Annotated in this window: 89 protein-coding genes and 1 pseudogene (1 of these 90 running past the window's edge); 52 read left to right on the forward strand and 38 right to left on the reverse strand. The window is 61.8% G+C overall.

Translation table 11 applies throughout. From position 1 onward, the window contains the following. Window positions 1–89: IS3 family transposase (locus GM655_RS16670; RefSeq protein WP_155436109.1), on the forward strand; the 89-nt coding region annotated here is incomplete at its 5' end. Window positions 90–286: 197 nt separating this feature from the next. Here the strand turns inward: GM655_RS16670 and GM655_RS16675 are convergent. Next, the gene (locus GM655_RS16675) at window positions 287–1,039 is read right to left on the reverse strand and encodes a substrate-binding periplasmic protein (RefSeq protein ID WP_229632614.1); all 753 of its coding nucleotides are present in this window, start codon (window positions 1,037–1,039) and stop codon (window positions 287–289) included. Window positions 1,040–1,583: 544 nt separating this feature from the next. Between GM655_RS16675 and GM655_RS16680 the strand changes: the two genes are divergently transcribed. Then, window positions 1,584–1,901, forward strand: coding sequence for a hypothetical protein (locus GM655_RS16680; protein ID WP_155435826.1), 318 nt, complete (start codon window positions 1,584–1,586; stop codon window positions 1,899–1,901). Window positions 1,902–2,005: 104 nt separating this feature from the next. On the opposite strand, the gene GM655_RS16685 is transcribed toward GM655_RS16680, so the two are convergent. From GM655_RS16685 to GM655_RS16710, 6 genes are all read right to left on the reverse strand, one after another. Further along, on the reverse strand, window positions 2,006–3,079 hold the full coding sequence (locus GM655_RS16685; RefSeq protein ID WP_155435827.1) for an ATP-binding protein: 1,074 nt from the start codon (window positions 3,077–3,079) through the stop codon (window positions 2,006–2,008). Beyond that, window positions 3,076–3,813, reverse strand: a complete 738-nt coding sequence (locus tag GM655_RS16690; protein WP_155435828.1) for a response regulator — start codon at window positions 3,811–3,813, stop codon at window positions 3,076–3,078. The genes GM655_RS16685 and GM655_RS16690 overlap by 4 nt, the downstream gene beginning before the upstream one ends. A 17-nt stretch (window positions 3,814–3,830) precedes the next feature. Then, on the reverse strand, window positions 3,831–5,198 hold the full coding sequence (locus GM655_RS16695) for an efflux transporter outer membrane subunit (RefSeq protein ID WP_155435829.1): 1,368 nt from the start codon (window positions 5,196–5,198) through the stop codon (window positions 3,831–3,833). 18 nt (window positions 5,199–5,216) lie between these two features. After that, window positions 5,217–8,318: a multidrug efflux RND transporter permease subunit gene (locus GM655_RS16700; protein WP_155435830.1), complete on the reverse strand. Its 3,102-nt coding sequence runs from the start codon at window positions 8,316–8,318 to the stop codon at window positions 5,217–5,219. 9 nt (window positions 8,319–8,327) lie between these two features. Further along, the gene (locus tag GM655_RS16705; protein WP_155435831.1) at window positions 8,328–9,485 is read right to left on the reverse strand and encodes an efflux RND transporter periplasmic adaptor subunit; all 1,158 of its coding nucleotides are present in this window, start codon (window positions 9,483–9,485) and stop codon (window positions 8,328–8,330) included. Between the two features lie 134 nt (window positions 9,486–9,619). Further along, window positions 9,620–11,518 carry a glycoside hydrolase family 9 protein gene (locus tag GM655_RS16710; RefSeq protein WP_155435832.1) on the reverse strand — a complete coding sequence of 633 codons (1,899 nt, stop codon included), beginning with the start codon at window positions 11,516–11,518 and terminating at the stop codon, window positions 9,620–9,622. A gap of 168 nt (window positions 11,519–11,686) precedes the next feature. Between GM655_RS16710 and GM655_RS16715 the strand changes: the two genes are divergently transcribed. The 11 genes from GM655_RS16715 (at window position 11,687) to GM655_RS16765 (ending at window position 30,515) form a co-directional block, all read left to right on the forward strand. Further along, window positions 11,687–12,934, forward strand: coding sequence for an ROK family transcriptional regulator (locus GM655_RS16715; protein WP_155435833.1), 1,248 nt, complete (start codon window positions 11,687–11,689; stop codon window positions 12,932–12,934). A 119-nt stretch (window positions 12,935–13,053) separates the two neighbouring features. Further along, window positions 13,054–13,962, forward strand: a complete 909-nt coding sequence (locus GM655_RS16720) for a carbohydrate kinase family protein (protein ID WP_196308795.1) — start codon at window positions 13,054–13,056, stop codon at window positions 13,960–13,962. Further along, window positions 13,959–15,182 (forward strand): MFS transporter, encoded by a 1,224-nt coding sequence (locus GM655_RS16725; protein WP_155435835.1) that lies wholly within the window; start codon window positions 13,959–13,961, stop codon window positions 15,180–15,182. Before GM655_RS16720 ends, GM655_RS16725 begins: the two co-directional genes overlap by 4 nt. A gap of 47 nt (window positions 15,183–15,229) precedes the next feature. Then, window positions 15,230–17,944, forward strand: a complete 2,715-nt coding sequence (locus tag GM655_RS16730; protein ID WP_155435836.1) for a TonB-dependent receptor — start codon at window positions 15,230–15,232, stop codon at window positions 17,942–17,944. Window positions 17,945–18,226: 282 nt separating this feature from the next. Next, the gene (locus GM655_RS16735; protein WP_155435837.1) at window positions 18,227–19,234 is read left to right on the forward strand and encodes a sensor domain-containing diguanylate cyclase; all 1,008 of its coding nucleotides are present in this window, start codon (window positions 18,227–18,229) and stop codon (window positions 19,232–19,234) included. Window positions 19,235–19,520: 286 nt separating this feature from the next. Beyond that, the gene (locus tag GM655_RS16740) at window positions 19,521–23,180 is read left to right on the forward strand and encodes a PAS domain S-box protein (RefSeq protein ID WP_155435838.1); all 3,660 of its coding nucleotides are present in this window, start codon (window positions 19,521–19,523) and stop codon (window positions 23,178–23,180) included. 21 nt (window positions 23,181–23,201) lie between these two features. Then, the gene (locus tag GM655_RS16745) at window positions 23,202–24,185 is read left to right on the forward strand and encodes a response regulator (RefSeq protein WP_155435839.1); all 984 of its coding nucleotides are present in this window, start codon (window positions 23,202–23,204) and stop codon (window positions 24,183–24,185) included. 121 nt (window positions 24,186–24,306) lie between these two features. Next, entirely contained in the window at window positions 24,307–26,682 is a 2,376-nt protein-coding gene (locus tag GM655_RS16750; RefSeq protein WP_155435840.1) for a TonB-dependent receptor domain-containing protein, read from the forward strand. A gap of 81 nt (window positions 26,683–26,763) precedes the next feature. Further along, complete coding sequence (locus GM655_RS16755; RefSeq protein ID WP_155435841.1) at window positions 26,764–27,093, forward strand: hypothetical protein; 330 nt, start codon at window positions 26,764–26,766, stop codon at window positions 27,091–27,093. A gap of 84 nt (window positions 27,094–27,177) precedes the next feature. Next, on the forward strand, window positions 27,178–29,349 hold the full coding sequence (locus tag GM655_RS16760) for a TonB-dependent siderophore receptor (protein ID WP_155435842.1): 2,172 nt from the start codon (window positions 27,178–27,180) through the stop codon (window positions 29,347–29,349). An 11-nt stretch (window positions 29,350–29,360) separates the two neighbouring features. Then, a complete protein-coding gene (locus GM655_RS16765) occupies window positions 29,361–30,515 on the forward strand; it encodes an acetyltransferase domain-containing protein (RefSeq protein WP_155435843.1) in 1,155 nt (384 codons plus the stop codon). 21 nt (window positions 30,516–30,536) lie between these two features. Here GM655_RS16765 and GM655_RS16770 read toward each other — a convergent pair whose 3' ends face one another. From GM655_RS16770 to GM655_RS16780, 3 genes are read right to left on the reverse strand one after another with little or no spacing between them, the layout of a single operon-like run. After that, complete coding sequence (locus tag GM655_RS16770; RefSeq protein ID WP_155435844.1) at window positions 30,537–31,364, reverse strand: hypothetical protein; 828 nt, start codon at window positions 31,362–31,364, stop codon at window positions 30,537–30,539. Beyond that, a complete protein-coding gene (locus tag GM655_RS16775) occupies window positions 31,361–33,307 on the reverse strand; it encodes a GTPase family protein (RefSeq protein WP_155435845.1) in 1,947 nt (648 codons plus the stop codon). Before GM655_RS16775 ends, GM655_RS16770 begins: the two co-directional genes overlap by 4 nt. Further along, entirely contained in the window at window positions 33,307–35,538 is a 2,232-nt protein-coding gene (locus GM655_RS16780) for a hypothetical protein (protein ID WP_155435846.1), read from the reverse strand. The genes GM655_RS16775 and GM655_RS16780 overlap by 1 nt, the downstream gene beginning before the upstream one ends. A gap of 375 nt (window positions 35,539–35,913) precedes the next feature. Between GM655_RS16780 and GM655_RS16785 the strand changes: the two genes are divergently transcribed. The 7 genes from GM655_RS16785 (at window position 35,914) to GM655_RS16815 (ending at window position 47,334) form a co-directional block, all read left to right on the forward strand. Further along, window positions 35,914–38,505 (forward strand): bifunctional aconitate hydratase 2/2-methylisocitrate dehydratase, encoded by a 2,592-nt coding sequence (locus GM655_RS16785; protein ID WP_155435847.1) that lies wholly within the window; start codon window positions 35,914–35,916, stop codon window positions 38,503–38,505. Window positions 38,506–38,680: 175 nt separating this feature from the next. After that, a complete protein-coding gene (locus GM655_RS16790; RefSeq protein ID WP_155435848.1) occupies window positions 38,681–38,938 on the forward strand; it encodes a hypothetical protein in 258 nt (85 codons plus the stop codon). A gap of 131 nt (window positions 38,939–39,069) precedes the next feature. Then, window positions 39,070–42,231 (forward strand): ligand-binding sensor domain-containing protein, encoded by a 3,162-nt coding sequence (locus GM655_RS16795; protein ID WP_196308796.1) that lies wholly within the window; start codon window positions 39,070–39,072, stop codon window positions 42,229–42,231. Window positions 42,232–42,327: 96 nt separating this feature from the next. Then, a complete protein-coding gene (locus GM655_RS16800) occupies window positions 42,328–43,455 on the forward strand; it encodes an acyltransferase family protein (RefSeq protein ID WP_155435850.1) in 1,128 nt (375 codons plus the stop codon). Between the two features lie 98 nt (window positions 43,456–43,553). After that, window positions 43,554–44,915, forward strand: a complete 1,362-nt coding sequence (locus tag GM655_RS16805) for an MBL fold metallo-hydrolase RNA specificity domain-containing protein (protein ID WP_155435851.1) — start codon at window positions 43,554–43,556, stop codon at window positions 44,913–44,915. Further along, window positions 44,912–46,423: a thymidine phosphorylase family protein gene (locus GM655_RS16810; protein ID WP_155435852.1), complete on the forward strand. Its 1,512-nt coding sequence runs from the start codon at window positions 44,912–44,914 to the stop codon at window positions 46,421–46,423. The genes GM655_RS16805 and GM655_RS16810 overlap by 4 nt, the downstream gene beginning before the upstream one ends. Continuing rightward, on the forward strand, window positions 46,420–47,334 hold the full coding sequence (locus GM655_RS16815) for a ribose-phosphate pyrophosphokinase (RefSeq protein ID WP_155435853.1): 915 nt from the start codon (window positions 46,420–46,422) through the stop codon (window positions 47,332–47,334). The genes GM655_RS16810 and GM655_RS16815 overlap by 4 nt, the downstream gene beginning before the upstream one ends. A 3-nt stretch (window positions 47,335–47,337) precedes the next feature. Here GM655_RS16815 and GM655_RS16820 read toward each other — a convergent pair whose 3' ends face one another. Further along, window positions 47,338–49,872, reverse strand: coding sequence for a GAF domain-containing protein (locus GM655_RS16820; protein ID WP_155435854.1), 2,535 nt, complete (start codon window positions 49,870–49,872; stop codon window positions 47,338–47,340). Then, on the reverse strand, window positions 49,869–50,363 hold the full coding sequence (locus tag GM655_RS16825; protein ID WP_155435855.1) for a response regulator: 495 nt from the start codon (window positions 50,361–50,363) through the stop codon (window positions 49,869–49,871). The genes GM655_RS16820 and GM655_RS16825 overlap by 4 nt, the downstream gene beginning before the upstream one ends. 199 nt (window positions 50,364–50,562) lie before the next feature. On the opposite strand from GM655_RS16825, the gene GM655_RS16830 reads away from it, so the two are divergent. Continuing rightward, window positions 50,563–51,036, forward strand: a complete 474-nt coding sequence (locus GM655_RS16830) for a cache domain-containing protein (protein ID WP_155435856.1) — start codon at window positions 50,563–50,565, stop codon at window positions 51,034–51,036. Window positions 51,037–51,269: 233 nt separating this feature from the next. Continuing rightward, window positions 51,270–54,365, forward strand: a complete 3,096-nt coding sequence (locus GM655_RS16835) for a ligand-binding sensor domain-containing diguanylate cyclase (protein ID WP_196308797.1) — start codon at window positions 51,270–51,272, stop codon at window positions 54,363–54,365. Window positions 54,366–54,403: 38 nt separating this feature from the next. On the opposite strand, the gene GM655_RS16840 is transcribed toward GM655_RS16835, so the two are convergent. The 4 genes from GM655_RS16840 to GM655_RS16855 all read right to left on the reverse strand — a co-directional run bounded on the left by GM655_RS16840 (window position 54,404) and on the right by GM655_RS16855 (window position 56,828). Beyond that, on the reverse strand, window positions 54,404–54,655 hold the full coding sequence (locus GM655_RS16840; RefSeq protein WP_155435858.1) for a hypothetical protein: 252 nt from the start codon (window positions 54,653–54,655) through the stop codon (window positions 54,404–54,406). A 114-nt stretch (window positions 54,656–54,769) separates the two neighbouring features. Then, entirely contained in the window at window positions 54,770–56,101 is a 1,332-nt protein-coding gene (locus GM655_RS16845) for a permease (protein WP_155435859.1), read from the reverse strand. After that, on the reverse strand, window positions 56,098–56,349 hold the full coding sequence (locus GM655_RS16850) for a DUF2249 domain-containing protein (RefSeq protein ID WP_155435860.1): 252 nt from the start codon (window positions 56,347–56,349) through the stop codon (window positions 56,098–56,100). The genes GM655_RS16845 and GM655_RS16850 overlap by 4 nt, the downstream gene beginning before the upstream one ends. Then, window positions 56,346–56,828 carry a hemerythrin domain-containing protein gene (locus GM655_RS16855; RefSeq protein WP_161035215.1) on the reverse strand — a complete coding sequence of 161 codons (483 nt, stop codon included), beginning with the start codon at window positions 56,826–56,828 and terminating at the stop codon, window positions 56,346–56,348. Before GM655_RS16855 ends, GM655_RS16850 begins: the two co-directional genes overlap by 4 nt. A gap of 158 nt (window positions 56,829–56,986) precedes the next feature. On the opposite strand from GM655_RS16855, the gene ubiU reads away from it, so the two are divergent. From ubiU to ubiT, 3 genes are read left to right on the forward strand one after another with little or no spacing between them, the layout of a single operon-like run. Then, entirely contained in the window at window positions 56,987–58,024 is a 1,038-nt protein-coding gene (gene ubiU, locus GM655_RS16860; RefSeq protein WP_155435862.1) for a ubiquinone anaerobic biosynthesis protein UbiU, read from the forward strand. 16 nt (window positions 58,025–58,040) lie between these two features. Then, window positions 58,041–58,943 carry a U32 family peptidase gene (locus tag GM655_RS16865; protein ID WP_155435863.1) on the forward strand — a complete coding sequence of 301 codons (903 nt, stop codon included), beginning with the start codon at window positions 58,041–58,043 and terminating at the stop codon, window positions 58,941–58,943. After that, window positions 58,940–59,458, forward strand: coding sequence for a ubiquinone anaerobic biosynthesis accessory factor UbiT (gene ubiT / locus GM655_RS16870; protein ID WP_229632615.1), 519 nt, complete (start codon window positions 58,940–58,942; stop codon window positions 59,456–59,458). Before GM655_RS16865 ends, ubiT begins: the two co-directional genes overlap by 4 nt. Here the strand turns inward: ubiT and GM655_RS16875 are convergent. The 8 genes from GM655_RS16875 to GM655_RS16910 all read right to left on the reverse strand — a co-directional run bounded on the left by GM655_RS16875 (window position 59,436) and on the right by GM655_RS16910 (window position 68,183). Further along, the gene (locus tag GM655_RS16875) at window positions 59,436–60,149 is read right to left on the reverse strand and encodes an anaerobic ribonucleoside-triphosphate reductase activating protein (protein ID WP_155435864.1); all 714 of its coding nucleotides are present in this window, start codon (window positions 60,147–60,149) and stop codon (window positions 59,436–59,438) included. The two genes, ubiT and GM655_RS16875, sit on opposite strands and share 23 nt — an antisense overlap. Before the next feature lies 1 nt (window position 60,150). Then, complete coding sequence (nrdD, locus tag GM655_RS16880; RefSeq protein ID WP_155435865.1) at window positions 60,151–60,336, reverse strand: anaerobic ribonucleoside-triphosphate reductase; 186 nt, start codon at window positions 60,334–60,336, stop codon at window positions 60,151–60,153. Between the two features lie 53 nt (window positions 60,337–60,389). Further along, window positions 60,390–62,411 carry a ribonucleoside triphosphate reductase gene (locus GM655_RS16885; protein ID WP_155435866.1) on the reverse strand — a complete coding sequence of 674 codons (2,022 nt, stop codon included), beginning with the start codon at window positions 62,409–62,411 and terminating at the stop codon, window positions 60,390–60,392. A 103-nt stretch (window positions 62,412–62,514) separates the two neighbouring features. Further along, the gene (locus GM655_RS16890; RefSeq protein ID WP_229632616.1) at window positions 62,515–63,195 is read right to left on the reverse strand and encodes an SCO family protein; all 681 of its coding nucleotides are present in this window, start codon (window positions 63,193–63,195) and stop codon (window positions 62,515–62,517) included. Between the two features lie 8 nt (window positions 63,196–63,203). After that, a complete protein-coding gene (locus GM655_RS16895) occupies window positions 63,204–64,013 on the reverse strand; it encodes a formylglycine-generating enzyme family protein (RefSeq protein ID WP_155435867.1) in 810 nt (269 codons plus the stop codon). Window positions 64,014–64,015: 2 nt separating this feature from the next. Further along, on the reverse strand, window positions 64,016–65,446 hold the full coding sequence (gene nirK / locus GM655_RS16900; protein ID WP_155435868.1) for a copper-containing nitrite reductase: 1,431 nt from the start codon (window positions 65,444–65,446) through the stop codon (window positions 64,016–64,018). Between the two features lie 120 nt (window positions 65,447–65,566). Further along, window positions 65,567–65,833 carry a DUF2249 domain-containing protein gene (locus GM655_RS16905; RefSeq protein ID WP_155435869.1) on the reverse strand — a complete coding sequence of 89 codons (267 nt, stop codon included), beginning with the start codon at window positions 65,831–65,833 and terminating at the stop codon, window positions 65,567–65,569. 76 nt (window positions 65,834–65,909) lie between these two features. Beyond that, the gene (locus GM655_RS16910) at window positions 65,910–68,183 is read right to left on the reverse strand and encodes a nitric-oxide reductase large subunit (protein ID WP_155435870.1); all 2,274 of its coding nucleotides are present in this window, start codon (window positions 68,181–68,183) and stop codon (window positions 65,910–65,912) included. Window positions 68,184–68,381: 198 nt separating this feature from the next. Between GM655_RS16910 and GM655_RS16915 the strand changes: the two genes are divergently transcribed. The 6 genes from GM655_RS16915 to GM655_RS16940 all read left to right on the forward strand — a co-directional run bounded on the left by GM655_RS16915 (window position 68,382) and on the right by GM655_RS16940 (window position 74,432). Beyond that, window positions 68,382–68,846, forward strand: coding sequence for an RrF2 family transcriptional regulator (locus tag GM655_RS16915; protein WP_155435871.1), 465 nt, complete (start codon window positions 68,382–68,384; stop codon window positions 68,844–68,846). Window positions 68,847–68,948: 102 nt separating this feature from the next. Next, window positions 68,949–70,196, forward strand: a complete 1,248-nt coding sequence (locus GM655_RS16920) for an MFS transporter (protein ID WP_371866866.1) — start codon at window positions 68,949–68,951, stop codon at window positions 70,194–70,196. 30 nt (window positions 70,197–70,226) lie between these two features. Further along, window positions 70,227–71,612 carry a NarK family nitrate/nitrite MFS transporter gene (locus tag GM655_RS16925; RefSeq protein WP_155435872.1) on the forward strand — a complete coding sequence of 462 codons (1,386 nt, stop codon included), beginning with the start codon at window positions 70,227–70,229 and terminating at the stop codon, window positions 71,610–71,612. Between the two features lie 12 nt (window positions 71,613–71,624). After that, complete coding sequence (hemN, locus tag GM655_RS16930) at window positions 71,625–73,052, forward strand: oxygen-independent coproporphyrinogen III oxidase (protein WP_155435873.1); 1,428 nt, start codon at window positions 71,625–71,627, stop codon at window positions 73,050–73,052. Between the two features lie 25 nt (window positions 73,053–73,077). Next, window positions 73,078–73,755 (forward strand): Crp/Fnr family transcriptional regulator, encoded by a 678-nt coding sequence (locus GM655_RS16935; protein WP_155435874.1) that lies wholly within the window; start codon window positions 73,078–73,080, stop codon window positions 73,753–73,755. A 14-nt stretch (window positions 73,756–73,769) separates the two neighbouring features. After that, window positions 73,770–74,432: a carbonic anhydrase gene (locus GM655_RS16940; protein WP_155435875.1), complete on the forward strand. Its 663-nt coding sequence runs from the start codon at window positions 73,770–73,772 to the stop codon at window positions 74,430–74,432. Window positions 74,433–74,533: 101 nt separating this feature from the next. Here GM655_RS16940 and GM655_RS16945 read toward each other — a convergent pair whose 3' ends face one another. Next, window positions 74,534–74,761: a DUF3079 domain-containing protein gene (locus GM655_RS16945; protein WP_155435876.1), complete on the reverse strand. Its 228-nt coding sequence runs from the start codon at window positions 74,759–74,761 to the stop codon at window positions 74,534–74,536. A gap of 60 nt (window positions 74,762–74,821) precedes the next feature. Next, window positions 74,822–75,208 (reverse strand): hypothetical protein, encoded by a 387-nt coding sequence (locus GM655_RS16950; RefSeq protein ID WP_155435877.1) that lies wholly within the window; start codon window positions 75,206–75,208, stop codon window positions 74,822–74,824. Window positions 75,209–75,469: 261 nt separating this feature from the next. Here GM655_RS16950 and GM655_RS16955 point away from each other — a divergent pair, with 261 nt between their 5' ends. The 8 genes from GM655_RS16955 (at window position 75,470) to GM655_RS16990 (ending at window position 86,771) form a co-directional block, all read left to right on the forward strand. Continuing rightward, on the forward strand, window positions 75,470–79,171 hold the full coding sequence (locus GM655_RS16955; protein WP_155435878.1) for a nitrate reductase subunit alpha: 3,702 nt from the start codon (window positions 75,470–75,472) through the stop codon (window positions 79,169–79,171). A gap of 19 nt (window positions 79,172–79,190) precedes the next feature. Then, window positions 79,191–80,747: a nitrate reductase subunit beta gene (gene narH, locus GM655_RS16960; protein ID WP_155435879.1), complete on the forward strand. Its 1,557-nt coding sequence runs from the start codon at window positions 79,191–79,193 to the stop codon at window positions 80,745–80,747. Then, entirely contained in the window at window positions 80,740–81,405 is a 666-nt protein-coding gene (gene narJ, locus GM655_RS16965) for a nitrate reductase molybdenum cofactor assembly chaperone (protein ID WP_155435880.1), read from the forward strand. Before narH ends, narJ begins: the two co-directional genes overlap by 8 nt. 11 nt (window positions 81,406–81,416) lie before the next feature. Next, window positions 81,417–82,100, forward strand: a complete 684-nt coding sequence (gene narI / locus GM655_RS16970; RefSeq protein ID WP_155435881.1) for a respiratory nitrate reductase subunit gamma — start codon at window positions 81,417–81,419, stop codon at window positions 82,098–82,100. Window positions 82,101–82,109: 9 nt separating this feature from the next. Beyond that, window positions 82,110–82,856 (forward strand): peptidylprolyl isomerase, encoded by a 747-nt coding sequence (locus tag GM655_RS16975; protein ID WP_155435882.1) that lies wholly within the window; start codon window positions 82,110–82,112, stop codon window positions 82,854–82,856. Between the two features lie 139 nt (window positions 82,857–82,995). Continuing rightward, window positions 82,996–84,024: a GTP 3',8-cyclase MoaA gene (moaA, locus tag GM655_RS16980; RefSeq protein ID WP_155435883.1), complete on the forward strand. Its 1,029-nt coding sequence runs from the start codon at window positions 82,996–82,998 to the stop codon at window positions 84,022–84,024. Between the two features lie 100 nt (window positions 84,025–84,124). Then, window positions 84,125–86,065, forward strand: coding sequence for a type IV pili methyl-accepting chemotaxis transducer N-terminal domain-containing protein (locus tag GM655_RS16985; protein WP_155435884.1), 1,941 nt, complete (start codon window positions 84,125–84,127; stop codon window positions 86,063–86,065). Window positions 86,066–86,105: 40 nt separating this feature from the next. After that, complete coding sequence (locus GM655_RS16990) at window positions 86,106–86,771, forward strand: response regulator (protein ID WP_155435885.1); 666 nt, start codon at window positions 86,106–86,108, stop codon at window positions 86,769–86,771. Window positions 86,772–86,887: 116 nt separating this feature from the next. Here GM655_RS16990 and GM655_RS16995 read toward each other — a convergent pair whose 3' ends face one another. Then, entirely contained in the window at window positions 86,888–87,166 is a 279-nt protein-coding gene (locus tag GM655_RS16995; RefSeq protein WP_155435886.1) for a heavy-metal-associated domain-containing protein, read from the reverse strand. Window positions 87,167–87,368: 202 nt separating this feature from the next. On the opposite strand from GM655_RS16995, the gene GM655_RS17000 reads away from it, so the two are divergent. The 5 genes from GM655_RS17000 to GM655_RS17020 all read left to right on the forward strand — a co-directional run bounded on the left by GM655_RS17000 (window position 87,369) and on the right by GM655_RS17020 (window position 93,697). After that, window positions 87,369–88,568 carry an NnrS family protein gene (locus GM655_RS17000; RefSeq protein ID WP_155435887.1) on the forward strand — a complete coding sequence of 400 codons (1,200 nt, stop codon included), beginning with the start codon at window positions 87,369–87,371 and terminating at the stop codon, window positions 88,566–88,568. A gap of 76 nt (window positions 88,569–88,644) precedes the next feature. Beyond that, on the forward strand, window positions 88,645–89,022 hold the full coding sequence (locus tag GM655_RS17005) for a bacteriohemerythrin (RefSeq protein WP_155435888.1): 378 nt from the start codon (window positions 88,645–88,647) through the stop codon (window positions 89,020–89,022). Window positions 89,023–89,141: 119 nt separating this feature from the next. Beyond that, on the forward strand, window positions 89,142–91,358 hold the full coding sequence (locus GM655_RS17010; protein WP_155435889.1) for a TonB-dependent receptor: 2,217 nt from the start codon (window positions 89,142–89,144) through the stop codon (window positions 91,356–91,358). 9 nt (window positions 91,359–91,367) lie between these two features. Beyond that, window positions 91,368–92,486 (forward strand): metallophosphoesterase family protein, encoded by a 1,119-nt coding sequence (locus GM655_RS17015; protein ID WP_155435890.1) that lies wholly within the window; start codon window positions 91,368–91,370, stop codon window positions 92,484–92,486. Window positions 92,487–92,542: 56 nt separating this feature from the next. Next, window positions 92,543–93,697, forward strand: coding sequence for a branched-chain amino acid ABC transporter substrate-binding protein (locus tag GM655_RS17020; RefSeq protein ID WP_155435891.1), 1,155 nt, complete (start codon window positions 92,543–92,545; stop codon window positions 93,695–93,697). Between the two features lie 92 nt (window positions 93,698–93,789). Here GM655_RS17020 and GM655_RS17025 read toward each other — a convergent pair whose 3' ends face one another. The 4 genes from GM655_RS17025 to GM655_RS17040 form a co-directional block, all read right to left on the reverse strand. After that, entirely contained in the window at window positions 93,790–96,060 is a 2,271-nt protein-coding gene (locus GM655_RS17025; protein ID WP_155435892.1) for an outer membrane beta-barrel family protein, read from the reverse strand. Between the two features lie 118 nt (window positions 96,061–96,178). Beyond that, window positions 96,179–96,517: a PilZ domain-containing protein gene (locus tag GM655_RS17030; RefSeq protein WP_155435893.1), complete on the reverse strand. Its 339-nt coding sequence runs from the start codon at window positions 96,515–96,517 to the stop codon at window positions 96,179–96,181. Window positions 96,518–96,585: 68 nt separating this feature from the next. Beyond that, the gene (locus GM655_RS17035; RefSeq protein WP_155435894.1) at window positions 96,586–97,251 is read right to left on the reverse strand and encodes a Crp/Fnr family transcriptional regulator; all 666 of its coding nucleotides are present in this window, start codon (window positions 97,249–97,251) and stop codon (window positions 96,586–96,588) included. Next, on the reverse strand, window positions 97,248–97,982 hold the full coding sequence (locus GM655_RS17040) for a Crp/Fnr family transcriptional regulator (protein ID WP_155435895.1): 735 nt from the start codon (window positions 97,980–97,982) through the stop codon (window positions 97,248–97,250). The genes GM655_RS17035 and GM655_RS17040 overlap by 4 nt, the downstream gene beginning before the upstream one ends. 173 nt (window positions 97,983–98,155) lie before the next feature. On the opposite strand from GM655_RS17040, the gene GM655_RS17045 reads away from it, so the two are divergent. Continuing rightward, window positions 98,156–100,222: a putative bifunctional diguanylate cyclase/phosphodiesterase gene (locus tag GM655_RS17045; RefSeq protein WP_229632617.1), complete on the forward strand. Its 2,067-nt coding sequence runs from the start codon at window positions 98,156–98,158 to the stop codon at window positions 100,220–100,222. Window positions 100,223–100,287: 65 nt separating this feature from the next. Here the strand turns inward: GM655_RS17045 and GM655_RS17050 are convergent, their stop codons facing one another. The 6 genes from GM655_RS17050 to GM655_RS17075 all read right to left on the reverse strand — a co-directional run bounded on the left by GM655_RS17050 (window position 100,288) and on the right by GM655_RS17075 (window position 107,460). Beyond that, complete coding sequence (locus GM655_RS17050) at window positions 100,288–102,561, reverse strand: TonB-dependent receptor (RefSeq protein ID WP_155435896.1); 2,274 nt, start codon at window positions 102,559–102,561, stop codon at window positions 100,288–100,290. A 68-nt stretch (window positions 102,562–102,629) separates the two neighbouring features. Next, complete coding sequence (locus GM655_RS17055) at window positions 102,630–102,986, reverse strand: DUF2946 domain-containing protein (protein WP_155435897.1); 357 nt, start codon at window positions 102,984–102,986, stop codon at window positions 102,630–102,632. Between the two features lie 119 nt (window positions 102,987–103,105). Next, a complete protein-coding gene (locus GM655_RS17060) occupies window positions 103,106–103,312 on the reverse strand; it encodes a hypothetical protein (RefSeq protein WP_155435898.1) in 207 nt (68 codons plus the stop codon). 182 nt (window positions 103,313–103,494) lie between these two features. After that, window positions 103,495–104,025 (reverse strand): peptidoglycan-associated lipoprotein Pal, encoded by a 531-nt coding sequence (pal, locus tag GM655_RS17065; RefSeq protein WP_155435899.1) that lies wholly within the window; start codon window positions 104,023–104,025, stop codon window positions 103,495–103,497. A 129-nt stretch (window positions 104,026–104,154) separates the two neighbouring features. Continuing rightward, complete coding sequence (locus GM655_RS17070; protein ID WP_155435900.1) at window positions 104,155–106,335, reverse strand: ATP-dependent helicase; 2,181 nt, start codon at window positions 106,333–106,335, stop codon at window positions 104,155–104,157. Between the two features lie 3 nt (window positions 106,336–106,338). Further along, window positions 106,339–107,460, reverse strand: coding sequence for a LacI family DNA-binding transcriptional regulator (locus tag GM655_RS17075; RefSeq protein WP_155435901.1), 1,122 nt, complete (start codon window positions 107,458–107,460; stop codon window positions 106,339–106,341). 208 nt (window positions 107,461–107,668) lie between these two features. Between GM655_RS17075 and GM655_RS17080 the strand changes: the two genes are divergently transcribed. From GM655_RS17080 to GM655_RS17110, 7 genes are all read left to right on the forward strand, one after another. Beyond that, on the forward strand, window positions 107,669–108,919 hold the full coding sequence (locus tag GM655_RS17080) for an Hsp70 family protein (RefSeq protein ID WP_155435902.1): 1,251 nt from the start codon (window positions 107,669–107,671) through the stop codon (window positions 108,917–108,919). An 8-nt stretch (window positions 108,920–108,927) separates the two neighbouring features. Next, complete coding sequence (locus GM655_RS17085; RefSeq protein ID WP_155435903.1) at window positions 108,928–109,557, forward strand: 3'-5' exonuclease; 630 nt, start codon at window positions 108,928–108,930, stop codon at window positions 109,555–109,557. 81 nt (window positions 109,558–109,638) lie between these two features. Beyond that, complete coding sequence (locus GM655_RS17090; RefSeq protein ID WP_155435904.1) at window positions 109,639–109,998, forward strand: hypothetical protein; 360 nt, start codon at window positions 109,639–109,641, stop codon at window positions 109,996–109,998. A gap of 69 nt (window positions 109,999–110,067) precedes the next feature. After that, complete coding sequence (locus GM655_RS17095) at window positions 110,068–111,558, forward strand: putative porin (RefSeq protein ID WP_155435905.1); 1,491 nt, start codon at window positions 110,068–110,070, stop codon at window positions 111,556–111,558. A 9-nt stretch (window positions 111,559–111,567) separates the two neighbouring features. Further along, the gene (locus tag GM655_RS17100; RefSeq protein ID WP_229632618.1) at window positions 111,568–112,476 is read left to right on the forward strand and encodes a metal ABC transporter substrate-binding protein; all 909 of its coding nucleotides are present in this window, start codon (window positions 111,568–111,570) and stop codon (window positions 112,474–112,476) included. Further along, window positions 112,473–113,255: a metal ABC transporter permease gene (locus tag GM655_RS17105; protein ID WP_155435906.1), complete on the forward strand. Its 783-nt coding sequence runs from the start codon at window positions 112,473–112,475 to the stop codon at window positions 113,253–113,255. The genes GM655_RS17100 and GM655_RS17105 overlap by 4 nt, the downstream gene beginning before the upstream one ends. Window positions 113,256–113,360: 105 nt before the next feature. After that, the gene (locus GM655_RS17110; RefSeq protein WP_155435907.1) at window positions 113,361–114,533 is read left to right on the forward strand and encodes a tetratricopeptide repeat protein; all 1,173 of its coding nucleotides are present in this window, start codon (window positions 113,361–113,363) and stop codon (window positions 114,531–114,533) included. A 95-nt stretch (window positions 114,534–114,628) separates the two neighbouring features. Here GM655_RS17110 and GM655_RS17115 read toward each other — a convergent pair. Next, a pseudogene (locus tag GM655_RS17115) lies at window positions 114,629–115,343 on the reverse strand (EAL domain-containing protein); its annotated part runs 74 nt beyond the window's last position; the annotation flags it as partial.

Here is a 115,343-nt window from a genome sequence, read left to right on the forward strand (position 1 = left end):
ACATTCACTATTACAATCACGACCGCATCAAACTCAAATTAAAAGGGCTGAGTCCTGTGCAATATAGGACTCAGCCCTTGGCTGCCTAGCAAACTAAACCGTCCAACTATTTGGGGTCAGTTCATCTTCAGGGGCTTTTTATTTGTGATCTGCAGTATCCGGCGATGCTGCTATGAGTAGATTCCAGAAATTTGTCGCCAGAATGCTGGCGTGAATCACTAGATTTTCACGGCATGCGGCCTGAAGTTTCATTCGTCAGCTCCGAATCATCGCTACGATGGTTGCGTCACTGAGGATATTTCTTTGCGATAGAGGCGAAAGTGCCGTCCTCATGCATTGCTGCGATGGTGGCGTCGAATTGCCGGATAAATTCAGGCGTAATCGTCTGCCGGCTGAACATGATGTAACTGGGGGCTGTATCTAATACTGGTCCGCTGACGACCACTTCGTTTTCCGCGTTAAGTTGTCTGAGCAAGGTCAAGCCTACTATCCGGCTGCAGATGACTGCATCGGTTCTCTGCGCCAGTAGTTTCTGGAAGTTGCCCTTATGGCTGTTGGCGATATCAAGTTTCTTGAAGAGGCCAGCCTGCAGCGCGGCTTCGAACACCGGGCCGTAATAGGCACGATTCAAGACGCCCAGTGAGATATTTTCGAGTGACGTAATATCGCCGTCGAAGACGATCTTGGAATTCTTCCGCACAAAAATCACATAGTCTTGCGACAGCAGTGGGCGGGTCGGGAAGAGGAAGCGGGCTTCCCGTTCCGGGTTTTTCTTGATCGTGAAAATACCATCCGCCTGCCCCGATTCCAGCATGGCGAGCCCACGGGCTAAGGGATAGAACACTATCCGCATCGGCACTTTCATACGCTGGAACGCTTCGCTGACGATATCAACCGCCATTCCGCTGGCCGGCCGCTGCGCTGATGCCGCTTCCATAAGCGGCGGATAATCAAAGCTCACAAGCGTCAGCTCTCTCTGCTGTGCATCAGCGGCCCGGCAAAAGAAACCGAGCGCCAGCATTAACAGCAATAGTCTCATCCGCATATGAATTCAACCCTCTGTCGGAGAACTTCTTTGATATCAGAATGATATGTTGACAATATCACTACTGGTCCAAAATCGAAAGCGACTGTTGTAAAAGATCTGTCAGGCCGCTACATCTGCTATCGCAGCGGAAGCGACGTTCTCTGTTTGTCGTCCGGGTAGCGCCGCCTTATCGGCTATCGGAATGGCGGCGTAGTAGCTACTTGCCGCAAGGGTGGAAGAAGAGCAGCCGCTTGTGCTCGCAGGAATATTTTGCTCCCGTTTGGAGCATCACAGACGCGCAATCCATTCTCCATCAAATATCCATAGTCCGAGACTACAATCGCCTTATTGTGTGTGCCGGAGCTTCGTGTGTTGCGCTTCAGGTCAGCATGAACATTAACCCTCCGGGCAAGGAAATGGTCGATGTCTGGATCCCGGCAAAGTGGTGCGGAAGCCTAAACTCAAATCACAGGAGCAACCGTGGCCGACAGCTTTTAGCTCGGGCAGAACGGACCCGGCCAGAAATTTCCATTTGAACCAAACTCCGAATCCGAACATGAGATTGCCCCATGCGATGGTCGTCGCGCTGTCATTTTTGCTTGGCGGCTGTGCGAACACTTCAAGCTATCCCGATTTCAATGCCAAGCTGGATATGGCGGTCGGCAAAATCAACGAGCAAGTCGCTTTGCCGCTGGATCTGCCGTTGAAAAGTGCATCGCTAGATGAGCTTGTAATCGTCGAATACTCCTACCTGCGTCCGGTCTATTGTCGCTGGCAGTTCTATTATGACGGGAGCGGGCATATCGTGAAATGGGCCTATCCCGATGACCTTGCCAGACGTGAGTGCGACACTCTGGCATTCCACATTCGATAGGCGCCACGTCGCGACCAGAGCCACCAGTGCACCCCGCAGCAGATGGCGCTGCATTCGGCGCTGTTCAGGCATCTCCATTAATGCCCCGCCTGGGCATCGCGGAGTTACTCCGATGCGTTGATGGGCCAGCAGATTTCAAACTGGCTGCCGCCCAGCGAGGAAGGCTGCCAGAAGGCAAAGCCGCCGTGCGCCAGTGCGATTGCCTTGACGACGGCCAGTCCCAGGCCACTGCCGCTGGCCTTGCCTGCGCTGACGGCAGCACCGCGCTGAAATGCCTCGAAGATGGTCTGGGCGGCAGCGGGAGCTATGCCGGGGCCCTGATCGGCGACGGCCAGATGGCAATGGCCCTGAATAATTTCGGCGCTGATGCGGATCAGGCCGGGTGTAGCATGTTTGCAGGCATTCTCCAGCATGGCCAGCAACGCCTGCCGGATGCGGATGGGATCACACTCGACCACGGTCACATTGAGCGCAATTTCGATGCGGAAGCCGCCTGCCTGCCATAGCGGCTGCGCCAGTTCGACCACGCTGGCCACTTCTTCGTCGAGCCGTGTGGCGATTTTTTGCAGTGGCAGGTGGCCGCTCTCGGCCAGCGCTACCGTGCGCAGATCTTCGATCAGATGGCCCAGACCTTCCACCTGCTTGAGCAGGCTCTGGAACTGCGCCGGTTCGGCCGCAAACACGCCATCGTTAATCCCCTGCAGGCGCCCGCGCAGGATGGTGACAGGCGTGCGCAATTCATGGGCGATGGCCGCATTCCAGAAAGCCCGCTGCTGCGCCATATGCTGCTGGCGTTCGGCCATCAGGTTGAAGTCGCTGACCAGCTGCGCTGCTTCGCCCATCGCGTGCTGGTCGCTGCCCGCCCGCGCCGACAGATCGCCCTGGGCGACCGCACGCAGGCTCTGCGCCACCGAGTTCAGCGGTGTCAGAATGCGGCGCGACAGCCGGCCTGCGGCGAGTACGGCAATCAGCAGCGAACAGATGGTCGTGACTATCAGCCAGATGACTTCTTCCTTTTCCGGCCACGGGTTGGTGATATCGCACAGGGCATCCGGCGATTGGCGCAATAGCCAGAAATACAGCGCGTAGGAACTGATCTGCACCATGGCGATGATGCCCAGCACGACCAGCGCCATCGATAGCGAAATCTGCCGGCTGATGCCTGCATTGAGTTTCATGCACCGCCTCCGAGACGGTAGCCGACGCCGCGCACGCTTTCGAGTTTGCCTTGCAGGCCGCTCGCTTCCAGTTTTTTGCGCAGCTTGCTGACATGGCTGTCCACAGTGCGCTCCATGGTTTCACCTTCGGGCAGACAGCTGACGAGCAGCTCGCCCCGGCTAAATACGCGCTTGGGCGCGCGCGCCATGTGGGCCAGCAGACGGAATTCTGTCAGCGTCAGGCTCAGCACCTGACGGCTGCCGTCGGGTTCAACCACGCTGGCCTGATGTTCTTCCGCATCGATTTCCATGCCTTCGACGCGCAACAGTTTATGGATCGGTGTGGCGGGGTGGCGGGTACGGCGCAGCACGGCCTGCACGCGTGCCACCACTTCGGCCGGATTGAAGGGCTTGACCACATAGTCATCGGCGCCGATGCGCAGTCCCGTCAGTTTGTCGATGTCCTGATCCATGGCCGTCAGCATGATGACGGCCGTATCGCCACGCTGGCGCAACTGGGCCAGCACGGCCCAGCCATCGAGTTCCGGCAGCTGGACATCGAGCAGGATCAGGTCGGGTTTGAGCATCAGATGCATGGCCAGCGCATTGCGTCCGTCGGCCGCATGGGCCACGCGCATGCCGGCACGGGAGAGATAGGCCATGACGATCTGGGCGATTTCTTCCTCGTCTTCGACCACCAGTATCAGCGACGGATGGTCGCTCTCATTATTCTGTGGAGCGCTAGGGGTTCTCATCAGAGCATGATACTGCATCAGCTGACTCCGCCACCGAGAGCCTTGTACAAAGCCAGGGCATAGCGGTATTGCTCGCGCTGGAGATCGATCAGTGCTGCCTCGGCCGCATAAGCCTGACGCTGCGCATCGAGTAGCTCTAGCCGTCCGTCCAGCCCCTGACGGTAGCGCAGCACGGCCCATTGCGCCCGCTGCCGGCTGGCGCCCAGTACGCGCTGCTGGGCCTCCATCTGTGGCGCGATGGTCTGGCAACCGGCCAGCGCATCGCTGACTTCGCGGAACGCATTCTGGATGGCTTTTTCATACTGGGCCACCGCCATCGAGCTGCGGATTCTGGCCAGACTCAGTTCGGCCTGCAGCTGCCCGCCGTGAAACAGCGGCTGGGTGATCTGCGGTGCGAAAGACCAGCTGCGGCTGGCGCCTTTGAACAGATCGCCAAATTCGCTGCTGCCCAGACCGAAGCTGGTGGTCAGGGCAATGCGGGGGAAGAAAGCGGCACGGGCGGCGCCGATATCGGCCTGGGCGCCCTGCAGTTCCTGTTCCGCCTGCATGATATCGGGGCGCCGTATCAGCAGGTCGGAAGGCAGGCCGGCTGGCAGGACTGTGCGCACGGGCGCGGCAGTGAGCGGGTCGGCAAGGGCGGCAGGGGCGGGCAGCTCGGTGCCGATCAGGAATTGCAGGGCATGGCTGGCTAGCTGCAGTTCACGGCTGCGCGCCTGCAGATCGGCCTCGGCGCTGGCCACGTGGGCCTGCACGGCGCTGAGGTCTATGCCGCTGCGCTGTCTGGCCTGGTGTTGCTGCTCGGTGATGTGCAGGGTGCTGCGCCAGTCCGCCAGCATGCGTTCGCTGAGCTGCTGCTGTGCCCGTGCACGCTGGTGCTCGAGGTAGGCTTCGGCGATAGCGTTGATCAGACTGAGCTGGGCAGCACGCCGGCCCTGATCGGACGCCAGATAGCGCGCCTGGGCTGCAGCGGATAGCGAGCGCAGGCGGCCGAACAGATCGAGCTCGAAGGCCGTGCTGGCTATGCCTGCACTGTATTGCGGCTGGACGGGCGTGCCTGCCCCTAAGCGCTGGCGGCTGGCAGCCAGACTCAGATCGACCGAGGGCAGCAGCGCAGCATCCTGTTGCTGGACCTGGGCCCGCATGGCGGCCACGTTCAGGGTGGCCACGCGCAGATCGCGGTTGTGTTCCAGCCCCAGGGCCACTAGCTGTTGCAGCTGGGGCTCGGTCAGCACTTCACGCCAGCCCAGTTCGGCAGCGTTATCGCTGGTGGGCGGCACTTGCCGGTAGCTGGCCGGTAGTTGCACGGCGGTAGGCGGGCGGGGCGGCGTCAGGCTGCATGCGGTGAGCGTGCCCAAGCAGAGGCACAGGACTATGGTGGGTTGCATGGTTCAGTTCCTTACTACTTACTTGCGGTAGCGGCGTTGCAGTGCTTGCGCCGCGCCGACCACGATGACGAAGAACACGGGGACGAAGAGCACGCCCAGCACCGTGGCGGCCAGCATGCCGCCGAACACGCCAGTGCCTATGGCCTGCTGGGTTTCCGCGCTGGCGCCGCTGGCCAGCATCAGCGGCAGCACGCCCAGGGTAAAGGCCAGTGAGGTCATCAGAATAGGGCGCAGGCGCAGGTGGGCCGCGTTGATGGCTGCCGTGGTCAGATCGCTGCCTTCGGCGTGCAGCTTGCGTGCATATTCGATGATCAGGATGGCGTTCTTGGCGGACAGGCCGATGATGGTAATCAGGCCGACTTTGAAGAAGACGTCGTTGGGCAGCTCGCGCAGGATCACTGCCGTCAGCGCGCCGAACAGACCGAGCGGCACCACCAGCATCACCGCCAGCGGTATGGTCCAGCTTTCATACAGGGCCGCCAGGACCAGGAAGACCACCAGCATCGAGAGCAGCATCAGCAGCGGCGCCTGGGCGGCAGCACCCTGTTCCTGCAGCGACTGTCCGGTCCAGGCCAGCGCATAGCCGGGCGGCAGCTGGCGGCCCAGACGTTCCATTTCCTTGAGTGCGGCGCCGCTCGAGACGCCGGGCGCCGCAGTGCCGCTAAGGCGCGCTGCCAGATAGCCCTGATAGCGGTTCAGCTGCAAAGGTGTTTGCTGCCAGTGCGGCTTGACCAGTTGCGCCAGTGCGACCATCTTGCCGTCGTTGTTGCGCACGCGGAGTGCCAGCACGTCGTCGAGCTGCATGCGTGCGGCCGCATCGGCCTGCACGATCACCTGCTGCATCCGGCCTGCATTGGGGAAGTCGTTGACATAGCTGGAGCCGGTCGCATTGACCAGCAGGTCGGCGATGGCGCTGAACGGCACGCCCAGGGTCTCGGCTTTCTGGCGGTCGATCTCGAGCTGGATGCTGTTGCCCGGTGGGAGCTGATCGGCATAGACGCCGGCCAGCAATGGGCTCTTCGCGGCCAGATTCAGCAGATGGGCCTGTGCTGCCTGCAAGGCGCCATAGCCCTGATTGCCGCGGTCCAGCAGGCGCAGCGAGAAGCCCGCGGAGTTGCCCAGTTCATCGATGGCCGGCGGCATCACCACCATGATGGTGCCTTCGCCCGCGCTAGCCATGGCCGTCTGGGCCAGCTCTACCTCTTTTGCCACGCTGGCGCCATGGCGATCTTTCCAGTCCTTCAGCATGGTGTAGGCCATGGCCGCGTTGGGACCGGAACCGGAGAAGCTGAAGCCCAGCAGCGACTGATTGACATCGATGCCGGGGCGGCTGGCCAGATGCTGTTCATATTGCTGCACCACGCGCATGGTGCGGTCCATGGTGGCATCGGCCGGCAGCTGGAACGAGGTCATGAAATAACCCTGATCTTCTTCCGGCAGGAAGGCCGAGGGCAGCAGGCTGAAGCCGGCCACCACAGAGCCGGTCAGCACGGCATAGATCAGCAGCATGCGTCCGCTACGCTGTATCAGTTTGCCGGCGAGCCAGGTGTATTGCTGCGTCAGGCGTTCGAACTGCTGGTCGAACCAGACAAAGAAACGGCTCTGATGGTGCTGCTCCGGCGTTATCGGGCGCAGCAGGGTGGCGCAGAGGGCGGGCGTGAGGGTCAGTGCCAGCACGGCGGAAAACAGGATGGACACCGCCATGGCGATGGTGAACTGGCGGTAGATCACTCCCACCGAACCGGCCGCGAACGCCATAGGGATGAACACCGCCGTCAGTACCAGCGTGATGCCGATGATGGGATGGCTGATCTCCTGCATGGCGCGCAGGGTGGCCGCACGCGGCGACAGTCCTTCGCTGGCCATCAGGCGTTCCACGGCTTCCACCACCACGATGGCATCGTCGACGATGATGCCGATGGCCAGCACCATGCCGAACATGGTCAGCACGTTGATGGAATAGCCGGCCAGCGCCATGACGGCCAGCGTGCCCAGCAGCGCGATCGGGGCGACCACGGCGGGGATCAGCGTGTAGCGCAGCTTCTGCAGGAACAGATACATGACGAGGAAGACCAGCAGCATGGCTTCGCACAGCGTGACGAGCACTTTCTCTATCGAGATTTTGACGAAGGGAGCGGTGTCGAAGGGCACGGTAAATTCCATGCCCGCCGGCAGGGCTTTGGACAGATCATCCAGCCGTGCGCGTAGCTGGGCTGCCGTGGCGACGGCGTTCGCGCCGGGCGACAGGGAGACCGAAGCACCAGCCGTGGTCTTGCCGTTTTCCCTCGCGCGGAAAGTATAGTCGCGCGAACCCAGTTCGATGCGGGCGACGTCGGCCAGCGTGACGTTGCCGCCGCCGCGCTGGGCACGCAGCACGATAGCGCCGAATTCTTCCGCCGTACGCAGCTGGCCTTGCACGGTCAGCGGTGTAGTGACCATCTGCCCCGCTACAGCGGGCGCGTCGCCCACCCGGCCCGGAGCGATCACCAGATTTTGCTGGGTGATGGCAGCGGTCACATCGCCCATGGACAGCTGATAGGCGATCAGCTTGACAGGATCGACCCAGACCCGCATGGCGCGCTCGGCGCCGAACAGCTGGACCCGGCCTACGCCGGGCACGCGGCGCAGCTCGTCCACCACATTGCGCGCCAGATAGTCGCCCAGCTCCTGTTCGTCATGTTTGCGGGTGGAGTTGATGCTGACGATCATCAGGAAGCTCGATGACGACGATTCCACCGACAGGCCATTCTGGCGCACCGCTTGCGGCAGGCGCGACTCGACCGCCTTCAGGCGATTCTGTACATCGACCTGGGCCAGTTCCGGATTGGTGCCGGGTTTGAAGGTGACGCTGATCGAAGCCGAGCCCGAGGTGTCGCTCGATGATTCGAAGTACAGCAGATTTTTTACGCCGGACAGCTCGCGCTCGATCAGGCCGATCACGGCATCGTTCATGGTCTGGGGCGAGGCGCCCGGATAGCTGGCGCCTATCGAGACGCTGGGCGGCGCTACCGAAGGAAAACGCGCTATCGGCAGTTCGGGCAAGGCCAGCAGGCCGGCCAGTATGATAAAGATCGCGACGACCCAGGCAAACACGGGCCGGTGGATGAAAAATGCGGACATCGGATTTCCTTATTGGCGGGTATTGCCGCTGTTGCCAGCGGCTGCCGTCGCACTGCGCCACAGGCGTGGTTTGGTAACGCTGCCTGCGTGCAGATGTTCCTGCCCTTCGACGACGAGCAGTTCGCCGGCCTGCAGGCCCCTATGAATCAGGTATTGGTGGGCAATCACCTCGCCCACATTCACCTGACGCTGCATCGCGCGCTGGGTCTTGTCGATCACCCAGACATAGGCCTGGCCGTCGGCACTGCGCTGCACGGCCTGCTGTGGCACCAGCAGCTGCGGGGCGGCGCTGGCGCGCGCCATGCTGGCGCGCACGAACATGCCCGGCAGCAGCACATGGTCGGGGTTGTTCACCAGTATGCGTACATTGCTGTCGCCCGTGGCCGGGTCGACCTGCTGTTCTTGCAGCAGCACGCGAGCGGTGCCCTCGTATGGCCTCCCATCGGCGCTGAGGATGGTGACGGGCGGCGCGGACTTATGGTCAGGCTGGCGCACCAGCAAGGTGCTGGCAGGACGCAGTACATCGACATAGACCTGGTCGATCTGCTGCACGCGTGCCATCGGTGCGCTATCGGTGGGCGCCACCAGCGTGCCTTCGGACACCAGCTCGGCGCCGATGCGGCCGGAGATGGGCGCCTGTACTGTGGCATATTCCAGATCCAGCCGCCTGCGCTGCAGATTGGCGCGGGCCTGTGCCAGATTGGCCTGCGCCATATCGCGCTCCGATACGGCATCATCATAGGCTTGCTGGCTGACGCCGTCGGCGTCGAGCAGGGGACGCAGGCGTTCAGCCTGACGCTGGCTGCGCGCATAAGTGACTTCGGCGTGGGCCAGCGCGGCCTGGGCCGCAGCCAGTTCCGCCTTCAGAGGCGCCGGATTGAGCTGGTACAGCGGCTGGCCGGCACGCACTTCGCTGCCCTGTTCGAACAGGCGGCGCACGACGATGCCGCCCACCTGCGGACGGATTTCTGCGCTGCGCACGGCGACCACCCGGCCGGGCAAGGTGTCCTGCAAGGTGATGTCCTGTGGCTGGATGGTCAGGACGGAGACTGCGGCCGGCGCCGCAGGCGGCGCCGCAGGCGGCTCCGATGGCGGCGTGCCGGTACAGGCGCTCAGGCCTAGAACAGGCAGCCACAGCCACCAGTAATTTCTGCTTCTGAAATCCATAGTAGTCCTGCAAGCTTGTAAAACTACTATTATGGGGCTGGGTGGTGAATAATCTGTGGAATGTTTATGGAGATTATGTGGAGACGCGCAGTACCCGGCCGCCGCGCTAGCGCGGGGCCGGGCCGATGTAGGGGCTAGCGGGATGGTGAAGGCGACGCTGTGCGCGCCGGCTCATGCGATGGCTTGGGGGCTGGCGCCATGGCCGTCGCATTGAACAGCATCCAAGCGCTATGCGGCAGCCACTGCTCCACCCAGCGCCACTGGTTTTCGTCGGGACCGGGGCTGAATTCTATGCCGGCGCCGGTGGGGCTATCCTGCGCGCCCGTGATGCCGTTGGAGATGCCGCCAACCAGCATGGTGCCGGCGCTCTCCGCATGTGGCGGGTTGCGCTGGCCGTAGCCATACAGCATGGTCATGCCATACGGGTTGCGGCCCAGCGTCCAGTCCACCTGATTCTGGGCGAACTCGGCCAGATCCTGATGTACGCCGTAAGGACCGGCCGCATCGGCATGGCTGATGCGGCCGCCCAGCAGCGCTGCCGTGCTGAGCGAGGACAGGCGTGCGCTCTCGCCTTGCCACCAGTAGCCCGTCTCGTTCACATGCGGCATGAAGAAGCCGCGCTGCAATTCGCCGGACAGCTTGCCCTGTTCAAACGTGCGGAATATCTGGCGCGCATAGTTGTAGGGATTGGCCACCTCGCGGTTGAGCGCCAGCTGCTGCTCCAGCGCCGTGGCGATGGTCAGTTGCGCTTGCGCGCGCAAGCCCGCATCGGTTTCGATGGCCTGATAGTAGGCCAGACTGATGATGGGCAGGCCCGCTTCGACGCCATGGTAGAACGGCCGGTCGGCCTGATCGCTGGTGAAATAGCCGCCAGGCTTGAGGCGGGCGGACAGGCTGGCAGCGCGCAGCCGCGCCGCAGCGAGGTAGCGCGGCTGACGTGTGGCGTGATGCAGTTCGACAGCGGCCATCAGCGCCGTGTAGTCGTCGATGATGTTTTCCTCACCGTCGCTACAGTAGTCGCGGTTGTGCTTCTGTAAGTGGGCAAAGGCGCGCTCCGCATCGGCCAGATAGCTTGCCGCCGTGTACTGGCCATGCTGGCCCGTGTGGCGCGCCAGCAGCGCCGCCCTTGCCAGTGCGGCAATAGCCATGCCGCCGCCGGCGCGGAAAGAGGATTTGTAGTTTTTGGTGTAGACGCCGTCTATGCCTTCGAAGCCGGTCACCACACGTTCGGCATTGTCGGTGCCCCATTTGTCGAATACCGTCAGGTAGAAATAGCCTTGCCGGTCCAGTATGCGGTGCAGATAGTCGGCGCCCCAGAAGGCTTCTTCGCGTACGGCCGTTTCCAGCCCGGCCTGCCGGTACAGTTCGGGCGCCTGATCGGCCGTGCTGGCCAGCACCCAGGTGGCCAGCGAAGCTTGCTGGGGATTGAAGAAGTGGGCATACGACAGGTGCGACAGGTATTTGCCGTTATCGCCGCCCGCATCGTTCCAGCCGCCCCAGACATCGACAAAACGCTGGGTGCCGAAGATGCGTATGCGGTGATCGGCTGCACTGGTGTTGCGGCTCTTGCGGAAGTAGTCGAGCAACTGGGTGGCCGTGCGGGTGAACAGGGCGTTGTCGCTGACCGGCACGGCGGGCGTAGTGGCCAGCTGGCCATCGAGCTCGACTTCGATCTGGTAGTCGCCCGCTTCGGTATGGCGCGAGAAGTCGACGGCAAAATAGTGCAGGCCGGTGCCCCAGTCGCTAAAGGCGGGCAGGGCTTGCAACGGGCCGCTGCCGACCTGCTGCGCGTTGCGCAGTATGCGGTAGTGCCCCTGAGTGAGCGCGCTGCGTGCTTCGACCAGCGCGATCTTCGGGCCACGGCTGTCCAGCGCCACCTGATTGATCTGCACGCTGAGCGGGGCGGTGGCGCTGATCGGCAGTATGGCGCTCGCCTCTGGCGTGCTGGCGGCGCTGGCCCGGCCGCTGGCGAATGTGCTGCCGGCGACGAGCAGGATCAGGGGGAGTAGTCGGACTAGCGGAGTTCGTCTCATGGTGCGCCTTTTTCTGGTGGGGATGGGCTGTCCGCTGCACTATACGGACAGGCCGGGGCTGCGTCAATCATTACAAACATTGATTGTATTTATTATTGAGCGACTAGCAGTCCGTCATCCGCGCTTGCTTGCGGTATCATTTACGCTTTACTGTCTGAATGCTCTTTCATGAAAATCACAGCTCGCGGCACGAATCAACAATCGAGCGCACCTTATAACCGGCGCGTCGTACTCGACCTCATACGCCAGCAAGGCGCGATGTCCCGCAAGGAAATCGTCGATAGCGTGTCGCTCAGCCCCCAGACCGTGACCAACATTACCAATGATCTGGAGGCCATAGGCCTGATCGTTTCGCGCCGCCAGAAAGCCGATAAGGCACGTGGCCAGCCGCCGATAGAATTTGCCCTCAATCCGGCTGCGGGCGGCGCCATCGGCATCAGTCTGGAAAACGGCAAGGCTTCGGCCGCACTGGTCAGTCTGGTGGGCGAGGTGCAGGAGCGCCGCCACGTCGAGGTCGATACGTCCGATCCCCAGCGCGTGCTGCTGGCCATGCTCGATCTGGTACGCGAGCTGCGGCGCGGGGCGCAGGGGCGGATCTGGGGCGTGGGCGTGGCGCTGCCGGGGCCGCTGGTGACGACCGAAGTCAGTTTCATCGGCCCCACCTCGCTGGAAGGCTGGGGCAATCTGGCCGTGCTGGACGATTTGCGCCATGCAACGGGCCTGCCCGTGTTCTACAGCGTCGACAGCGTGGCCGGCGCGCTGGGCGAAAACCTGTTCGGCGTGGCCAAATCCATCGATAACTTCTTCTATCTGCATATGGGCATGGGGCTGGGCGGGGTGCTGGTCGATGGCCGTTCGGCCTATCGCGGCGCCAGCGGCAATGCTACGGAAATCGGCCACATTCCCGTGGTCAAGGACGGGCGCGCCTGCTATTGCGGCAATAGCGGCTGTCTGGAGCGCTATGTCTCGCTGTTTTCGCTGGCCGAGGCGCTCGGTGTGGAGAGCAGCAAGATCCACGACAGCCCCATCGAGCAATGGATAGAGCAGGGTGGCCAGCCCGCGTTCACAGCATGGTGCGAGTCCGCTGCCGCCTGTCTGCGCGATGCCATCTGCACCATCGAAAACATGCTGGACCCTCATACCATCGTGATCGGCGGTTCGGCGCCGAAGGCGCTGGTGGCCCATCTGGTCGAGCTGGCGCAGCCGCTGCACCGTTCCGTGCGGGGCGGCGTGCCGGGTGCGGCCCAGCGCATCATGCTGTCCGAGCGCGAGCAGGATAGTTCGATTTTAGGTGCGGCCGTGTTGCCTTTGTACGACATGTTATTGCCCCGTCTGGACGTGCTGCAATCGGAGCCGCGCAGCGAGCTGGACGCAGCAGAACTGCTGGGGCAACAGCGCCGGACAGGGAGTGTCTGATTAAATACATCCAATGGTTTTATTTATTGACACTGGAATAATCGTGTTCTACAGTTGGGGGCATGAACACACCTCATCCCCCTTTAACCATTATTGGTGACCTCGGCGTTGATCTCGTCATGGGGTCTATCGACGGCTGGCCCCAGATAGGCACGGAAGTGCTGCTGCCGCGCAGCGAGTTGCGTGCCGGCGGTTCGGCAGCCAACACGGCGCTGGCCTTGCGCCATCTGGGCTTGCCGGCCCATCTGATCTCGGCCATCGGCAACGACGAACTGGGCCGCCTGCTGCAAGCCCAGTTCCACGGCGTGCGTACCGATCTGCAAATCTGCGACCGGCCCAGCACGGTGTCGGTGGGACTGATGCACGCCTGCGGCGAGCGCAATTTCTTTACCACCCACGGCCATCTGGAAGAGCTGTCCTGCGAATATGTGCTGGCCCACCTGCCGCCCGCCAGCAGCCAGGGCGCCATCGTCCTGCTGACGGGCGTCTTCCTGTTGCCGCGCTTGCGCGCTGCCTACCTCCGTTTGCTGCAAGCCATCCGTGGCCTGGGCTATCAGGTAGCGCTTGATACGGGCTGGCCGTCCGACCAGTGGAACGACACCAATCTGGCGCTGGTGGCCAGCTGGCTGCCGCTGTGCGATCACTTGCTGATCAACGAGCTGGAGGCGCTCAGCATTACCGGCGCGGCTGATCTGGACACGGCGCTGGCACGGCTGGCGCTGGCGAGCCAGCCGGAGGCCAGCATCATCGTCAAGACGGGCGCGCAAGGCGTTACCGGCCTGCAGGCCGGCCAGCGCATCGACCATCGCTCGGCCCGCGCGGAAATCTTCGACACCATAGGTGCAGGCGATTCCTTCAATGCCGGCTATCTGGCCATGCGGCTGCGCGGCGGCAGTCTGGCACAGGCGCTGGCGGCAGGCTGTCAGGCAGCCGTAGCGATTCTGCAGCGCTTCCCGCGCAGCGCCATCGTCCCCGGCGAACTGGCCGGCTGTCTGCAGCAGGATGGCTGGACGGCGGAGGCAGCATGAGCCAGCGTGCCCTGATCATGGCTTACATCATGCTGATCTGGTTCGTGATTTCCTTTGTCACCAACCTGATCGGGCCGCTGATGCCCATCATGATAGAAGAGTTCCATCTGAGCCTGTCCATGGCGGGCTTTCTGCCATTCTCCTTCTTCCTCGCCTATGGCCTGATTTCCATTCCGGGCGGCCTGCTGGTGGAACGCAAGGGCGGGCGCAGCACGCTGAGGCTGGCTTTTCTGCTCAATCTGGCGGGCGCACTGGCGATTGCCATCCAGCCGCGTTATGCCGCCGTGATAGGCGGGCTGTTCACCATCGGGCTGGGCATGGCGCTGCTGCAGGTAGTGGTCAACCCCTTGTTGCGCACTGTCGGTGGCGAAGCCCAGTTTGCGTTCTATTCCGTGATGGCGCAGCTGATCTTCGGGCTGGCTTCCTTTCTCAGTCCGCTCGTGTTCAGCCGCATGATGGCGCAGGCCGGCACGGGTGGTGCGCCTGCGACGGCCGGTGTGTGGGTAGGCTTCTACTGGGCGTTCAGCGTGCTGTTCGTGCTGCTGCTGGTGGCCAACCAGCTGCTGCCGCTGCCCACGCTGGCACTCAAGGACGATGAAAAGACCAGCGGCTGGCAGGCCTACCGGGTGCTGCTGGCGCGGCGCGATGTGTGGCTATTCTTCGTCGGGCTGGTGGCCTATGTGGGCAGCGAGCAGACGCTGGCCAATTGGATGTCGCAATTCCTCAGTACCTACCACCACCTGTCGCCCAGCGGCGCCGGTGCCGATGCGGTGGCGCGCTTCTGGGGGCTGATGGCGCTGGGCTGCCTGACGGGGCTTGGGCTGCTCAAGCTGCTGGACTCACGCCGTGTGCTGGCACTGTTTTCCTTGCTGGCACTGGGTTGCGTGGCGCTGGCGCTGTTCGGATCGGCAGCGCAGGCCGTGCTGGCCTTCCCCGCAGCAGGCTTCTGCCTGTCGGTGATGTTCTCGATTATTTTTTCGCTGGCACTCAATTCCGTGCCGGCCCATCACGGTGCGCTGTCCGGCATCTTGTGTACCGGCATCCTCGGCGGCGCGCTGCTGCCGCTGCTGGTGGGCTTTCTGGGGGATCGCATCGGGCTGCGCCTGGCGATGACCCTGCTGTTCCTGACCCTGAGCTTCATTCTGGCCATCGCTGGCTGGGCTCGTCCGCTGGTCCGTAATCACACGCTCCCCATTGCGCAGCTGTTTGGGCAGCAGTAAGTCCCGCCGTTCGGGGCTCCACCATTGACAACAAGATTGGAGATAAAATGAAACAACTCACTCGTAGCCCGCTCGCGCTCGCCGTGGCCATGGCGCTGGGCCAGTATTGCTGCGGCGCGTTGGCGCAGCAGCCGAATGCCGGCAGTGTTGCCGTGCTTGCTGCTACAGCCGAAGCGGAAGTGGAACAGGTGGTGGTGACCGGCGTGCGCTCCTCGCGTGAAAAGTCGCTGGTGCGCAAACGCGGTGCCGATTCAGTGATGGATGTGGTGTCGGCCGAAGACATCGGCAAGCTGCCGGACAAGAACGTGGCCGATGCCGTGCAGCGTGTAGCGGGCGTAAATATCAGTTCAGGCTCGGGCGGGCAAGGCGGCTTTTCGGAAAACGACCGCGTCAGCATACGCGGCACCAATCCCAGCCTGACCCAGACTACCGTGAATGGCCATAGCATTGCTACTGGCGACTGGTATGTGGGCGACCAGACGGGCACGGTGGGACGCAGCGTCAGCTTTACGCTGCTGCCGTCGGAAATCGTCGGCTCGGTCGAAGTGCTGAAGAGTGCGCAGGCCGATATCACGGAAGGCGGCACGACCGGCAATGTCAACATCGTCACGCGCAAGCCGCTGGACTTCAAGCAGTTGCTGACGCTGGAAGCGACGGCGCAGGCCATGTATGCGGACTTGCCGCGCAAAACTTCGCCTCAGGTCAATGCGCTGCTGAACTGGCGTAACGAGGACAAGACGCTGGGCGTGCTGGCACAAGTGTTTTCCGAGTCGCGCAAGGAGCGTCGCGATGGTCAGGAACTGTTCCTGCTGGGGCAGGGCACGATTACCCATCCCGATGTGATTGCCGCCCATCCTGATCTGAAAGATGTGCTGTATCCCTCACAGATCGGTTCGGCCCTGTTCACCCAGCAGAGCAAACGTCAGGGCGGCCTGCTCGATGTGCAGGTCAAACCGATGAAGACGCTGACGCTGGAAGCCAACGCCTTCTATTCGCACTTCCAGGGCACCAACTACGACACCAATTATCTGGCCAATCCTACCGATCTGCTGGAAAAAGGCATAGCCCCGACCAGCTACACGGTGCGCAATAACACGCTGGTGGCCGCGACTTTCCCTGTCACCCATTTCGATCCCAGCGGCGCATCGCCGGGCGGCGAGCAGCCTTTCCCTGGCTTGCGCGATGTGATCTACCGCCCCAAGGCCGCTTCGATGACGTCCTATCTGGACCTGTCGGCCAAGTACCGCCCGACCGACCGCCTGCAGATTACCGGCATGCTGGGCTATACGCGCGGTCTGGGCGAAACACCGCACGACTATGGCTATGAAGCGTATCTGACCAACTCCGCCATGTCCTACCAGATGCACGGCACTTCCGGGCCAGCTAGCGTGTCCTTCCCCGGAGTGGATACGGCCAACTTCAACAATCCGGCCAACGTGACCAACGGCGGCAGCTGGTCTAGTAGCGCCAAGGTGACGGATCAGGAGCGCTATGCCCAGATCGACGCGCTGGCCGATACGGACTGGGGCCATCTGGAAAGCGTCAAGTTCGGTGTGCGCTTTGCAGCCCACAAGCGGGTGGCCGATGGGCACAACTTCGGCTGCTCGACCGATAGCGAGGCGGCCTGCCTGGGCAACCCCGGCGTGACGCTGCCGCTGCCGCAATGGAATGGCGAAACCACGCCCGGTAATTACGGCAGCAGTCTGGGGGGCGGCAGCGGTTTCCTGTCCCATGTCTGGACGCTGGACCCGGCCAAGGTGGCGCTCTGGCACAGCCTGTATAACAATGTCGATCAGGGCCCTAACTATCAAGGTAATTTCGCCATCGAAGAAAAAGTCAGCGCGGCCTATGCCATGGCCAATCTAGTCGGCGATGGCTGGCGCGGTAATGTGGGCCTGCGTGTGGCCGGCACCCGTCAGCGCAGCCTAGGCTATAACTTCGATGCGGACAACCATGCGGTGGCCGAGACGGTAAGCCACAACTACGTCGACGTGCTGCCGAGTGCCAATCTGCGCTTTGATGTGAGCAAGGATCTGGTGGCCCGCGTGGCAGCATCGAAGACCATGTCGCGCCCCGACTATTCGGCGCTGACGCCTGCTGTCACACTGAACAACATCAATGCGACCGGCACGGGCGGCAATACCGATCTGAAGCCTGTCCGTTCCTATAATGCCGATGCCACGCTGGAATGGTATTACGCGCCGCAGTCGGTGCTTTCGGCGGCAGCCTTCTACATGGATATGCCGTCCTACATTGCCTTTGGCTACAGCAAGCGGCGCTACCTGAATACCGCGATTAACCAGTTTGACGATTTCATCATCACTACGCCGTTGAATGTGGCGGCAAAAAACAAGGGCTTAGAGCTGGCCTGGCAGCAGCCGCTATGGCAGGACTTTGGCGCCGCCATCAACTACACCTACGCCCATGGCCGCACGGCAGACGGCGCCTCGCTGGTCGGTTCCTCTGCCAATACCTATAACGCCGAGGTGTATTACGAGAAGGCAGGCTTCAGCACGCGGCTGGCCTATTCCTACCGTTCCGCCTATCTGGTCGGGTTGGCCAATGTGGCGCCGCAGTATGCGGCCGGCATGGGGACGCTGGCTATTTCCGTCAACTACAAGCTCAACGATCACGTCACGTTCACGCTCGATGCGCTGAACCTGAACAATCCGACGCTCAAGTACTACTCCACGGCTGACCGTCCGCAGGCCTTTTATTCAAATGGGCGCCAGCTGTTCTTCGGGGTGAAAATCGCCAGGTAAGGCGCGCGTGCGGGAGATGGCGTGCCGCCGCCGCGGCACGGTTGCCGCATGGCTAGGCTATTCGTGTGCGGAATATATGGAAGATCAAGTTGCCTGACGTCCACACAAGCAAACCGGCCGGGCGTCGCTAACGCTACACACCGGGCTGTGCCGCTGCTACGCCCCGTGTGCGCGCTATGTCTGTTGCGGTAGAGCTAGTATGCTAGGTCAGACCCTGGCATGAGATTGGCTTTTCATATGCTATGCGCCACACTGGCAGCAAGTACAACGGTGGGTATAGGTATGAAAGCGAACAGCATCGAGCCGGCGGTCTTGCTAGAAGTTATCCGTGTCCAAACGGAAATTGCCCGTTTGGGCCTGGACTTGGGTGGCGTCATGCATCTGGTGTGCCAGTATGCTTCGTCGCTATGCCATGCAGATGGCGCGGTGGTGGAGCTGGCGGAAGGCGACGAGATGGTGTATCGCGCCACGGCCGGCATAGCCGAAGGCCAGCTCGGCTTGCGCCTGCAGCGTAGCGGCAGCCTGTCGGGCCTATGCGTGACAGAAAACCGCATCCTCCAATGTGACGACTCGGAAACTGATCCGCGCGTGGATCGGCCTGCCTGCCGCAAGGTCGGCTTCCGCTCCATGCTCGTGGTGCCATTGCGCCACGATAGCCACATCGTCGGGGTGCTGAAAGTCATCGCCACCCGCACCCACGCGTTCAGTCCCGAAATCGCATTGATACTGGGTTTGTTATCCGAGCTGATTGGAGCCGCCATCTTCAATGCTGCCAAATACGAGTCCAGCGACCTGTACATTCGGGCGACCCATGACGATTTGACCGGCATCGCCAATCGCTCCCTGTTCTACGACCGTTTGCGCCAGCAATTGGCCGTGGCACGGCGTTCGCGCAGCCGCCTGGGTATCATGAGCATCGATCTGGATGGCTTGAAAACCATCAATGATAGCCGCGGACACCGGGCAGGCGATGCTGCCATTTGCGAAGCGGCAGAGCGCATCCGCAGGGTGTTGCGTGAAGGTGATCTGGTCGCCCGTCTGGGCGGTGATGAGTTTGCCGTACTGCTCCCCAATGTACGGGACCGTGCCAGCATGGAAGACAAATGTGCACTATTCAGGCAGGCCATCAGCGCGCCTTTCATGTACGAAGCCCGTGAATTGGCGCTGGCCGCCAGCATAGGCTATGCAATCTGTCCCGAACATGGTTACGATCTGGATGAACTGATGGATCAGGCCGATCAATCCATGTACCGCGCCAAGCAGCAACGCCTGCTTGCAGTGGAAAAATAAGCGGCAGGCCGCCACGCCGGCCAACTGCTCGAGCGGCGACTACCCCTGCACGGCACGGCTGAGCAGCTAGCTGCTGTTGGAATAGTGGCGCAGGATATGCCACGACAGAGATAGAAATTCCACAATTGTCCAATACAAATCCTTGGAAAATTCCTGCCTAAGCTCACTTAGCTGCGAATTTGCCCCCGCTTTATCTGTCCTGCATCAATAAGTTGCTTTACTATAATAAAGTGGCTGTCGTTGCAGCATACCCATGCCAGGATGAGCCCAAGTTCAGGATTTGCACATGTTCGAATATTTTTTTACCTCGCCCGGAATTTCCGAAGCTCTGTATGTGAGCGGCAGCTATTCCTTGCCTCTGGTAGCGCTCTCCATCCTGATCGCCGTATTCAGTTCCATGATGGCCATGCAGATGGCCGGGCTGGCCCAGCTGGCGGAAACCCGTTTGCACAAGCAGTTTGCCCTGCTGTCGGGTTCCGTGGCGCTAGGGGTAGGTATCTGGTCCATGCACTTCATCGGCATACTGGCCTACAGCTTCTGTGCCACGGTCAGCTATAGCAAGCTGCTGACTGCCATGTCCATGGTGCCCGGCATATTGGCGTCATGGTTTGCCCTGAACCTGCTCAGCAAGGACGATTTCAGCAAGCGCGAACTGCTGGTCAGCGGCACCGTGATGGGAGCCGGCATAGGCCTGATGCATTATTCGGGCATGGCCGCCATCCATATGGCGTATCTGCTGCGCTATGACTCGGGCTGGTTCTTGCTGTCGCTGGTGGTGGCGGTGGGCATGGCCGTGCTGGCCTTGTGGATACGCTTTGACCTCAAGCAGCGCGGCCGTCTGGGCAATTTGCCGGCGATCTTAATCGGTGGAACCGTGATGGGGCTGGCGATTTCAGCCATGCATTACACCGGCATGGCGGCGGCCCGTTTTATCAGCCTGTCCGGTACGGACGACGTTACCAGTGGCGAAGAGAACCATTATCTGGCACTGATTATCGCCATCGTGACGGTGATTGCCAGCGGTCTGATTTTGGCCGGCAATTTCCTGCTGCGCATGCGCCAGCTGTACAATCGCATGCAGGAAAATGAGGAGCGCCTGCGCGCGATAGTCGATACGGCGCTGGACGGCATCATCACCATCGATTCCAAGGGTACGGTGCTGGCGGCTAACGCTGCCGTCTCACGCATGTTTGGCTGGTCCAGCGAGGCGCTAATCGGGCGCAATGTGCATGTGCTGATGCCGGAGCCTTACCACAGCAAGCACAATCAGTTCATCGCCGATTTTCTGGCGACGGGCAATGCGAAGGTGATAGGGCAGAGCCGCGAAGTGACGGCCCGCCGTGCCGATGGCACGACCTTCCCGATCCGGCTGGCCGTGGGGCAGGCGCACACCATGCGCGAACAGTTTTTCGTCGGCTTTGTTACCGATATCAGCGAACGCATCACCATGCAGACCGAACTGCAGGAGCGCGAAGCCAAATACCGCACGCTGATCGCCAACATCCCCGGCGTCTCTTTCCGCAGCAGAGTGGATGCCGAATGGAGCAAGATCTTCATCAGCGATTCCGTGCTGGCGCTGACGGGCTGGGGCCGCGAAGAGTTCATGAGCAAGCGGGTCAGCTATGCCGATCTGATACACCGTAACGATATCGACGCGGTGCGCACGGCCGTGGCTGACGCCATCGAGCAGCGCGTCTCCTACAGCATCGAGTACCGCATCCTGCGCCGCGATGGCAGCGAGCGCTGGTTATCGGAAAGCGCGGGCGGCGTGTACGGCGAGGATGGCAAAGCGCTGTGGATAGACGGCGTGATGCTCGATATTACCGCTTCCAAGATACAGGCAGCCGAATACCAGGGCATCGTGATGGCGATTCGCAAATCGCTGGCCGTGGCAGAATTCGATATGCAGGGCAATATCCTCGATGTGAACGAGAATTTCGAGAAGCTGACCGGCTACAGCCTTGCTGAGCTGCAGGGCAAGAACCACAAGATGCTCTGCACGCCGGACGAAGCCGTCAGTGCTGACTATGCCGCGTTCTGGAACAAGCTGCGCGAAGGGCGTTTCCAGAGCGGCGAGTACCAGCGTGTCGGCAAGCATGGCAAAAAAGTGTGGCTGCAGGCAGCCTATAACCCCATCCTTGATACGGATGGCAAACCATGGAAAGTGGTGAAGCTGGCTGCCGATCTGGCGCAGAGAAAGGCGATCGAAGAAGACCTGATCAGCGCCAAAGATGTGGCCGAGCAGGCGTCGGCAGCCAAAGGCATGTTCCTGGCCAATATGAGCCACGAGATCCGCACACCGATGAATGCCATCATCGGCTTTACGGAAATCCTGTTGAAGACCGAGCTCGATCAGAAGCAGCGCGGCTATCTCAAAACGGTCAAACAGTCGGCCCGCTCGCTGCTGGGTCTGCTTAACGACATACTCGATACGGCCAAGCTGGAGCGCGGCGCCATCGAACTGGAGAGTCGCGATTTCTCGCTGCCCGAGCTTTGCGAGCAGCTGATCAGCACCTTCCGCATCCAGGCCGATGCGAAACATATCCGGCTCGATTATGACTACAGTGCCGCGTGCCCCGTGTACATCCGTTCGGACGAGCTCAGGCTGCGCCAGATACTGACCAATATACTGGGCAATGCGGTGAAATTCACCGAGCAAGGGCAGGTGGCGCTGCGCGTGGGCGCCAGCGCGGGCCAGTTGAATTTTGTGATCGAGGATAGCGGCATCGGCATTTCCGCCGACCGCATCGACAGTATCTTTGCGCCTTTCACTCAGGCTGATGCTTCGATGTCGCGCCGCTTCGGTGGAACAGGGCTGGGCACGACCATTGCCAAACAGCTGGTCGATCTGATGGATGGCGAAATCAAGGTCAGTAGCGTGCTGGGGCAGGGTAGCCGTTTTGAAATACGCATTCCTCTGCTGGTCGGTAGTGGCGCCGCAGCCACCAAGGCAGTGCGTCACACGGAACTGCCGCCGCTGACCATTCTGATTGCGGACGATGTGCCGGAAAATCTGGAGTTGCTGCGTCTGATGCTCGAAGATAAAGGCCATACGGTGCAGGCGGCACATGGCGGTCAGGCCGCCGTGCAAGCGTTCGAGGCTGGCCAGTTCGATGTGATATTGATGGATGTGCAGATGCCGGATGTCGACGGACTGGAAGCCACGCGGCGCATACTGGCCAGTGCCGCGGCCAGCGGACGGGCGGCGCCGGAAGTGGTCGCGCTCACGGCCAGTGTGCTGAGCAAGGACCGCGATGCAGCGATTGCTGCCGGCATGCGCGGCTTTGCCACCAAACCCGTGAATCTGGCGGAGCTCGAAGATGAAATCCTGCGCGTACTCGGTCATGTCGAGCAGCCGGCGCCGGCCGCATCATTTGCTGCCGTGGTCGCAAGTGATGTCTGGCTGGACTGGAATGGCGCATTGAGCCGCTGGCGCGAACCGGCCAGCCTGCTTAAAGCCATCAGCAATTTCCTCGCCAGTGGCGAGCTGCTGCAAGGGCTGACGGCGAGCGCGCCCGCCGAACAGATTATTGCGACCGCACATAGGATCAAGGGCGCGGCCGCCAATCTGGGTTTGAACCGGGTGGTCGCCGCGGCCGCAGCCATCGAGAATGGCGCAGCCTTCGATGCTGACGCGCTGCAGCTGCTGCAGCACGCGCTGGAACAGGCCCGTAGCGAACTGGATAAACTACAGAACGAGGCGGAAACGCAGCGCGGCGTAGCACCTGTCCACGCCGTCATCGATATGCCAGCGCTACTCAGCCGTTTGCAGCTAGCCTTCAGTCGCAGTACGTTCGACGACGAGGCGATCGGCCTGCTGATGCCGGCGCTGGAAGCGGGGCCGGCGGCGCGATTGCAGGCAGCGCTGGACAATTTCGATTTCGAGCAGGCGCATCAAGAGATATCCGGGCTGATTCAGCAATTCGATCAGCCAGTTGCCCCATAAAGAACCCAAGCAGAGCCCCCTATGATGAATTCACTTCCCAATTTGCTGCTGGTCGATGACGAGCCGACCAATCTACAGGTGCTGCGCAATATCTTGCAGGATGATTACCGGCTGCTGTTTGCCCGCAACGGCCAGAAGGCACTGGAACTGGCGGAACAGGAAAAGCCGGACCTGATCCTGCTCGATGTCATGATGCCGGGCATGACGGGGCTGGAAGTCTGCCGCAGCCTGAAGCAGCAGCCCGCTACCAGCAAGATACCGGTGATTTTCGTCACGGCCCTCAGTGATGCGGATGATGAAGCGACCGGCTTCGAGGCCGGTGCGGTCGATTACATCAGCAAGCCGGTGAGTCCGGCCGTGGTCAAGGCACGCGTGAAGACCCATCTGTCGCTGGTGCGCGCGGAAGAACTGGAAAAGACCCGTTTGCAGATCATCCATAAACTGGGCAAGGCGGCCGAGTACAAGGACAATGAAACTGGCATGCACGTGATCCGCATGAGCCATTTCGCGCGCCATCTGGCGCAGGCGGCGGGCTGTGATGGCGTGTTTGTCGAGCAGCTATTCGAAGCGGCCCCCATGCACGATATCGGCAAGATCGGCATCCCCGATGCCGTGCTGCTCAAGCCGGGCAAACTCGATGCCGACGAGTGGAAAATCATGCAGAGCCATGTCGATATCGGCGCCGAAATTCTCGGTGACGATGATTCCAGTCTGTTGCAGATGGCGGCCAGCATCGCCCGCAATCACCACGAAAAATGGGATGGCAGCGGCTATCCGCGCGGCATCCGTGGCGAGCAGATTCCGCTGGAAGCCCGTATCGTGGCCATTGCCGATGTATTCGACGCGCTGACCAGTGTGCGTCCGTACAAGAGCGCCTGGACCATGGAAGAAGCTTTTGCGCTGATCAGAAAAGACGCCGGCAGCCATTTCGATCCGGTGCTGGCCGAATTGTTCCTGACGCTGGAAGCGCAGATCCGCGCGGTGCAGATCAGATGGGCTGACTGACGCGTACCGGCACGGACTTGCGGCCAGCTTGTGCGGGTAAAAATGTTGCTGTTTTGCTAGCTAGGCCTGAGCGAAAGTGGTAAGGTGGCGAACTTCTCGTTTAACGCTAAAGCTACTACCCATGAAGTCCATGCCGTCCCGTCCGTCGCTGACGATACTCTCCGCTGCACTGCTGCTGAGCTGGCAGGCGCAAGCCCAAACCGCACCCTCCAAGGAAAAGGAAGCAGCCAAGCCGGTTGCCGCGCCACTGGCTGCCCAGGGTGCCAATACTGCGGCGCAGGAAGCGCCGGTAACGCCGGTGGTCAACGTGGTCAGCGAGCGCCAGACCAATCGCATCGACCGTCAGGTGTATGACATCAAAAACGACGCCAGCACGTCGGGTGCGTCGGTGGGCGACGTGCTGAACAACGTGCCATCCGTGAACGTCGATCCGAACGGCACCGTGCGTCTGCGCGGCAGCGAGCGCGTCACCGTGCTGGTGGATGGCAAACCGACGGCCCAGATGCAGGGTGAAAATCGTGCCGCCGCGATCAATGCACTGCCGGCCGAGAACTATGAATCGGTGCAGGTGATTAACAACCCGGGCGCGGAATTCGGCAACGAGGCTGGTGGCGGCCCGATACTGAATCTGATTACGCGCCGTTACACCAAGCCCGGTGGCAATGGCAGTGTGGCCAGCAATATTGGTCCGGCCGGGCGCAAGAGTGCTTTCGCCAATGGCAGCTACAGCGCCGGCTATGCGTCGGTGAATGGTACTTTCAACTATCGCCGCGACGGCAATGAGTCCGATACGGATGGCATGCGCGAACGCATCGATCCGGCCAGCGGCAGCGTGAGCCGCTTGCACCAGACTTCGCAGCGCAGCGGCCTGACGGAATTCATACAGGGCGGCGTAGGCGGACGCTACAACTACAACGAGCGCGATACGCTGACGGGATCGGTGTCGCTGAACAAGCGCGGCAATGATGCCCGCACCAATGAACATCTGAGCGACTTCGGCACGGGCAACACGCCGCTGGTGGATTACCTGACCCATCGCACTGCCAGTGGCGATGCGCTCAATCACGAATTCGTCGCAGGCTGGGAGCGCCGCTTCAATACGGATGGCGAAAGCCTGAAGGTCGATCTGCGCCACTCCTCGAACAACAATAATGTGGATACGGCCGCGCTGTATCAGCCGCTGAGCCTGCCTGTGATCGCGGCGCCCGTGCTGCGTAACTACACCCAGAACGTGGAGACCCAGGTGCGTCTGACGGACCTGAGTACGGATTTTTCCGGCAAGGTGGGGGGCGGTTTCCTGACTGCGGGCGGACGTTGGCAGCGCACGCGCCAGACCAGCGACTATCGCTATCTATTCCTCGATACGGGCGCGCTCGATAGCCGCCGCAGCAATCTGTTCGAGTTGTCACAGGATGTGACTGCTGCCTATACGACCTATGAACTGCCGATCAACCCGCTATGGTCATTCAAAGGCGGCTTGCGCGTCGAGCATACGGAGCTGGACCTGAATCAGGTCAGCACCAATGTGCAGGCTAGCAATCGCTACACCAATTATCTGCCCAGCCTGTTCCTGACCTACAAGCTGGATCAGTTCTCCAATCTGCGCCTGTCGTACGCAGACCGCATTTCGCGCCCGAATGCGGGCGACCTGAATCCTTTCGTCAATTACGCCAGCGAGTATTCCATCAGTTCCGGCAACCCGCATCTGCATCCGGTCAAGCTGCACTCGCTGGAACTGGGCTACGAGACCAAGATCAAGGGACTGGCGCCAGCCAGCCTGCGCGCCTATCTGCGCCATGAATCGGATGTGATTACGGAGCGTCGCACTTTTGTCAGTCCGACCACGCTGCTGACCACCAAGGAAAATGAAGGCGACCGTGCAGCAGGCGGGGTGGAGTTCTCCATCATGGCCATGATTCCGCCGAATATCAAGGTCGGCGGTATGACGCTGCCATCGATCCGCTTCATGTTCAATGGTAACTGGGGCTATGTCGAGCAGGATCGTCTGGGCTTGCTGGGACCGACTGGTGAGAAACGCCGTACGCCGTCGCTGGGGCTGCAGGGCGGCGCGCAGTGGAGCATCACGCCGGAAGATACGCTGACCTTTATGACCTTCCGTCAAGGCAAACAGTTGTCGGGCGAAGGCTATCGCGACCCGTTCAGCATGGTGAATCTGGCGCTCGAGCACAAATTCTCGCCGCGCCTGTCGCTCAACATCCGTGCCAATGACGTGCTGCGCGGTACCGACCAGCATTACCGCGTCGATACCGACATCCTGCGTGACCGCAATGATGTGAGCGTGCATCAGCGCCGGCTGTATGTGGGCCTGCGCTACACCTTTGGCGGCGTCACGGGCAACGATGCAGTGCGCAATGCGCTGCAGGCAGCCGGCCTGAATCCGGATAGCCAGGCCGGCAAAGATGCGATGCGCATGATCCAGGGCCAGCAGGCTAAGCCGGCCCCGGCCGAGAAGCCGGCCAGCGAGAAGAAAGACTAGGCAAGCCGGGCGCGCAACCCAGCCTAGGGATTGCGCGGTTTTTTTGCTATGATGTCGCGCGTTGCAATACGGAAGTAATGGATGGTAGCAGGCATACAATCAGGCTGGTGGAAAGCCGCGCGTGAGCGTGGCTACTGGCGCTCGGCTGTCAGCCTGCTGGCGGCACTGAGTTTCCTGCTGCTGGTATCGGCTTCCGTTACGCACGTTCATAAAAGTTCGGCCACGATACATGATTGCGCCGTGTGCGCGGTGGTGGCCGATAAGCTGGCCGACACACCTGTGCCGCCAGTGCTGGCGCCCGCGCACCAGCCACCGTGCTTCCCACTGCCTGCTGCCAGAGCCAGCCTGCTCATCGCGAGCAATGTGCGCTGGCTGCCGCCCGGACGTGGTCCGCCCTCTGCCTCTGTGTAGTTCTTCAACGTTATTCCATTTCATTCGGGCCGTGCGCGGGATCGCCTGCGCCTGCCCGTAGCGTTCACTATACCGAGGTTTACCATGCATCAGCTTCCTAAGCTGGGCCAGCTCGCGCTCGCCCTGTCGTCCCTGTTCGTCCTTACTCCTGCCGTCGCTGCAGCATCTGCCGATGCGGACTATCCACCCGGCACCCCGGTGCCCGCTGAAGCTGCAGAATCTGCAGAATCTGCTGAAACCGGATCGCAGCAAGTCCGTATTCATGCAGTGCGGCAGGCCTATCGTGCACTGTCGGCTACGGCTGCCAGCAAGACTGACACGCTGCTCAAAGATCTGCCCCAGAGCGTGCGCGTGCTGCCGGCCGATCTGCTGGCCGATGCGGGCGTGCGCAATCTGTCCGATGCGCTCGAACTGGCCAGCGGCTTCAGCCGCCAGAGCAATCTGGGCGGCCTGTGGGATAGCTACGCCGTGCGCGGGTTTACGGGCGACCCCAATTTTGGCTCCGACTATCTGGTCAACGGTTTCAGTTCCAGCCGTGGCTACAATGGCGTGCGTGACATGGCCGGCACGGCCAGCGTGGAAGTGCTGAAGGGGCCGGCGTCTGCACTGTATGGCCGGGGCGAACCGGGCGGCACGGTAAATATCCGCACCAAGAAGCCGCGCTTCGATCCAGCCTATGCGCTCGATCTGGCGCTGGGCAGTTACGCCATGGGTCGCGCCGACGTTGACCTGACCGGCCCGCTCAGTGAAACGCTGGCCTACCGCTTCAACGGCGCAGCCCAGCAAGGCGACAACTTCCGCGACACTGGCGCCAGCCGGCATGGTCTGGCCGCTGGCTCGCTGCTGTGGCTGCCCGATGCGGATACCCGCGTCGAGTATGAACTGGAACAGGCGCGCCAGCGCACGCCGTTCGATCGTGGTGTGCTGGCTATCAATGGCCGGCTAGGTAGTGTGGCGCGCGAGCGTTTTCTGGGTGAGCCGTCTGACGGCCCCGTGCGCATCGATAGCCTCGGACATCAGCTGTTCATCGAACATAGTCTTGATGATGACTGGAAGCTGCAGGCCGGGCTGGCCTACCGCGATAGCGCGCTATACGGCTATTCGACCGAGGCCAGCAGCTTGCTGGCCGATGGCCGCACGCTGCGCCGGCAGCGCCGTCTGCGCGACTTTTCCGCTACCGACCGTTCCGGCCGTGTCGAACTGGTAGGGCACTTTGCGACGGATGGGTTCAGCCACGCCGTGCTGCTGGGTGTGGATGCCTACCGTTTCGATGACCGGCGCGTGCAGCTGCGGCGCAATCCCTCGGCCGCCTATCCCTATGCCATCGATATCTACCAGCCTGTGTACGGTGGCAAGGCCGACGCGCTGGCGCTTTCCATCGATACGCTGGAACAGCAGCGCGCCCAGGCCGTTTATCTGCAGGATCAGCTAGACCTGAACCAGCGCTGGAAAGCCCTGTTCGGGCTGCGGCGCGATGCCTATACACAGACGGTGCAGAATTGCCGCACTGCCAGCCGCAACCAGCAGACGCTGGCCGCCTATAGTCCGCGCGCAGGGCTGGTATATCAGCCAGCGCCCGTAGTGTCGCTGTATGCCAGCGTAGCGCGCGGCTTCCGGCCGAACAGCGGCATCAGCATCGACAACCAGGCGTTTCCGGCCGAGCAAAGCAAATCCTATGAGACTGGAGCCAAGCTGGAATCTGCTGATGGGCGCTTGAGTGCGACGCTGGCGCTGTACCACATCGCCAAGCGCAATGTGCTGACCACCAACCCGCTGAATACGGACTATGCGCTGCCCGCCGGAGAAATGGCCAGCCAGGGTGTGGAGTTGGACGTGGCAGGCGAGTTGCGGCGCGGGCTGCGGCTGTCGGCCAGCTATGCCTACACGGATGCGCAGGTCACTCGTGGCGATCAGCTGATCACCACCGGTAGCCGCTTCCCCAATGTGGCGCGCCATAGCGCCAATCTGCTGCTGTCGCAGGCGGGCAGCGTGCTGGGCCGGCCAGCCACATTGGGCGCTGGCCTCAACTATGTGGGTGCGCGGCCCGGGGATGTAGCCTTTAGCAGTGCGTTTATGCTGCCAGCGTATGCCACTGTCAAACTGTTGGCAGACTGGTCGCCTAGCAAAGCGTTGAAATTCACGCTGAATATCGACAATCTGCTGGACCGGCAGTATTACGCCAGTTCCTATAGCCAGTTATGGGTGGCGCCGGGGCCTGCGCGTAGTGCCAGCCTCAAGCTGCATTACCAGTTCTGATGGAGGCAGCGATGCAGAACCACCTTCAGGTACAAAGCAACCGTATCGCCACCATCGACGTGCTGCGCGGCATAGTCATGGCGCTGATGCTGGTCGATCATGTGCGCGAATCCTTCTTTGCCCATCATCCGGTGGCCGACCCGATGGCGCTGGCCAGTACGCCGCCGGCGCTGTTCTTTACCCGCCTGGCGGCGCATTTCTGTGCGCCCGTGTTCGTCTTTCTGACAGGGCTGTCGGCCTGGTTGTATGCCCATCCTGCCAGCGGGCCGCGCGATGCCAGCGGTTTTTTGCTCAAGCGGGGGCTGCTGCTGGTGCTGCTGGAGCTGACGCTGGTGAATTTTGCCTGGTATGGCCAATGGCCACCGGCGACTTTCTACCTGCAGGTGATCTGGGTGATCGGACTGGCCATGCTGGTGCTGGCGCTGCTGCATCGCTTGCCACTGCGCTGGCTGGCGGCCATCGGTGCGCTGATAGTCTGTGGGCATAACGCAATCAGCAGCTGGCGGCTGGCGCCGGACGATGCCGGCTATGTGCTGTGGACCTTGCTGCTGCAGCGTGGCTACCTGCTGGCCGATGGCGCCCTACAGATCAAGGTCAGCTATCCCTTGCTGCCATGGATAGGCGTGATACTGCTTGGTTATGCTGCCGGTCCGCTCTATGCCCGCAGCATGCCGGCCCAGCGGCGGCGCAGGCTGCTGGTGCTGGCGGGTGCACTGGCTTTGCTCATGCTTGTGCTACTGCGCGGCAGCAATCTGTATGGCGAAGCGCAGCCATGGGAGCAGGGCGCGGACGCGCTGACGACGCTGATGTCCATGCTCAACTTCAGCAAATATCCGCCATCGCTGGATTACCTGCTGCTGACTCTGGGTGGGGCGGCCTTGCTGGCGGCTGCACTGGAGGGGCGCAAGCATGCCATCACGCGCTACTTTGCCACGCTCGGTTCGGCGCCCATGTTCTTCTATCTGCTGCATCTGCTGGTGTTGCTCATGCTGCAGAAACTGCTGGTGCTGCTACTGGGCGCCAATCATGGCAGCCGCTGGGGGCTGGAGAGCGTCTGGCAGCTATGGGCGCTGGCCTTGCTGCTGCTGACACTGCTCTACCCATGTTGCCGCAGTTTTGCCCGCTACAAGCGGCAAAGTCCGCGGCGCTGGCTGCGCTATTTCTGAAGCGTGGCCTGCTGTCTGCCGTTAGCGCAGCAACTGCAGTAGTAGTAACGCCAGCGTAGTGGCGCAACAGCCTGCGGCAAGGGCTAGCATCCAGTTGCCGCGCCGTTGCAAGGGCGCGAGCTGGCTAGCCAGTTCCTGCTGCACACTGGCGGCTATCAGCGTGTGCTGGCTGCCTAGCTGCTGTTCCAGCTGGGCGCTCAGGCGCTGGCCCGTATGTTCCACGCCACCGGCCAAGTCAGCCAGGCGTGGCGGCAGGGCGGCCAGTTGTGCTGTTGTGCTGTGCTGGCCATGCTCTAACTGGCGACCCAGCACGCCTAGCTGGTCCGTAAGCTGGGCAGTGTCTGTCTGATTCGCGCCATGCAGTTTCTGCAGCTCGCCGTTTAGACTGCCTAGCGCCTGATCCGTAGCGCCGGCCGTGCTCTGCACCGCGTCCAGGAGGCGGCTAGCGCTGCCATCGAGCTGGGCAAACCGTTCAGTTGCCTGCTGGTGCTGCGTGCGGCTGGCGTCATGGAATGCGCTGTGGGCGCGTTCCAGTGCTGTGAGCTGGCTGCGCAGGTCTTCGAGCTGATCTTCCAGATCGTTGACGCGGGTATTCAACTGGCCCAGGGTCTTGTTGATCTTGCTGGTCTGGTCTGCCATGGTTTCGCCCAGCGTGCCGGCCAGACTCTGGACCGTGCGCGTGGTGTTGTGCTGTAACTGCTCGAACTGCTGCTGCAGTGCCGTGACGGATTGCTGCAGCGGTGCTAGCGGCCGTTCCATGACGCGCAGGAGCAGATCGCCCATGGCACTCTCCTGCTGTTCGATCTGGCGCTGTAACTCCCGGTCGTGCTGATGGTTGCTTGCGTTCATGCTGTCTGATGTTGAGGTAGTTTGATTTTGCGGTATTCATCGCTTAGCGCGACGATGCCCAGTAGTTCCAGCAGCGCTACACTGGCTTGCGCGGCGCCGGCCATGTGCCGGGTGCGCTGCTGTAGCTCGTGCAGATATTCTTCATCGAGCAGGGTGCTGAAACGGGCGGCCTGGGCCTCGTCACGCTCCAGCCGCGCCAGCGCCTGCTCCTTGATGGCATGGATGACGTCGGCTTGGGCTAGGCGCTCGGCGCGGAGGTTGTTCTGCTGGGTTTTAATGTGCAGCAGGCTGGCGGCACTGCGCGCACAGCGCTCGGCTTCCGCTTCGAGTGCATGTAATTGTTCAGCCAGTATCTGCATCCATAAATTCTGCGCCAGCACGCTGACCTTGTGCGCGACATCGCGGATATCGGCTTTGAGGCGTGCTTTGTCGTCGGCGAAGCTGTCCGATACGCTAGGATAATATTCGTCGCGCCAGTAGTCGCCCATGCGCCGTATCAGCACATCGAATTCCGCATCGGCCAGCTGGTTGACGGTGCCGATATGTTGATCCATGCGCGGCTTGGCTTTGCCGAGCAGGCGGCGCGTGACGCTGCCCGCAGCCGGCGCAGCGTCGAGAAACTGCTGGCGTAGCCAGCCGGTGAAGTCATTGATGCGGGCATAGAAGGCGCTGGTATTGGTCCATAGCTGATTGACCAGTTCGACCTGTGCGCTGGCATCGATGCTGGGGGAGGTCTTTAGTTCTTCACAGGCGGCGGAGCATTGCGCCAGCCGGGCATGCAGTGCGTTAGCTTCTGCCATGGCGGCAGCGGCGCCCTCACTGGCTTGCCGGGCCAGCGCTTCGGCCTGCTCGACCTGCTCGCGCACCTGTGCTAGCTGCTGCTCAGCCAGTTGCAGGTGGGCTTCACGCTTGCAGCGCGTGACCACATGCACGTCGAGCGCGTTACGGAAGCGTGCGGCCTCGCTGGCAGAGGCGCGAATATCAGCCATCAGGCTGTCCTTGAGCCCTTGCACGACGGGCTGTATCCGTCGCGCATAGGGTGTGTCCTGTGCCAGCATCGCATGCCATGAGCTGCCCAGCTCCAGCGGGTAGTACAGTTCCGGGCGCGACGCTTCGGGCGAGAGCACCAGATCGAAGCTGCGGATTTCCTGTTGCAGGCGGGCGCGGAACAAGGCCGCATCGAGTTGGTCCGGATGCTGGGCGGCGAAGCTCTGTACCGTGCTGGGCGTGAAGGCAAATGTGGTGACGATGCGGAAGCGGCCCGGCACATACTGCCAGTCTTCGATGCTGGGCAGGTTAAGTGCGGCCGGAATCAGGAAGGAGAGATTGTCACCGCGGCCGACCAGCAGTATCAGATCGGCATGGGGCACATAGCGTGCTGCCATCTGCTGCACGTGTTCGCGCTCGATTTCGTCTGCCGGATTGTCGCCGGGCAGGTCCAGCATGCGTATGCCGCTATCGGTCTGGCTGCTGTCGAAGCAATCGGCCGGAATGGCGACGACCACCGGCTGATCGGGATGCAGACGCCGTTCGCTCATGCGCTGGCGCAGCTCGCCCAGTGCCGCCTGCATGGCGGCGTCGCTGCCTATGCGGCGCAGGCCGCTGCCATCATCAAAGTGCCAGTCCTGATCGGGCGAACGGCGGTATTCCATGGTCGTGGCGGTAGCCGACATGCCGCTGGCGCGGCCGCCGCGCAGAATCTGGCCGACCCGGGTCTGGGCAGCGATGTCCAGGCCCATCAGTTCGAGCAGCAGGGTGGTCTTGCCTACCTGGGTCATGCCGAACACTACCACATAGGGGGGCTGCTGCTCGCTGGCACTGATGAAATGGCTGCGCACTTCAGCGCTCAGGCTATCGATAAAGCGGCGGTAGGCCCGGTAGGCCCAGCCCAGCCGCTCTTGCTGCAGCGCGTGCCAGTGCCTGGCCGGTGCCATGACTTCCATCAGGCGGCTGCCGTATCGAACAGGGCCAGGGTCTGGCCCGAACTGGCCAGTTGCGACAGCAGATCCTGCTGCAGCACGCGCACGTCGGCCAGCGCTTTCTGCAGACGGTCCTGCTCCATCAGTGCGCGGTCCATGCCGTAGCGGCTGCGCAAGCCCTGTTGTAGCTGGTAGCGCATGGTGGCCATCAGCTCGTCATAGCGGGCCAGGAAGTGGACCTGATGGTGATCGCGTATATTCTGCAGCATGCTCTGGGCCAGATGGCGCACCTGACCGTCATAGCGCTTGACTTCCTGCAGCGCGCAATGGGCCAGATAGCCGATGGCGACGGCGGCTGCCACGGCGCCGCCGACCGTCATGCCGACCGCGCCGGCGGCACCGCCACCTGCGGCCACGGTTCCTGCACCGGCCGTGGTAGCAGCTGCGGTAGCGGCCGTACTGGCCGCGCTCTGGGCCGCGCCTATGCCTATGCTGGACAGCAGCGCATTCAGGATGTCAGCGTGGCCGTCGGCCGCTACGTCAACGGCCATGATGGCGGCCATGCCTTTCAGCAGACTGCGCGACGTGTCGCCAAACTGGGATAGCTGTTGCTGCATGCGGTCGATAGAGCCGGCCAGATCACCTGCCGGCATCTGGCTCAGGGTGGCGCCATCGATCTGCACCAGTTGCGGTAAAACGGCGGCGATGCGCGTGTATTCGAGCACCAGCACCGGCAGCAGCCTTGCGGTGCGCTCCAGATCTTCGTCGGCTGCCGTGTTTTCCTGCACGCCGGCACGGCTGCACAGCAGCGCACGCAGATTGCTCTGGGTTTTTTCTTCGGTAAAGCGGGCCTTGACGGCTTGCTGGTGTTCATCGACATAGCCGAGTCGCTGGAGTGGCGCAGCCGTGGCCGGCAGGGCGGTCGCGACCGTGCGCGGGCCCGCACTGCGTGCGGTAAGCTGGGCCAGTCCGCCTGCATACTGGTCCAGCAGCGGAGTGACCTGCTGCCAACTGGTCAGCACATTCTGTTCCAGTTTGCGCTGGGTCTCTGTTACGGTGTCAAAGGTGCTGCCTAGCTTGTTCCAGAAGCCTTCGTGCTGATCCAGCAGGCGCTGTTCCATGGCGCGCCAGGCCGTGTCGAAGTGCTGGGCGGTCAGTTCGCGCACCATTTTCAAATGCTGTTCCCGCAATTGCTCATTGGCGTCGTCAAAAGCTTCCAGACAGTTGCGTATGGTTTGCTGGTTGCCGTCTTCATTGCCGGCCTGACGCAAGGCCAGCATGGCGTGGGTGCGGATTTCACGCAGCACGGCAACCAGATCGACGGCCAGCGCCTGTTCGAGCTGCTGGAGCTGCACCTGACGCGTTGCGCTGCCGTTGAGCGACATGCCGGACAGTGCGGCCGCCACCGCCGGACGCCATAGGCTCACATAGTCGCCAGTGCTGCCCGGCTGGTCCTGTCCGGTGCAGATCACGCGCTGCATAGCGCCTTCCTGATGCAGCGCGAACGCGCTCAAGGCGCTCTGGCGCAATTCGTCCAGCTTGTCCTGCTGGCCGGCGCAAGCTTCCGTCTTGGTAATCACTACCAGCGGCTGCACGGTACGCAACTCATTGGCCAGCATGTCTTTGACGATGTCCTGCTGGTCCTTGTTGGCGAGGCGGGTGGCATCGGTCACGATCACGCAGCCGGCAGCGCCGACCAGCGCCTGGCGCATCAGATCCTGCCAGATCTGGTTGCTGGTATTGCGCTTCTCATAGCCGGGCAACAGTAGCAGGGACTGGCCCGCATGGCGGAAATGGCGTGCCGGCACTTGCAGTATGGGTAGCAGCACTTCGGCGCGCTGGCCGCGGCAGGCCTGCACGAATTCGCTGGCCGTCAGGGGGTGTCGCACCATCTCAAAACGCGCGCTACCATCCGCTGCAGGTTGTAATTGCAGCGCGTAGCCTTGCGGAGCATTGATCTCGCTGCTCTCTTCTAGCAATACGGGCAAGGTTTCGCCGCGGCCTTCGTTAGCTGGCAGCCATGGATCGTCATCGTTGAGATCGTACAGCGTGCGGATCAGCGTCGTCTTGCCGGCGCCCTGGGTGCCGCCTACGGCGATCATCCAGCGCGTGCTCATGATTTCCGCTAGTGTCAGGCGGCGCAGGATGGGAAGTAGCTGGTCATCGATTTCTGGCAGGTCCAGCGCCCGGGAGGCGCCCCGCAGTTCGCGCAGCGCCTGGTTGAGTTGGGTAAGCAGCAATTCGGGTGTTTGCATGAGTGTTCGTGCGTCAGTGATGAATTATGGTTGCTGTAGGGCATTAGTTTCTTTTCTAACTATACACCCGGGGCAGGGCGATCGCCATGCCTGCCGATGATTTATCTGTTGTGGTGGCGGAATACCATGGGAGGGACAGATTGCGCTTTCCCGATTGGCTGGACAGGTGCAAAATACTGTCGGGGACGGCTGGCAGGCCGGCGCGGCGAGCGATGGCGAAAACACGGTTTTAGCTGTTGCGGCCGCTGTTTTGTGGCAAAATGTGTGTGCTGTCTCCTATTATATGTCTTATATAAGACTTGTTGAGGTACAATAGTCATCAGAGTCGGCGGAGTCGCTCCGCTTCCCTGCAATCAACCTGAATGAGAGTTCTCCATGTTAGCTGCCTACCGCACCCACGTCGCTGAACGTGCATCCCTTGGTATTCCACCGCTGCCGCTGTCGGCTGCCCAGACCACGGACCTGGTCGAACTCCTGAAGAATCCGCCTGCTGGCGAAGAACAATTCCTGGTCGACCTGATCACCAACCGCGTTCCTGCCGGTGTGGATGACGCGGCCAAAGTCAAATGCGCTTTCCTGTCGGCTGTGGCCAAAGGCACGGAAAGCTCGCCACTGGTGTCGCGCGAGCTGGCAACCCGCCTGCTGGGCACCATGCTGGGCGGCTTCAACATCAAGCCTATGATCGACCTGCTGGACGACGCCGTGGTCGGTGACGTCGCTGCCGAAGGTCTGAAAAAGACCCTGCTGATGTTCGATTACTTCCATGACGTGAAAGAACTGGCCGACAAGGGCAGCGCGCGCGCCAAGGCCGTGATCCAGTCGTGGGCCGACGCCGAGTGGTTCACCTCGCGTCCTGAAGTACCACAGAGCATGACCCTGACCGTGTTCAAAGTGTCGGGCGAAACCAACACCGACGATCTGTCGCCAGCGCCTGACGCCACCACCCGTCCGGACATTCCTATGCACGCTCTGGCGATGCTGAAAAACCCGCGTCCGGGCATCAATCCTGAAGAGCCAGGCAAAGTCGGCCCGATCAAGCAGATCGAAGCGCTGAAAGCCAAAGGCAATCTGGTCGCCTACGTCGGTGACGTGGTCGGTACCGGTTCGTCGCGTAAATCGGCCACCAACTCGGTGCTGTGGTTCACCGGCGAAGACATTCCATTCATCCCGAACAAGCGTTTCGGCGGCGTCTGCCTGGGTACCAAGATCGCTCCTATCTTCTACAACACCATGGAAGATGCGGGCGCACTGCCAATCGAACTCGACGTATCGCAAATGGAAATGGGCGACGTGATCGAACTGCGTCCGTTCGAAGGCAAAGCCCTGAAAAACGGCGCTGTCATCGCTGAATTCAAAGTCAAATCGGACGTGCTGTTCGACGAAGTACGCGCCGGTGGCCGTATTCCTCTGATCATCGGCCGTGGCCTGACCGCCAAAGCCCGCGAAGCACTGGGCCTGCCAGTATCGACCCTGTTCCGTCTGCCGCAAGACCCGGCCGACAGCGGCCGCGGCTTCTCGCTGGCCCAGAAAATGGTTGGCCGTGCTTGCGGTCTGCCAGCTGGCAAAGGTATCCGTCCGGGCACCTACTGCGAGCCGAAGATGACCACCGTGGGCTCGCAAGATACCACCGGCCCGATGACCCGCGACGAGCTGAAAGATCTGGCTTGCCTGGGCTTCTCGGCGGACATGGTGATGCAGTCGTTCTGCCACACCGCCGCTTATCCGAAAGTGGTGGACGTGAAGATGCACCGCGAACTGCCGACCTTCATCGAAAACCGTGGCGGCGTCGCGCTGCGTCCGGGCGACGGCGTGATCCACTCGTGGCTGAACCGTCTGCTGCTGCCGGACACCGTCGGCACCGGCGGCGACTCGCACACCCGTTTCCCTATCGGTATTTCGTTCCCGGCCGGTTCCGGTCTGGTCGCGTTTGCTGCAGCGACCGGCGTGATGCCGCTGGATATGCCTGAATCGGTGCTGGTACGCTTCAAAGGCGCGATGCAGCCGGGCGTGACCCTGCGCGATCTGGTCAACGCGATTCCGCTGTACGCGATCCGTCAGGGTCTGCTGACCGTGGACAAGAAAGGCAAGAAAAACATCTTCTCCGGCCGTATTCTGGAAATCGAAGGTCTGCCACAACTGAAAGTGGAACAGGCATTCGAACTGTCCGACGCGTCGGCTGAACGTTCGGCGGCCGGTTGCACCGTGCATCTGGATAAAGCGCCTATCATCGAGTACATGACCTCGAACATCACGCTGATGAAGTGGATGATCGCGACCGGCTATCAGGACAAGCGTACGCTGGAACGCCGTATTCAGGCCATGGAAGCTTGGCTGGCCAATCCGGAACTGCTGGCGCCGGACGCCGACGCCGAATACGCTGCCGTGATCGAGATCGATCTGGCCGACATCCACGAGCCTATCGTGGCCTGCCCGAACGATCCGGACGACGTGAAAACCCTGGCCGACGTGGCTGGTGCCAAGATCGACGACGTGTTCGTGGGTTCCTGCATGACCAACATCGGTCACTTCCGCGCCGCTTCGAAAGTGCTGGAAGGTAAGTCGGATATCCCGGTCCGTCTGTGGATCGCGCCACCAACCAAGATGGATGCGCAAGTGCTGACGGCCGAAGGCCACTACGGCACGCTGGGCCGCACCGGCGCCCGTATGGAAATGCCGGGCTGCTCGCTGTGCATGGGTAACCAGGCACAGATCCGCAAGGGCGCCACCGTGATGTCGACCTCGACCCGTAACTTCCCTAACCGTCTGGGTCTGGAAACCAATGTGTATCTGGGTTCGGCCGAACTGGCAGCGGTGTGCTCGGCACTGGGCCGCATCCCGACCAAGGAAGAGTACATGTCGCAGATCGGCGTGATCGACAAGAACGCCTCGCAGATCTACCGCTACATGAACTTCGATCAAATCGACGAGTTCCGCAGCGTGGCTGACACCGTCGCCATCAGCAAGTAATTCGCTCCTCAGCCAGGGTGCCGCCAGCGGCACCCGCGCTGATCAGGCCCGTGCGCTGTTGCAGCGTACGGGCCTTTTGTTTTCTGAAACGGACATTGCTTCAGCCTGATGCATGCAAGCGGCGCATAGGCGTGTAATATGTTAGCTATACAAGCAGTACTGGGAGGATAGGAATATGCAGAAAATCATAGCAGCGAGCCTGATGTTGCTGATAGGTGCAACGCCGGTAGTGCAGGCCAAGGGCTGTATCAAAGGTGCCGTAGTGGGCGGCGTGGTCGGACATGTGGCCGGCAAGCATGCGGTGGCCGGTGCAGTCGTCGGTTGCGTGGCTGGCCGCCATATGGCCAAGCAGAAGGCCAAACAGCAGAAGGAAGAAGAGGCCGGCAAAAAGGCTGCTGCGCCAGCGCCAGCGCCTGAACCGGCCAGACCATGAGTGTGGCTTCCCGCCAGTCTGCCTGTCGCTGAATGCTGCGCCTTATCTTCACCGCTGTTCTGCACCCGCTGTTCCTGATCTGCGCCCGCGCTGAGCGGGTGCCGCGGCTGCTCGTGCTGCAAATGTTGTTTATGTTGCTGTCTGCCAGCCTGACGGGCGGCAGGGCGCTGGCCAGTCCCATGCCGCAGCAGGGGCTGCGCTTTATTCCTACCCTGATAGGCGACGCTATCCCGGACGGAGTGGTGACGGCACTGGCACAGGACGAGCGCGGCTTTATCTGGGCCGGTGGCCCTACCGGACTCGCGCGCTTCGATGGCTACCGCTTTCAGCGCTTTGGCTTGAAAGCCGCTGCCGGCAGCGCAGAAAAAATGGGTTTCGTGACGGCCATCGTGCCGGCCGGCCACGGCCGTCTGTGGGCCGGGCTGGTCACGGTCGGGCTGGCCGATGTGGATGCCGATAGCGGCCATTCCGTGTTCTACCAGCATGATGCGGCCGATCCGGACTCACTCACCAACGGCGTGGTGCGCGCGCTGGCGCGCGAAGAGCAGGGCGGCTTATGGGTGGCCACTTCGGGCGGCGGGGTCGATTATCTGCCGGCCGGCGCCAAGCAGTTCCGCCACTGGCGCGGTAGCGCGGCGGGCTTGCCCAGTGACTGGATGTTTGCCCTGCTGGTCGACCGCCAAGGCGATGTGTGGGCCGGTGGGCGGCAAGGATTGGTGCGCAAGAAACGCGCCTCGCAGCGCTTTGATGCAGTGCTGGCGGCTGGCGCCGACCAGCAGGCGCTGGCGCAGGAAACCGTGACCATGCTGTTTCAGGATGCGGCCGGCATAGTCTGGGTGGGTACCCAGAGTGGCCGCCTGCTGATGCTGGATCCCGTGCGTGGCAGCGTGCGCTGGATGGCGCAGGATGGCAGCGAAGCAGCCGGCCCCGTCAACACCATGGTGGCAGCGGACCAGCATACGGTCTGGGTTGGGCGCGGCAATGGCATCGACGTACGCGATGCCGCCAGCGGTGCGCTGCGCGAGCGCCTGACGCACCGGCGCGACCAGCCCCACACCTTGCCCGGCGCCGATGTGCGGGGCTTGGTGCGCGACGCGTCCGGCGTACTGTTCGTGGGCGAGTTTTCTGGTGGCGTGCAGCGCTATGTGCCGCCTTTGCCCGGCATTGCCGTGCTGGTACCGGATGGCAGTGATCCGCAGGCCGACATCAGTGTGCGCAGCGTGCTACAGATGGCCAATGGTGAAGTCTGGCTCGGTCGTTCGGAAGGCGGCGTGGCGATACTCGATCGTGACTTGCGGCCCAGCGGCCATCTGGCGCTGCCGCGCAACCGTGCGGCGCAGGCCGGCGCCAGTCCCGTCACGGCCATGGCGCAAAGCCGCTCCGGCCAGATCTGGCTGGGTGCCGATTACGGCCTGTACCAGTTCGATGCCGAGCGGCGCCTGCTGCGCAGCTACGATACGGGCGGCGGCAAGGTGCGGCGCTTGCTGTTCGAGCCGGACGGCGCGCTGCTGATTGCGACCCAGGATGGTCTGCTAAGGCTGGCGGCGGGCGGCAGCGAGCTGCAGCCTGTCCGGCTGGCCCAGGGCGGGCCTTTGCGCGGTTATGTCGATGCGCTCGATCTGGCACCTGATGGCCGCATCTGGGTCGGCGGGGTGGATGGCATGTACTGGCGCGATGCCGCAGGCAACGAGCTGCACGAGCTGCAATCCTATCCCGATGCCAAGGCGGCCGGCTGGTCGGTGAAGGGTTTGCTGTATAGCGATGGCGCCTACTGGTGCGAAACGGATAATGGTTTATACCGTATCGACCAGATCGAGGGCCAGCGCGCGCGCTATACGCTGATGATCCCCGTACGGGCTGGCAGCCGGCGCAGCATAGGCGCCAATCTGCTGCGCGATGGCCAGGGGCGCATCTGGTCGCACCGCGGCATCTATCTGCCCGCCAGCGACAAGTTCTACGAATTCAGTCCGGCCGATGGGGTGGATTTCGGTACCGGCTGGTTCCGTTCCTACACGGCGCTCAAGGATGGCCGCATGCTGTTCGGTGGCAGTGCCGGCCTGCTGCTGATCGATACCACGCGCTATGTGCCGTGGGCTTACCAGCCGCCGGTGGTGCTGACGCGTGTGCTCGCAGGCGGCCAAGCCATTGTCGCGCCGGGCGCAGGCGTGCTGCAGATAGGCCCGCAGCAGCGTACGCTGCGGGTGGAATTTTCTGCGCTCGACTACAGTTATCCGGAAGGACTGCATTACCGCTACCAGTTGCAGGGCTACGACGAAGACTGGCGCGAGACGGACGCTGCGCTGCGGGTGGCCAGCTATGACCAGCTACCGCCCGGCAACTACACCTTGCAGGTGCAGGGCAGTAACCGCAATGGCGTGTGGAGCCCTTATTCGGCCAGCCTGAGCGTGCAGGTGCTGCCACTGTGGTGGGAAACCTGGTGGGCCCGTAGCGGGCTGGTCGTGCTGCTGGTGCTGGCGCTGCTGGCGTTGCTGCAGTGGCGTACCGGCCAGTTGCAGCGCCGCAAGCAGATGCTCGAGCGCAGTGTCAGCGAACGTACGGCGGAATTGCAGCAGGTTTCGGCCGCGCTGGAAGCCAAGACGGTGGCGCTGGAGCTGGCCAGCCGTACGGATCCGCTGACGGGCATGCATAACCGCCGCTTCCTGACCGAGCATATCGATAGCGATGTCGACCAGTCGCTGCGCCGCTATGCCGAGCAGGAACGCCGTGGCGTGCAGACGGGCGATGACTGCGACCTGATCTTCTTCCTGATCGATATTGACCACTTCAAGCCCGTCAATGACCAGTATGGCCATGCTGCCGGCGATGCCGTGTTGCAGCAGATGCGTGCGCGCCTGCTATCGATCTTCCGCGACAGCGATTATCTGATCCGCTGGGGTGGCGAGGAATTCCTCATCGTGGCACGCGCCACGCGGCGCAGCCGCGCGCCTGAACTGGCCGAGCGGGCCCGGCTGGCCGTGGCACGTCAGCCATTCCAGCTCCCCGACGGTACGGCACTGGGCAAGACCTGCTCGATTGGCTATGCCTGCTTCCCGCTGAGTGCTGCCCAGCCGCAGGCCGTAGGCTGGCCCGTGCTGATCGAAATGGCTGATGCTGCGCTATATCACGTCAAGCATCATGGGCGCGACGGTTGGTGCGGGGTCAACGCCGTGCACGAAAGCGATGCGGAGCGGCTGCGCGCACTCGTGCGGCAAGAGTTACGCCAGTGGCAAGCCTTGTCTGATGTGGAACTGCATTGCTCGTCGTCCCATCTGGCTGCACAGGCTAGTGCCTAGACTGCGCCGGGGCTGATCCGGCGCCGTCCTGATGGCGCCGCACGATGGCTGCTTAATAAGTTATAATGTTTTATCAAAAGAACATATTTAACGTTTATGCAGCCAGCAGCGAAGGCGGAACCGGCCCAGCACCGTCTCGAATGGATACAGGCACTGCGTGCCATTGCCTGTCTGGGCGTGGTATTCACCCATGCCCGCTATTTTCTCCTGGATACCCCGGAATGGCCGGTGGCCGAACACTGGCTCACGGTGGGCGCGGCAGGCGTGGACCTGTTCTTCGTCATCAGCGGCTTCATCATGGCTTACACCACCATGGGGCAGGGCCGCAGCGAAGTGGGTAGTTTCCTGCGCCGGCGTCTGCTACGGGTCTGGCCACCGCTGGCCGTGATGGTGCTGGTCTGGGCTTACACCATGAATGGCGGGCTGGCCGCGCTCAAGGCGGCTGGCAGTAATGGCTTGCTCAAAACTCTGCTGCTGATACCGGCCAACAGCCATACCCCGCCGTATTTTGAAATGTTTTTGCCGGTGGCGTGGACGCTGGTATTCGAAATGTATTTCTATGCCGTGTTTGCGCTGTCCATGTGTGCCCAGCGCTGGCGCTGGCTGGTGCTGCACGGTCTGATTATCGGCGGTGTGCTGCTCGATCCCGTAGTGTGGCAGGACTGGAATATGAGCCCCCAGCACGATGCCGGCCTGCGCCCCGTGCTGCTGAACGTGGCCAGCAACCCGCTGGTACTGGAATTCCTGTTCGGCGTGTGGGCGGCCTGGCTGTACCGTAGCCCGTTGCGGCTGCCTTCGGCGCGCCTGTGCTGGCATCTGCTGCTACTGGTGGTGGCGGCCGGTAGCTGGTACAGCCTGGTGCGCTTCTGGACTTTCCACGGCCCCATGGGCTGGGGCTTGTTTGCCGGCGCGCTGGTACTTACGCTGGCCCTGATCAGCAAGACGGTCAGCCTGCGCGTGCCGCCGCTGCTGCTATGGCTGGGCAGTATTTCATACTCACTCTACCTGACCCACACTTGCACCCAGCAGCTGCTGATCCGGTATGTCGAGCGCCATGGCTGGAGTTCGCATAGCTGGGATTTCGTCTGGTGTTCCACGGCCATCTGTCTGGTGGTGGCCTATGGCTATTACGAGCTGGTGGAGCAGCGCCTGGTGGACTGGCTGCGCAGCTTGCCTGCGCGATTTGCTGGCCTAGCAGGACGCACCAGCGATAATTTGACCTAGATCAAGGAAATTGAGCTTTACTACAGGCAATGTTGTCGTTAGACCTAGACGCAGTGACCGACTGCGCCGGCCAACGTACAACACTCCAAGGCCATGCCATGAAGCTCAAATTCCTTGGTGCCACGGGCACCGTGACCGGTTCCAAATACCTGCTCAATACGGGCAGCGCCACCATCCTGATCGACTGCGGCCTGTTTCAGGGCTATAAACAACTACGCTTGCGCAACTGGGAAGAGTTTCCCGTGCCGCCTGATTCCATCGATGCCGTGGTGCTGACCCACGCCCACCTCGACCACAGCGGCTATCTGCCGCTGCTGGTGCGCGAAGGTTTCCGTGGCAAGATCTACTGCAGCGAGGCCACCTACGACCTGTGCAAGATCCTGCTGCCCGATAGCGGCCGCCTGCTCGAAGAAGAGGCCAACCATGCCAACCGCCACAGCTATTCGCGCCATGCACCGGCACTGCCGCTGTACACGGAAGAAGATGCGCTGCGCGCGCTGGACTACTTCCATCCGATTCCCTTCGGCAAGCCGCATCAGGTGGCGGCCGGCCTGACGGCGCAACTCGCGCTGGGCGGCCATATCCTCGGTGCTGCCATCGTCACGCTCAACGATGGCAAGCGCACGCTGACTTTCTCTGGCGATCTGGGCCGGCTGCATGACGCCATCATGGTTGAGCCCACGCTGATAGAACAGACTGATTATCTGGTGCTGGAATCGACCTATGGCAACCGCAGCCATGATCCGGCCGATCCGGCCATACTCTTGGGCCAGACCATACGCGACACGGCCGCGCGCGGTGGCGTGACGGTCATCCCTTCGTTCGCTGTCGGCCGTGCCCAGTCGCTGCTGTATGAAATCCACCGGCTGAAACAGCGTGGCGAGATCCCCGCGCTGCTGCCGGTCTATCTGAACAGTCCGATGGCGATCGATACCACGGCGCTGTACCAGAAGCACCGCAAGCTGCATCGCCTGAACCAGCAGGAATGCTTGGCCATGTGCCATGCCGCCAAGATCGTCAACAGCGTGGAAGAATCAATCGAGCTGAATCAGCGGCAGATGCCGATGGTAATCATTGCCGCCAGCGGCATGGCCACTGGCGGCCGCGTGCTGCACCATCTCAAAGCGTTTGCGCCGAATAGCCGCAACACCATCCTGTTCGCCGGCTTCCAGGCTGGCGGTACGCGTGGCCGCGCCATGCTGGACGGCGTGGACGCGATCAAGATCCATGGCGAATATGTGCCGCTGCGCGCGCAGGTCAGCCAGATCGACAACCTGTCCGCCCATGCTGACGCCAATGAGATTCTGGGCTGGCTCGGTCATTTCAAGCAGGCGCCCAAGCAGGTGTTCATCACTCACGGCGAGCCGGATGCGGCCGATGCGCTGCGCCACCGCATCGAAGAAACCCTGCACTGGCCTTGCCGCGTGCCTGAATACAAAGAACAGGTGGAGCTGGTATGAATCTGAATCCCGATGCACTGGTGCTGCGCCGTCTCGGCATCGACACCTATCAGGAGCTGGTGGCCTATCTGCGCAGCGATTCGCCGATCTGCCGTTCGGAAGGCTTCGAGGCCCAGTCGCGCATACAGGTGTGCTGCGGCAGCCGCCATATCATCGCCACGCTCAACGTGGTGCACGAGTCACTGATAGGGCGCCATCAACTCGGCCTGTCCGAAGCGGCCTGGCATGCACTCGGTGGTGAGGACGGCGCGCCCGTCAAGGTCAAGCATGCGCCGCCGCTGCAGTCCTTCTCGGCCGTGCGCGGCAAGATCTATGGCCGGCCCTTCACCAGCGATGCGGTGGAATCCATCGTGCACGATATCGCCGGCGGCCACTACTCGGATATCGAAATGGCCGCGCTGATCACGGCCTGTTCCGGCAACCGCATGGACGTGGCCGAGACCATCGCCCTGACCCGTTCGATGGTGGGAGTAGGCCAGCGCCTGTACTGGGAGCGCGACATCGTGGTGGACAAGCATTGCGTGGGCGGCCTGCCCGGCAACCGTACCACGCTGATCGTGGTGCCTATCGTGGCAGCCTGCGGCCTGACCATTCCCAAGACTTCGTCGCGCGCGATTACTTCGCCGGCCGGCTCGGCCGACACTATGGAAACCCTGGCGCCGGTGGGACTGGACCTGCCAGCCATGCGGCGCGTGGTGGATCAGGAGGGCGGCTGCATCGTCTGGGGCGGCGCCGTTTCGCTGAGTCCTGCCGACGACATGCTGATCCGCGTCGAGCGGCCGCTGGGACTCGATAGCGACGGGCTGCTGGTAGCGTCCGTGCTGTCGAAGAAAATCGCTGCCGGTTCGACTCACGTGGTAATCGATATACCCGTCGGCCGCACCGCCAAAGTGCGTTCGCCGGCCGCTGCTGCAGCACTGGCGGGCCGCCTGATCGAAGTCGGTACGGCGCTCGGTCTGGCCATCGATGTGGTGCAGAGCGATGGTTCGCAGCCGGTAGGGCGCGGCATAGGCCCGGCGCTGGAAGCCTGGGATGTGCTGGCCGTCTTGCGCAACGAAGCTGGTGCACCCGATGATCTGCGCCAGCGTGCCGTCACGCTGGCAGGCCGCCTGCTGGAGCTGGGCGGCAAAGCCTTGCCGGGGCAGGGCGTGGCGCTGGCAATGGAAGTACTGGCCAGCGGTGCGGCATGGCACAAGATGCAGGCCCTGTGCGCAGCGCAGGGCGGCATGCGTGAGCCGGGCCGCGCCGCCCATACCCATGTGATCACGGCCCAGCATGCGGGCCGGGTGGTGGCAGTAGACAACCGCCGGCTGGCCCGCTTGGCCAAGTTGGCCGGTGCACCCAAGGCCAGCGCGGCCGGCCTGTTGCTGCATGTGGCGATAGGCTCGACGGTGGAAGTTGGCCAGCCGCTGTACACATTGCACGCAGAATCACCCGGTGAGCTGGCGTATGCACTCAGCTATGCCCATGCACAGGAAGACCTCTACACCATCGAGGAGCACCCATGAAACCGCTGATACTGGCCATGCCGGGCGCCGAAGTACTAGCCGAATCTTTGGCCGTATCTCTGGCACTTAGCATCGAATGCGAACGTGGACATCTGACGCTGCACCGTTTTCCCGATGGCGAGAATTGCCCGCAGATTTTGCCCGAACCGCAGGGGCGTGACGTGGTGCTGGTGGCTGCGCTCGACCATCCGGATGACAAGCTGCTGCCGCTGTACCTGTCGGCCTGCGTGGCACGCGAACTCGGTGCGCGCCGTATCGTGCTGGTGCTGCCATATCTGCCATATATGCGCCAGGATGCCGTGTTCCAGCCGGGGCAGGGCATTACGGCGCGTCACTTTGCGCGGCTGCTGTCGTCGTGCTGCGATGCGCTGGTGACGGTGGATCCCCATCTGCACCGCATCCTCAGCCTGGACGAAGTGTATAGCGTAGCCAGCGAGGTGGTGGCGGCTGCACCGGCCATCGCCGAGTGGATACGCCAGAACGTGGCGGCGCCGGTGGTGGTGGGGCCGGACAGCGAAAGCGAGCAATGGGCCGCCCACGTGGCCGAACTGGCCGGCTGCCCGTACACAGTGCTGAGCAAGGTGCGCAGCGGCGATCACGAAGTAGCCGTGTCGCTGCCGCCGGCCCAGTTGCTGGCAGGGCGCACACCCGTGCTGGTGGACGATATCGCTTCGACCGCACGTACCATGGTGGCTGCAACGGGCCAGCTAAAGCAGGCTGGCGCAGCTGCGCCCATCTGCATTGCCGTGCATGCGCTGTTTGCCGGCGATGCCTATAGCGTGCTGCAACAGGCTGGCGTGGCCGCTGTGGTCAGTTGCAATACCGTGCCGCATGCCAGCAACGGCATAGACCTGATGCCGGCACTGGCCGCAGCGGCCCGGCGCATGTTGGCCGAAAGCGCCCAGCACTAGCCCTTATTGCAGGGGCAGGTGGACGGCGAATTCGGTGCCCACACCGGCTTCGCTATCGACCGTGATGCGGCCATGGTGCTTGTCGACGATCTTGCGCACGATGTCCAGTCCCAGCCCACTGCCTTCGCCGGCCGGCTTGGTGGTGAAGAAGGCATCGAAGATGCGGTCGCGGATTTCCGGCGGTATGCCGCAGCCGGTGTCGCGTATCGCCACCACGGCTTCGTTGCCCACCTGTTCTATGTTGATGGTCAGCGTGCCCTGATTCTGCATGGCCTGTATGGCGTTGTAGATCAGATTGGTCCAGACCTGATTGAGTTCGTCCGGCAGGCAGCGTAGCGGCGCTATCGGATGGTAGTTGCGCACCACTTCTATGCCTTGCTTGGTCTGGTTCTGGTAGATGGTCAGCACGGTGTCCAGACTGTGGCACAGGTCGACTTCGCGCAGTTCGCCCGAGCTGTCGACGCGCGAATAGGATTTCAGCGCAAACACGATTTTCGCCACCCGTTCCACTGCCGTGTTGATGTTGCTGGCACTGCTGACGATGGAGGCCATGCTGGCCGCCGTATCGAGAATGAAATCGGCATGCGGGTGCCGTAGCAGGCCCACATAGTTGGCTGCATACGCGTGCGCGCGCAGCTCCACCAACAGGGCCGCCTTGCGCCGGGCCTCGGTCACGCCAGCCTGCTCCAGCATATCCATCACCTGATTGGTCAGGGCGCGTTCTTCGCGCGTATTCAGGATCCCGCTGCTGTTGCGGGTGTGCTGCAGCATGGCGATGAATAGCTGCTGCTCCGGCTCGGCCAGCAGTTGGAACAGGCGCGGCAGGTTGCTCAGGGTTTGTTCGAGCGCTTCCGCAATATTGTGGCCGCTGGCCTTGATGGCGCCGATCGGGGTATTGATCTCGTGTGCGACGTTGGCCACCAGCTGGCCCAGCGAAGCCATTTTCTCCTGCTGGATAATCATGGCCTGGGCTCTACGCAGTGCGGCCAGCGTGTCCGAATTGGCCAGCGCAATCGCACCGTAGGCGCACAGGGTACGGAAGATGGCGACATCGCGCTCGCCATAGGCGTGGGCGCGTGGCGTGTGGATGGACATCACGCCCAGTACCCGTTCGCCCGCCATCAGTGGTGCATAGATGGCGCTGGTGCCGGCCTGCGCATCGAGCACTTCCTGCTGTTCGGCGATGCACAGGGCCGCTGCCGGTTCGATGTCCAGCAGTTCGCCGTTGCTGTCGACCCGCTGGTCATTGTCGATGCCGAGCACGAGGCTCAGTTTGCTGCCACCCTGACGCAGGCGGTAGATGCGATAGCTATGGGTGTCGAGCAGGGCGCGCACATGGCGGTCCAGCGAGGACAGCACGGCCGCCTGTTCCAGATTGCCCGTGATTTCGCGGCCGATGGCCCCCAGCTGTTCGAGCGTGGCATTGGCCTGTTCCAGCGTGGCAGCGCGCTGGGCCTCGGCTTCGTGCTGGGCCTGCAGCGCAGCGGCGTTGTCGAGCGCGATGGTCAGATAGGAGCACAGGGTACGGAAGATCGATTGTTCGCGTTCGCCATAGGCATTCGATTCCATGGTTTGCACCGACATCACGCCCAGCAGGCGCTCGCCCACGATCAGTGGCGAATACAGATTGCTCAGGTTGGGGCAGTTACCGGCCAGATAGCGCGGCTCGCCGGGCCGCATATGCCGCACCACTTCGAGCCGGGTGCGGGCGCAGCGCGAGGACATGGCCAGCGGATCGTCGAGTGCCAGCGAGAACGGCGCCAAGGCTGCGCCATTCTCCATGCCGAACACCATGTCGAGCTTCTGCGTGGTGCTATTCATCAGCAGCACGAAAAAGGTATTGGTCTTGAGTAGCTGGTGCACATTCAGGGCCAGCGAATGGAACACGGCCTGCATGTCGAGGCAGGCGGTGAATTCGCGCCCGATCCGGCCTATCACTTCCAGATCGCTGGCGCGCGCCGCCGTCAGCTGCAGCAGCTTCTGGGTTTCTTCGAACAGGCGGGCGTTTTCCAGCGCCGTGCTGAGAATGTTGGTGATGGTCTTGAGCAGGGTGACATCGGCTTCGCTGAAAGCGAATTCCAGATCGAGGTGCTGCAGCGTCACCACGCCGGTCACTTCGTCGCCACTGATCATGGGGATGAAGGCAGCGCTCTTGGCCGTCTCGCCGCGCAGCACGGGATTGCCGTAGGCGACGCTTTGCTGCGCCAGATTCTCGTTGAAGAGCAGGGCCTGACGGCTCTCCAGCACGTGCTTGCGAAAGCCGAAGATGCCTATGGTATGGGGCGCTTCGCGCAGTTCGCGTTCGATGTAATAAGGTACATGGAACTGCTGGGTGTCGCGCTCGAGCAGCGCGATATTGACGACCTGTGCCTGAAAAATCTGCTGGATCTTGTCGCCCACGATGGTACAGATATCGGCCAGCTGCAGGCGTGCCGTGAGCGCCGTCTGCACACTGTTGATGATGGCCAGATCAGCTTCACGTTGCGCCATCAGCTGGGCGCTGACGGAATCGCGGCCCTGTCCGTGGGCGGTACTCATGCCGTCGCTGTGCCGCGTAATTGCGCCAGCTCGCCATCCTTCTGTTCCAGTTGCAGCTTGAGGGCGTCGATCTCGGCATTGAGCTGGGCTTCATGGTGGAAGGCGCGCAGGGCCGAGCGTATGGTCAGGATCAGGTCGGCATTGTTGAAGGGCTTTTCAATGAAGCGGTACAGATTAGCGTCATTGATGGCTTTCTTCACGCCTTCCAGATCGCTCTGGCCCGTCAGCATGATCTTGATGGCGGCCGGATACATTTCATGCAGCTTGATCAGTAGTTCGTCGCCGCGCATCCATGGCATGATGTAGTCGGAGATGACGACACTTAGCTGCAGTCCCCGTTTATGGTGATCCTCGATGATTTCCAGCGCTTCCGAGGCCGATTCGGCGATTTCCACCAAATGGTCGTTGCCGAAAATTTTGCCGATCAGGGTACGTAAGGCGTTCAGGACGGTCGAATCGTCATCGACACAGAGAATGATGCCTTTGCTCATGTTGGTGTTTCTCCGGATTCAGTGTGGTACAAAGAATTGTTTGAAACGCAAATAGTGTTTGCATTCGGAAATATCAGAATAGACGATTTCCCCATTAAAGTCACCAGAAAAATCAATTTCGATACTTTTTGTCGATTGTTGCTGACGGTGCTATGATGATTTCACCCCATCCGCAACAACAACTCGAGAGGAGAACACCATGAAAATGTTTGCCAAGATGCTCACCAGCCTGCTGCTGATCGTGGGGCTGGGCTGGACTGTTCCTGTGGCCGCCCAAGCCCAGGCGCCGCGTGGAACGGCGGATGAAGCGGTGGCCATGGTCAAGCGCGCGGCAGCCTATCTGAATAAGAACGGCAAGGACAAGGCCGTGGCTGCATTCAATGATCCCGCCGGCGAATTTGTGGTCGGCGACCTTTACGTGATTATGCTGGACGAGAAAGGCGTCGCCTTGGCGCACGGGCAGAACCCACGTATGGTGAACAAGAACATTCTGGAGCTGATGGCGGGCGATGTCTACCCGATCAAGGAATTCATCAAGATCGCCAATGGCCCGTCCGGTCATGGCTGGGTCAATTACCAGTGGCCTAACTCGATCAGCAAGAAAATGGAACCCAAGAGCACCTATGTGGAACGGGTGGGCGAGTACTATCTGGGCGTGGGCGTGTACCACTGAAGCAGCATTTGTCTTGCACAGTTGTAATCACACAGCATTGCAATTTTCTAACTTGATGTAAATACATACTCTAAATCAGATACTTAGTCAGAACGCCCCGTGAACGGGGCGTTTTTTTTGTCCGCACGCGCGCTTTTATCGGCCCAAGTACACAGCCTTCAGATAGACTCAAATCAGCCTTGCGCTGTGGCTACATGTGGCGCAGCCGTTTACCGTCTTCTGGACGCCTACCATTGAACTGTGAATGCCGAACCAAGGGCTGCACGCCGGCCCGTCCGGGCTGGACTGTGCTGATCAAGCTGGGCTTGCTCTGGCTGTTCACCATGCTGGTCTGCAGCCTGCCGGCACAGGCCGCGGAGCGCTGGGCCGGCTTGCGCGATGCCGTGTTCCAGAACTACACGCAGGCCCAGGGCCTGCCCAACTCGATCGCCACTGCCATTGTCGAAGACGCGGATGGCTTCCTGTGGGTCGGCACCCAGAACGGCCTGAGCCGCTGGGATGGCTACCGTTTTCGCACCTACCAGCCCAATCCTGCCCAGCCCCGTTCGCTGCCGGATAACTGGGTAACGGCCTTGCACAAGGATAGCGCGGGCCAGTTGTGGATAGGCACGAGTTCCGGCGGGCTGGCCCGCTACGACGCGCGCGACGACCATTTCATCAACTACCGGGTAGGCCAGAACGGTCTGAGCCATATGGCCGTGAATGCGCTGGCGCAGGATGATGGCGGCGGCCTGTGGATAGGCACAGGCGGCGGGCTGGACCGGCTCGATGCGGCCAGCGGCGTGATCACGCCCCAGGGCCGCAATCAACTGCCGGCCGCAGCGGTATTTTCCCTGTTGCGGCTACGCAGCGGCGCGCTGCTGGTCGGCATGGGGAGCGGGTTGTACCGGCGCGATGCGGCGCACCAGCCATTCCATCGTGTAGCTCTGCAGGGCGGGCAGGACGGGCAGATAGCCGTACACAGCCTGTTCGAAGATGCATTAGGTCAAATCTGGATAGGTACGCGCCACAACGGGGTTTTCCGCATGGGCAAGAACGATGCGATAGCGCAACAGTTCTCCGGTCATGGCGATGCGCACAATCTGTTGCAGCATAGCTGGGTGTATGCCCTGGGCGCGGCCGGGCCCGAGGAAGTCTGGATAGGCACTTACGGCCAGGGCGTGCTGGCAGTGGACTTGCGCGACGATAGCTACCGGCGCATACGCCACGATCCGGCGCTGGCCAGCAGCCTGGCCGGCGACATTATCTTCGCCATCTTTGCCGACCGCAGCGGCGCCATCTGGCTAGGCAGCCAGCGTGGCGTGAGCCGGCACGACGGCCAGCAGAAACTGGTCAGCACCGTGTTCGGCGATTCGCGCCGCAGCGGCAGCATACGCGGTGCCGACCTGTTTGCCGTCTACACCCATAGCGACGGACGTATCTGGCTGGGCCTGCAGGGCCAGGGCGTAGACATCGTCGATCCCGAGCGCAACGTGATCCAGCACATCGTGGCGGACGCCGAGCGGGCCGACAGTGCTTTGCCGGTCGACCATGTGTTCGATTTCGCCGAAGCAGCCAATGGCGACGTATTCGTGGCCACCGGGCGCGGGCTGTTCCGCGTCAATGCCGCCGGTAGCGAGGTACAGCGCATCAGCATCGCCGGCCGGCCGCCCGCCGCCAGTACTTACCGGCTGCTCAGGCTAGGCGACGAACTGTGGGTGGGCGGGCGCGATGACGGCATCTGGGTGCTGCCGCTAGGCGGCGGTGCCGTGCGCCACATCGATGCAGGCCAGCTCAGCGATAGCCGCATCACGGCCCTGTATGCGGATGCCGGCAATGCGCTGTGGATAGGCAGCCGGAATGGATTGAACCGGCTCGATCTGCGCAATGGCGTGATCACGCGCAGCCTGCCGGACAAGAATCAGGCGCAGGCACTGGCGGCCGGGCTGGTGTCTTCCATCATGCGGGACCGCAAGGGCAGGCTGTGGGTGGCCACGCTGGGCGGTGGCATCCATGTGCTGCGCAAGGAACAGTCTGGCCAGTTGCAGTTCGAGCGGGTGGGGCGCGAGCAGGGTTTGCCGAGCATGAATGTGGATGCCCTGCTGCTCGATGGCAGCGGCAAGATCTGGGCCACCACGGCCGACGGCATCGTCACGCTAGACCCGGATAGCCTGGCCATGCGCATCTACCATCAGGCGGACGGACTGGCCATCAATGGCTACTGGGTCGGCTCGGCTAGCCGCACGGCCCAGGGCGAACTGCTGTTTGGCGGTGAAGGTGGGCTGTCCGTGCTGCGTCCTACCGAGACGCAGAGTCGCGAATACCAGCCGCCGCTGGCGGTTACCGCCATCCAGTTGGGCGGCAAGCCGGTGGCGTCGGCGCGCTACAACCATGCAGGCCAGCGCAATGCACTCGAGGTGGCAAATTCTGCCGATAGCGTGACAGTGGAATTTGCTGCGCTCGATTTCGCTGCGCCCGAACGCATCGCCTACCGCTACCGTTTGGACGGCTTCGATACGGACTGGATCTCGACTGATGCGCTGCACCGTTTCGCCAGCTACACCAATCTGGCGCCTGGCCAGTACAGCCTGCGGGTGCAGGCGGCTGACCGCAATGGCAACTGGTCGCGCCATACGCTCAATCTGCCCGTGATCGTGATTCCGGCGTGGTATCAGACGCTGTGGCTGCGCGTCTTGCTGGCGGCACTGGCGCTGGCCGTGCTGGTGAGCGTGGTACAGGCGCGTACCGCCTTGCTGCGCCAGCGCCAGCGTGCGCTGGAACAGCAGGTGGAAGAGCGTACGCTGGTACTGGAACAGACTGCGCAGGAACTGCGCACCGCCAATGAGCGGCTGTTCCTGCTGGCGACCATCGATTCGCTGACGGGCTGCGCCAACCGCCACCATTTCATCGAAAGAGCGCGCGACTATCTGGCCCTGATGGAGCGCACCAATCAGCCGCTGGCGCTGCTGATCATGGACCTCGACGGCTTCAAGCAGGTCAACGACCGCTATGGCCACCCGTTCGGCGACGAAGTGCTGCGGGCAGCCGTGAAGGCGGCGCAGCTGACCATCCGCAGTACCGATATGCTGGGCCGCATGGGCGGCGAAGAATTTGCCGTGCTGATGCCGGATACGGACAAGGAAGGCGCGTGGCGCCTGGCGGAACGGGTACGTGTAGCGATTGCAGCGGCCGAAGTAAGCAGCGGCGAGATCCGCCTGCATCCTACCGTCAGCATAGGGCTGGCCATGCGCGCAGCCGGAGAACAGTTCGATGCGCTGTATGTGCGCACCGACGTGGCGCTGTATGCGGCCAAGGAGGCTGGCCGCAACCGCACAGTGATGGCCAGCTAGCCGCTGGCTGTGAGCGGCTGGCGGCTTGCAGTTGGTAGCTAGCGGCTGGTGGCCGGACGGCGCCCGCGTGCGCGGCCTGCAGTGGTCAGGGCCGGTGCTTCATCATTGGCGCTGGCGCCGGGGGCTGCACCGAACAGCGCGGCGACCATGGGGTCGCGCCTTACCAGCACTTTCTTGGGACGAGTAGGGAACAGGGTGTCATCGATCAGGCGGTGTACGCGGTTACCCTCGCGATTGGTCGTAATGCTCAGCATAGGGCCGTCGTAGCAGTGCTCTGCAAGGCAAGTCATGATGTACTCTCTCGGGTGGACCGCCGAAAAGCGGACGCTGGTGGATATTCTGGCTGCAAGCGCCGCTACGCGCTATTGGCCATAAGGACTATACGGACTCCGTAGCATGGCCGATCAGGCCCGCACGGCATGCTGCAGGCGGCGGTACAGACGTACTGCCGTCAGCAGGTTGGCGCACAGGGCGAGGCTGGACAGAGCCATCAGCGCTGCCGCAGGGCGGCACAGCAGCGCCGGCGCATAACAGGCGGCCAGCAATAGCAGCACGGCGCAGCCATGCAGGTAGTACTGCCAGCGGCCATGCTGCGGCGGAATAATCTGGTTCACATTGGGTACGCTATTTCCGAGCGCACGGGTTTCCTGCAGGTGGTACCAGGTCAGGAAAGGCACGATCTTGTACAGCATGCCGTTGATAGCGCACAGGGCCACACCGGTCAGCAGCAGTGCGCCTATGGCCAGCTCGCTGGCATACACGGGCAACGCAAACGGCAGCACGCCGGCCGGTATCTTTATCAGCAAGGCCAGCAGGCCGGCCAGCAGCAGGCTGGCCATGGCCGTACGCCAGTACAGCGTGGTGGTGTCGGCACTGGGGCGCTTGCGCCGCGCCAGCAGGTAGAGCGTGAGGCCGGCAAAGCCGCCATAGCCCAGCACCAGCAAGACCAGTGCGAGCTGGTGGAAACTGTGGCCTGCACCGCTTAGCGTGCTGCTCATGGAGACTGCGCACAGCAGCAGGAATAGCGCGGTGCTGACGCGGCTACGCGCCTTGAGCGGATACGGCTCTGTCACCATAAACATCGGTACGACCTGCCAGGCAATGCCCATCACGAGCAGACCGACCCAGCCCAGCAGGCCCCATAGTGCATGCAGATCCGTCAGTAGCTGCAAAGGCAGACCGATTGCCGCGGGCCAGACAAAGGCCGAGGCCAGCAACGCTCCCAGCGTGATCGTCACCAGTAGCGCCGCCAGCGACTGGCGGATGGCGGCCACCACTTCGGCCGCGCCACTATCCGGTTGTTGCCACAGGCCTAATGTGCAGGCGCCGACGAACAGCAGCAGCGTGGCCAGCAGCAACAGCCCGGCGACGACGAACAGCCATGGCTGCTGCCAGCTAAAAGCGGCTGCCAGCAACAGGCTGCCGCCGCACAGGCCGGCATGTACGATGGGGCCGATACGCAGCACGGCAGGCAGGCTGATGCCGGCCACCACGGGCAGCATCTGCATCAGCGCGCCCAGCATGGTCATGCTGATGCAACCCAGAACCAGCAAATGGGTGATGGCGAGTGTGTAGGGTGACCAGCGGCTGGCCAGTGCCGCGTCGCCGTACCAGAACAGCAGCGCGCAGGCCAGCAACACAAACAGCGGGGCACTGAGGAAGAAGCGCAGTGGCAGCGTGTACGGCGGATTGCTATCGAAGGACAGCACGCGCCGCGGAACGCTGGCGCCGCTCATACGGGACTGGCGCTGCCAGTGATCCAGATCAAGACTTCATACAGACCATCGGCGCGCGCGGTGGTCAGATGGGAATAACCGTTCCTTTGCAGCACCTGATACAGCGGTACCGGCTGGCGGTCGATCAGCACGCGCAAACGGCCGTCGTCGGCCAGCAGGTCGAGTGCTTCCAGCACGCGCACCATGGGTTCGGGCGGCTCCAGACCGCTGACGTCGATCTGCACTTCATTCGGGACTTCGCTAGTCATGCGGCAACTCCTTGGGCAGGGTTCTGCACTGGCAGGCTGGTGTCGCTCAGCTGCTCCAGCATGGCGGTGCTACTGGCGCCCAGTATACGGTCTGCCATGGGATACAGCACATTTTCTTCTTTCAGGTTGTGCTGGCGCATCAGCATGCGCAAATGGTCGGCAAAGTCGAAGAAGCTGTCGATATCGGCATGCTCGATGGCGCCCAGCATCTGGCGCAGGATGGCGCGCATCTGCTCGTGTTCCATGCGCATCACGGCCGTCGGGCCGCCCTGGCTGCCCAGATGTTTTTCCAGTTCGGGGAACAGCAGATGTTCTTCGCGTGTAAGATGCAATTCGAAAGCCAGCATGAAGCGCTGCAAGGCGGCTGCGCCTTCAGCCAGACGGGTTTCGGCGACATGTTCTTCTGCCTGCATATACAGGTCGTCGCAATACTGGTGATCGTGTTCGAGATACTGGCTGATGCTACTGAGGTTACTCATGCTAATTCCTGCTTTACTAGACCGTCGGGATGACCAATGCATTGTCCCATCGCAGGAAGCTGGCTTTCCTTGATTCATGTCAAGGATTTCGGGCTTGGCTACGGGATACAGTGCGTGGTCGCAAAAACCTTTGCACTTCACTAAGCAAGACCACCCCTATGAGTCTAAAAGATATTTCTCCGGACATCAGCCCGCGTCCGATCGAACTGGTGTGCCCCGCCGGCAGTCTGCCTGCGCTCAAATCGGCCATCGATCTCGGTGCTGACTGTGTCTATCTGGGCTTCCGTGACGCCACCAATGCCCGTAATTTCGCCGGTCTGAATTTCGATGATGCGGCTATCGCCCAGGGCATCGATTATGCCCACCGTCATGGCCGCAAAGTGCTGCTGGCCCTGAACACCTATCCGCAACCGGAAACCAGCGCGCTGTGGCGCACCGCCATCGACCGCGCTGCCAGCGCCGGCGTGGACGCCGTGATTCTGGCTGACCCGGGCCTGATGCGCTATGCCTCGGAAAACTACCCCGATCTGCGCCTGCACCTGTCGGTGCAAGGTTCGGCCACCAATGCGGAAGCCATCAACTTCTACCACAAGAATTTCGGCGTGGCCCGTGCCGTGCTGCCGCGCGTGCTGTCGCTGGCGCAGGTAGAACATGTGGTGAACAACACCAATGTCGAAATCGAAGTATTCGGCTTCGGCAGCCTGTGTGTGATGGTCGAGGGCCGCTGCGCGCTGTCGTCCTATGTGACGGGTGAATCGCCGAATACCCACGGCGTCTGCTCGCCTGCCAAGGCGGTGCGCTGGCAACAGAGCCCGCGCGGGCTGGAATCGCGTCTGAACGGCGTGCTGATCGACCGCTACACGCCGCAGGAAAACGCCAGCTATCCGACGCTGTGCAAGGGCCGCTTCGATGTCAACGACGAGACCTATTACGCAGTGGAAGAGCCGACCAGCCTGAACACGCTGGAACTGCTGCCCCAGCTGATCGACATGGGCGTACGCGCCGTCAAGATCGAAGGCCGCCAGCGCAGTCCCGCCTATGTGGCGCAGGTGACGCGCGTATGGCGCGAAGCCATCGATCAGGCGCTGCAGAATCCGGCGCGCTACTCCGTCAAGCCGAACTGGATGTCGGAACTGAACCAGCTGGCTGAAGGCCAGCAGCACACGCTGGGCGCCTACCACCGCGCCTGGAAATAGAAAGAGGGAGAAGTACATGTTGAAACTTGCTCTGGGGCCGCTGCTGTACTACTGGCCACGTGCCAAGGTGATGGAGTTTTATGAAGCGATGGCCGACACTCCGGTGGACATCGTGTATCTGGGCGAGAGCGTATGCTCGCGCCGCCATGAAGTACGGGCCGCCGACTGGCTGGAAATTGCCGCCATGCTGGAAGCGCGCGGCAAACAGGTGGTGCTGTCGACGCTGGCGCTGATCGAATCGAGCGCCGACGTGACGGCGCTGCGCCGCCTGACGGGCAACGGCCGCTTCATGGTCGAAGCGAGCGATATGGGCGCCGTCCAACTGCTGTCGGACAAAGGCCCGTTTGTGGCCGGCCCGCACCTGAACATCTACAATCCGCCTACGCTGGCGCTGATGGCGGAACTGGGCGCCACGCGCTGGGTGATGCCGCTGGAGATGGGCCGCGCCGGCCTGCAGGCCATGCTGGAACAGCGTCCCAACGATATCGCCACCGAGGTGTTTGCTTATGGCCGCATGCCGCTGGCCTTCTCGGCGCGCTGCTTCACGGCGCGTAACCGCAATCTGCCCAAGGACGACTGCCAGTTCAGCTGCATCGAACATCCGGACGGCCTGCTGATGCAGACGCGCGAGCAGCAGCCCTTCCTTGTGCTCAATGGTATCCAGAGCCAGTCGGCGCTGGTGTACAACCTGATTAACGAGCTGGCGCAGATGGAGCAGATGGGCGTGGAAGTGCTGCGTCTGAGCCCGCAGGCCCAGCATATGGACCAGATCATTGCCGCGTATGACAGCGTGCGCAAAGGCGAAACCCCCGCAGCGGAAGTGGCCGATGCGATGACGGCGTTTATGCCGGCAGCAGGTTGTAATGGCTATTGGTACGGCAAACCCGGCCTCGAACAGCGTATGGAGGAAGTACTATGAACCCGAGCATGATCAATTCGAATATCAACCAGAAGGGCAGCGACGCGGCGCCGCAGTTGCCGGCTTTTCTGACGGCACTGGGCCAGCGCCTGCCGGCCTATCCCGGTTCGCTGCTGTGCGTGGCGGCGCTGAATCTGGTGCTGCGCCCGCAGCTGCCGGACGATGTGCGTAACAGCCTGCTGGGCCGCCACATGCGCGTGCGCGTCAGCGATGCCGGCGTGGCGTTCGACTTCAGCTGGAATGGCAGCTGCTTCACGGCGCGCCGTGCTGGTGGTGTGCCGGATCTGGAGATCGGCGCCTGCGTGGCCGATATGGTGGCGCTGGCGCGCCGCCAGCAGGATCCCGACACGCTGTTCTTCGCCCGCCGTCTGACGATGGAAGGCGATACGGAGCTGGGCCTGCTGGTCAAGAATACGCTGGACGCGATGGATATGCCGCTGACGGAAGTGGGCAAGCAGGCCGTGCTGCGCCTGCTCAAGTTCCTGCCCCAGCCTAATGGTGGCGCCGTACGCTGAAACGTTTGAACAGCGGCGCGAGCTGCTGTTCCAGTGCCGCCGGCGGATAGTCGCCAGCGCTGGCGGCACTGGCAATCAGGCTGTCGTCGTTACAGCCGGTGCTGCGAAACGGTTGCAGCACATAGTTTTCTACCCCCATGGCCGCTAGCTGGCGCGCCATTTCCAGCACACTTTCTTCAGGCAGCAGCACGGGATGCACGGTGCTGCGGCATTCGTAAGCCACGCCGCTCTCCAGAATCGCTGCCACACAGGCACGGGCCGGATCGCCGCTGTTGGCGATGCCGGTAATCCCCGCATAGCGGCTGAACGGCGCTTTCACATCGAAGCCTACCCAGTCCACCAGCGGCAGCACGCTGCGCAGCCGCGCCGGATAGATGCAGGCTGTATGCAGGCCTATCTTGAAGCCCATGGCGCGCACCTGCGCCATGGCCTCGCCCAGCGCCGGATCGATGGTGGCTTCGCCGCCACTGAAGACGACCGCGTCGAGCAGGCCGGCGCGTTTTTGCAGCGTGGCGCACAGGTCTTCCCACGCGAGCGGGCTGGCGCTGGTGCGCTGCTGTAGATGGGGGTTGTGGCAATAGCCGCAGCGCCACGGACAGCCCTGTACGAATACCACTGCACTGAGCTGGTCCGGATAGTCGGTGGCACTGAAGGCCGTGTAGCCGCCGACTTTGAGGGCGCTGGCGTCCATCTTAGTGCTGCTTGGCGTTGCAGGGTTCGACGAAGTATTTACGTTCGTTGAACTCGCCCTGTTTGCCCGTGTTGAACGAGGACAGCGGACGGTGATAGCCCATCACGCGGGTCCAGATTTCGCAAGGCTGGCGTTCGCTATCGTCGAGGATGATGGTGCTCTGGGCAGGGCTGGTAGTGGTCTGCATGGTAGTTCCTTTCGTCGGTCAGTAAGTGGGCAATAAGTAAGTACGGTCCGGGTTCAGGCAGGCGAGCCAAGCTTGGCCTGCTTGCGGGCGATCAGTTCGGCATCGCATTTGGGGCAGAACTTGTGGCTGCCTTTCAGATAGCCGTGGGTAGGGCAGATCGAGAAGGTCGGCGTCACCGTGATATACGGCAGGCCGAAGCGGCCCAGTGCGCGCTGCACCAGCGTGCGGCAGGCTTGCGCGCTCGATAGCGCTTCCGTCATGTACAGGTGCAGTACGGTGCCGCCCGTGTATTTGCGCTGCAGCGCGTCCTGCTGTTCCAGCGCTTCGAACGGATCGTCGGTATAACCGACCGGCAGTTGCGAAGAGTTGGTGTAATACGGCTGTTCGGCCGTACCGGCTTGCAGGATATCGGGGAAGCGCTTGCGGTCTTCCTTGGCAAAGCGGTAGGTCGTGCCCTCGGCCGGCGTGGCTTCGAGGTTGTACATATGGCCGGTCTGTTCCTGGAATTCCAGCATGCGCGCGCGTACATGGTCGAGCAGGCGCAGGGCAAACGCGCGGCCCCATTCGCTGGTGATGTCCTGCTGGTTGACAGGGTCGAAGTTGCGCAGCATTTCATTGATGCCGTTCACGCCCAGCGTGGAGAAGTGGTTGCGCAGCGTGCCCAGATAGCGTTTGGTGTAAGGGAACAGGCCATTGTCCATGTGGCGCTGGATTACCTTGCGCTTGATTTCCAGACTGTCGCGACCCAGCTCCAGCAGGCGGTCCAGCGCGGCCAGCAGGCCGGCTTCGTCGCCGCGGTACAGATAGCCGAGGCGGGCGCAGTTAATCGTCACCACGCCCAGCGAGCCAGTCTGCTCGGCCGAACCGAACAGGCCATTGCCGCGCTTGAGCAGTTCGCGCAGATCGAGCTGCAAACGGCAGCACATCGAGCGGATCATGTTCGGCTTGAGTTCCGAATTCACGAAGTTCTGGAAGTAGGGCAGGCCATAGCGGGCCGTCATTTCGAACAGCAGTTCCGCGTTCGGGCTATCCCACGCAAAATCGGGCGTGATGTTATAGGTCGGAATCGGGAAAGTGAACGCGCGGCCATGGGCGTCGCCGGCCATCATCACTTCGATGTAGGCGCGGTTGATCATGTCCATTTCGGCCTGCAGATCGCCGTAGGCGAACGGCATTTCCTTGCCGGCGATATGGGGGATCTGCTCGCGCAGGTCTTCCGGGCAGACCCAGTCGAAGGTCAGATTGGTGAACGGCGTCTGGGTGCCCCAGCGCGACGGGACGTTGAGGTTGAAGATCAGCTCCTGCATGTACTGGCGCACCTGCACATAATCGAGGCCGTCGTTGCGCACATACGGCGCCATATAGGTATCGAAGGAACTGAAAGCCTGCGCACCGGCCCATTCGTTCTGCAGCGTGCCGAGGAAGTTGACGATCTGGCCGATGGCGCTGTGCATATGCTTGGGCGGGCCCGATTCGATCTTGCCCGGTACGCCGTTCAGGCCTTCATTGAGCAGGGTGCGCAGCGACCAGCCGGCGCAATAGCCGGCCAGCATGTCAAGGTCGTGGATGTGCACATCTGCGTCGCGGTGGGCCTGGCCCACGGCAGGCGGGTAGACGTGGTTAAGCCAGTAGTTGGCGATCACCTTGCCCGAGACGTTGAGGATCAGGCCACCGAGCGAATAGCCCTGATTGGCGTTGGCATTGACGCGCCAGTCGGCGCGTGTCAGGTATTCGTTGATCGACGATTCGACATCGACGATGGAGCTGCGGTCCTGGCGCAACTGGGCGTGCTGTTCGCGGTACACCACGTAGCAGCGCAGCGTGGCGCGGTAGCCGGCGTCGTACAGTGCGCTCTCGACGGCATCCTGTATGCGTTCGACGCTGAGCGTGGTCCCTTCAGGCAGCGCGCGCAACTGCTGCAGCGCGTAGCCGGCCAGTTGCTGTGCTACCGGCTGGTCGAATTCACCGCTGGCGCGGCCCGCTTGCAGCAGCGCGGCGGTGATGCGCGAGAGACTGAACGGCTGCGTGCTGCCGTCCCGTTTGATGATATTGGTGTGCCACAGATCGTTATCCATGCTATCCCCTTAAACGCTATATGTAGTAGGTTTAAGTAGATTAGACACTAGATATTGTATGGTCAACCGTCAGGAAAGCTATTTCTGCTTTCCATGATCCAGATTAATTTTTTACCGTTTTCAGTAAGCTATTGATTTGCTTGACGAACTCGGCATCCGGGGTGGTGTCCAGCCGGGTGCTGACCGCCTTGGTCAAACCGCTGCCATCGAGCAGGGCCACGCGGGTAGTGTGGTTGATGACCCCATCGCCGAGCTGGCGAAACTTGATCTGGAGCGCACCGGCCAGCATGCGGGTCTGGCTTTCATCCTTGGCCACGGCCAGACGGAAGCGTTGCGGATCGAGCTGCTTGTTCTTGACTAGCTGGGCTAGACCGGCCGGGCTGTCATTGAACGGATCGAGGCTGACCATCAGCACGCGCAGCTTGCTGGCGTTGGCGCCCAGCGCTTCCACCGTGCGCTTGAGCGTTTCGATGATGATCGGGCAGGCCGCATTGCAATCGCCATAGAACATGGTCACCAGCACGGGCGTGCCGGCCATGTCGCGCAGGCTGAAGCGCTGGTTGTTCGCATCGGTCAGGCTGATGTCGAGCTGATACAGCGAGTTGCCGGGCAGGGCGTTGTTAGCGGTGCTGGCCGTTGCCGATGCGGGCGCGCTGGCGGCCGTGCTACGGCCCGTATCGGCGCCGGCATAGGCGGCGTGGCAGGCGGCTGTACTGAGCAGCAGCGCAGCCAGGCCGCGCCCGAGCTGGCGTACAGCAGCGCGTGAGGCGGAGGGTTTCATCATGAGGTTCCTTATTTGGCGGGGGCGACGTCGCGCGCGCAGCGGAAGCCCAGATTGCCGCCATCCTGATTGGCTTCCATGGCCGACAGCAGGGCCAGGCGCATCAGTATGGCGTAGTTGCGCCGGTCGGCCAGCGTGGCGGCAGCGCCGCCGCAGTAGTCGAGCAGCTTCTGTTCCCCTTTGGCGCGGCTGTCGGCATTGACGAACAGGCCGCTGTAATCTTCCACCCATTCCCACACGAGGCCGTGCAGGTCGTGGATGCCGTAGTAATTGGCCGGTGATCCTGCCACGCTGCGCGGCGTGCTCTTGCCTGCGTCGGCGTACCAGTGCAGGATGTTGGCCAGCCACGCTTCGTCGTCGCGCGCGTCGGCGCGCGTCGCATCGGCAGCGGCACTGAATTCCCATTCGTACCAGCGTGGCAGACGGGCGTTTTCACTTTCGCAGTAAGCCTGGGCGGCAAACCAGCTAACGTGGATGACGGGCGCATCGGCCGCCATGGGGGAGTAATCGGTGGGGCTGGTCCAGCCGGATAGATAGGCTGGTGCAACGAAAAGGGCGGGAGCCTGGCCACGCTGCCATTCAGGGTGCTGGCGCACAAAGGCTGCAAAGTCGGCATTGGTAACGAGGCGGCTGCGCAACTGGAATGGCGCAACCTTGGCATCGGCGGCAACGCCATCAGCCGGAAGTACCGTACGCAGGCTACCTCCTTGTATGGTGCGGTAGTCTGGTACGGCGGTATCGCTAGCATGAACGCTGACCGCCGTAGCGGTCAGCAGTGCCAGCGCCGCCAGCCGCAAGGACTGGAGGGCGGGCGCTTTCATGATTAGCGTTTTTTGCGCATATCGCGCACTTGCTCAGGCGTCAGCACAGGCTGGCCTTCGTTCAGTTCTACGCTGATGTAGTTGATGACGGCCGAGATATCCTCGTCGTTGAGGTCCTGGGCTGGCATCACACCATTGTATTTCTGACCGTTCACAACCATGGTGCCACTGCGACCGTTCAGCACGATGTGGGCCATTTCGTATGGACGCTGCTGGAAGAAGTCCGAATGGGCCAGCGGTGGGAACACACCGGCTACGCCTTTGGCATCAGCCTGGTGGCAGACGGCGCAGTTGGCATCGAACACAGCTTTACCACGCGCATGGACCGTTGGGGCAGCAGCGACGGCTGGTTTGGTATCTTTGGCCGCTGGTTTGGCTGCTGGTGCAACTTTGGCGATGGTCGCGGCCGTCAGTGGTTTCTTGATGCCTTTGCTGTAGATCTCAGGCTTGTCCGGACCGTTGACCGACAGCAGGCCGATGGCGCCTTTGTTGAACGCACGGGTCAGCGAGTGGTCAACCAGCGTCAGGTTGCCCGGTACGCGTGGGGTGAATTCGACGATGGCCGAACCGCCAGCAGGCACCATGGTGGTCTGCACGTTTTCCTGATACTTGGTGCCGCCTTCGAAGTAGACCTTGTCGAAGATGGTGCCGATGATGTGGAAGCTCGAGGTGATGTTAGGACCACCCACGCCGAAGAACATACGGACTTTTTCGTTGGCCTTGGCGGTCAGCGAGTTGGCACCCGTCAGTGCGCCGTCGGCACCGTTGAACAGCACATAGGTAGGCTTCTCGTCGATGGCTTTCTGCATGTCGAAGTTCTGCAGGCCAGGGGCGCGGTAGTTGCCCTCGGTGTAGAAATCACCCTGCATCACGTAGTATTCTTTGTCGACCTTCTCCATGCCTTCTTTCGGCTCGACCATGATCAGGCCGTACATACCGTTGGCCACGTGCATGCCCACCGGCGCGGTGGCGCAGTGGTACACATACAGGCCCGATTGCAGGGCTTTGAAAGTGAAGGTGGCTTCGTTGCCGGGAGCGATCAGGGTCTGGGCTGCGCCACCGCCTGGGCCCGTTACGGCGTGCAGGTCGATATTGTGCGGCAGCTTGTTGTCTGGCAGGTTGAGCAGGTGCAGTTCGACGGTGTCGCCTTCACGTACGCGGATGAATTTGCCTGGTACGGTGCCGCCGAAAGTCCAGAAGGTGTAGCGGGTGCCCGGGGCGATTTCGCGTTCGACTTCTTCTACCGTCAGGTTGACCACCACGTGGGCAGCGGTCTTACGGGTGATCGGTGGCGGCAGTTGTGGTGGAGCTACCAGCTCTTGGGTAATGACTGGCAGTTCAGGTTCGGCAGCCACGGCTGCGGTCGCACCCATCATTGCCAGCAGAGCCGAAGTGGCCAGAGTTGCTGCGCTCAGTTTGAATTTGTTTTTCATCTTATTTCCCCTTGTACGTTGACTTGCCGCAGCCGTGTATCGGATGCATGAACACATGCTAAGTCTGCAAGCCTAAGTTTTCCATGATATGGATTATGAAAAATTGGCGGAGTGAAAGTTTCAGGCTGCGCTGAGGAGGAAGTCGATGACCACCTGCCCAGGTTCGCGTGCCACATAAGCGACTTTAACGCGACCCTGATAGCGCTGTTCGATCTGCGCTAGCAAAGGCAATGGGTCGTGGTCGTTACAGAATCGCATAATTTCGCCGGGAAATAAAGCGTCAAGTGCGCCGAAGATGGCAGCGTGGCGAAAACGCTTGGCAACGCCGCGTGCATCGAATGGATAGATACCGTCCGGCCCTTTGGGCATAGAGCAATCGTGTGACATTGTGTGATCTTTCTGGATACTGGATTGAAAGCTGCTGCATGATGCGGGCGCATCATGCAGCAACAGGGAGGGGGGGTTAAGCGCGGTTGGTTTGCTTGTCGCTACTTGCGATGGTTTCGCGTTTCGCGACCAGCAGACGCCAGGCGAACAGCGCCAGGAACAAGGTGCCCAGTGCGAATACTACGTCGCCCGGTACACGCAGCCACACCAGCGTTTCCATCAGTTTCGAGTGGATGATCTCAGGCGAGCGGGCGAACCACATGCCGGTGCTGATGCTAGCCCAGGCTTGGTAGATACCGGCTGGAACCAGCGAGATGAATACCATCATGGCCAGACCGATATTCAGGCACCAGAACATAGGACGCAGCAGCGCATCGGACCAGGCCAGACGGCTAGCCAGACCACGCAGGCAGAACAGCAGCAGACCGATACCGAGCATGCCATATACACCGAACAGCGCGGCGTGGCCGTGGGCTGCCGTCATGTTCAGACCTTGCATGTAGTACAGCGCGATCGGGGTGTTGATCGAGAAGCCCAGCAGGCCAGCGCCCACGGTATTCCAGAAGCCCACAGCGATGAAGCACAGGATGGACCATTTGTAAGTCTGTACCCATGGTGCAGCTTTCGAGCGCTGGTAGTTGCGCCATGCTTCGATACCGATCATCGACAGCGGTACCACTTCCAGAGCCGAGAACATGGCGCCGATAGCGATCACGAAAGTCGGCGTACCGGTGAAGTACAGGTGGTGCAGGGTGCCCAGGATGCCGCCGAACAGGAACACTATGGTTTCCAGCACGATGGCGCTGTTGGCAGTCGCAGCACGGATCAGGCCCAGACGGGTGAACAGCAGAGCGATCACAGCGGTAGCGAACACTTCGAAGAAGCCTTCCACCCACAGGTGGACCAGCCACCAGCGCCAGTATTCGATCATCGAGTAGTGGCTATGCTGGCCCCAGGTGAGCGAGGTAGCGTAGAAACCGCCGATGCACATGGCCGACAGGAACACCATGACGATCAGGCCACGGCTATCCGATGGTTTTTTCAGCGCTGGCCACAGGGCACGGCCCAGCAGGGTGACCCAGATCAGCAGGCCGACGAACAGCAGGATTTGCCAGATACGGCCCATGCTGGTGAATTCCAGACCCTGGTTACCGAGCCAGAACGAGAAGTCCGTGCCTTTGTGTTGCAGCGAACCGAGCCAGCCAGTGGCGGTCGAACCGACCACGATGAACAGCAGTGCGTAGAACAGCAGATTCACGCCGAGTTTCTGGAAGCGTGGTTCATGGCCGGAAATGGCCGGTGCGATGTACAGGCCGGTAGCCAGCCAGGCAGTGGCGATCCACAGCACGGCGAACTGGGTGTGGATGGTACGGCTAACTACGAATGGCAGGATGTCGGCCAGTGGGAAGCCGAAGAAGCTGCGGCCTTCGACCGCATAGTGGGCCGTAATCACGCCCATACCAACTTGCGCGAGGATCAGACCGATCACGACAAAGAAGTATTTTTTGGTCGCCAGCATGGAAGGCGTGGCTTTCAGGTTCAGCAGCGGATCAGCCTTAGGTGGGGCTGGATCTTCTTCCTCTTTGGCTGCGCTGTGGAACATCACCATGGCGGCGATGGCGCCTATCATCAGGATCACACTGGCGATAGACCAGATGCCGGCACCGGTACTAGGACGGTTGTCGATCAGCGGCTCGTGTGGCCAGTTGCTGGTGTAGCTCAGGTCTTGCTGGCCAGGGCGGTCGGTGGCAGCAGCCCAGGCCGACCAGAACACGAAAGCCGGCAGGGCTTTCAGATCATCTGGATTGGTGATCGAGTTAGGGTTCATGGCGTACTGGGTACGCAGTGCGTCGAGGCTGGCCTCGTCGCCGAACAGGCCGGTGTAATGCTTGGCCACAGTACGGATAGCGGCAGCGCGGTCAGCCGATACCACGATCACGCCACGCGTCTTATCGTAGGTATTGCGGCGCATTTCTTCCTTCAGCTTGGCATTCAGATAGGCCTGATTGGATTTGCTCAGGTCTTCGAAATGCGCGGTGAAGTCGCGCTGGGCCCACAGTTCGCGCAGCGCTACGGCTTCGCGGTGCAGCCAGTCTGCCGACCAGTCCGGTGCTACATAGCTACCGTGGCCCCAGACGGTGCCCAGTTGCTGGCCGCCGGCGGACAACCATGCCTGCTGGCCTCGGTCAACTTCGCCTTCGCCGAAGAGCTGGCTGCCATCGGCACTAATAATTTGTTTTGGTATGGGTGGGGCGGCTAGATAGATTTCTGCTCCCACCCAGCCGAGGACGGCGAAGGAAAGAGCACAGATCAAGCCGAGCCAGGTCCAGAGTTTGCGCGTAGCGTGCATGACATGGTTCCTTAGTTCGTGAGTTATGTATCAGCTTGAAAACCCTCGCTCCGGTCTTATCCAGAACGATGGGGCCGATTTTAGGCCGCTGTTTTAAACATGTATATTCGATCCTTGTTTTTCTTGATCCAAGTTATGAACAAATGCACAAGAGGGCGGGAATAATGGCTGCCTCGCGACACTTTGTGCTGAGGCATCATGAAATTAACGGTATTTACGGAGTACACGCTACGCACTTTGCTCGATCTGGCCAGCCAGCAGGGCAGGCTGGTGACAGTGGCCGACATAGCGCAGCGCCATGACATGGCGAAACACCATCTGAACAAGGTGGTACATCAATTAGGCCTGAGCGGCGTGGTGCGCACGGTGCGTGGACGCAATGGCGGCATCGTGCTGGCGCTACGTCCGGGCGAAATAAATCTGGGCAAGGTGGTGCGCGCGAGCGAACCGCATTTCCATATGACGGCCTGCTTCGATGGCGGCCAGACGGATTGCCCGTATGCGCTGGCCTGCGGCCTGCAGGGCGTGCTGGCACGCGCCAGCCATGCGTTTCTGGCCGTGCTCGACGAAGTCACGCTGGCCGACCTGCTGCCGCAGCTGCCGGCCTCGGGCTTGCCGCGCAACCGCTTCGACCAGATCATCCAACTAGTCACTTCGGACTAGATAGCTAGCCTGATTGCCGGGGTCGCCTAGCCTTCCGGCCAATTGGCGAGGTCTGGCGCGGCGCGTACCCTGAGCGCATTCTAAACTCGTTAGGAGTGTAACGTGGCAAGCAATAACAAAGCGGTAGGGGTACTCGCCGCCAGCACCTTCTCATTCACGATCTGTTTCGCGATCTGGATGATGTTCGCCGTGCTGGGCATCCCCATCAAAAAAATGCTCGGCCTGAATGAAACGCAGTTTGGTCTGCTCGCTGCCATGCCCGTACTTAGCGGCTCGCTGGTGCGCGTGCCGCTCGGTATCTGGTGCGATAAATATGGTGGCCGCATCGTGTTTTTCCTGCTGATGCTGGCCACGGTGCCGGCCATCTTCCTGATCAGCTACGCCACCGAATTCTGGCAGTTCCTCGTGCTGGGCCTGTTCATCGGTCTGGCCGGCGGCTCGTTCTCGGTCGGTACGCCATATGTTGCACGCTGGTTCCCCAGCGAGCGCCGTGGTCTGGCCATGGGCATCTTCGGTGCCGGTAACTCCGGTTCGGCACTGACCAAGTTCGTCGCACCCGCCATCATCGCTGCCTGGGGCTGGCAGGCACTGCCGAAGGTGTATGCGATCGCCATGCTGATCACCTGCGCGATTTTCTGGGTCTTCACGGCGACCGATCCTAGCCACAAGACCAATTCCGCGATTTCTTTCGGCGCGCAGATGAAAGTGCTGGGCGACCGCCGCGTATGGCGCTATTGCCAGTACTACTCGGTGGTGTTTGGTGGTTATGTGGGCCTGGCCCTGTGGATGACCAAATACTATGTGGGCGAATACGGCTTCGACCTGAAACTGGCTGCCTTGCTGGCTGCCTGCTTCTCGCTGCCTGGTGGCGTGCTGCGCGCAGTCGGCGGCTGGATCTCCGACCGCTACGGCGCCTACAAAGTGACCTGGTGGGTGATGTGGGTTTGCTGGGTATGCTTCTTCCTGCTGTCCTACCCACAGACTTCAATGATCATCACCACCACCCGTGGCGATCTGAAACTCGATCTGGCCCTGTCGCCTACCGTGTTCACGGTGCTGCTGTTCATCGTCGGTACTGCCATGGCGGTCGGCAAAGCGTCCGTCTTCAAATTCATTGCCGACGACTTCAGCGACAACATCGGCGCCGTCTCGGGCGTGGTGGGTCTGGCTGGCGGTCTGGGCGGCTTCATTCTGCCGATTCTGTTCGGCGCGCTGCTGGACATGACGGGCGTGCGTTCCAGCGCCTTCATGCTGCTGTACGGCACCGTCTGCGTTTCGCTGGTGTGGATGCATTACTCGTTCCGTCCCGAAGCGGCTGCGGCCGCTGTCAAAGCCCAGGCCAAGGCCTGAGGCCGACATTTGTATTTTTAGGAGAATTTCATGAGCAAATATATGATCAACACGTGGGAGCCAGAAAGCTCCACGTTCTGGGCCAGCGGCGGACGCGATACGGCCAACCGTAATCTGTGGATTTCCATCCCCGCACTGGCGCTGGCGTTTGCCGTGTGGATGGTGTGGAGCGTGGTGGTGGTGAATCTGCCGGCCATCGGCTTCCAGTACAGCACCAACCAGTTGTTCTGGCTGACGGCGCTGCCGGGCCTGTCCGGCGCGACGCTGCGTATCTTCTACTCGTTCATGGTGCCTATCTTCGGCGGCCGCAAGTGGACCACGATTTCCACCGCTTCGCTGCTGATTCCAGCGCTGGGCATAGGCTTTGCCGTGCAGGACGTCACCACCGGCTATCCGACCATGCTGATCCTGGCGCTGCTGTGCGGCTTCGGCGGCGGTAACTTCGCTTCGTCGATGGCCAACATCAGCTTCTTCTTCCCGAAAGCACAGAAAGGCTATGCACTGGGCATGAACGCCGGCCTGGGCAATCTGGGCGTATCGGCCGTGCAGTTCGTCGTACCTCTGGTGATCACCGTGGGCGTATTCGGTACGCTGGGCGGCGATGCCCAGACCGCCGTCAAAGCTGGCAAGAGCAGCACCATGTGGCTGCAGAACGCCGGTTTCATCTGGGTGCCTTTCATCACCGTCAGCGCACTGCTGGCATGGTTCGGTATGAATGATCTGGCCTCGGCCAAAGCATCGTTCGCTGATCAGGCTGTGATCTTCAAACGCAAACACAACTGGCTGATGTGCTGGCTGTACACGGGTACCTTCGGTTCCTTCATCGGCTACTCGGCCGGTTTCCCGCTGCTCATCAAAACCCAGTTCCCTGATGTGAACCCGCTGCAGTACGCTTTCCTGGGTCCTTTGGTCGGTGCACTGGCCCGTGTGGTCGGCGGCGTGATCGCAGACAAACTGGGCGGCGCCAAAGTAACGGTGTGGACCTTTGTCGGCATGATTGCAGCCGTGTACGGCGTGATCAGCTTCCTGCCGCACGGCGGTGCAGCCGGCAATTTCACCGGCTTCTTCTGGATGTTCATGGCGCTGTTCGCCGGTACCGGCGTGGGCAACGCTTCCACCTTCCGCATGATTCCTGTAATCTTCATGACCGAGCGTCAGCGCGCAGCGGCTGGCAAATCGCAAGCCGAACAACAACAAGCGATCGTTGACGCCAATAAGGAAGGTGCTGCAGTGCTGGGCTTCACTTCCGCGGTTGCCGCCTACGGTGCCTTCTTCATTCCGAAGAGCTACGGTACCTCGATTGCGATGACGGGCGGTCCTGACGCTGCGCTGTGGTGCTTCATTGCTTTCTACATGAGCTGCATCGCTATTACGTGGTGGTGCTACGCCCGTAAAAATGCGGCCATGCCTTGCTAAACGGAGTTTGATATGTCTGAAGATGCCGCCGCTGTGGCGACCCGCACGGAACTGTTTGATGCAGCGCTGATTCGCAAGCTGACCCTGAACGGTCCGCGCTACACGTCCTACCCCACGGCAGACCGCTTCCACGGCGGTTACGGCATCGCCGCCTATCAGGCTGCCATCGGCAGCCTGAGCGCGGAAGGTGCGGCAGCACCGCTGTCGCTGTATGTGCACATCCCATTCTGTGCTTCGCTGTGCTACTACTGCGGCTGCAACAAGATCATCACGCAGGAAAAGGGCAAGGCGGCCGAGTATCTGGGCTATCTGTACCGCGAGATCGCCATGCAGGTAGAGCTGCTGGGCCGTGGCCGTGCCGTCTCCCAGTTGCACTTCGGTGGCGGTACGCCGACCTATCTGACGGACGAGCAGATGGACGAGCTGCTGGCCCGCCTGCGTGCGGACTTCGAGTTCGTCAGCGATGAAGAAGGCGAATTCTCGATCGAAGTCGATCCGCGCACGGTATCGCCCGAACGTATCGGCGTGCTGCGCCGGCAAGGCTTCAATCGCCTGAGTCTGGGCGTGCAGGATTTCGACGCGGAAGTGCAGAAGGCCGTCAACCGCGTGCAATCGCCCGAGCAGACGCTGGCCGTGCTGGAGGCCGCGCGCACATACGGCTTCCGCTCCGTCAGTGTCGATCTGATCTATGGCCTGCCGTTGCAGAGCGTCGCCAGTTTCGGCCCTACGCTGGACCGCATCATTGCGGCCCGTCCCGACCGTGTGGCCGTGTACAACTATGCCCACATGCCGAACCTGTTCAAGGCGCAGAAGCTGATCAACGAAGCCGATCTGCCCGACGGCGAAACCCGGCTGGCCATGCTGGGCCTGTGCATCGAGAAGCTGACGGGCGCAGGTTATGTGTATATCGGCATGGATCACTTTGCGCTGCCCGAAGACGATCTGGCGCGCAGCCGCGAAGTGGGCAAGCTGCAGCGCAATTTCCAGGGCTATTCCACCCATGCCGACGCGCCCATGGTGGCGCTCGGTGTGTCGGCCATCAGCGCCGTCGGGAATAGCTACAGCCAGAACGAAAAGACCCTGACGGCGTATTACGAACGTATCGATGCCGGTGCCTTGCCTATCGCGCGTGGCATCACGCTGAATGCGGATGACGTGATCCGGCGTACGGCCATCAACCGTTTGATGTGCAATTTCATCCTTGATTACGACGATCTGCCGCTGCCAGCGGGCGTGAGCGGGCCCGAGTATTTTGCGACCGAACTCGAGCGCCTGAAACCGCTGGAAGAACTGGGCCTGCTATGCGTAGGCAGCCGTGGCGTGCGCGTGAAGATGCGCGGCCGTCTGCTGATCCGCAATATCTGCATGGCGTTCGACCAGTATCTGCACCTGCCCAAAGTGGAAGGGCCGCAGGTAATGCGCTATTCGCGTACCATCTAAGCAAGAGCTAAGTAGCAAGACAACTATGGATAAAAGTAAGATCAAGGTACAGACCTTCCTCTCGCGCGTGCCGCTGTTCGCCTCCATGCGCGCCGAGGAACTGGACCGCATCGCGCTCGGCACCACTGAAGTGCGGCTCGAGCGCGGTCAGATGGTGTTCGAGCGGGGTGATCCCTGCATAGGCTTCCACCAGGTGGTGTTTGGCCAGATCAAGCTGTCCTTCACTTCGGCCGGTGGCGCGGAAAAAGTCATCGAGCTGATCGGCCCCGGCCACAGCTTCGGTGAAGCGCTGATGTTCATGGGCAGCCCCTACATCGTGTCGGCCCAGGCCACCGAAGATACCTTGCTGCTGCACGTCGCCAAGCCCACCATCTTCCGCGAGATCGACAATGATTCGAGCTTCGCCCACAAGATGCTGGCAGGCCTGAGCCAGCGCATGCACAGCCTGATGTGCGATATGGAATCGTACTCGCTGCGCTCCGGCACCCAGCGCGTAGCGGCCTATCTGCTGCGCGAGTTCCCCGAGGGCGGCGATCAGTTCACGCTGGCGGCGTCCAAAGGCGTGCTGGCTTCGCGTCTGAACCTGACGCCCGAACACTTCTCGCGCATCCTCGCCGACCTGTGCTCGCAGCAGTTGATCACCTTCAAAGGCCGCCAGATCAGCTTGCTGGATCGGGCCGGTTTGCGCCGCTGTGCGGAATAAAAGCGGAGGCTGAAATGGAAGATATCGAAAAATTCATCAATGGCTTCAGCCGTTTCCAGCAGCAGTATTTTCAGGATAGCCAGGCGCTGTTCGACAGCCTGCGCGAGGGGCAGCGCCCCAGCACGCTGCTGATAGGCTGCTGCGATTCGCGCGTCGATCCCATGCTGCTGACGGGCAGCGATCCGGGCGACCTGTTCGTGGTGCGCAATATCGCCAATCTGGTGCCGGCCTGCACGCCAACGGCTTCGGCCGGTGTCAGTTCCGCCATCGAGTTTGCCGTGTGCGAGCTGGAAGTCGAACGCATCATCATACTTGGCCATGCCCGCTGCGGCGGCATTCGTGCCGTAATGTCGCCCCGCAAAGTCGAGCGCGAGACGGACTTCGTCAACCAGTGGATGCGCGTGGCCGAGCCCGTCGCCGAACGCGTGCGGCGCGATCTGGCCCACCGCAGCAGCGCCGAGCAGCACCATGCGTGCGAGTTGGCCAGCATCCTGCTGTCGCTCGACAATCTGATGACCTACCCGTGGCTCAAGCGCCGGGTGGAGCAGGGCTTGCTCAAGCTGCACGGCTGGTATTTCGATCTGGAGAAGGGCGCGCTGATGGCGTATTCCGCGCGCCAGCATGCCTTCCTGCCGCTGGTCGGCTCCCTGCCCGAGCGGCAGGACGCAGCGGCCTGATAGAAACCGGCGCGGCCAGACTGGTCGCGCCATATCTGCGGCGGCACTAACCCTGCGATATTCTGATGAAGTGGCTGCGCGCTAGGACTAGCGCGCTAGGGCTAGGTCGTCGGCGCTGGCGGTTCGTCCTGCTGCGCGGCCGGCTCCTCGTCGGCCTGATCCTGCGCATTCAAGCCGAAGCTATGCCAGTCCGGGCCGAACAGCTCCACGGGATGCTGGGTACGGTCGGAGCCGTTACCGCAGGCCATGCTGTCAGCCGGACAATATTTATCGCAGCCCCAGCAGATCAGCTCGGGCTTGGCGGGATGGATGGGGAAGCGCTTGGCCATGTGGGGGAAGGGCGCGCGACGCCCGGCTGCGGTATCCGGCAGCCGTCGCCGCTGTGGCGCTTAGTGGTAGCGCAGCATGTCGCCGCTGCGGTCAAACGCTAGCATGCGGTCCATCTGGCCCTGCTGGATATGGCCCAGCATCTGGTTCAGCGCCGCATCGGTGCGCTGCGGGTCGGGCAGCACGCCATTCTGGCCGGACAGGGTGGAAATCAGCATCACATCCCAGTGCTGGCCCATGGCCTGTGCTTCCTCGACCAGATTGGCATAGGTATCGAGCTCGCCTACCTGCTTGTCCACACACATCACGGGAACCAGCGTGGTACGGCCGGCCGCACCGGGCTCAGGATCAGGCTCGGCTTCAGCCACGGCGAAGGCGATCAGCAGGCGCTGGGGCTGGGCCTGCATGGCGGCAGCCATGATCAGGTCTTCGAAACTATTGATTTGCATGGGATTCCTCGTTGGCTCGCGAGAGCGGTGCTTGTACAACGTAACCATAGCGCGCAAGCGCCCCGTTGAAAATTGCCGTAAGGGATGAATGCGTCTAGTCACTAATGACTAGGAGCACTAGTCCTTCTCACCCTGCCAGATGACCTTCTTGCCGATTCACACCAGTTGGGCCGCTGCTTAGACTTGCAACATAGTCGAGTCCGTGCATGTTGCATGGGACCGCATACCCGGCGCAGTGCCGGGTGTCAGTGAGGAGGCAGCATGAGTCATTTTCTGGATCGCCTGAAATTCTTCAGCAAAACTACGTCGACATTCTCGGGCGGTCACGGCGCCGTCGTGCAGGAAGATCGCACCTGGGAAAACGCCTATCGTCAACGTTGGCAGCACGACAAGATCGTGCGCTCCACGCACGGTGTCAACTGCACGGGTTCGTGCAGCTGGAAGGTGTATGTCAAAAACGGCCTGATTACCTGGGAAACCCAGCAGACCGATTATCCGCGCACCCGTCCCGATCTGCCTAACCACGAGCCACGCGGCTGCCCACGCGGCGCCAGCTACTCGTGGTATGTGTATTCGGCGCAGCGCGTCAAATACCCGATGATCCGTGGCCGTCTGATGGAAATGTGGCGCGAAGCCCGTAAGACCATGGACCCGATCGCGGCATGGGACTACGTGAGCCAGAATCCGGAACGTGCAGCGCGCTATAAATCGGTACGCGGCCTGGGCGGCTTTGTGCGCGCCAGCTGGGATGAAGCCAACGAAATCATGGCTGCAGCCAATGCACTGACCATCAAGAAATACGGCCCTGACCGTATCGTCGGCTTCTCGCCGATTCCCGCCATGTCCATGGTCAGCTATGCAGCCGGTACCCGCTACCTGTCGCTGATCGGCGGCGTGGCCCTGAGCTTCTACGACTGGTATTGCGATCTGCCGCCATCGAGCCCGCAGATCTGGGGCGAACAGACCGACGTGCCGGAATCGGCCGACTGGTACAACTCCACCTACCTGATGGTATGGGGTTCCAACGTGCCGATGACGCGTACCCCGGACGCCCACTTCTACACCGAAGTGCGCTACAAAGGTACCAAGACGGTCGCCGTATCGTCCGACTTCGGCGAAATGGCCAAGTTCGGCGACATCTGGCTGGCACCTAAGCAGGGTACCGATGCGGCACTGGCCATGGCCATGGGCCACGTGATCCTGAAGGAATACCACACGGCCGGTCAATCGGCCTACTTCAAAGAGTACGCCAAGCAGTACACCGACTTCCCTATGCTGGTGCTGCTGAAAGAGCAGAACGGCACGCTGGCGCCGGAATACTTCCTGCGCGCCTCGCACCTGGCCAACAACCTCGACGAAACCAACAATCCGGACTGGAAAACCCTGGTCATCGACGAAGCCAGCGGCCAGATCGTCGCGCCTGCCGGTTCCATCGGCTTCCGCTGGGGCGAAACTGGCAAGTGGAATCTGGAAATGAAGCAGGGCACCAGCGGTGCTCCGGTCGATCCGCAACTGTCGCTGATCAACTGCGCTGATGAAGTGGTGCCTGTGGGCTTCGCCTACTTCGGTGGCAAGGACGCCAGCGATCTGCTGATGCGCAATGTGCCCGTCAAGCGTCTGACGCTGGCTGACGGCAGCACCGCTCTGGTGGCGACCGTATTCGATCTGACCATGGCCAACTACGGTATCGACCGTGGTCTGGGCGGCGGCAATGTGGCCACCAGCTATGAAGAAGACATTCCTTACACCCCGGCATGGCAGGTCAAGCACACCGGCGTGAAAGCCGAAGACGTGATCACCGTGGCACGCCAGTTCGCCGAAAACGCCGACCAGACCCGCGGCAAGAGCATGGTCATCGTCGGTGCGGCACTGAACCACTGGTACCACATGGACATGACCTATCGCGGCATCATCAACATGCTGATGATGTGCGGTTGCGTCGGTCAATCGGGCGGCGGCTGGGCCCACTACGTGGGTCAGGAAAAACTGCGTCCGCAAACGGGATGGACTCCGCTGGCCTTCGCACAGGACTGGAACCGTCCTATGCGCCAGATGAATGGTACGTCGTTCTTCTACAACCACACCAGCCAGTGGCGCCACGAAAAACTGCACACGGAAGAAATCGCCTCGCCGACTGCAGGTGACGACGTCGCTCCAATGTCGCTGCTCGACTACAACGCCAAGGCCGAACGTCTGGGCTGGCTGCCTTCGGCACCACAGTTGCAGACCAACCCGCTGGAAGTGACCCGTGCGGCCGAAGCGGCCGGCGTAGCACCAGTGGCCTATGCCGTCAGCCAGATCAAGAACAAGCAGCTGGAATTCTCCTGCGATGATCCGGACAATCCGGCCAACTTCCCGCGCAATATGTTTGTGTGGCGTTCGAATATTCTGGGCAGCTCGGGCAAGGGCCACGAGTACTTCCTGAAGTACCTGCTGGGTACCCAGAATGCGCTGATGAGCGACGAAGAGCACTGCATCAAGCCGCGCGACGTCAAAGTACGTCCTGCTGCCGAAGGCAAGCTCGACCTGCTGGTAGTGCTGGACTTCCGTATGTCCACCACCTGCCTGTATGGCGACATCGTGCTGCCGACCGCCACCTGGTACGAGAAGGATGACCTGAATACTTCGGACATGCACCCCTTCATCCACCCGCTGTCGGAAGCTGTGCAGCCGCTGTGGCAATCCAAGTCGGACTGGGAAATCTACAAAGGTCTGGCCAAGAAATTTGAAGAAATCGGTGGTCCTTACCTCGGCACCCAGCAGGATCTGGTGCTGACCCCGCTGATGCACGATACCCCGGGTGAACTGGGTCAGCCTTTCGATCCGAAAGACTGGCGTGCTGGCGAGTGCGAGCCGATTCCGGGCAAAACCATGCCTAACTTCACCGTGGTGGAACGCGATTACACCAAGATCCACCAGAAGTTCACCTCGATCGGCCCATTGCTGGAAAAACTCGGCAACGGTGGTAAGGGCATCAGCTGGAAAACCGGCCACGAAGTGGAAATCCTGCGCGGCATCAACCGCACGGTGCAGGCTGACACGGTGGGCAAAGGCCAGCCACGTCTGGATACCGCCATCGATGCGGCCGAGATGATTCTGTCGCTGGCTCCGGAAACCAATGGCCACGTGGCCGTGAAAGCATGGGATGCGCTGTCCAAGATCACGGGCCGCGACCACACCCATCTGGCTCTGCCACGCGAGCATGACAGCATCCGTTTCCGCGATGTACAGGCCCAGCCACGCAAGATTATTTCGTCGCCAACCTGGTCCGGTCTGGAATCGGAAGAAGTCAGCTACAACGCCTGCTATACCAACGTGCATGAACTGATCCCATGGCGCACGCTGACGGGCCGTCAGCAGTTCTACCAGGATCACCGCTGGATGCGTGATTTTGGCGAAGGTCTGTGCGTGTACAAGCCAGCGATTAACACCAAGACCACGGCAACCATGCTGGGCGCGCAGCCTAACGGTAACAAAGAGATTGCGCTGAACTGGATTACGCCGCATCAGAAATGGGGTATCCACTCGACCTACTCGGACAACCTGCGCATGCTGACCCTGTCCCGTGGCGGTCCGCACGTGTGGCTGTCGGAAGTGGATGCGCAAGCGGCCGGCATCGTCGATAACGACTGGATCGAAGTGTTCAACGTCAACGGCACGCTGACGGCGCGGGCGATTGTCAGCCAGCGCGTACCGGAAGGCATGACGCTGATGTACCACGCACAGGAAAAAATCGTCAACGTGCCGGGCGCCGAAATGTCGGGCAAACGCGGTGGTATCCACAACTCGGTAACCCGTGCTGTGACCAAGCCTACCCACATGATCGGTGGTTATGCGCAGTTGTCGTGGGGCTTCAACTACTACGGCACGGTGGGTTCCAACCGCGATGAATTCGTGCTGGTACGTAAGATGAACAAAGTCGACTGGCTGGAAGGCCCGTTGAATGAAAAGGCCCACGGCTGAGAAAGAGACGGAGCGATACATGAAAATCAGAGCACAAATCGGCATGGTGCTGAATCTGGACAAGTGCATTGGATGCCATACCTGTTCAGTAACCTGCAAAAACGTGTGGACCAGCCGTGACGGTGTGGAATATGCATGGTTTAACAACGTCGAAACCAAACCGGGCGTGGGTTATCCTAAACAGTGGGAAAACCAGAACAAGTGGAATGGCGGCTGGCGCCGTACCGACGCGGGCAAGATCGAGCCGCGTCAGGGTAGCCGCCTGAAGATACTGTCGCAGATCTTCGCCAATCCTAACCTGCCACAGATCGACGAGTACTACGAGCCGTTCACCTACGACTACGAGCGCCTGCAGAATGCGCCGCTGTCGGAAACCCCACCGACTGCCCGTCCTATTTCCGTCATCACCGGCAAGAAGATGGACAAGATCGAATGGGGCCCGAACTGGGAAGACGATCTGGGTGGCGAATTCGCCCAGCGTAGCCAGGATGCGCTGTTCGAAGGCATGCAGAAGGAGATGTACGGTACTTTCGAAAACACCTTCATGATGTACTTGCCACGTCTGTGCGAGCACTGCCTGAACCCGACCTGCGTGGCTTCGTGCCCGTCCGGTTCCGTGTACAAGCGCGAAGACGACGGCATCGTGCTGATCGATCAGGACAAGTGCCGCGGCTGGCGTATGTGCATCTCCGGCTGCCCGTACAAAAAGATCTATTACAACTGGTCGTCCGGCAAGGCCGAGAAGTGCACCTTCTGCTACCCGCGTATCGAAGCGGGCCAGCCTACCGTGTGCTCGGAAACCTGCGTGGGCCGTATCCGTTACCTCGGCGTGCTGCTGTACGATGCCGACAAGATCGAAGCAGCGGCTTCGGTGGCCGATCCGCGCGACCTGTATCCGTCGCAACTGGGTCTGTTCCTCAACCCGCACGATCCGGAAGTGATCGCGGAAGCGCGCCGTCAGGGCATTCCTGATTCGTGGCTGGAATCGGCCAAGCGTTCGCCCGTGTACAAGATGGCGGTGGAGTGGAAGGTGGCCTTCCCGCTGCACCCTGAATACCGTACGCTGCCGATGGTGTGGTACATCCCGCCACTGTCGCCTATCCAGGCTGCGGCCGAATCTGGCCGTCTGGGCAAGAACGGCATCCTGCCGGATACCTCCAGCCTGCGTATCCCGGTACAGTATCTGGCCAACCTGCTGACGGCAGGCGACCAGCGTCCTGTGCTGACGGCACTGGACCGCATGCTGGCCATGCGTGCCTATATGCGCAGCAAGCATGTAGCGCCGACGCCGGATCTGGAAGTGCTGAAACAGGTCGGTCTGGAGCCAGCCATGGTGGAAGACATGTACCACATCATGGCAATTGCGAACTACGAAGACCGCTTCGTGATTCCAAGCAGCCACAAGGAAATGGCCGAGGACAGCTTCAACGAGAAGGGCAGCTGCGGCTTCAGCTTCGGCAACGGTTGCTCGGATGGCGTCAGCGATGCCAGCCTGTTCGGCAAGCGCAAGCACGGCTCGGAAATCTTCATGATGATGCCGAAATCGCGTAAGAAAAAGGAGAACCTCGATGTCTGAAGCTCAAGCCTCCACGCAAGGCTTCCAGCTGCTCTCCATCCTGCTGCAGTATCCGGAAGCGGAACTGCTGCAGGAGCGCGAAGCGCTGCAAGCCCTGATCCCGCGTAACTGGCAGGGCGCGCTGGCGCCGCTGTTCACCCATCTGGGCGAGACGGCACTGATCGACCTGCAGCAGCAATATGTGATGACGTTTGACCGCAACCCGTCGCATTCGCTGCACCTGTTCGAGCATATCCATGGCGAATCGCGTGACCGCGGTCAGGCCATGGTGGACCTGCTGGCCGAATACAGCCGTCATGGTCTGCAGATGGTGGGTGACGATCTGCCCGACTACGTGCCGCTGTTCCTCGAATTCCTGTCGTTGCAGGATGAAGCGGAAGCCGAGCGCCTGCTGGGCGACGCGATCCACGTGCTCGCTTACATCGGCCGCAAGCTGCGCGCCAATGGCAGCCCGTACGCCTGCGTGTTCGAACTGCTGCAGACGCTGACCAATGTGGTGGCGGAAGAGCTGAGCGAACCGCCGGTGCGCGATATGGATGAAGCGCTGGAAACTTTCGGCCCCGGCGCCGATGGTATCGAGCCGCTGCTGAAACCGCGCATGGATGGTAGCCATCCCGTCAATTTCTATCCCAAGGCGGCAGCGCCGCAGCGTCACTGAAGGAGAGCGCCATGAACTATCTGCATCAATTCTTATTTGGAATCTATCCATATATCGCGCTGGCGATCTTCCTGCTCGGTAGCCTGATCCGCTTCGACCGTGAACAGTACACCTGGAAGTCGGAATCCAGCCAGGTGTTCCACACGGGCATGCTGCGTCTGGGCAGCCCGCTGTTCCACATCGGCGTGCTGGGCCTGTTCTTCGGCCACGCTGCCGGTCTGCTGACCCCGGTGTGGGTGTGGGATGCGCTCGGTGTCGAACACGGCACCAAGCAGCTGGTCGCAATGGTGGCGGGTGGCACCATGGGCTCGCTGTGCCTGATCGGCCTGCTGATGCTGCTGGGCCGCCGTCTGAGCAACGAGCGTGTGGCTGCCCGTAGCACCTGGAAAGACAAGCTGGTTCTGCTGTGGCTGCTCGCAACTCTGCTGCTGGGCCTGTCTTCGATCTTCGTCTCGGCTGGCCACATGGACGGCCACATGATGGTGCTGCTGATGGGCTGGGCACAACATATCGTGACCTTCCGTGGCGATGCTGCCGACCTGATCCTGACTGCGCCGCTGATCTTCAAGCTGCACCTGTTCATGGGCATGTCGCTGTTCGTAATCTTCCCGTTCACCCGTCTGGTGCACGTGTGGAGCGGTTTCGGCGCTGTCACCTATCTGGGTCGCGCCTATCAGCTGGTACGTCCACGCTAAGGAGTCATCATGGGTATCTCAGTTAATGGTGTAGATGTAGCCGATCGCGAGATCGAAGCGGAGCTGGTACACCACCAGCAGGCGGCCAATCCGGTGCAATCGGCTGTGCATGAAGTAATCCTGCGCCGGGTGCTGCTGCAGGAAGCGGCAGCGCTGGGCATACAGGCCGACGATGAGGACGATCGCATCGAAGCCCTGTTTGCGCAGGAAGTGAAAGTGCCGCTGGCCGACGATGAAGCCTGTCTGCGCTATTACATGAGTCAGCCCGAGCGTTTCCGTAGCGGCGATCTGGTGGAAGCCCGCCACATCCTGTTCCAGGTAACGCCGACCGCGCCACTCGACATGCTGCGCCAGACGGCTGAGCTGATCCTGGCCGAGCTGCAAGCCCGGCCCGAACGCTTCGAGGAACTGGCCGCACAGTATTCCAACTGTCCGTCCGGCGCCATAGGCGGCAATCTGGGGCAACTGGGGCGGGGCGCTTGCGTGCCCGAGTTCGAGGACCTGCTGTTCCGCCTGCAGGAAGGCGAGCTGGCAGGGCGGCTGCTGGAAACCCGCTTCGGTCTGCACATCGTGCAGGTGAAGCGGCGGGTGGCTGGCGAGGTGATTCCGTACGCCACCGTACGGGCCCAGATTGCCGATGAACTGCAGCGGCAAGCGTGGCAGCGTGCGCTGCACCAGTATCTGCACATTCTGGTCGGCCGTGCCGGCATCGAAGGGATCACGCTGGAAGGCGCGCAATCGCCATTGGTACAGTAAGCATCTTCTACAATCTGTCGTAGCAAACCGCGTAGCCGGCCTAGCCTGAAAGGACTAGGCCGGCTACGTCGTCATGGGCAGTTTCAGCGCGCGCGTGCGACGTTAAAATGAAGCATCCCAATCAGACAGGAGTGCGCCGATGTCAGGCGAACTTTTCCCCACCGCAGGCACCGTCCTGCAGCCGCAGACCCCGCGCCTGAGCGACCGCTTTGGCCGCAGCATCGACTATCTGCGCGTGTCCGTGACCGACCGCTGCGATCTGCGTTGCACCTATTGCATGCCTAGCGACTTCAAAGGCTATGAAGACCCGCCGGACTGGCTCAGCTTCGACGAAATCGAACGGGTGGTGGCCGCGTTTGCCCGCCTCGGCACCTCGCGTGTGCGCCTGACGGGTGGCGAACCGCTGACGCGCCGTGGCGTGACGCAGCTGGCGGGCCGGCTGTCGGCCTTGCCCGGCCTGCGCGACCTGTCACTGTCCACCAATGGCACGCGGCTGGCGCGCTACGCCGACGAGCTGTATGCAGCGGGCGTGAGCCGGGTGAATGTCAGCCTCGATACGCTGGACCGTGACTGCATGAAAGGCATTACGGGGCGCGACTGCCTGCCGTCCGTGCTGGCCGGCCTGCAGGCGGCCAAGGCCGCCGGCCTCGCTCCCATCAAAATCAATATGGTGGCCATGCGCGGCGTCAACGATGCCGAGATCGATGCCGTGGCCGCATTCTGCATAGAACAGCATTTCGTACTGCGCCTGATCGAAGTGATGCCCATGGGCGAAACGGGGCGCAATACGGCTTACCTGAATCTGGGCCCCGTGCAGGAGCGCCTGGCGCGCCGTTTCGATCTGCGTCCGCAGGCGCTCGAAATCGGCGGCGGCCCGGCCCGCTACTGGAGCACGCCTGATGGCAGTGCCGCGATCGGCTATATCACGCCCTTGTCGCAGCATTTCTGCGCCACTTGCAACCGCGTGCGGCTGTCGGTCGATGGCACGCTCTATCTGTGTCTGGGGCAGGAGCAGCAATATCCGCTGCGTCCGCTGCTGCGCGGCGGTGCCAGCGATGCCGAGCTGGAAGCGGCAATTCGCGCGGCGATCGAGCTGAAGCCGGAGCAACATGACTTCGGCCGCCAGCCAGAGAAAATTATCCGATTCATGTCGCAGACGGGCGGCTAGCAGCCATGCTGCACCGTGTATACTGAATGACGTATTGCATCAACGGAGCAGCCATGCGCTATTCAATTTCCTTATATTTCCGCTGCGGGCAGGCCCACTGATGGCGCTGCCCACTCTGTTCGCCAACTGGCACAAGCTGTCGACCCGTATCGTCGGCTTGCTGCTGAGTTTCCTCGCCGTCGCCCTGCTGGTGATAGGCTCGACCCTGCTGCTGTCCTGGCAGCTGGAAGGCAGTGCTGCGGCCATTAATGTAGCCGGTAGCTTGCGGATGGATAGCTATCGCATGGCCATGCTGGCCGGTCAGGTCGATGATGTGGGTGCTGATCCGCGTACGCGCGAACATCTGCTCTACCAGTTGCAGGGCATGGAAGAAAAGCTGCAACTACTGCAGCGTGGCGACCCGCAGCGGCCGCTGTTCCTGCCGCCTACCGCGTCGATCCGCGACATGTTCGGCGGCGTGCTGCAGCAATGGCGTACCGAGCTCGCACCGCAAGCGCATGATTGGCTGGGCCAGTCCAGCGCGACCCCGGCCAGCGTGCGCGCGTTGCAGCAGCGTAGCGAACGCTTTGTTGCGCGCGTGGATGAGCTGGTGCAGCGTATCGAGCGCGATAGCGAGAACCGCACGTTCTGGCTGCGTGCTTCGCAGCTAACGCTGCTGGGGCTGGCACTGGTGGGCACGGTCAGCATCATCTATCTGCTGTTCGACATGATCGTCGCGCCTGTGACGCGGCTGCAGGGCGGTCTGGAGCGCATGCGCGAAAAGGATTTCGGCGTGCGCCTGCCGGTGGACCGTAACGATGAGTTCGGTATGCTGGCCAGCGGCTTCAACCAGATGGCCGACCGGCTGCAGTCGGTCTATGGCAATCTGGAACAGATGGTCAGCGTCAAGACGCAGGCGCTGGAGCAGCAGAATCACGAACTGGCGCTGCTATACGATAGCGCCGCCTTCCTGCAGCAGCCGCAGCCGGCCGAAGCCATGTGCCGCGGCTTCCTGCAGCGCATCAGCGACTATTTCAGCGCCGATGGCGGCACCGTGCGCATCCTCGACCCGATACAGGGCAATATGCATATGCTGGTGTCGCAGGGCATTTCCGAGCGTCTGGTGGAAACCGAGCGCTGTCTGAAGGTGGGCGACTGCCTGTGCGGCGATGCCGTGGTCAAGAAAGTGGCGGTGATCCACGACCTGCGCAAGCTCGATCGCGGCCACCAGCTGGAATGCCACAAGGAAGGTTTTGCCACCGTCTCCATCTTCCATGTGTATGCCCAGCAGCAGCATCTGGGCTTTTTCAATCTGCACTTCCGCAAGGCGACCGAGTTCAGCCCGGCCCAGACGGCGCTGCTGGAAACGCTGGGCCAGCTGCTCGGCACGGCCATCGAAAACCAGCGGCTGGAAGGGCGTTCGCGCCAGCTGGCCGTATCCGAAGAACGCAATCTGGTGGCGCAAGGCTTGCACGACAGCATAGCGCAGGGCTTGAACTTCCTGAACCTGCAGGTGCAGATGCTGGAGCAGTCCATGCAGCAGCGTCAGTGGGAAGAAGTAGAGAGCATCGTGCCGGCGCTGCGTGCGGGCGTGGACGAGAGCTATCAGGATGTGCGCGAACTGCTGCACAACTTCCGCACGCGTTTGCAGGAAGGCAATTTGCTCAGTTCGCTGGAAGCCGTGGTGGAGAAATTCCGCCGCCAGAGCGGCATCACGGTCGATATCGTGGCCGAGACGCAGGGGCCGCCTTTCCCTAGCGAGCAGCAGTTGCAATTGCTGTTCATCGTGCAGGAAGCGCTGTCGAATGTGCGCAAGCATGCGGCTGCCAGCCGGGTCTGGGTCAAGCTGGATGACCGCGACGATTTTGTGCTCAGCATCCGCGACAATGGCCACGGCTTCGAACCGGCTGCGCTCGATACGCTGGGCGACTCCCATGTGGGCATACACATCATGCGCGAGCGGGCAGCCCGTATAGCTGCCGACCTCAGCGTGCGTTCGCAGCCGGGGCAAGGCACGGAGGTGATCTTGCATCTGGCCCGGGCCCAGCGCCGCGCAGCTTGAATAGCGTGTTTTAACAGGATTTCAACGGAGAGTTTTTTGCATGGATACACCGGACACCCCCATCAGCGTGCTGCTGGTCGACGATCACACCCTGTTCCGCAGCGGCATACGTTCGCTGCTGCAGCGCCATGCCGATTTTGCCGTGGTGGGCGAAGCGGCCGATGGCGTGGAAGGCATCAAGCGGGCACAGCAGCTGAAGCCGCAGGTCATCCTGCTGGACCTGAACATGCCCGGCATGTCGGGGCTGGAAACCCTGCAGTTGCTGCTGCAGGATTGTCCCGATAGCGCGGTCGTGATGCTGACCGTGTCGGAAGATGCGGAAGACCTCAGCACAGCGCTGCGCGCCGGAGCCAGCGGCTATCTGCTGAAGAATATCGATACCGATTACCTGACCCGTGCGATCCGCCGTGCGGCGGCGGGCGAAACCGTGGTGGCGGAAGCCATGACGGCCAAGCTGGTGGCCCAGTTGCAGGGCGGTGCTGCGCCGGCCGCCGCGTCGGAACTGGACAAGCTGACGCCGCGCGAGCGCGAGATACTCGATTGCCTGGCCCGTGGCGGCAGCAACAAGAGCATTGCCCGTACGCTGGAACTGGCTGAATCGACCGTCAAGATCCATGTGCAGAATGTACTGAAGAAGCTCAAGCTCAGCAGCCGGGTGCAGGCTGCCGTGTATGCCGTCGAACATCGGCGTCAGAGCGGCGCCTGAGGCGCCAGCGAATAGGAACTAGATAGCGGGGGCGGAAATAGCAACGGAGCGCCGCAGCGCTCCGTTCATGGCTGCACAGGCCTGGGCCCGTGCCAGCTGTAGGCCTGCTGCAGGCATTAGCCGCCGCAGCAACCACCGCAGCAACCACCGGCGCGCGCAGCAGTCTGCGGAGCGGCAGCACCAGCCGATACATAGCTGGGATAGCCAGCAGCTTCGAGGCTGGCCGTCATGCGCAGGGGCGAGGTGCGGCTTTCATCGAACTGGACGCTGGCGAGGCAGTCGCGCAGGGACACGCGTACTTCTTCCACGCCGCTGAGTTTCAGCAGAATTTGGGTAATGGTATCGGCACTACCTTCGTCTTCCATCTTTTCGATATTGATAACCGTGTTTTGCATGATTCGTCCTTCTGTGTCATAAAGTTTTGTTTGCAGCGTTAGACTAAGCGAAACCGCGCCCGCTGGCTATGCGTTGGCTGCGTAATTGCGGGAAGAATCTGAATTTCTTGATCTGGATTATCGAACTCCATGGGCCAACTACCGTTTTGGGCCATTAAGTCCGACAATGCCAGCCGTATCTCAAACTGAAAACTTGATCATCATGAGTCTGCTCTCCATCGACGAACCTCCTGCTGTACGCCACACGGGCCATCCGGTCTGGCGTCTGGGCTTCCGCCCGTTCTATCTGTGCGCTGCCTTCTTTGCCGCGCTGGCCATCCCCGTGTGGATGGCGCAGTACTATGGCTGGATCCCGCAGCTCGCCAGTGTGGCTTTGCATGTGGGCTTTGCCTGGCATATGCACGAGATGGTGTTCGGCATGGGGCTGGCCGTGGTGATAGGCTTCCTCTACACGGCAGCGTATAACTGGACGGGCTTCTGGACGCCCGTACGCGGCCATCTGGCAGCACTGGTGGCCCTGTGGCTGGCCGGCCGGCTGGCAATGCTGCTGGCGCCGCCTATGGTGGCCGCGCTGATCGACTGGCCCTTCATACCGGCTGCGGCATGGCCGCTGCTGCAGGTGATGCGCAAGGCTAACAACCGGCGCAACTATTTCCTCGTCGGCATATTGGGCCTGCTGGCGATTACCAATGGCGTATTCCACGCGATTGCGCTGGGCTGGCATGGTTTGCAGGCTGCTGCGCCCATCCACGCGGCCATCTTCTTGATCGTGGTGATCGAAGCGGCCATCGGCACGCGCATCATCCCCATGTTCACCCGCAACGGTGCGCCCGGTTCCTCGCCGCTGGTGCAGCCCAAGCTCGATAAAGTCTCGCTGGGCTTGCTGGTGCTGTCGGCCTGCGGCTGGCTGCTGTCCTTCCCCGCATGGCTGTTCGGTCCGCTGGCGCTGCTCGCAGCCGGCCTGATCCTGCTGCGCCTGTGGCGCTGGGATGCGCTAAGTACGCTGACGCGTCCGCTGCTGTGGATTATGCATCTGTCCTATGCCTGGATCGCCGCTGGGCTGGTGCTGCTGGCACTGGCACGCTGGCAGTTGGTCAGCTCCAGCACGGGCTTCCATGCGCTGACCGTGGGCTCCATGGCCGGGCTGATACTGGGCATGATGACGCGTACCACGCTGGGCCACACGGGCCGGCCGCTGGTGGCGGGACGGGCAGAAACCCTGATCTTCGTGCTGATCCAGGCCAGCGCCTTCCTGCGCGTCGCCACGGCGCTGGGCTGGGAAACCGAGCAAGGTTTGGTAATGCTGCTCGCTGCCTCCTGCTGGACGCTGGGCTTTGCCAGCTATGTGGTGGTGTACTTACCGTATCTGACTTCGCCGCGTCTAGATGGGAAACCCGGTTAATACGTGAGGTTTTTGATCTGCGTCATAGATTGCGCGAACGCTTGCGGGCATAGTGCCCGCTCAGGAGGAAAGTATCATGGAAGAACGTGGTTGGAATCCGGATATGGCCTTGGGCATTCCGCTGTTCGACGAGGCGCACCAAGCGCTGGCCGAGCAGATCGATGCGCTAATGGATGCATCCGATGCAGATTTTCTGGAAGGGCTGCAACAGCTGATCGAATGTCTGGAAGAAGATTTCCGGCATGAAGAGGCGTTGATGGAAACCATCAACTATCCGGCCATCAAGCAGCATCGCGAACAGCATGCGCGCGTGCTGGCCAGCTTGCACCAGCTCGATGAAACGGATATCGCGGCCGGCAAGGAAGCCGTGAAATTGGTGCTGCCCTGGTTTCACGCCCATCTGGCGACGGCCGATACGGCGCTGGCACGCGCGCTGCAGGCGGGTAGTGTGTAGTTGGTCGTTGTAAATAGTCACAATGTAGCGTGGCAGCAGCATGAATGAGTGACTTTCATGATGCTGTCATAAATGCTTCCTAGACTTTCGGGTTTTACACCACCCACCCGGAAAGTCTCATGAAGAACTCGCAGCAAACGTTGATCCGCACGGCCATGTCGGCGCAGGTGCTGGCCGCACTGGCGCTGATGTGCGCCTCGGCCCAGGCGCAAACCCAGACGCCGCCAGCGGATGAATTGCAGGTGTCGAACACGGCGCTCGATGCCGAAGCCATCAAGAGCCGTGTGGTCATCACGGGTTCGAATGCCGCCAACCGCGCGCCCGTGCAGTCGGCCCTGAACGCCACCCAGCCGCAATCCATCATCACCGCGACTTTCATCGAGCAGACCGTGACGCCGCTGGCCGATTTCAATGCCGTGGCGCGGATTGCGCCTAGCGTCAGCGCCGGTATCTCGGCCAATGGTTCCGGTCTCGGCGAATCCAAGGTGGCGCTGCGCGGTTTTCAGGATGGCGAATACAACGTCACCTACGACGGCATACCGTTTGGCGACACCAACAATCCTACCCACCATTCCACTTCCTACTTCCCGGCCCGCATCATCGGCGGCATGGTGATAGAGCGTGGCCCCGGCAATGCCAGCAATCTGGGCCAGGCCACGTTTGGTGGTTCGATCAATCTGTTTTCCAAGGAACTGTCGAACGACTTCCGCTTCACGCCCTATCTGACCTATGGCACCTGGAATACCAAGATACGCGGGGCCGAAGTCGATAGCGGCGTACTGCAGCGCTTCGGCGATGCGCGCCTGATGTTCAATGCCTCGCGGCTGGAATCGGATGGCTACCAGACCTATAGCGCCGTGAAGGAAGACAACTACCAGTTCAAGCTGCAACTGCCGCTCGGTAAGGACACCACGCTGACGCTGTTCTCCACCTATAACACCATTCACAGCAATGTGCCGGATAAGGCAGGTGTGACGCTGGCGCAGGCGGCGCTGTATGGCAAGAACTATTCGCTCAACAACGACAAGACCAGCCAGAACTACTGGGGCTATAACTACAACGACAAGCGCACGGATTTTGAATACGTCCGTCTGCAAACCCGGCTGGGTGGCTGGGCGCTCGACAACACCTTGTACACCTATGCCTACAATAACAACACCATGTCCGGTCAGGATGCGAGCGGCGCCACGGCCAACGGCACCAAGGCTGGCGCTGCCGGCAACAAGAACGTGCCCGGCTACAACAAGCTGAATGCCTACCGCGTCAACGGCGACATCATCAAGCTGAGCAACCGTCTCGATGCCGGTTTGCTGCGTGCCGGCCTGTGGCTGGAAAACTCCGATACGGATCGCCACACCTACGATCTGGACTGGACGCTCAACCTGCCGAATCCCAAGGAGTCGACGGCGCCCAAGAGCATCAGCTACGAGCAGCAATCGAGCTGGAAGCAGTACCAGCCTTTCATCGAATTCGAATGGGCCGTGGCACCGCAGTGGACTGTTACGCCGGGCCTGAAATACGTGCACTTCCAGCGCAAGCTGGACGCCGCCGTGAATCAGGGCACCCGCTTGCCGACCAGGGCCGAGCAGACCTACACCACTACCTTGCCTTTCCTGACGGCCAATTACGCCATCAGCAAGCAATGGGCAGCGTATGGCCAGATCGCCCGTGGCTTCCTGGTGCCCGATCTGTCCATGTTCTACGTGAACAACCCGACGCTCAACACGCCCAAGCCGCAGACGTCCACCAACTACCAGCTCGGTACGGTGCACCAGTCGGGCAATCTGACGCTGGACGCGGATCTGTACTACATCGACTTTAATAACAAGATCGCTTCCAGCGGCAGCGGCAGTGACCAGATCTATTACAACCAGGGCGGCGTGGTGTACAAGGGTCTGGAAGGTGCGATCACCTACTATCTGGGCAGCGGCTTCTCACTGCACGCGAATGGTTCGCTGAACAAGGCCGAAGCCAAGGATAGCGGCCTGCAGGTGGCCAAGGTACCGAAGTCGACCGCGGCACTGGGCCTCCTGTACAAGCGTAACGGCCTGTATGGCTCGCTGATCGCCAAGACCAATGGCAGCCAGTATGCCAAGGATGGCGAACCGGCCGCCTACCAGATCGGCGCCTACACCGTCACCGACCTGACGCTGGGCTACCGCTGGCGTGTGGGCGGGCCGTTCGTCAAGGCCGTCAAGCTGCAGGCTGGCGTCAACAACCTGTTCAACAAGCAGGATGTGACTTCGATCTCGGCCAATAGCAAGGGCGTTGCGTTCGACCAGTACACCTTTGTACCGGAACGTAGCTGGACCGTCTCGCTCAATGCCGACTTTTAAGGAGCTGTGATGGCGAGACTGATTGCGCGCGCGGCGCTGGCCGTGCTTGCTGGGCTGCTGTGCTGTGCCAGTTCGCAGGCTGCCGAGCGGCATGCGGCCAGACGGCCTGCCGCCGACCCTGTGCTGTTTTCCTTTGCCACAGTGGGCGATTCGCGCACCGACGCTGCGCTGGCGACCACGGCACAGGACAGGCTGTACCTGCAGAACACGCAGGCACTGGCGCGCATCGTGCGTGAAATCAGTCAGCAGCATCCGCAAGCGCTGTTCTTCAACGGCGACATGATCATGGGTTACACCACTGATGCGGTCGAGATCGCGCGCCAGTACGCCTACTGGCGCGGCATGATGGCCGGACTGATGGAGACGGGCACTTATGTGGTGCCCGTGCCCGGCAATCATGAAATGCAGTTCAAGGGCAAGGACGGGCAGGGCCGTGTCACCAAGACGGCCATGCCGGACAACGAGCAGCACTGGCGCACCAGCATGGGCGATCTGATCCTCGATGCAGCGCGCTGGCAGGCCGTGACGGGATTGCCGCTGCAGGCTTACGATGCCGACAACACGCCGCAGGCCGGCAGTGCTGATGGCAACCGCACCAGCCAGTCCCAGCTCACGTACTCCTTCGATGTGGCGGGCAGCCACTTTGCCGTCATCAATACTGATCCGGTCGGCAACGATGGCCATGCGCCCGTGCACTGGCTGGCGCAGGACTTGCAACGAGCACGCGCGCGCGGCATGCGCCACTTCTTCGTGTTCGGCCACAAACCGGCTTATACCTATCGCTTCCGCGCGGGCGTGGAGCAGGATGGCATGGATGTCTATCCCCAGCATGCACAAGCGTTCTGGCAGTTGATGGAAGACTATGGTGCCAGCTATTTCTGCGGCCACCAGCACATCTTCAATGCCCAGCAGCCGGCGCTGGCCAGCGGCGGCAAGGCCTGGCAGGTGATGGTGGGTTCGGGCGGCTCGCCGTTCAGCGCCAAGGCCGGCGATGGCCATGGCCCGACGGATCGCATGTACGCATGGGCGCTGGTGCAGGTGCACGCCAGCGGCAAGGTGCAGGTGACGATCAGAGGTTTCGACGACAGCTACGGGCCTAGCCGGACTTTACAGACGCTGCGCTACTAGTCTGGGCAAATATATTTGCCCAATGGTATTCTCTAGCCTTCACTCATGAGGGCATTATGTCATTAATAACAAAAAAACTGGTCCAGGCGCTTGCGCTGGGCTGCGCTGCCATGGCCACCGCTCAGGCGGAAGACATCATCAAGATCGGCCATGTGGCAGCGACTTCGGGCGGTATCGCCCATCTGGGCAAGGATAACGAAAACGGCGCACGTATGGCTGTGGACGAACTCAATGCCAAGGGCGTGGTCATAGGCGGCAAGAAGTACCGCATCGTGCTGCAGGCAGAAGATGATGCGGCCGATCCCAAGCAGGGCACCACGGTGGCACAGAAGCTGGTCGATGCCAAGGTGCAGGGCGTGATCGGCCACGAAACTTCGGGCACTACCATCCCCGCTTCGCGCATCTATCACGATGCCGGCATACCGCAGATTTCGCCATCGGCCAGCGCCATCCAGTACACGCGCCAGCGCTACAACACCACCTTCCGCAACGTCGCCAACGACGAACAGCTCGGTGCTGCACTGGCTCGCTACGCCATGCAGACCATGAAGGCCCAGCGCATCGCCGTGATCGACGACCGTACGGCCTACGGCAAAGGGCTGGCCGATGAATTCATCAAGAACGTCAAGCGTCAGGGGGCGGCCACGGGCAGCAGCATCGTCAATACCCAGTACACCACCGACAAGGCGACCGACTTCAATGCGATTCTGACGGCCGTGAAAGCCAGCAAGCCGGACATGATTTTCTTCGGTGGCATGGATGCCGTGTCGGGCCCCATGCTGCGCCAGATGAAGCAACTCGGCATGCCGCTGCGCTTCATGGGCGGCGACGGCATGTGCTCGGACGGCGTGCCCCGTCTGGCCGGCGAGGCGCTGGCCGATGATCAGGTGATCTGTGCCGAGGCTGGCGGAGTCGAGCCGTCGCAGGAAAAAGGCATGGCCGATTTCCGTGTGGCTTACCGCAAGAAGTTCGGTATCGAGGTGCAGACCTATGCACCGTATGCCTACGATGCGCTGATGACGATGGTGGAAGCCATGCAGAAAGCCGGCTCGCCTGATCCGGCCAAATACCTGCCCGTGCTGGCCAAGGCCACCCACAAAGGCGTGACGGGCAATATCACTTTCGATGCGCGCGGCGATGTGCAGGATGGTGTGCTGACCATCTTCACCTTCCGTAACGGCAAGCGCGTCAAGCTGGCAGTGGTGAAGTAAGGCCTTAGCGTGCTGCAGGCTGAGGCCTGCACTGCAAAGAAAAAAGCCGCGGGCGATGCGAGTCGCCGGCGGCTTTGTTGTTTCCGGAGGGCTTAGCCCTGCGGTGGCGGACCACCGAAGCCGGGGCCGCCGCCGGGGCCGCCCGGTGGCGGGCCCATACGCGGTTCGTGCTGTTCGCCTTCCTTGTTGGGGCCGCCGAAGCGGTAGGACAGGCCCAGATAGAACACGCGGCCATCGAAGCGGCGCGTACTGGTTTCGCGCAAGGTGGCGCTGTCCACCACGGTTTCCATCTTGTTGGTGTTGAACAGATCGGTCACGGTGGCCAGCATGCTCAGGCGCGGCGTCAGCGCCTGACGCAGGCTCAGGTTGAAGGTCGAGTTGGGCGAGCGGTAGCCCTGACCGGACAGCATCTTGCCCTGCATTTGCAAGGACATCTGCACTTGCGTGGCCGCGCTGTAGGCATAGTTGAGGCGTACGCGGCCGCTGAGCGAGTTGGCCGTGCGGGTGTTCAGCAAGCCCTGATCGTCGAACGTGGTCTGCTGCATGCGCATCAGGTTGCCGCTAGTGTTGAGCGTGAGTTCCGGCGTTAGCTTGCCGCTCATGGTGAATTCCAGCCCGCTCGAATGGCTGCCTTCGCCATTACGGCGCGTGGTTAGCAGCACGTTATTGGCCAGCAGCGTGCGGTAGTCGACGATGGCATCCGTATCGCGCCGGTAGTAGCTGCGCAGATTGGTTTCCAGCCCGAACAGCTTGGTTTCGTAACCGACTTCGAAGGAATCCGTTTTGGTCGGTTTGAGTAAGGGATTACCGGACGAGACATTGAACTCGTCGCGGTAGACCACATAGGGGTTGAGGTCGTTGGCATTCGGCCGGCGTATCCTGCGCGCATAGGCAAAGCGCAGCGTGGACGCTTCGCTGAGCCTGTAGGTGGCGAACAGGCTGGGCATGAAGTTCAGGTAGCTATTGCTGGCCTCTACATTGCTGGTGTACTGATGGATGTCGAGTGCCGTGTGTTCGCTGCGCAGGCCGGCCAGCAAGCCCCAGTCATCGTTTAAGCGCAACTGGTAGGAGCCGTACAGCGCTACCACGGTTTCTTCCAGCTGGTAGTGGTTGCTGCGCGCCGGATTCAGCGTCACCGTCGAAGTGTAGGGATTAATGTCGGTGTAGGCGGTTTCCGCGTCGCTGGTATTGGTGGCGATCTTGTAGCCGGCCTTGGCGCTGCCACCCCACAGTGGCCGCTCGTAGTCGCCCGTGAAGTCGACGATGCGGATAGAGCTATTGTTGTGCTGGGCTGCGCGCGTGTTGGGCAGGTTGCCGCTGGCATAGCTGTTGGCATACAGGTTGTCGCTCTCGTTCTCCGAAGCGGAAACACGCAGATCGATCTTCAGCACTTCGTTCGGCAGCTCGCCCTTGTGGTCATAGCGCGTGCCCCAGCCGAAGTTGCGCGCATCGCCGCTGCGCTGGGTGGTGCGCACATAATCCGTCAGCGGCTGTAGCGCCGTGGCACCGTTGATGTAGTGGTCCACGCCATGCTGGTCATTGGTGCGGGCATTGTAATTGGCACTGGCCGCCAGTGTGTCAGTGGCGTTGAGGTTGTAATTGACCGTGCTGTTCACGCCCGACATATCGTTCAGGCCTACGCCGCTCGAATGCTGGCTGCTGTGCACCCAGTTGCCGCTATTGCTGTCTAGCCGGTCGCGGCTGAGGTCGGCGGTGGAATTGCGGCCGTCATGGCGGATATGGGCGCCGCCTTGTATGCCCCATGCGCCTTCATTGTAGCTGCCGGAAAATGCACTGTTGTAGCGGCCTTCCACGCCGGCATTGGCGTTCAGGTTGGCGAAGCCGCCAGCCTTGCGGTTGCGCCGCATCACCAGATTCAGGATGGGACCGCCGCCAGCTTCATTGCCGAACTGGGCGCCGGGGTTGTTGATCACTTCGACCGATTCGATATCGTCGGCCTGCATGGCGTTCAAGGTGGCGCCACGGTTCTCGCCCTGCAGCATGGCGGACGGCTTGCCATCAACCAGTATCTGCACATTGCTGCTGCCGCGCAGAGTCACGGTGCCGTCCGGATCGACGGCCACGGAAGGCACGTTGTTGAGTGCATCGGCTGCCGTGCTGTTGCTGGTGCTGATGTCCGATTTGACATCGTAGACTTGACGGTCGATACGGTTGGTCGGGCGTTCGCCGGCTACGTTCACGGAAGGGATTACGCTGGCTGCTTCGGCTGGCTGGCCGGTGGTAGCCTTGGTGGCGGCTGGCTTGGTGGTGGCCGGACTGCTGCCGTTGGCCGCAGCAGGGCTGGTTTGTGCCAGTGCGGCCAGAGGGCTGGCCAGACAGGCGCTCAGTAGGATTTTGCGCATGGGTTTAGTACAGGGCTGCGTGGCATGGCAGCGCGGTGGGCTGAAAGTACGGCAATTCTAACCCTGGGCCAAACAAGAATAATTGTTATTTACAATACTTTACTTGCGCAACACTGGCTTAATCTTGCTCGGGCGGCGCGGTCAGATAGTCGGCGATCTCGATCGCGCAATCGGCCGGCATGGAGAGGAAATAGGCGTCGTTACGAAAGCGCCCCTGGCTGCCGATATGGGCGCTGTGCAGCACCGTCAGGGCCACATGGTTGACAATCGAGCAGGCGGGGAAGCTGAAATGCAGCACATAATTCTCGCCCACCGGCATGGCGTGGTCGCTCAGAAACGAGACGCCGTGCCGCGAGATGTCAATGATTTGCGTGCTGGCCTCGTGCTGCCCATCCATATCGGTCAGATGGGCATCCACTTGCAGCAGGCGCTTGACGTGTTCTCGTCGGGGATCCATAAGCTGGTCCGGGTTAAAAGCCACAGTATGCCAGAAGCGGAACGTGCCGACGAGAAACAGCGCAAACCTCAGGCGAGGGCGGGAACTTCCGTCAGAGGCATGCCCGCTGCCAGTTGTTCCAGTGCTTCGCGCGACTGCACCACGAAGCCGCGCTGGCCCAGCGCGATCCAGCCGTTACGCTTGAGCAGGCTCAGGGTACGGCTCACCGTAGCCGGTGTCAGCCCCAGATAGTCGCTGATTTCCTGACGCGACATGGGCAGCGCAGCATGTATCTCTTCGGCCGGATCAGCCGGTGCCTTGCCGGCCCGTTGCAGCAGGAACAGTACGATGCGCTGGCAGGCGCCGGCACTGCGCAGGGTCGCTGCGGCAATCTGCTGGCGTTCGATCTCGCGGCTCAGCATAGCACTGAACAGATCGCAGCTATACGGCTCGCGGTCCATCAGTTCGGCCAATTGGCGGTAGGGCACCAGATCGAGTTCGCAATCGGTCAGGGCCAGTGCCGACGCGTGGCGTTCCGGTTCGCCTATAGTGTCGACGCCCAGCCAGTCGCCGGGCTGGACAAAGTCAATGATGCGTTCGACGCCATCGGGGCATTGCTGGTACAGCTTGATATGGCCGCTGCGCACGTAGTACAGCTCGCCGTTTGCGGCATCGTGCATCTGGAACAGATGCTCGCCGCGCGCAAGCGCTAGCGGACTACCGAGCTGGCATTGAGTGAGGTCGAAGTCCATCATGCGGCCGCCAGCATAGCTTGTTCTGGTTGCGGCTCGTGGCCGAAAGCCATGGTACGCAGGGCGCTCATGTCCAGCAGTTTGACATCGCGACGGCACAGTTCAAACAGAGCGCGCTGCTTGAATTGCAGCAGCAAGCGGCTCACGCATTCGGCCGTCACGCCCAAATAGCTGGCGATATCGCAGCGCGACATCGGCAGGCGGAATTCTTCCGGCTGGTAGCCATAGCTAGTCTGGCGTTCGGACAGGGTCAGCAGCAGATCAGCCATGCGCTGTTCGGCCTGCGTATTGCGCAGCATCAGTGCGGCGCGCTGTTCGCGGCGCATTTCGCGCGCCAGCAGCGCGTGCAGGTGGGCCCGCATCACCGGGCGGCGGCGGCCTTCGAAAGCATGGCGGTTCCAGCTAATGCTGCACACCACGCTGTCTTCCAGCGCTACCACACTATTGGAATATTCGAGCTGGTCGAGTGCATCGAGGCCGATAAAGTCCGGCGCCAGTGCAAAGCCAATCACATGGGCATCAGCGTCGGGCGCCGACGGGCCGCGCACAACTTTGAAGCTGCCCGAGCGGATGTGATAAATCTGGTCACCCACGGCGGAGCCGGCTTCGTACAGGGCAGTATGCCGTTCGATGCGGATGCGGTGGCTGGTGGTCTGGCTGCCGGCGGCTGCGCCGACACACTGGGTACGTTGGCTGCAGACGCTGCAGTTGTTCTGTTCGATGGAGTTTGCCATGTCGATTTCTTTTACTATTGGTACGATGAAGAGATGGTATTGAAGCAGGTCATGGATTTCCTTGATGCAGATCAAAAATGAAAAGATTTGCTCCGGTTGATCTACATCAATTATTTTTTTGTTGGAAATCTGTACTCTTCGTCCACTGTTATTTAGTACCAAAAAGGATCTCCATGATTAGCCTGGCGCAAGCACGGGCCCCTGTCGCTACTGCCGAGTATGAACTGTGCGAAGTGTTCTCCGGTGCGACCCTCGATGCATTACCTGAACAGATAGCTTTACTGGGTCGCGGTGGCGTAATGCTGGATGCCAACGCGGCATGGCGCAATGCCGTGCATGCGGGCCGTCATCCGGCCGAACTCGCGCACCGCGCCGGCGTAGACGCGGTGCTATCCGGCCGGATGTCGGCCTACCATACGGAATATGGCAGTCCCGATGGCAGTTCCCATTTCAGCGTGTCCGTCTTGCCGCTCGATGGCAAGGCTGCGCTGGCGATACACCGCGATATCACCACGCAGCGCAAGGCCGAAGCCGCGCTACGTGTGGCTGCGACAGCATTCGAAGCAGCCCAGGGCATGATGGTCAGCGATGCGCAAGGCCATATCCTGCACGTGAATCAGGCCTTCACCCAGATTACCGGCTATAGCGCTGCCGAGATCGTCGGCAAGACGCCCAGCATACTGAGCTCGGGCCGCCATACGCCCGAGTTCTATCAGCATATGTGGCAACAGATCGCGCGTGACGGCTGCTGGGAAGGCGAGATCTGGAACCGTCGCAAGGATGGCGAAATCTATCCCGAACATCTGAGCATTACGGCGGTGCGCGACCAGCACGGCAAGATCAGCAACTATGTGGCAGCGCTCACCGATATCACGCTGAGCAAGGCCGCCAATGATGAAATCCGCAGTCTGGCTTTCTACGACCCGCTGACCCAGTTGCCGAACCGGCGGCTGTTGCTGGACCGGCTGCGCCATGTGGTGGCCACCAGCACGCGCCATGACCGCTATGGCGCCCTGATGTTCATCGATCTGGATAACTTCAAGACGCTTAACGACACCATGGGCCATAACGTCGGCGACCAGTTGCTGCAGCAGGTGGCTGAACGGCTGCAGTGCTGCCTGCGCAAGGGCGATACGGTGGCGCGGCTGGGTGGCGATGAATTCGTCGTGCTGGTCGAAGGCTTGAGCAGCGATGCGCGCGCCGCCGCCAGCGAGACGGAAGCGCTGGGCTCGAAGATATTGTCTTCGCTGAATCGGCCTTATCTGCTGGGCACCCACCGTTGCCGCAGCACGCCCAGCATAGGCGCGACGCTGTTCCATTGTGGTGAATCGCCACTGCCCGACGATCTGCTGATGCAGGCCGACATCGCCATGTATCAGGCCAAGCAGGCCGGCCGCAACGGCATGCGCTTCTTCGACCGTCAGATGCAGGAGCGCATCAGCGCGCGTGCCCGGCTGGAAGGCGATCTGCGCCAGGCCATAGAGCGCCAGCAGTTCGAGCTGCACTATCAGGTGCAGGTGGATGAACTCGGTATGGCGCGTGCGGCCGAGGGTTTGCTGCGCTGGCGCCGCGAAGATGGCAGTCTGGTGTCACCTAGCGAGTTCATCGGCCTGGCGGAAGAGACCGGGCTGATACTGCCGATCGGCCACTGGGTACTGGAAACAGCCTGTGCCCAACTGCAGGCGTGGCAGGCGGATGAACAGATGGAACCGCTGATCCTGTCGGTCAACGTCAGCGCGCCGCAATTCCGTCAGCCGGACTTCTGCGATGAAGTACTGCGGCTGGTAAAGCACTACGGCATCCTGCCGTGCCGCTTGAAGCTGGAACTGACTGAAGGCTTGCTGCTGGAAATGGTGGAAGAAACCATCGTCAGCATGCGCCGCCTGCGCGATGTGGGCGTGCGCTTTGCGCTCGATGATTTCGGCACTGGCTATTCTTCGCTGCAGTATCTGAAACGTCTGCCGCTGAATCAGTTGAAGATCGATCAGTCGTTTGTGCGTGATCTGGTCAGCGATGCCAGCGACCAGGCCATCGTGCAGACGATTATTGCGATGGCGGCCAGCCTGCAGCTCGATGTGATTGCGGAGGGGGTGGAGTATGAAGCCCAACGCGACAAGCTCGAAGAGATGGGCTGCTTGCGTTATCAGGGCTATCTGTTTAGCCGCCCCGTACCGGAAGCGCAGTTGCGCGCGTGGGTGCATGCGGCGCATGCGATACGCCAGCAGCACTGCCTGGCTTAGTCGGCAATTTGATAGGCAGCGCTAGCAAGAACTGAGGGCACGTCGATGACGTGCCCTCAGTCGTTTTACAGGTCGTAGCGCAATTCGGCGATGAAGGTGCGCTGCGGATAAGGGTGGAAGTTCCAGTACTGGTAGTTGTTCAGATTATCCACGCCCACGGCGGCACTCCAGCGCTGATCGATGCGATAGCGCGCGCGCAGGTCGGTGGTGAAGTATTTGCTGGCACCCATGTAGGCATAGCCGTTCGGATCGCTGTTATCGAGCGTCGAGTATTGCCGGCCACTGTAACGCGCGGCATAGCTGACCGACAGCTTGTCGGTGAAATCGTAGCTGACCACGCCCGTGGCACGCCATTCCGGAATACGTGGCTGCCATTTGCCTACGCTGGCAGGGAAACGATCGTTGCTGATGATGCGCGAGTCAGTCCAGGTCACGCTACCGTTGAGGTTCAGGCCCTGACGCCAGACGTTATCCTGCGTGTAGGACAGCTCCAGCCCCTTGGTGTGGATGCGGTCCACATTCTGGATGGTGCTGACGGTGGAACCGGACAGCACATTGACCTGCGAATACAGCGAGTCGCGCGTGCGTTCGCCGAATGCCGTCAGGCGCAGCCAGCCATCTTCCAGCTTGCGGTCGGCCGTCAGTTCGCCCGTATAGGATTTTTCTGCCTTCAGATCAGGATCATTATTGGTCAGCTGACCCGAAGCATTCACGCCACCCTGATACAGCTCCGACACGGTAGGCATGCGCACGGCGCGGCCCAGCGAAGCCTTGATGACCCAGTCCTGCGTGGCCTGATAGGCCAGTGCGAATTTGGGTGACAGATAGTTTTCGCTGCGCTCGGGGTGGTAGGCCGTTTTGCTGGCGTTCGAGGTGGCGCCGTCGTGCGCGTTCCAGTGTTCGTAGCGCAGCCCCAGTACAGTCTTCCAGCCAGGAGTAAACTTCCAGCTATCCTGGGCGTACAGGCTGTTGGTTTCGGTCTTGCCCGTGAAGGCGGAATTGCGTCCGGTCGCAGCGCCATTAAGCCAGTCGGTGGTGGCGTTTTCTATGCTGGCCAGCTTGTAGGCTTCGCGCTGGTAGCCGAAGTCGATCACATGGAAGTGATCGGGCCGCCATGTGCCTTTGGCATTCAGGGTGTTCCAGCCCGTGCCATCCTGGCTCACCATGCGGCCCGCGCCGCCATTCAGCGAGGCTGGATAGGCCAGCGCCGTCGGTGCGCGCAGCTGGTCCTTGTCATAGTCGTACAGGCTGGCCGCCAGCTCCCAGGTGAATTCGCCTTTGCCATGCGATTTCAGCGACAGGCCGTGCATGATGTGCTGCAGCGATTCATTGGACAGATTGAAGTCGGTATTGCTGATGTTGTAGGCGCGGCCGTCTATGCTGACGTTGCCGCTATACACGGGCTGGCCATTGCTGTCGCGCAGATAGCTGTCGGGCCGGCCTTTGGAATCGTTGTGCCACAGGCCGAAGGTGTAGCTGGCGCGCAGCGTGGGGCTGAAATCGTAGGCCAGCTTGGCTTTGAACTGGTCTTGCAGCGTGTGGTACTGGGTGGCCGTGCCCAGTAGCATCCACGGTTTGTTGGCGCGGTCCTGGCTGGCGATAGCACCCGTCACCACGGTGGCATTCTTGCCTGCCGCCGTGCTGCTGAGCGCCTTGTTCGGGAAGGTCAGCGGCTGGCCGTCGCTGTCCGTGTGGCTCAGATCGACGAGCCAGGCCCAGTTGCCCGAGCGGTTGCCGACGGTAATGCTGCCGAGCTTGCCCTGATACACGCCATCCGTGCTGTACAGCTTGAACGGCTGGTGGGTCGCCGTCAGTTTGGCATGGACTTCGAGCTGGGTAGGCATGCGGGTCACGTAATCGACCACGGCGCCCACCGAATTGCCGCCGTAGGCAGCCGAGAATGGACCATACAGCACGTCGACGCGCTCGATGAGCTCGGGGGAAACCATGCCCCAGCGCGGCGCGAAGGTGGCGCCATTGCCCAGATAGTTGGATAGCAGGATGCCGTCGCTATACACCATGGAACGGGCGCTGTTGCCCGTGCCGGAAGCGCGGGTGGACAGCACGGCATGGTTGTAGTCGCCGATATAGCGCTTGCGTACGAGCAGGCTGGGCATGTATTTCAGCGCATCTTCCGCATCGGTAGCATTGATGCAGCGCTCGATATCCGCGTGGCTGATGCCTTCGAACGTGGTGGGGATCTGGGTCGGCAGCGAAGTGGGGCGGCTGCCTTCGATGATGACCGTGCCGATCTGGCGCAGCGGTGCGTCCTGTGCAGCAGCGAATTGGGTATAGACGGCCAGCAACGCCAGCGCCAGAGGGGTGCGTAAGGTATTCATAGTATTCCTGATGGGTGTGTTTGCAGTCCACCGCTATGCTGCGGATAGGGACTGGTGATGACGGTCGATCAGGAAATTGCGGGTGGTCCGCGGGCCAGACCGCGCTGCCAGCGCTGGTACAGCGCTGCAGTGCTCGAGGCCGGCGTGTCGTAGAGGTCGTGGCCATCGATGACGGCCAGACGATGTGGTGCCATGGGCAGCGTGGCGTGGCCGCCGCCATGGGGCAGGCAGTAATCGCAAGCCTGCATGGCAGACAGGTCGCCGGCCGGCGCTTTGCCCTGGCTGCCGGTGTAGCAGATGGAGCCGGCGGCAAACTGGCTGACGGGGTAGAGCGTGCGGCTAATGGTAGGCGCAACGGTACCGAACAGGATGGCCAGCAGGGCGATCCACAGATACAGCGTTCGACGTTGAGCTAAATTAACCATGAGGCGATTATAACCAGCGTGGTCTTATTGCCTGTAGTCAAATCTGCAAAACGATGATATTTGTTAAATTTTAGAAGTAACTTTTCCGTGCGTGTTGCAGACACGGCAAACCGGTCCCGCTAGTGCAGATGGCGGCTGGCGCCGTAGCTGCCGGGCGGACGGGGAAAGTTGCGCGCGCAAGCCAGTTGCTGCTGTACCAGCCGGTGCCAGGCGCGCGCCCAGCGCGCCGCCACGGCGGACTCTTCGGGAGTGCGGGCGTACAGCACGCGCTGCACGGCCAGACGCTGGCGTTGCAGGGCATATTGAGCAGAGTGCAGGCGGATCATGGCTGGCAGCGGGACAGGGCGCGGGACAGGGCTATTGTGCGCGCTATGGTCGCGGCTGAATGTGCGCCCGTTCACTTAGGAAGCAACTTTGCTGGCGGGCTAGAAGCCGGACAGGGGGACCAAAAGCAAACGCCCGGCCAGTGGCTGGCCGGGCGTTGCAGACTAGCTTACTTCAGCAGTTATTACTTGCTTGGGTAAACGATGTCGGCACGACGGTTCTGTGCGTACGAAGCTTCGTCTTTGCCGAGTGCTTTTGGTTTTTCTTTGCCGTAGCTGATGGCTTCCATCTGGCTGTCTTTCACGCCGAACACTTTCAGTGCGCTCACAACAGCTTGTGCACGTTTCTGGCCCAGAGCCAGGTTGTACTCGGCGCCGCCGCGTTCGTCGGCATTGCCTTCGATTTTGATGGTGACGTTAGGGTTGGCCGACAGGAATTTGCCGTGGTCAGCTACCAGCGCTTCGAATTCTGGCTTGACATTGTATTTGTCGAAGTCGAAGTAAACGCTGCGGTTTTTGTAGATCGAGCTGTTAGGGTCCAGGTAAGCTGGTACCGAAACGGCTACTGGTGCAGCCACTGGTGCTGGTGCAGGTGCTGGTGCAGCTTTTACTGGCTCAGGTGCCGGGGCTGGTGCCACGACTGGTGCAGGGGTGCTGCAAGCGCTCAGTACAGCCAGCGCGCAGGTAGCCAGCAAGATTTTTTGTTGTGCTTTCATGGAAATACTCCTGAATTTGGTTACTGTTTTCTTGGACATGCATGGGGTGTGAGGCTCTTACACCAGCCGCATCCGACATTATATAAGGGTTTCCCTCAGAAAAATTGGCGCGGTGCATGATTTTGTGCATTATTTTTTTAGCCAAGGGGCAAAAGGGCCCAGATCGCGACCGGAATCGACGTACCAGGCCCGTCTGGCCATGTCAAATTGGGCGCCGAGTGCCTTGACCTGATCTTTTTCGTGGAAGCTGGCGTTCAGGTAAACCCGGCCAGCCGCTGCGCTGGTCGATGTTAGGTGGTGCTGCTGGCGCTGCAAGGTCGCAGCGGCGCTCACGGCTGATTCGGATAATTGCATTTTTGATATAAAACTGCTGCGCTGGGCCGGATCGGCCGGCGAAAGCAGGGTCAGACGCTGGCGCGCGCGGGTGGCAGCCACATAGAACAGGTTTTCTTCATCGGCGCGCGGCTGGCGCGGGTGGGGGAATTCATCGGCCTGCAGATAGGGCAGGATGACATGGCCGAATTCCTTGCCCTTGGCCTGGGCGGCACACTCGATCAGCACGCTTTTGGCGCCACGGCGCGACAGGCTGGCCGTTTCGCGCTGATTCAGGGCTAGCCAGAAATCCTGCAAGCTCAGAGCGGATCGCTCGGCCATGTGCAGCAGGGCAGCCACCGAGCGCTGCACCACTTCGGCGGCATAAGGGCGTACAAAGATGCGTTTGGCCGTGCGTACCAGTTGTACCCGCTCGCATAGCTCGTGCAGTACGCTGCTGGCTGGCTGCTGGCGGTCCAGTTGGCCCAGCCAGGCCAGTGCATCGATGACAGCGCGCCGGGTAGCGCTGGCGGCTACGCTGCGGTAGTCGGGCAGCACGCCATCGCGCTGCGGGGCTTCGATCAGGTAGAGCTCGCCCAGCAGCGACGGCTCTTTGCCGATCTGGATCTTGAAGTGGTCGAGCTGGCCCGGGCCGAAGTCCATTTCGCTGAATGCCACGAGGGCATCGACCACGGCCATGCGCAGGGCGGGCGTACGGATGGCGGCAAAATCGTTGAGGCCTATGGCCAACAGGCCGCGCAGGAACAGGATTTCGTCGCGCTGCAGATAGCCGGCCATGGCTGGCGTACGGTAGGGGATGCCGGCATCGATCAGGGCATTTTCCAGCGCGATCGACTGATGCCGCTCGCGCAGCAGGATGGCACATTGCTCGGCGCCGTGGCCATCGGCCTGCCATTGTTTGAGCGCGGCGATGACTTTCTGCGCGCACTCGTCGCCGTCCTGATAGTGCGCCTGGCGGATTTCCGTGTGCAGGTCCAGCGCCGATTCCACGGGCTTTTGCTTGAAATGGGCCATGGCATGGGCCAGATGGGGGCCGTGGCGGAAACTGTAGGTCAACGGCAGGCGCTGCAGCTTGGGAAAACGTTCGGTGAAGCGCTCGCGCAGATAGCTGTCGTGCGCACCCAGACGCGCATAGATCACCTGATCGCGGTCGCCGGCACCGACGAAGAAGCAGGTGCTGCGGCTGATCAGCGCGTCGAGGATGCGGAAGGCCGCCTCGTTCAGATCGTGCAATTCGTCGCACAGCACCAGCCGGTAGTCGGGCAACTGGGGTGCCAGCCTAGCGCCACCGTCCAGATTGCAGGCCAGATCATAGCTGGCGTCCAGCGGGCCACGGAACAGGGCGCCAGCACCGCCATCGAGGCGCAGGGCTTCATATTCGAGCGTGGTCAGATAATCAGTCAGCGGCACGTCCAGCAGCGTGGCGATCTCGTCCAGATCCATGAACTCGACGTCGCGCTGCAGCGCCATGCCGGCCTTGAGCTGGCACTGCACTTCAAGAAAATGGGCCAGCGCCACACTATGGGTTTGCAAGTCGAGTTGTTCCAGTTTGCCTGCATAGCGTTGGCCTACCCGGTCCATGGCTTGCAGCGCATACTGCTTGAGCAGCCGCGCATCGTCGTAGTTGCGTACCTCGTTGCCATCGATGGCATCGAGCTGCCAGCGCGCAAAGTCTTCGAAAGTCAGGATGTGCAGGCGCTGCACCAGCGCAGGCGCCACGCCCAACTGAACCAGACGGCTAGCCAGCACATCGCGCGCTTCCGGCGTGAAGGTCAGGGCCAGTATCTGTTCCGGTGGCAGATTGCGCGCCAGTGCCTCGCCTATGCGCAAGGCCAGCGTGGTGGTCTTGGCGGCACCGGCATTGGCGTCGATCAGCACGGTCTTGTGCTGGGCTAGCTGGATGGCTAGCTGTTCAGCGGTCGGCGTCAGGCCACGGGGTATAAAGCGGGCAGTGCGGGGAGGTTGGGCAGCGTTCATCCGCTACATTATAGCGAGCGGCTGGGGCAAGCTGAAAGGCGCGGCTGGCGCTGTGGCGGGCAGATGCAGGCGGGCCGTGGCGCCCTCGATGAACTGGGCGTCGAATAGCTGGCGTTCGGCAGCCACCTCGGGCCGTTCGATCAAGCGGCATATCTGCTGCGCGGCAGCGGCGGCCATCTGCGCCATGGGCTGGTGCAAGGTGGTCAGGTTGTAGCTGAGCCAGTTCGATGGTTCGACTGCGTCCAGTCCGGCCACCGAGAGCTGGCCCGGCACGGAAATGCCCAGTTCATGGCGCGCGCAGTCGAGGCAGCCGATGGCCATCACATCGTTGGCGCAGATGATGGCGTCGGGGATACCGCCGTGGCGGGCAATCAGGGTCTTCAAGCCTGTTGCGCCGCTGTGGTAATCGAATTCGCCCGTCACCACCAATGGCGGCGGCAGGCCCAGCTCGGCCAGTTGTTCGGCCACGCCCTGCTGGCGCGCGATGGCGACCACTGAATCCTTGCTGCCGGAAATAATGCCGAACTGGCGGTGGCCAGCGGCGGCCAGCCTTGCGGCCAGCATGCGGCCAGCCGCGCGGTGGTCGCAGCTGACGGTATGCACGCTCAGGTCTTCCAGCAGGCGGTTGAATACTACCAGCGGCACGCGGTGGCGCTTGAATTCGGCCACTGCGGTGGCCGGCAAGTGGGCGGCGGCAATCACGCCATCGACCTGGAACTGCCACAGGTCGCCCAGTACACGGGCAGCTTCCGATTCGCTGGCCAGCGGGAATAGCAACACGCGCTTGCCGTGCGGCGTGAGTTGTTTGCTCAGTTCGGTCAGCAGTTCGGGATAATAGAGATTGGCGCGATTGGTGAGCAGCACGGCCACCATATTGGTACGGCGCGTAATCAGGCTGCGCGCGGCCGCATTGGGTACATAGTCGAGCAGGGCAGCCGCTTTCATGACGCGCGCAAACGTGGTCTTGGAAACGCTGGCACCGGGCTTGAAACAGCGCGACACGGCCGACTGCGAGACGCCCGCGACCAGTGCCACGTCGTAGGAGGTGACGCGGCGCGACTGCGCGGCCAGTTCGGCGATCTGGCTGGCGGCGCTGGCTTCGATGGTGCGCTTGGGTGGGCTCATTGTCTCGTGCTGTTGTATTTGCTCTTAATCGGCAATACTGATCAGCATAACCAATAAATTACTGAAGAGCAACAATATTCGCTTTCCATTGAGAAATAGAGTTAGCCCTGTGGCAGCGCGGTGAATTTGGCTGCAGGCCGCAGATTTTTGCGAGTGCGGCTGCCATTTCTGCTAACATTACGCCCCTTTATTCTGTTCAAGGGTGGTCATGGCGATTGCATGCGGTGTCGATTTTGGCACCTCCAATTCGACGGTAGGCTGGGTGCAGCCGGGTCAGCCAGTCATGCTGGGACTGGAAGATGGCAAGGTCACTCTGCCTTCGGTGGTATTTTTCAACGCCGATGACGAAGTGGTGCGCTATGGCCGCGCCGCGCTGGCCGATTATCTGGCCGGCTATGAAGGCCGGTTGATGCGTTCCATGAAAAGTTTGCTGGGCACCAGCCTGATGGAAGGCCAGACGGAAGTGGCGGGCCGCGCCTTGCCTTTCCGCACCTTGCTGGCCCAGTTCATCGGCGAACTCAAGCACCGCGCCGAGCAGGCCGCCGGACGCGAATTCAGCTCGGCCGTGTTCGGTCGTCCCGTGCATTTCATCGATGATAATCCCGTGCACGACCAGCTGGCGCAGGATACGCTGGAGCAAATCGCCCGTTCCGTCGGTTACAAGGACGTGGCCTTCCAGTTTGAACCGATAGCTGCCGCCTTCGATTACGAGTCGCAGATCAGCCGCGAAGAGCTGGTGCTGATTGCCGATATCGGCGGCGGTACTTCCGACTTCTCGCTGCTACGCCTGTCGCCGCAGCGCGCTGCCAAGGTGGAGCGGCGCGACGATATTCTGGCCAATGGCGGCGTGCACATAGGCGGCACGGATTTCGATAAATACCTGTCGCTGGCCAGCGTGATGCCGCTGCTGGGCTATGGCAGCCGGCTGCGCAACAATAGCGAAGTGCCATCGAGCTATTATTTCAATCTGGCCACCTGGCATACGATTAATCAGGCCTACACGAAGAAGGCCTCGCTGCAGCTGGCCGATCTGCTGCGCGATGCGGCCGAGCAGGACAAGTTGCAACGCCTGCAAAATCTGATTGATGACCGCGCCGGTCACTGGCTGGCGCTGCAGGTTGAGCAGGGCAAGATCTCGCTGTCCGATGCCGAGCAGGCCGTGCTCGAGTTGGACCGGCTGGCCCCACCGGTGGCGTTGGAAATCACCCGCGCCCAGTTCGATGCCGCCTCGGAGCAACTGGTCAGTTCGGTAGAGAACACGGTGCAAGCCTTGCTGCGCGATGCAGGTGTGGCGCCCGATGCGGTCGATACGGTGTTCTTCACGGGCGGTTCCAGCGGCGTGCGCCTGCTGCGCGAGCGCATTGCGGCTCTGGTGCCCACGGCGCGCCGCGTCGAAGGCGATCTGTTTGGCAGCATAGGCGCCGGTCTGGCGCTCGATGCAGCGCGTAAATTCGGTTAGGAAACCCTATGCTGGCTCAATCGCTGGTCATGCTGGACTTTGAAACCACGGGGCTGTCGCCGGCCAATGGCGACCGCATCACGGAAGTGGCAGCGCTGCGCCTGCGTGATGGGCAGGTGGTCGAACGCTTTGTTTCGCTGGTCAATTGCGGCGTGCGCATTCCCGCCTTCATCACGGGACTGACCGGGATTACCCAGGCCATGGTGGACGGCGCGCCGCCCGTCGGGCAGGTGATGCCGCGTCTGCTGGAGTTCATCGGCAGCGATACGCTGGCCGCGCACAACGCTTCCTTCGACGATAAATTCCTGCAGGCCGAAGCGGCCCAGCTAGGGTTGACGCCAGCCTATCCATCGCTGCTGTGTTCGCTAAAGCTGGCCCGCCGCGTGTATCCGGGCATGGCCAGCTACCGGCTCGGTGATCTGTCGCGCCAGCTCGGTATCCGCTTTGCCAGTGCGGCCCACCGGGCCGAGGCCGACGCTGAAGTCGCCGCTGCCGTGCTGCTGCGCATGGGTGAGGACGTGGCCCGCCAGTATGGTTGGCCTGCAGTGGCGCCCGAGCTGCTGGTGGCCGTGAACAAGCTGGCTGCGGCCAAGGTGCCGCAATTCCTGTCCAGCCAGAATGGACAAAAACTGCGCTAAACTTCCCGACTAGCATTACAATACGCGTGTCCTAGTCATTAATATTGCCTTTTTGTGTACGTGCGCCGCCTACTTTTCCGTATGCTGTTATCGCTACTGCTGGTGTTCTCCCAGCAGATGGGGTACGCGCACGCGCTGACCCATACGGCGGCCAGTACGGAACTGGCGGCAAATCTGGTACTGAGCGCCGATCAGGCGCAGGCTGCGGATGGCGCCGACGGCGATCCGCATCTGAACGGCATTATCAAGCTGGGGCTGGACCACAGTTGCGCCCAATGTCTGGCGGTCGCCCAGTTCACGGCTGCCGTCGATAGCCGTTTCCATTCCTTCCCTCTGCTCGATGGTATAGCCGTGATAGGCGTAGCTGCGCCGCTGGCTGTACTGCCGGCCAGGCCGCTGGCGGCCTATCACTCGCGCGCGCCGCCTGTTTCGTTCTGCTGATGCCGTCTCACGCCGCCTGCCCGCATCGCCGGGTCAGGTCGTGCTCTATCGACCCACACAGGACACAATATGAAACATACCAGCATGCTGGCGGCCGCTCTGAGCGCCGCCCTGGCGGCGCCCTACGCGCATGCCGCTACCCCGAAAAAACCGCACACTGCGAGCGCGCAGGCGGATACTGAAACCCAGCTGGCAGCATTACGCGCCGAAATCGGCGCCATCAAACAGGCGTATGAAAGCCGTCTGCAGGCACTGGAGAGCCGCCTGCAGCAGGCCGAGGCCGCTGCGCAACCGCGCGGCGAGGCACAACTGGCCGCGGCTACCACGCCCGCAACTGCGGGCAGCGCTGCCAGTGCACCGGCCAGCGTGGCCGCCGCCGGCTACGATGCCGCGCCTGCCCTGGCGACGGCGTCGCCGGCCGGCACGCCCGCCAATCTGTACAACCCGAATATCTCCATGATCCTGGGCGGAAGCTGGCAGAACCTGCGCCAGGATCCCCAGCAATATCTGTTGCAGGGCTTTATGCCCAGCGGCGGCGAAGTGGGGCCGGGCAAGCGCAGCTTCAATCTGGGCGAATCGGAACTGACGCTGGCGGCGAATATCGATCCGCATTTTGCCGGTCAGCTCACCTTTGCCCTCAGCGGCGAAAACGAAGCCAGCGTGGAAGAAGCGTTCGTGCGCACACGCGCGCTGGAAAACGGCCTGAATCTGAAAGCCGGCCGCATGCTGTCGGGCATAGGCTATCTGAATGGCCAGCACGCCCATACCTGGGACTTCGTCGACGCGCCGCTGGCTTATCAGGCCTTCCTGGGCGGGCAGTACAAGACGGATGGCATACAGGGTACCTGGCTGGCACCGCTAGACCAGTATCTGGAGCTCGGCTTTGAAGCGGGCAACGGCGCCGCCTTCCCCGGCAATGAGCGCAACCGTAACGGCGCTGGTGCCTATGCGGCGTTTGCCCATCTCGGCGACGATCTGGGCAGCTCGGCCAGCTACCGTGCCGGCCTATCCTATCTGCGCACGGCGGCACAGCAGCGCCAGTTCAGCGATGCCGGTCTCGAGCACGCCTTCAGCGGCCGTTCGCGCCTGTGGGTGGCCGATGCCATCTACAAATGGGCGCCGGGCGGCAATGCCGTCAGCACCAACTTCAAGCTGCAGGGCGAATACTTCCGCCGCACGGAAGACGGCGTGCTCGATTACGCCAGCAGCAGCGCCGATAGCGCCAGCGGCGCCTACCGCAGCGTACAGTCGGGCTGGTATCTGCAAAGCGTCTACCAGTTCATGCCGAACTGGCGCGCGGGCCTGCGTTACGATCGGCTCGATAGCGGCAATGTGCGTTACGGCCTGATCGAGAGCGGCGCCCTGGGCTGGAACAATCTGCCCGTACTGGAAGCCTACCGTCCGCGCCGCAGCAGCATCATGCTCGACTACAGCCCTTCGGAGTTTTCCCGTCTGCGCCTGCAACTGGCACGTGAGCAGAGCCGCGCGGGCGTGAGCGACAATCAGATTTTCCTTCAATACATCATGAGTCTGGGCACCCACGCTGCCCACGCTTTCTAAGGAGCGAACATGCAAGGGATGACTAAACATACATGGCTGGTGCTGCTGTGCCTGACCATCATGGCACCGGCCCATGCGGCACTGAATGTGCTGGCCTGCGAGCCGGAATGGGAGGCGCTGACGCAGGAACTGGGCGGCGATAAAGTGAAAGTCAGCAGCGCCACCACGGCCCTGCAGGACCCCCATCGGGTGGAAGCGCGCCCCAGCCTGATCGCCCGCACGCGCAATGCGCAACTGCTGGTATGCACGGGGCTGGAACTCGAGGTGGGCTGGCTGCCCGTGCTGGTGCAGCAGTCGGGCAATAGCCGGATTGCGCCGGGCCAGCCCGGCTATTTCGAGGCGGGCGCACTGGTGCCGCGTCTCGACGTGCCTGCGCGCGTAGACCGCAGCGACGGCGATGTGCATGCAGCCGGCAACCCGCACATCCAGCAGAACCCGCACAATATCGCGCTGGTCAGCGTGGCGTTGGCCAAACGCCTGGCGGAACTCGATACGGCCAACGCGGCTTACTATCAGGCACGCCAGAAAGATTTTGCCCAGCGCTGGGGAGCGGCCATGCAGAAGTGGGAAAAGCAGGCCGCGGGACTGAAAGGTGTGGCCGTGGTCGAGCACCACAAGAACATGGAATACCTGATGAACTGGCTGGGCATGCATCAGGTGGGCACGCTGGAACCCAAGCCCGGGGTGGAGCCTAGTGCGGCGCACCTGTCCGGCTTGCTGGCCCAGCTGCAGCGCGCACCGGCCCGCATGGTGCTGCGTGCCGGCTATCAGGATGGCCGTGCTTCGCAATGGCTGAGCGATCATGCGCACATTCCGGCTGTGGTGCTGCCATTCTCGGTCGGCGGCGACGAGCGCAGCAAGGACCTGTTCGGCCTGTTCGACAGTACGGTACAACGTTTGCTGGATGCGAATAAATGAATACGGATGCGCTCGATCTGATGATCATCGTGCCGGCCCTGCTGGCCGGCTTGCTGGTATTGCTGACCCATGTACCGCTGGGCGCGCAGGTGCTGCGGCGCGGCATCGTGTTCATCGATCTGGCAATTGCCCAGATCGCTGCGCTCGGTGTCATCATCGCCGGTGTGGCCGAGCTCGATCCGCACAGCTGGACGGTGCAGGCGGCGGCCGCCACGGCGGCCGTGCTGGGCGCCGTGCTGCTGACCTGGACGGAAAAGCGCTGGCCCGATGTGCAGGAAGCCCAGATCGGCGTGATGTTCATACTCGCCGCCACGGCCGGTTTGCTGCTGGTCGCGCACAACCCGCATGGTGGCGAACATTTGCAGGACTTGCTGGCCGGCCAGATACTGTGGGTGCGCTATGAGCAGTTGCTGTTGCCGGCCGTGGGCACGCTGCTGATCTGCGCGCTGCTGTACCGTATGGGCGAGCGTCTGAGCCGGCTGGGTTTCTATCTGGTGTTCGCGCTGGCCGTGACGGCTTCCGTGCAGCTGGTCGGGGTTTATCTGGTGTTCACCAGCCTGATCGTGCCGGCACTGGCGGTGCGCCACTACCGGCCAGCGCTGCGCCTGTGGCTGGCTTATGCCATCGGTGCAGCCGGCTATGCCAGCGGGCTGGTGTTGTCTACCCTGTACGATCTGCCTTCGGGCGCGTTGATCGTCTGGTGCCTGACGCTGCTGGCCATGCTGGCCTATGCAGCCGGCCCCCGTGCCGGCGTGCACAGCCAGCCGCTGAAGCACTGAAATGCTGGTCGCGCCGTTTAGGCGGGATTGAGCATCATCAAACGGGGCTGGTGGAGCGCTTTTATACTTTAGTCAAGATTTTGCGGCACTTGATCAGGGTATGCCATGAAGACTCCCCAGCCGGCCCGTTATCACAGCGGCAGTTATGCGTGGTTCCGCGCGGCAGCCGAGCAGGGCGATCCCTATGCCCAGTTCAACCTGGCTTTGCTCTACCGCGCCAGCGATCTGCTGGCGCCTGATCCCACGAGTGCCTATTACTGGATGGAGCGTGCCGCCTGTCAGGGGCTGGCGTTTGCCCAGAATCATCTGGGGGTCATGCTGTACACGGGCGAAGGCGTGGAGGCCAGCGACGAGCAGGCCGTGCGCTGGTTCCGCGCTGCGGCGCTGCAAGGCGAAGTGGCGGCGCAGCAGAATCTGGGCATGATGTACCGTAACGGCCGTGGCGTGCTGGCCAATGCGGAAGTGGCGCTGGCGTGGTTTTTTCGTGCCGCCGAACAGGGTAGCGCGCGCGCCCAGGGCTTGCTCGGTGCAGCCTATCTGTATGGTGAAGGCGTCGCGGTGGACGAACTGCTGGCACTGGCATGGCTGCGCAAGGCGGCCATGCGCAATGATGCGCGCGCGCAGTTGCATCTGGGTGTAATGTACCAGCAGGGTAGGGCTGTAGCGGCCGACGCGGCGCAGGCAGTGGCGTGGTGGCGTCAGGCAGCCGCCCAGCAACTGGCCATGGCGCAGCGCATGCTGGGACTGGCCTATGCGGAAGGCACAGGTGTGGTGGCCGATGCGGCCCGCGCCTATGCGTGGCTACGCCGGGCCGCGGTGCAGGATGATAGCGAGGCCCAGTTCAATCTGGGTGTGCTGCTGGCGCAAGGCCGCGGCGTGCAGCAGGATGAGGTGCAGGCCTGCGTCTGGTATCGCTGTGCGGCAACGGATGGCCATATGCTGGCGCAATACAATCTGGCTTGCATGTATGCGGGTGGGCACGGCGTAGCGCGCGATGCCGTGCAGGCCCGTGCGCTGTATCAGCAGGCGGCGGAGCAGGGCCTGGCTCAGGCCCAGTACAATCTGGCCGTGATGTATGAGCAGGGACTGGGCGGGGCACCAAGTGCGGCCATGGCGCGGCTGTGGTATCGCTGTGCTGCCCAGCAGGGCCAGACGCAGGCACGCCAGTATCTGGCGGGGCAGGGCCGGTCCGAGCGGCGTAGCGGGGCTAGCGCGGGTGGTACGCAGCGCTGCCGCCGCAGCGCAGTGGCGCGCCGTCAGCCCGGGCTATACGGCTGAGCAGGCAAGCCAGCTAACAGCGAGCTGGCACCATTGTGCTGCCAGTGGTACAGCACAGCTATGCTGCTGCGGGCGCGGTAATCGGCGTTGTGGGCACGGTCGAGCTGGCGTCGTACTTCGAGCGGGATGCTGCGCAAAGGCTGGGCATGGGGCCGGCCCAGATGGTAGCCCTGACCAAAAGCCACGCCCACTTCACCGAGTGCGGCCAGTTCGTCGCAGGTTTCTATGCCCTCGGCGATGACGCGGGTGGCCGACTTTTCCGCTATGCCTTGTATCGAACGGACAAATTGCAGCTTGACGGGGTCTTGATGGATGCCCTGGATGAAGTGCATATCGATCTTGACGAACTCGGGCCGCAGTTCGGACCACAGGCGCAGGCTGGCGAAGCCTTCGCCCAGATCGTCGATGGCAATCTGAAAACCCATGGCACGGTAGTGGCGTACGGCTTCGCGCATGGCCGCGTAGTCATAGGTGGGCTGGTTTTCCGTCAGTTCGATGATGACCTGTTCCGGGGCTATGCCCAGTTGCTGCAGCGTGCCCAGCGTTTCACCATGGCGTGCGTCGCGCTGCAACAGCATGTCGGGGCTGACGTTGAGGAACAGTTTGCCTGGCAGTTTCAGTTCGGCATAGCGTTCCAGTACCACACGGCGGCACAGGTGCTCGACTTCTACGCTGAGCCCGCAGGCGCGCGCCACCTTGAACAGCTGCAGCGGTGCATGTAGCGGGCTATCGGACGGTCCACGGATCAAGCCTTCATAGGCAATGATGGCGCCGCTTTGCAGGTCGACGATGGGCTGGAACAGCGCGCTG

Source organism: Pseudoduganella danionis (genome assembly GCF_009720775.1).
GTDB classification, from domain to species: Bacteria; Pseudomonadota; Gammaproteobacteria; order Burkholderiales; family Burkholderiaceae_D; genus Rugamonas; species Rugamonas danionis.

Bases quoted from the DNA above. Each gene is read 5' to 3' on its own strand.
- GM655_RS16705 (WP_155435831.1), bottom strand. From the start codon at position 9,485: ATGGATTTCAGAAGCAGAAATTACTGGTGGCTGTGGCTGCCTGTTCTA.
- nirK (WP_155435868.1), bottom strand. From the start codon at position 65,446: ATGAAAAACAAATTCAAACTGAGCGCAGCAACTCTGGCCACTTCGGCT.
- GM655_RS17085 (WP_155435903.1), top strand. From the start codon at position 108,928: ATGCTGGCTCAATCGCTGGTCATGCTGGACTTTGAAACCACGGGGCTG.
- GM655_RS16815 (WP_155435853.1), top strand. From the start codon at position 46,420: ATGAAACCGCTGATACTGGCCATGCCGGGCGCCGAAGTACTAGCCGAA.
- ubiU (WP_155435862.1), top strand. From the start codon at position 56,987: ATGAGTCTAAAAGATATTTCTCCGGACATCAGCCCGCGTCCGATCGAA.
- GM655_RS16695 (WP_155435829.1), bottom strand. From the start codon at position 5,198: ATGCAACCCACCATAGTCCTGTGCCTCTGCTTGGGCACGCTCACCGCA.
- GM655_RS16825 (WP_155435855.1), bottom strand. From the start codon at position 50,363: ATGAGCAAAGGCATCATTCTCTGTGTCGATGACGATTCGACCGTCCTG.
- GM655_RS17105 (WP_155435906.1), top strand. From the start codon at position 112,473: ATGAATACGGATGCGCTCGATCTGATGATCATCGTGCCGGCCCTGCTG.
- GM655_RS17045 (WP_229632617.1), top strand. From the start codon at position 98,156: ATGATTAGCCTGGCGCAAGCACGGGCCCCTGTCGCTACTGCCGAGTAT.
- GM655_RS16885 (WP_155435866.1), bottom strand. From the start codon at position 62,411: ATGGATAACGATCTGTGGCACACCAATATCATCAAACGGGACGGCAGC.
- GM655_RS17055 (WP_155435897.1), bottom strand. From the start codon at position 102,986: ATGGTTAATTTAGCTCAACGTCGAACGCTGTATCTGTGGATCGCCCTG.
- GM655_RS17005 (WP_155435888.1), top strand. From the start codon at position 88,645: ATGGAAGAACGTGGTTGGAATCCGGATATGGCCTTGGGCATTCCGCTG.
- GM655_RS16720 (WP_196308795.1), top strand. From the start codon at position 13,054: ATGGGGTCTATCGACGGCTGGCCCCAGATAGGCACGGAAGTGCTGCTG.
- GM655_RS16770 (WP_155435844.1), bottom strand. From the start codon at position 31,364: ATGAACGCAAGCAACCATCAGCACGACCGGGAGTTACAGCGCCAGATC.
- GM655_RS16790 (WP_155435848.1), top strand. From the start codon at position 38,681: ATGCAGAAAATCATAGCAGCGAGCCTGATGTTGCTGATAGGTGCAACG.
- GM655_RS16915 (WP_155435871.1), top strand. From the start codon at position 68,382: ATGAAATTAACGGTATTTACGGAGTACACGCTACGCACTTTGCTCGAT.
- GM655_RS17090 (WP_155435904.1), top strand. From the start codon at position 109,639: ATGCTGTTATCGCTACTGCTGGTGTTCTCCCAGCAGATGGGGTACGCG.
- GM655_RS17035 (WP_155435894.1), bottom strand. From the start codon at position 97,251: ATGATGGACTTCGACCTCACTCAATGCCAGCTCGGTAGTCCGCTAGCG.
- GM655_RS17025 (WP_155435892.1), bottom strand. From the start codon at position 96,060: ATGCGCAAAATCCTACTGAGCGCCTGTCTGGCCAGCCCTCTGGCCGCA.
- GM655_RS16895 (WP_155435867.1), bottom strand. From the start codon at position 64,013: ATGAAAGCGCCCGCCCTCCAGTCCTTGCGGCTGGCGGCGCTGGCACTG.
- hemN (WP_155435873.1), top strand. From the start codon at position 71,625: ATGTCTGAAGATGCCGCCGCTGTGGCGACCCGCACGGAACTGTTTGAT.
- GM655_RS16975 (WP_155435882.1), top strand. From the start codon at position 82,110: ATGGGTATCTCAGTTAATGGTGTAGATGTAGCCGATCGCGAGATCGAA.
- GM655_RS16925 (WP_155435872.1), top strand. From the start codon at position 70,227: ATGAGCAAATATATGATCAACACGTGGGAGCCAGAAAGCTCCACGTTC.
- narH (WP_155435879.1), top strand. From the start codon at position 79,191: ATGAAAATCAGAGCACAAATCGGCATGGTGCTGAATCTGGACAAGTGC.
- GM655_RS16940 (WP_155435875.1), top strand. From the start codon at position 73,770: ATGGAAGATATCGAAAAATTCATCAATGGCTTCAGCCGTTTCCAGCAG.
- GM655_RS16845 (WP_155435859.1), bottom strand. From the start codon at position 56,101: ATGAGCGGCGCCAGCGTTCCGCGGCGCGTGCTGTCCTTCGATAGCAAT.
- GM655_RS17000 (WP_155435887.1), top strand. From the start codon at position 87,369: ATGAGTCTGCTCTCCATCGACGAACCTCCTGCTGTACGCCACACGGGC.
- moaA (WP_155435883.1), top strand. From the start codon at position 82,996: ATGTCAGGCGAACTTTTCCCCACCGCAGGCACCGTCCTGCAGCCGCAG.
- GM655_RS16730 (WP_155435836.1), top strand. From the start codon at position 15,230: ATGAAACAACTCACTCGTAGCCCGCTCGCGCTCGCCGTGGCCATGGCG.
- nrdD (WP_155435865.1), bottom strand. From the start codon at position 60,336: ATGCAGACCACTACCAGCCCTGCCCAGAGCACCATCATCCTCGACGAT.
- GM655_RS17070 (WP_155435900.1), bottom strand. From the start codon at position 106,335: ATGAACGCTGCCCAACCTCCCCGCACTGCCCGCTTTATACCCCGTGGC.
- GM655_RS16795 (WP_196308796.1), top strand. From the start codon at position 39,070: ATGTTGCTGTCTGCCAGCCTGACGGGCGGCAGGGCGCTGGCCAGTCCC.
- pal (WP_155435899.1), bottom strand. From the start codon at position 104,025: ATGAAAGCACAACAAAAAATCTTGCTGGCTACCTGCGCGCTGGCTGTA.
- GM655_RS17040 (WP_155435895.1), bottom strand. From the start codon at position 97,982: ATGGCAAACTCCATCGAACAGAACAACTGCAGCGTCTGCAGCCAACGT.
- GM655_RS16985 (WP_155435884.1), top strand. From the start codon at position 84,125: ATGGCGCTGCCCACTCTGTTCGCCAACTGGCACAAGCTGTCGACCCGT.
- GM655_RS17060 (WP_155435898.1), bottom strand. From the start codon at position 103,312: ATGATCCGCCTGCACTCTGCTCAATATGCCCTGCAACGCCAGCGTCTG.
- GM655_RS16785 (WP_155435847.1), top strand. From the start codon at position 35,914: ATGTTAGCTGCCTACCGCACCCACGTCGCTGAACGTGCATCCCTTGGT.
- GM655_RS16800 (WP_155435850.1), top strand. From the start codon at position 42,328: ATGCAGCCAGCAGCGAAGGCGGAACCGGCCCAGCACCGTCTCGAATGG.
- GM655_RS16810 (WP_155435852.1), top strand. From the start codon at position 44,912: ATGAATCTGAATCCCGATGCACTGGTGCTGCGCCGTCTCGGCATCGAC.
- GM655_RS16950 (WP_155435877.1), bottom strand. From the start codon at position 75,208: ATGCAAATCAATAGTTTCGAAGACCTGATCATGGCTGCCGCCATGCAG.
- GM655_RS16715 (WP_155435833.1), top strand. From the start codon at position 11,687: ATGAAAATCACAGCTCGCGGCACGAATCAACAATCGAGCGCACCTTAT.
- GM655_RS17110 (WP_155435907.1), top strand. From the start codon at position 113,361: ATGAAGACTCCCCAGCCGGCCCGTTATCACAGCGGCAGTTATGCGTGG.
- narI (WP_155435881.1), top strand. From the start codon at position 81,417: ATGAACTATCTGCATCAATTCTTATTTGGAATCTATCCATATATCGCG.
- GM655_RS17100 (WP_229632618.1), top strand. From the start codon at position 111,568: ATGCAAGGGATGACTAAACATACATGGCTGGTGCTGCTGTGCCTGACC.
- GM655_RS16935 (WP_155435874.1), top strand. From the start codon at position 73,078: ATGGATAAAAGTAAGATCAAGGTACAGACCTTCCTCTCGCGCGTGCCG.
- GM655_RS16685 (WP_155435827.1), bottom strand. From the start codon at position 3,079: ATGAAACTCAATGCAGGCATCAGCCGGCAGATTTCGCTATCGATGGCG.
- GM655_RS16725 (WP_155435835.1), top strand. From the start codon at position 13,959: ATGAGCCAGCGTGCCCTGATCATGGCTTACATCATGCTGATCTGGTTC.
- GM655_RS16755 (WP_155435841.1), top strand. From the start codon at position 26,764: ATGGTAGCAGGCATACAATCAGGCTGGTGGAAAGCCGCGCGTGAGCGT.
- GM655_RS16850 (WP_155435860.1), bottom strand. From the start codon at position 56,349: ATGACTAGCGAAGTCCCGAATGAAGTGCAGATCGACGTCAGCGGTCTG.
- GM655_RS16955 (WP_155435878.1), top strand. From the start codon at position 75,470: ATGAGTCATTTTCTGGATCGCCTGAAATTCTTCAGCAAAACTACGTCG.
- GM655_RS16905 (WP_155435869.1), bottom strand. From the start codon at position 65,833: ATGTCACACGATTGCTCTATGCCCAAAGGGCCGGACGGTATCTATCCA.
- GM655_RS17095 (WP_155435905.1), top strand. From the start codon at position 110,068: ATGAAACATACCAGCATGCTGGCGGCCGCTCTGAGCGCCGCCCTGGCG.
- GM655_RS16710 (WP_155435832.1), bottom strand. From the start codon at position 11,518: ATGAGACGAACTCCGCTAGTCCGACTACTCCCCCTGATCCTGCTCGTC.
- GM655_RS16740 (WP_155435838.1), top strand. From the start codon at position 19,521: ATGTTCGAATATTTTTTTACCTCGCCCGGAATTTCCGAAGCTCTGTAT.
- GM655_RS16840 (WP_155435858.1), bottom strand. From the start codon at position 54,655: ATGACTTGCCTTGCAGAGCACTGCTACGACGGCCCTATGCTGAGCATT.
- GM655_RS16765 (WP_155435843.1), top strand. From the start codon at position 29,361: ATGCAGAACCACCTTCAGGTACAAAGCAACCGTATCGCCACCATCGAC.
- narJ (WP_155435880.1), top strand. From the start codon at position 80,740: ATGTCTGAAGCTCAAGCCTCCACGCAAGGCTTCCAGCTGCTCTCCATC.
- ubiT (WP_229632615.1), top strand. From the start codon at position 58,940: ATGAACCCGAGCATGATCAATTCGAATATCAACCAGAAGGGCAGCGAC.
- GM655_RS16990 (WP_155435885.1), top strand. From the start codon at position 86,106: ATGGATACACCGGACACCCCCATCAGCGTGCTGCTGGTCGACGATCAC.
- GM655_RS16865 (WP_155435863.1), top strand. From the start codon at position 58,041: ATGTTGAAACTTGCTCTGGGGCCGCTGCTGTACTACTGGCCACGTGCC.
- GM655_RS16680 (WP_155435826.1), top strand. From the start codon at position 1,584: ATGAGATTGCCCCATGCGATGGTCGTCGCGCTGTCATTTTTGCTTGGC.
- GM655_RS16890 (WP_229632616.1), bottom strand. From the start codon at position 63,195: ATGATGAAACCCTCCGCCTCACGCGCTGCTGTACGCCAGCTCGGGCGC.
- GM655_RS16735 (WP_155435837.1), top strand. From the start codon at position 18,227: ATGAAAGCGAACAGCATCGAGCCGGCGGTCTTGCTAGAAGTTATCCGT.
- GM655_RS17030 (WP_155435893.1), bottom strand. From the start codon at position 96,517: ATGGATCCCCGACGAGAACACGTCAAGCGCCTGCTGCAAGTGGATGCC.
- GM655_RS16945 (WP_155435876.1), bottom strand. From the start codon at position 74,761: ATGGCCAAGCGCTTCCCCATCCATCCCGCCAAGCCCGAGCTGATCTGC.
- GM655_RS16820 (WP_155435854.1), bottom strand. From the start codon at position 49,872: ATGAGTACCGCCCACGGACAGGGCCGCGATTCCGTCAGCGCCCAGCTG.
- GM655_RS16855 (WP_161035215.1), bottom strand. From the start codon at position 56,828: ATGAGTAACCTCAGTAGCATCAGCCAGTATCTCGAACACGATCACCAG.
- GM655_RS16910 (WP_155435870.1), bottom strand. From the start codon at position 68,183: ATGCACGCTACGCGCAAACTCTGGACCTGGCTCGGCTTGATCTGTGCT.
- GM655_RS16805 (WP_155435851.1), top strand. From the start codon at position 43,554: ATGAAGCTCAAATTCCTTGGTGCCACGGGCACCGTGACCGGTTCCAAA.
- GM655_RS17010 (WP_155435889.1), top strand. From the start codon at position 89,142: ATGAAGAACTCGCAGCAAACGTTGATCCGCACGGCCATGTCGGCGCAG.
- GM655_RS16775 (WP_155435845.1), bottom strand. From the start codon at position 33,307: ATGGAAGTCATGGCACCGGCCAGGCACTGGCACGCGCTGCAGCAAGAG.
- GM655_RS16750 (WP_155435840.1), top strand. From the start codon at position 24,307: ATGAAGTCCATGCCGTCCCGTCCGTCGCTGACGATACTCTCCGCTGCA.
- GM655_RS16675 (WP_229632614.1), bottom strand. From the start codon at position 1,039: ATGAGACTATTGCTGTTAATGCTGGCGCTCGGTTTCTTTTGCCGGGCC.
- GM655_RS17015 (WP_155435890.1), top strand. From the start codon at position 91,368: ATGGCGAGACTGATTGCGCGCGCGGCGCTGGCCGTGCTTGCTGGGCTG.
- GM655_RS17080 (WP_155435902.1), top strand. From the start codon at position 107,669: ATGGCGATTGCATGCGGTGTCGATTTTGGCACCTCCAATTCGACGGTA.
- GM655_RS16780 (WP_155435846.1), bottom strand. From the start codon at position 35,538: ATGCAAACACCCGAATTGCTGCTTACCCAACTCAACCAGGCGCTGCGC.
- GM655_RS16745 (WP_155435839.1), top strand. From the start codon at position 23,202: ATGATGAATTCACTTCCCAATTTGCTGCTGGTCGATGACGAGCCGACC.
- GM655_RS16690 (WP_155435828.1), bottom strand. From the start codon at position 3,813: ATGAGAACCCCTAGCGCTCCACAGAATAATGAGAGCGACCATCCGTCG.
- GM655_RS16995 (WP_155435886.1), bottom strand. From the start codon at position 87,166: ATGCAAAACACGGTTATCAATATCGAAAAGATGGAAGACGAAGGTAGT.
- GM655_RS16700 (WP_155435830.1), bottom strand. From the start codon at position 8,318: ATGTCCGCATTTTTCATCCACCGGCCCGTGTTTGCCTGGGTCGTCGCG.
- GM655_RS16760 (WP_155435842.1), top strand. From the start codon at position 27,178: ATGCATCAGCTTCCTAAGCTGGGCCAGCTCGCGCTCGCCCTGTCGTCC.
- GM655_RS16830 (WP_155435856.1), top strand. From the start codon at position 50,563: ATGAAAATGTTTGCCAAGATGCTCACCAGCCTGCTGCTGATCGTGGGG.
- GM655_RS17020 (WP_155435891.1), top strand. From the start codon at position 92,543: ATGTCATTAATAACAAAAAAACTGGTCCAGGCGCTTGCGCTGGGCTGC.
- GM655_RS17075 (WP_155435901.1), bottom strand. From the start codon at position 107,460: ATGAGCCCACCCAAGCGCACCATCGAAGCCAGCGCCGCCAGCCAGATC.
- GM655_RS16875 (WP_155435864.1), bottom strand. From the start codon at position 60,149: ATGGACGCCAGCGCCCTCAAAGTCGGCGGCTACACGGCCTTCAGTGCC.
- GM655_RS17050 (WP_155435896.1), bottom strand. From the start codon at position 102,561: ATGAATACCTTACGCACCCCTCTGGCGCTGGCGTTGCTGGCCGTCTAT.